Source organism: Fusicatenibacter saccharivorans (assembly GCF_027667425.1).
GTDB lineage: Bacteria > Bacillota > Clostridia > Lachnospirales > Lachnospiraceae > Fusicatenibacter > Fusicatenibacter saccharivorans.
This window is the reverse complement of the sequence record NZ_JAQEGR010000011.1, coordinates 57672-153932: the sequence shown is the minus strand read 5'-3', so window position 1 is coordinate 153932 and position 96261 is coordinate 57672. Positions and strand designations below refer to the sequence as shown.

Annotated in this window: 97 protein-coding genes, 2 tRNA genes, 4 pseudogenes and 2 riboswitches; of the genes and pseudogenes, 44 read left to right on the top strand and 59 right to left on the bottom strand. The window is 44.1% G+C overall.

The features are described from left to right. Positions 1-337: 337 nt before the first annotated feature. The 8 genes from PGS38_RS11900 to dnaA all read right to left on the bottom strand — a co-directional run bounded on the left by PGS38_RS11900 (position 338) and on the right by dnaA (position 10150). Positions 338-425, bottom strand: a tRNA-Ser gene (locus PGS38_RS11900). Between the two features lie 201 nt (positions 426-626). Continuing rightward, on the bottom strand, positions 627-1331 hold the full coding sequence (locus PGS38_RS11895) for a lysophospholipid acyltransferase family protein (protein WP_117762034.1): 705 nt from the start codon (positions 1329-1331) through the stop codon (positions 627-629). Between the two features lie 74 nt (positions 1332-1405). After that, the gene (gene gyrA, locus PGS38_RS11890; RefSeq protein ID WP_270476297.1) at positions 1406-3913 is read right to left on the bottom strand and encodes a DNA gyrase subunit A; all 2508 of its coding nucleotides are present in this window, start codon (positions 3911-3913) and stop codon (positions 1406-1408) included. Positions 3914-3943: 30 nt separating this feature from the next. Continuing rightward, positions 3944-5875, bottom strand: coding sequence for a DNA topoisomerase (ATP-hydrolyzing) subunit B (gene gyrB / locus PGS38_RS11885; RefSeq protein ID WP_055221593.1), 1932 nt, complete (start codon positions 5873-5875; stop codon positions 3944-3946). Beyond that, entirely contained in the window at positions 5876-6973 is a 1098-nt protein-coding gene (gene recF / locus PGS38_RS11880) for a DNA replication/repair protein RecF (RefSeq protein WP_118697738.1), read from the bottom strand. It lies immediately after the preceding gene. Between the two features lie 40 nt (positions 6974-7013). After that, a complete protein-coding gene (locus PGS38_RS11875) occupies positions 7014-7223 on the bottom strand; it encodes an RNA-binding S4 domain-containing protein (RefSeq protein ID WP_022462275.1) in 210 nt (69 codons plus the stop codon). 122 nt (positions 7224-7345) lie between these two features. Then, a complete protein-coding gene (gene dnaN, locus PGS38_RS11870) occupies positions 7346-8455 on the bottom strand; it encodes a DNA polymerase III subunit beta (protein ID WP_118659956.1) in 1110 nt (369 codons plus the stop codon). 354 nt (positions 8456-8809) lie between these two features. Beyond that, positions 8810-10150 carry a chromosomal replication initiator protein DnaA gene (gene dnaA, locus PGS38_RS11865; RefSeq protein ID WP_119188940.1) on the bottom strand — a complete coding sequence of 447 codons (1341 nt, stop codon included), beginning with the start codon at positions 10148-10150 and terminating at the stop codon, positions 8810-8812. A 707-nt stretch (positions 10151-10857) separates the two neighbouring features. Here dnaA and rpmH point away from each other — a divergent pair. The 9 genes from rpmH (at position 10858) to PGS38_RS11820 (ending at position 19389) form a co-directional block, all read left to right on the top strand. After that, on the top strand, positions 10858-10992 hold the full coding sequence (gene rpmH, locus PGS38_RS11860) for a 50S ribosomal protein L34 (RefSeq protein ID WP_005952426.1): 135 nt from the start codon (positions 10858-10860) through the stop codon (positions 10990-10992). Between the two features lie 98 nt (positions 10993-11090). After that, positions 11091-11438 (top strand): ribonuclease P protein component, encoded by a 348-nt coding sequence (gene rnpA, locus PGS38_RS11855; RefSeq protein WP_117814440.1) that lies wholly within the window; start codon positions 11091-11093, stop codon positions 11436-11438. Next, positions 11435-11644 (top strand): membrane protein insertion efficiency factor YidD, encoded by a 210-nt coding sequence (gene yidD, locus PGS38_RS11850; protein WP_022462271.1) that lies wholly within the window; start codon positions 11435-11437, stop codon positions 11642-11644. Before rnpA ends, yidD begins: the two co-directional genes overlap by 4 nt. Before the next feature lie 23 nt (positions 11645-11667). Continuing rightward, the gene (gene yidC / locus PGS38_RS11845) at positions 11668-12963 is read left to right on the top strand and encodes a YidC/Oxa1 family membrane protein insertase (RefSeq protein ID WP_117802685.1); all 1296 of its coding nucleotides are present in this window, start codon (positions 11668-11670) and stop codon (positions 12961-12963) included. A 13-nt stretch (positions 12964-12976) separates the two neighbouring features. Further along, a complete protein-coding gene (gene jag / locus PGS38_RS11840) occupies positions 12977-13801 on the top strand; it encodes an RNA-binding cell elongation regulator Jag/EloR (RefSeq protein ID WP_118697736.1) in 825 nt (274 codons plus the stop codon). Positions 13802-13972: 171 nt separating this feature from the next. Continuing rightward, the gene (gene mnmE, locus PGS38_RS11835; protein ID WP_118659950.1) at positions 13973-15361 is read left to right on the top strand and encodes a tRNA uridine-5-carboxymethylaminomethyl(34) synthesis GTPase MnmE; all 1389 of its coding nucleotides are present in this window, start codon (positions 13973-13975) and stop codon (positions 15359-15361) included. Positions 15362-15491: 130 nt separating this feature from the next. After that, the gene (gene mnmG / locus PGS38_RS11830; RefSeq protein WP_173815444.1) at positions 15492-17363 is read left to right on the top strand and encodes a tRNA uridine-5-carboxymethylaminomethyl(34) synthesis enzyme MnmG; all 1872 of its coding nucleotides are present in this window, start codon (positions 15492-15494) and stop codon (positions 17361-17363) included. 124 nt (positions 17364-17487) lie between these two features. Further along, positions 17488-18213, top strand: a complete 726-nt coding sequence (gene rsmG, locus PGS38_RS11825; protein ID WP_119188942.1) for a 16S rRNA (guanine(527)-N(7))-methyltransferase RsmG — start codon at positions 17488-17490, stop codon at positions 18211-18213. A gap of 297 nt (positions 18214-18510) precedes the next feature. Continuing rightward, positions 18511-19389, top strand: a complete 879-nt coding sequence (locus PGS38_RS11820; RefSeq protein WP_118659946.1) for a hypothetical protein — start codon at positions 18511-18513, stop codon at positions 19387-19389. 161 nt (positions 19390-19550) lie between these two features. Here PGS38_RS11820 and PGS38_RS11815 read toward each other — a convergent pair whose 3' ends face one another. Next, positions 19551-20891: an ArnT family glycosyltransferase gene (locus PGS38_RS11815; RefSeq protein ID WP_158576415.1), complete on the bottom strand. Its 1341-nt coding sequence runs from the start codon at positions 20889-20891 to the stop codon at positions 19551-19553. 310 nt (positions 20892-21201) lie between these two features. Between PGS38_RS11815 and PGS38_RS11810 the strand changes: the two genes are divergently transcribed. The 4 genes from PGS38_RS11810 to PGS38_RS11795 are packed head-to-tail and all read left to right on the top strand — an operon-like array spanning position 21202 to position 26275. Then, positions 21202-22311 (top strand): ABC transporter ATP-binding protein, encoded by a 1110-nt coding sequence (locus PGS38_RS11810; protein WP_022462026.1) that lies wholly within the window; start codon positions 21202-21204, stop codon positions 22309-22311. Next, on the top strand, positions 22308-23171 hold the full coding sequence (locus PGS38_RS11805) for an ABC transporter permease subunit (protein ID WP_022462025.1): 864 nt from the start codon (positions 22308-22310) through the stop codon (positions 23169-23171). Before PGS38_RS11810 ends, PGS38_RS11805 begins: the two co-directional genes overlap by 4 nt. Before the next feature lie 12 nt (positions 23172-23183). Continuing rightward, on the top strand, positions 23184-24701 hold the full coding sequence (locus PGS38_RS11800) for a GldG family protein (RefSeq protein WP_243110801.1): 1518 nt from the start codon (positions 23184-23186) through the stop codon (positions 24699-24701). Beyond that, on the top strand, positions 24701-26275 hold the full coding sequence (locus PGS38_RS11795) for a DUF4340 domain-containing protein (RefSeq protein ID WP_270476294.1): 1575 nt from the start codon (positions 24701-24703) through the stop codon (positions 26273-26275). The genes PGS38_RS11800 and PGS38_RS11795 overlap by 1 nt, the downstream gene beginning before the upstream one ends. A 118-nt stretch (positions 26276-26393) precedes the next feature. On the opposite strand, the gene PGS38_RS11790 is transcribed toward PGS38_RS11795, so the two are convergent. Then, positions 26394-27356 (bottom strand): alpha/beta fold hydrolase, encoded by a 963-nt coding sequence (locus PGS38_RS11790; RefSeq protein WP_119188945.1) that lies wholly within the window; start codon positions 27354-27356, stop codon positions 26394-26396. Between the two features lie 1167 nt (positions 27357-28523). Between PGS38_RS11790 and PGS38_RS11785 the strand changes: the two genes are divergently transcribed. From PGS38_RS11785 to PGS38_RS11755, 7 genes are all read left to right on the top strand, one after another. Beyond that, the gene (locus PGS38_RS11785) at positions 28524-28646 is read left to right on the top strand and encodes a hypothetical protein (RefSeq protein WP_256372501.1); all 123 of its coding nucleotides are present in this window, start codon (positions 28524-28526) and stop codon (positions 28644-28646) included. 718 nt (positions 28647-29364) lie between these two features. Further along, positions 29365-30135 carry a ParA family protein gene (locus PGS38_RS11780; RefSeq protein WP_022461756.1) on the top strand — a complete coding sequence of 257 codons (771 nt, stop codon included), beginning with the start codon at positions 29365-29367 and terminating at the stop codon, positions 30133-30135. After that, a complete protein-coding gene (locus PGS38_RS11775; RefSeq protein WP_022461755.1) occupies positions 30135-31067 on the top strand; it encodes a ParB/RepB/Spo0J family partition protein in 933 nt (310 codons plus the stop codon). The genes PGS38_RS11780 and PGS38_RS11775 overlap by 1 nt, the downstream gene beginning before the upstream one ends. Positions 31068-31078: 11 nt before the next feature. Next, complete coding sequence (locus PGS38_RS11770) at positions 31079-31594, top strand: DUF4446 family protein (RefSeq protein ID WP_022461754.1); 516 nt, start codon at positions 31079-31081, stop codon at positions 31592-31594. A gap of 89 nt (positions 31595-31683) precedes the next feature. Beyond that, positions 31684-31926, top strand: a complete 243-nt coding sequence (locus PGS38_RS11765) for a hypothetical protein (RefSeq protein WP_147398438.1) — start codon at positions 31684-31686, stop codon at positions 31924-31926. Beyond that, a complete protein-coding gene (gene serS, locus PGS38_RS11760) occupies positions 31920-33209 on the top strand; it encodes a serine--tRNA ligase (RefSeq protein WP_022461753.1) in 1290 nt (429 codons plus the stop codon). Before PGS38_RS11765 ends, serS begins: the two co-directional genes overlap by 7 nt. A gap of 39 nt (positions 33210-33248) precedes the next feature. Further along, the gene (locus PGS38_RS11755) at positions 33249-34127 is read left to right on the top strand and encodes a DUF3881 family protein (protein ID WP_022461752.1); all 879 of its coding nucleotides are present in this window, start codon (positions 33249-33251) and stop codon (positions 34125-34127) included. Between the two features lie 87 nt (positions 34128-34214). Here the strand turns inward: PGS38_RS11755 and udk are convergent, their stop codons facing one another. The 9 genes from udk to PGS38_RS11710 all read right to left on the bottom strand — a co-directional run bounded on the left by udk (position 34215) and on the right by PGS38_RS11710 (position 43831). Further along, positions 34215-34844, bottom strand: a complete 630-nt coding sequence (udk, locus tag PGS38_RS11750; protein WP_118666988.1) for a uridine kinase — start codon at positions 34842-34844, stop codon at positions 34215-34217. A 13-nt stretch (positions 34845-34857) separates the two neighbouring features. Continuing rightward, positions 34858-35499 (bottom strand): deoxyribose-phosphate aldolase, encoded by a 642-nt coding sequence (gene deoC / locus PGS38_RS11745; RefSeq protein WP_270476291.1) that lies wholly within the window; start codon positions 35497-35499, stop codon positions 34858-34860. Between the two features lie 248 nt (positions 35500-35747). Continuing rightward, positions 35748-36683 carry an ABC transporter permease gene (locus PGS38_RS11740; RefSeq protein WP_055225933.1) on the bottom strand — a complete coding sequence of 312 codons (936 nt, stop codon included), beginning with the start codon at positions 36681-36683 and terminating at the stop codon, positions 35748-35750. Then, complete coding sequence (locus PGS38_RS11735) at positions 36683-37804, bottom strand: ABC transporter permease (RefSeq protein ID WP_117762018.1); 1122 nt, start codon at positions 37802-37804, stop codon at positions 36683-36685. Before PGS38_RS11735 ends, PGS38_RS11740 begins: the two co-directional genes overlap by 1 nt. An 18-nt stretch (positions 37805-37822) precedes the next feature. Continuing rightward, a complete protein-coding gene (locus PGS38_RS11730) occupies positions 37823-39370 on the bottom strand; it encodes an ABC transporter ATP-binding protein (RefSeq protein ID WP_416388191.1) in 1548 nt (515 codons plus the stop codon). Positions 39371-39538: 168 nt separating this feature from the next. After that, positions 39539-40711, bottom strand: coding sequence for a BMP family lipoprotein (locus PGS38_RS11725; protein ID WP_055225931.1), 1173 nt, complete (start codon positions 40709-40711; stop codon positions 39539-39541). Between the two features lie 105 nt (positions 40712-40816). Next, complete coding sequence (locus PGS38_RS11720; protein WP_117510622.1) at positions 40817-42127, bottom strand: amidohydrolase family protein; 1311 nt, start codon at positions 42125-42127, stop codon at positions 40817-40819. Positions 42128-42157: 30 nt separating this feature from the next. Further along, the gene (locus tag PGS38_RS11715; protein ID WP_117510620.1) at positions 42158-43003 is read right to left on the bottom strand and encodes a purine-nucleoside phosphorylase; all 846 of its coding nucleotides are present in this window, start codon (positions 43001-43003) and stop codon (positions 42158-42160) included. A gap of 174 nt (positions 43004-43177) precedes the next feature. Further along, on the bottom strand, positions 43178-43831 hold the full coding sequence (locus PGS38_RS11710) for a YczE/YyaS/YitT family protein (protein ID WP_022461580.1): 654 nt from the start codon (positions 43829-43831) through the stop codon (positions 43178-43180). 579 nt (positions 43832-44410) lie between these two features. Here PGS38_RS11710 and PGS38_RS11705 point away from each other — a divergent pair. After that, positions 44411-44662 (top strand): hypothetical protein, encoded by a 252-nt coding sequence (locus tag PGS38_RS11705; RefSeq protein WP_199695882.1) that lies wholly within the window; start codon positions 44411-44413, stop codon positions 44660-44662. A gap of 95 nt (positions 44663-44757) precedes the next feature. Here PGS38_RS11705 and PGS38_RS11700 read toward each other — a convergent pair whose 3' ends face one another. From PGS38_RS11700 to PGS38_RS11610, 19 genes and pseudogenes are all read right to left on the bottom strand, one after another. Then, entirely contained in the window at positions 44758-45087 is a 330-nt protein-coding gene (locus PGS38_RS11700; protein ID WP_022462474.1) for a cupin domain-containing protein, read from the bottom strand. Positions 45088-45302: 215 nt separating this feature from the next. Beyond that, positions 45303-46937 carry a hydroxylamine reductase gene (gene hcp / locus PGS38_RS11695; RefSeq protein WP_270476288.1) on the bottom strand — a complete coding sequence of 545 codons (1635 nt, stop codon included), beginning with the start codon at positions 46935-46937 and terminating at the stop codon, positions 45303-45305. Between the two features lie 216 nt (positions 46938-47153). Next, positions 47154-47837: a Crp/Fnr family transcriptional regulator gene (locus PGS38_RS11690; RefSeq protein WP_117802675.1), complete on the bottom strand. Its 684-nt coding sequence runs from the start codon at positions 47835-47837 to the stop codon at positions 47154-47156. Next, the gene (locus PGS38_RS11685) at positions 47821-48000 is read right to left on the bottom strand and encodes a hypothetical protein (RefSeq protein WP_022462477.1); all 180 of its coding nucleotides are present in this window, start codon (positions 47998-48000) and stop codon (positions 47821-47823) included. Before PGS38_RS11685 ends, PGS38_RS11690 begins: the two co-directional genes overlap by 17 nt. A 353-nt stretch (positions 48001-48353) precedes the next feature. Beyond that, positions 48354-48524 (bottom strand): annotated as a pseudogene (locus PGS38_RS11680) (CDP-alcohol phosphatidyltransferase family protein); the annotation flags it as partial. Continuing rightward, a pseudogene (locus PGS38_RS11675) lies at positions 48514-49579 on the bottom strand (FUSC family protein). The pseudogenes PGS38_RS11675 and PGS38_RS11680, both read right to left, overlap by 11 nt. Before the next feature lie 31 nt (positions 49580-49610). Next, positions 49611-50654: a sensor histidine kinase gene (locus PGS38_RS11670; RefSeq protein WP_118640522.1), complete on the bottom strand. Its 1044-nt coding sequence runs from the start codon at positions 50652-50654 to the stop codon at positions 49611-49613. Beyond that, positions 50654-51364 (bottom strand): response regulator transcription factor, encoded by a 711-nt coding sequence (locus tag PGS38_RS11665; RefSeq protein ID WP_044024695.1) that lies wholly within the window; start codon positions 51362-51364, stop codon positions 50654-50656. The genes PGS38_RS11670 and PGS38_RS11665 overlap by 1 nt, the downstream gene beginning before the upstream one ends. Next, a complete protein-coding gene (locus tag PGS38_RS11660; RefSeq protein ID WP_117805236.1) occupies positions 51343-52776 on the bottom strand; it encodes a phospholipase D family protein in 1434 nt (477 codons plus the stop codon). The genes PGS38_RS11665 and PGS38_RS11660 overlap by 22 nt, the downstream gene beginning before the upstream one ends. Before the next feature lie 197 nt (positions 52777-52973). Further along, complete coding sequence (cls, locus tag PGS38_RS11655) at positions 52974-54533, bottom strand: cardiolipin synthase (protein ID WP_055225912.1); 1560 nt, start codon at positions 54531-54533, stop codon at positions 52974-52976. Between the two features lie 35 nt (positions 54534-54568). Then, positions 54569-54895 (bottom strand): annotated as a pseudogene (locus PGS38_RS11650) (GTP pyrophosphokinase); the annotation flags it as partial. A gap of 797 nt (positions 54896-55692) precedes the next feature. Further along, positions 55693-55908, bottom strand: a complete 216-nt coding sequence (locus tag PGS38_RS11645; RefSeq protein ID WP_226977413.1) for a hypothetical protein — start codon at positions 55906-55908, stop codon at positions 55693-55695. A 161-nt stretch (positions 55909-56069) separates the two neighbouring features. Then, positions 56070-57461, bottom strand: coding sequence for a tyrosine-type recombinase/integrase (locus PGS38_RS11640; RefSeq protein WP_171027973.1), 1392 nt, complete (start codon positions 57459-57461; stop codon positions 56070-56072). A gap of 1 nt (position 57462) precedes the next feature. Then, positions 57463-58452 carry a helix-turn-helix domain-containing protein gene (locus PGS38_RS11635; RefSeq protein ID WP_044954635.1) on the bottom strand — a complete coding sequence of 330 codons (990 nt, stop codon included), beginning with the start codon at positions 58450-58452 and terminating at the stop codon, positions 57463-57465. Positions 58453-58572: 120 nt separating this feature from the next. Continuing rightward, complete coding sequence (locus tag PGS38_RS11630; RefSeq protein ID WP_003864535.1) at positions 58573-58749, bottom strand: helix-turn-helix domain-containing protein; 177 nt, start codon at positions 58747-58749, stop codon at positions 58573-58575. Between the two features lie 258 nt (positions 58750-59007). Continuing rightward, positions 59008-59613 carry a TetR/AcrR family transcriptional regulator gene (locus tag PGS38_RS11625; protein WP_117805235.1) on the bottom strand — a complete coding sequence of 202 codons (606 nt, stop codon included), beginning with the start codon at positions 59611-59613 and terminating at the stop codon, positions 59008-59010. 28 nt (positions 59614-59641) lie between these two features. Continuing rightward, entirely contained in the window at positions 59642-59995 is a 354-nt protein-coding gene (locus PGS38_RS11620; protein WP_117805234.1) for a dihydropteridine reductase, read from the bottom strand. Between the two features lie 260 nt (positions 59996-60255). After that, a complete protein-coding gene (locus PGS38_RS11615; RefSeq protein WP_055158599.1) occupies positions 60256-61551 on the bottom strand; it encodes a tyrosine-type recombinase/integrase in 1296 nt (431 codons plus the stop codon). Between the two features lie 86 nt (positions 61552-61637). Then, positions 61638-62267, bottom strand: a complete 630-nt coding sequence (locus tag PGS38_RS11610; protein ID WP_055158601.1) for a helix-turn-helix domain-containing protein — start codon at positions 62265-62267, stop codon at positions 61638-61640. A gap of 171 nt (positions 62268-62438) precedes the next feature. Between PGS38_RS11610 and PGS38_RS11605 the strand changes: the two genes are divergently transcribed. From PGS38_RS11605 to PGS38_RS11565, 9 genes are all read left to right on the top strand, one after another. Beyond that, positions 62439-62669: a helix-turn-helix domain-containing protein gene (locus PGS38_RS11605; protein WP_004843519.1), complete on the top strand. Its 231-nt coding sequence runs from the start codon at positions 62439-62441 to the stop codon at positions 62667-62669. Between the two features lie 140 nt (positions 62670-62809). Next, positions 62810-63124 (top strand): relaxasome subunit MobC, encoded by a 315-nt coding sequence (locus PGS38_RS11600; RefSeq protein ID WP_119188947.1) that lies wholly within the window; start codon positions 62810-62812, stop codon positions 63122-63124. After that, entirely contained in the window at positions 63124-63483 is a 360-nt protein-coding gene (locus PGS38_RS11595) for a hypothetical protein (protein WP_119188948.1), read from the top strand. The genes PGS38_RS11600 and PGS38_RS11595 overlap by 1 nt, the downstream gene beginning before the upstream one ends. Continuing rightward, the gene (locus PGS38_RS11590; protein WP_117807244.1) at positions 63453-65174 is read left to right on the top strand and encodes a MobA/MobL family protein; all 1722 of its coding nucleotides are present in this window, start codon (positions 63453-63455) and stop codon (positions 65172-65174) included. The genes PGS38_RS11595 and PGS38_RS11590 overlap by 31 nt, the downstream gene beginning before the upstream one ends. Continuing rightward, complete coding sequence (locus tag PGS38_RS11585; RefSeq protein WP_055156250.1) at positions 65113-65859, top strand: DUF6040 family protein; 747 nt, start codon at positions 65113-65115, stop codon at positions 65857-65859. The genes PGS38_RS11590 and PGS38_RS11585 overlap by 62 nt, the downstream gene beginning before the upstream one ends. A gap of 108 nt (positions 65860-65967) precedes the next feature. After that, positions 65968-66636, top strand: coding sequence for a response regulator transcription factor (locus PGS38_RS11580; RefSeq protein ID WP_015520152.1), 669 nt, complete (start codon positions 65968-65970; stop codon positions 66634-66636). Then, on the top strand, positions 66633-67646 hold the full coding sequence (locus PGS38_RS11575; RefSeq protein ID WP_055156115.1) for a sensor histidine kinase: 1014 nt from the start codon (positions 66633-66635) through the stop codon (positions 67644-67646). The genes PGS38_RS11580 and PGS38_RS11575 overlap by 4 nt, the downstream gene beginning before the upstream one ends. A 111-nt stretch (positions 67647-67757) precedes the next feature. After that, a complete protein-coding gene (locus PGS38_RS11570; protein ID WP_055156116.1) occupies positions 67758-68525 on the top strand; it encodes an ABC transporter ATP-binding protein in 768 nt (255 codons plus the stop codon). Further along, entirely contained in the window at positions 68515-70722 is a 2208-nt protein-coding gene (locus tag PGS38_RS11565; protein ID WP_055156117.1) for an FtsX-like permease family protein, read from the top strand. The genes PGS38_RS11570 and PGS38_RS11565 overlap by 11 nt, the downstream gene beginning before the upstream one ends. A 76-nt stretch (positions 70723-70798) precedes the next feature. Here PGS38_RS11565 and PGS38_RS11560 read toward each other — a convergent pair whose 3' ends face one another. The 6 genes from PGS38_RS11560 to PGS38_RS11535 all read right to left on the bottom strand — a co-directional run bounded on the left by PGS38_RS11560 (position 70799) and on the right by PGS38_RS11535 (position 75356). Further along, positions 70799-71038 carry a DUF6061 family protein gene (locus PGS38_RS11560; protein WP_055156118.1) on the bottom strand — a complete coding sequence of 80 codons (240 nt, stop codon included), beginning with the start codon at positions 71036-71038 and terminating at the stop codon, positions 70799-70801. Positions 71039-71342: 304 nt separating this feature from the next. After that, a complete protein-coding gene (locus PGS38_RS11555; RefSeq protein WP_117805233.1) occupies positions 71343-71945 on the bottom strand; it encodes a Type 1 glutamine amidotransferase-like domain-containing protein in 603 nt (200 codons plus the stop codon). A gap of 83 nt (positions 71946-72028) precedes the next feature. Then, positions 72029-73195 carry an ABC transporter permease subunit gene (locus tag PGS38_RS11550; RefSeq protein ID WP_092073365.1) on the bottom strand — a complete coding sequence of 389 codons (1167 nt, stop codon included), beginning with the start codon at positions 73193-73195 and terminating at the stop codon, positions 72029-72031. A 4-nt stretch (positions 73196-73199) separates the two neighbouring features. Further along, entirely contained in the window at positions 73200-74066 is an 867-nt protein-coding gene (locus tag PGS38_RS11545; protein ID WP_005334760.1) for an ABC transporter ATP-binding protein, read from the bottom strand. After that, the gene (locus PGS38_RS11540; RefSeq protein WP_092073367.1) at positions 74057-74812 is read right to left on the bottom strand and encodes a hypothetical protein; all 756 of its coding nucleotides are present in this window, start codon (positions 74810-74812) and stop codon (positions 74057-74059) included. The genes PGS38_RS11545 and PGS38_RS11540 overlap by 10 nt, the downstream gene beginning before the upstream one ends. Next, positions 74802-75356, bottom strand: coding sequence for an RNA polymerase sigma factor (locus PGS38_RS11535; protein ID WP_005334762.1), 555 nt, complete (start codon positions 75354-75356; stop codon positions 74802-74804). Before PGS38_RS11535 ends, PGS38_RS11540 begins: the two co-directional genes overlap by 11 nt. 389 nt (positions 75357-75745) lie before the next feature. Between PGS38_RS11535 and PGS38_RS11530 the strand changes: the two genes are divergently transcribed. From PGS38_RS11530 to PGS38_RS11515, 4 genes and pseudogenes are all read left to right on the top strand, one after another. After that, positions 75746-76054 (top strand): type II toxin-antitoxin system RelB/DinJ family antitoxin, encoded by a 309-nt coding sequence (locus tag PGS38_RS11530; RefSeq protein ID WP_029471590.1) that lies wholly within the window; start codon positions 75746-75748, stop codon positions 76052-76054. Then, positions 76051-76380, top strand: coding sequence for a type II toxin-antitoxin system RelE/ParE family toxin (locus PGS38_RS11525; protein ID WP_005334765.1), 330 nt, complete (start codon positions 76051-76053; stop codon positions 76378-76380). The genes PGS38_RS11530 and PGS38_RS11525 overlap by 4 nt, the downstream gene beginning before the upstream one ends. An 82-nt stretch (positions 76381-76462) precedes the next feature. Further along, a complete protein-coding gene (locus PGS38_RS11520) occupies positions 76463-76954 on the top strand; it encodes an antirestriction protein ArdA (RefSeq protein ID WP_117805231.1) in 492 nt (163 codons plus the stop codon). A gap of 60 nt (positions 76955-77014) precedes the next feature. Beyond that, positions 77015-77143: pseudogene (locus tag PGS38_RS11515) on the top strand (antirestriction protein ArdA); the annotation flags it as partial. Positions 77144-77480: 337 nt separating this feature from the next. Here PGS38_RS11515 and PGS38_RS11510 read toward each other — a convergent pair. The 13 genes from PGS38_RS11510 to PGS38_RS11450 all read right to left on the bottom strand — a co-directional run bounded on the left by PGS38_RS11510 (position 77481) and on the right by PGS38_RS11450 (position 85215). Continuing rightward, on the bottom strand, positions 77481-77816 hold the full coding sequence (locus PGS38_RS11510) for a DUF3784 domain-containing protein (RefSeq protein WP_055267398.1): 336 nt from the start codon (positions 77814-77816) through the stop codon (positions 77481-77483). A gap of 120 nt (positions 77817-77936) precedes the next feature. Beyond that, on the bottom strand, positions 77937-78455 hold the full coding sequence (locus tag PGS38_RS11505; protein ID WP_118601726.1) for a ClbS/DfsB family four-helix bundle protein: 519 nt from the start codon (positions 78453-78455) through the stop codon (positions 77937-77939). Between the two features lie 47 nt (positions 78456-78502). Beyond that, on the bottom strand, positions 78503-79105 hold the full coding sequence (locus PGS38_RS11500) for an alpha/beta hydrolase (RefSeq protein ID WP_005337276.1): 603 nt from the start codon (positions 79103-79105) through the stop codon (positions 78503-78505). Between the two features lie 53 nt (positions 79106-79158). Continuing rightward, positions 79159-79479 carry a TfoX/Sxy family protein gene (locus tag PGS38_RS11495; protein WP_004612401.1) on the bottom strand — a complete coding sequence of 107 codons (321 nt, stop codon included), beginning with the start codon at positions 79477-79479 and terminating at the stop codon, positions 79159-79161. 44 nt (positions 79480-79523) lie between these two features. Then, a complete protein-coding gene (locus PGS38_RS11490) occupies positions 79524-79772 on the bottom strand; it encodes a DUF3781 domain-containing protein (RefSeq protein WP_005921256.1) in 249 nt (82 codons plus the stop codon). 66 nt (positions 79773-79838) lie between these two features. After that, the gene (locus tag PGS38_RS11485) at positions 79839-80237 is read right to left on the bottom strand and encodes a hypothetical protein (RefSeq protein ID WP_173905991.1); all 399 of its coding nucleotides are present in this window, start codon (positions 80235-80237) and stop codon (positions 79839-79841) included. Positions 80238-80250: 13 nt separating this feature from the next. Next, positions 80251-80547, bottom strand: a complete 297-nt coding sequence (locus tag PGS38_RS11480) for a hypothetical protein (protein WP_015514766.1) — start codon at positions 80545-80547, stop codon at positions 80251-80253. Positions 80548-80556: 9 nt separating this feature from the next. Next, a complete protein-coding gene (locus PGS38_RS11475; RefSeq protein WP_117805132.1) occupies positions 80557-81555 on the bottom strand; it encodes a DUF6017 domain-containing protein in 999 nt (332 codons plus the stop codon). 78 nt (positions 81556-81633) lie between these two features. Next, positions 81634-82542 carry a ParB/RepB/Spo0J family partition protein gene (locus PGS38_RS11470; RefSeq protein ID WP_117805131.1) on the bottom strand — a complete coding sequence of 303 codons (909 nt, stop codon included), beginning with the start codon at positions 82540-82542 and terminating at the stop codon, positions 81634-81636. Next, the gene (locus PGS38_RS11465) at positions 82532-83317 is read right to left on the bottom strand and encodes a ParA family protein (protein WP_117805133.1); all 786 of its coding nucleotides are present in this window, start codon (positions 83315-83317) and stop codon (positions 82532-82534) included. The genes PGS38_RS11470 and PGS38_RS11465 overlap by 11 nt, the downstream gene beginning before the upstream one ends. Positions 83318-83331: 14 nt before the next feature. Then, positions 83332-84297, bottom strand: a complete 966-nt coding sequence (locus PGS38_RS11460) for a ParB/RepB/Spo0J family partition protein (protein ID WP_071143508.1) — start codon at positions 84295-84297, stop codon at positions 83332-83334. 326 nt (positions 84298-84623) lie between these two features. Then, positions 84624-84697, bottom strand: a tRNA-Arg gene (locus PGS38_RS11455). A gap of 374 nt (positions 84698-85071) precedes the next feature. Continuing rightward, positions 85072-85215, bottom strand: a complete 144-nt coding sequence (locus PGS38_RS11450; RefSeq protein ID WP_158565922.1) for a hypothetical protein — start codon at positions 85213-85215, stop codon at positions 85072-85074. Between the two features lie 109 nt (positions 85216-85324). Continuing rightward, a riboswitch (cyclic di-GMP riboswitch) is annotated at positions 85325-85400 on the top strand. An 18-nt stretch (positions 85401-85418) separates the two neighbouring features. Here PGS38_RS11450 and PGS38_RS11445 point away from each other — a divergent pair. Continuing rightward, the gene (locus PGS38_RS11445; protein WP_117805130.1) at positions 85419-85559 is read left to right on the top strand and encodes a response regulator; all 141 of its coding nucleotides are present in this window, start codon (positions 85419-85421) and stop codon (positions 85557-85559) included. A 174-nt stretch (positions 85560-85733) separates the two neighbouring features. Beyond that, complete coding sequence (locus PGS38_RS11440; RefSeq protein WP_117805129.1) at positions 85734-86732, top strand: DUF3878 family protein; 999 nt, start codon at positions 85734-85736, stop codon at positions 86730-86732. Positions 86733-87032: 300 nt separating this feature from the next. On the opposite strand, the gene PGS38_RS11435 is transcribed toward PGS38_RS11440, so the two are convergent. After that, entirely contained in the window at positions 87033-88364 is a 1332-nt protein-coding gene (locus PGS38_RS11435) for an MATE family efflux transporter (RefSeq protein WP_242991195.1), read from the bottom strand. A 164-nt stretch (positions 88365-88528) separates the two neighbouring features. Continuing rightward, a complete protein-coding gene (locus PGS38_RS11430; protein WP_117805128.1) occupies positions 88529-89365 on the bottom strand; it encodes an AIM24 family protein in 837 nt (278 codons plus the stop codon). A 195-nt stretch (positions 89366-89560) separates the two neighbouring features. Here PGS38_RS11430 and PGS38_RS11425 point away from each other — a divergent pair, with 195 nt between their 5' ends. The 8 genes from PGS38_RS11425 (at position 89561) to PGS38_RS11390 (ending at position 96057) form a co-directional block, all read left to right on the top strand. Beyond that, on the top strand, positions 89561-90130 hold the full coding sequence (locus PGS38_RS11425) for a GNAT family N-acetyltransferase (protein ID WP_117510517.1): 570 nt from the start codon (positions 89561-89563) through the stop codon (positions 90128-90130). Further along, a complete protein-coding gene (locus PGS38_RS11420; protein ID WP_117805127.1) occupies positions 90127-90678 on the top strand; it encodes a hypothetical protein in 552 nt (183 codons plus the stop codon). The genes PGS38_RS11425 and PGS38_RS11420 overlap by 4 nt, the downstream gene beginning before the upstream one ends. Continuing rightward, entirely contained in the window at positions 90665-91270 is a 606-nt protein-coding gene (locus PGS38_RS11415; protein ID WP_117805126.1) for a class I SAM-dependent methyltransferase, read from the top strand. The genes PGS38_RS11420 and PGS38_RS11415 overlap by 14 nt, the downstream gene beginning before the upstream one ends. Before the next feature lie 72 nt (positions 91271-91342). Further along, positions 91343-91759 (top strand): hypothetical protein, encoded by a 417-nt coding sequence (locus PGS38_RS11410; RefSeq protein WP_173827430.1) that lies wholly within the window; start codon positions 91343-91345, stop codon positions 91757-91759. A 41-nt stretch (positions 91760-91800) separates the two neighbouring features. Beyond that, positions 91801-92211 (top strand): peptide deformylase, encoded by a 411-nt coding sequence (locus PGS38_RS11405; protein WP_117805125.1) that lies wholly within the window; start codon positions 91801-91803, stop codon positions 92209-92211. Between the two features lie 43 nt (positions 92212-92254). After that, positions 92255-92380: a maltose acetyltransferase domain-containing protein gene (locus tag PGS38_RS11400; protein ID WP_117510523.1), complete on the top strand. Its 126-nt coding sequence runs from the start codon at positions 92255-92257 to the stop codon at positions 92378-92380. Positions 92381-92484: 104 nt separating this feature from the next. Then, positions 92485-92659, top strand: a riboswitch (Lysine riboswitch). Between the two features lie 185 nt (positions 92660-92844). Then, entirely contained in the window at positions 92845-94323 is a 1479-nt protein-coding gene (locus PGS38_RS11395) for an alanine/glycine:cation symporter family protein (RefSeq protein ID WP_117510525.1), read from the top strand. A 117-nt stretch (positions 94324-94440) separates the two neighbouring features. Further along, positions 94441-96057, top strand: a complete 1617-nt coding sequence (locus PGS38_RS11390; protein ID WP_117805124.1) for an amidohydrolase — start codon at positions 94441-94443, stop codon at positions 96055-96057. Positions 96058-96261 lie beyond the last annotated feature (204 nt).

Sequence of the window (96261 nt, the reverse complement as noted above, 5' to 3'; positions counted from 1 at the left end):
CTTATTCAGAACTTTCGAGGATGTGTTTCATTGTTTAATTATCAAGGATCTTTGCCGTTCCAACTCGGATCAGCTCATTTATTTTATCACAGAGCTTTTCGTTTGTCAAGAACTTTTTTGATTTATTTTTTGAAGTTTTTTTAACTTCTTTGCCGTTCTTTCGATCAGCAACTCGTTTATTTTATCAAACTCATTCGCTTTTGTCAAGAACTTTTTTAATTTATTTTTTGGATTAGTTTTTTCAAACCTATCACCAACTCTGCTATCTTATCAGATGTGAAGCTGTTTGTCAAGAACTTTTTCCACAAAAAATATCATTTTGTTTTTGGCTTTTAAACGGAGAAGGAGGGATTTGAACCCTCGCGCCGGTTACCCGACCTACACCCTTAGCAGGGGCGCCTCTTCAGCCACTTGAGTACTTCTCCAAATGCCTAAATATAAAATGATATGTGCAGTCACTCATTCGTGACGCATGGTTTATTATACAAAAACCTTACGTTCTTGTCAACCCGTTTTTTCGAATTTTTTGTTTTTTTCTTACTATTATAGAAAATATGCCTTACAGAACCCAAATCAGCCCCCAGAATAGCAGAAAAGAGCGCATATCACGCTCTTTTCTGAAACCGCTACGCGGTTACGACGGCTTCAATTCTCTTCTTTACCATCTCGGCAATCTCTGTTGTCTTCATTCCCTGGTATTCCTCGTATGGGATCGGGTCGAGAAAATGGACTTCTACCGTTACAGGACGGACGGTATTGGAGTCAAACGGAACAAAACAGTTTTTTAACGCAACCGGCACGATCGGGCATTTTGCTTTTACTGCAATCTTGAAGCTGCCGCTTTTAAACTCCAGCAGCTGGTTTCCCTTTCTGCTCCTCGTTCCTTCCGGAAACAGAATGACGTTTTTGCCTTCTTTTACGGCATCGGCCGCCTCATTGATAACCTGCATTGACTGCCGCAGATTCTCCCGGTCCATAAACAGCGCGTGGATGCACGCAAAGACCTGTTTTAAAAACGGAATATGCTCTACCTCTTTTTTGGCAACAACTGTAAAGGTACGCGAGCACGCTCCTGCGATCGCCAGCACATCGTACAGTCCCTGGTGATTCGGATACATCACAAAACCGTCCTGCTCCGGAAGATTTTCTGCTCCATAGGATTCCACAATGACGTTTCCGCCTTTGTTCGCCCGCTGTACAATAAAGCGCAGCATTTTAAAGTGCTCTTCCAGACTGTACTTGTCCGGATGCGCTGCATGGTAACAGAGCCGGCACCACATCCACGGAACCAGAAGCAGATTCCGCAGCACCATCAGTAAAATTCGTTTCATATTTTTCTTCCCTTCCCCAAACGAGAAAAACGTGCCTGAGCTTTTTTCTCTCAGACACGTTTTTCGACGCTGTATTATTCCTGCGTTTTCTCAGAAGTCGTTTCGTTCTCTTTCTCCGAAACCGAAGTCTCCTCGGACGCCTCTTTGTCTCTTACTTTTGCAATGCTGGCAACCTTGATTTCGCCGTCCACATCCATCAGCTTAACGCCGGATGTGATCCGTCCCATCACAGAAATGCCGGAGCATGGCGTACGGATGATGATTCCCTCTGTGGTGATCATCATGATCTCATTATCCTCGTTGACCGCCTTGGAACCGATCAGGTTTCCGGTCTTTTCGGTAATCTTATAGCATTTGACACCCTTGCCGCCGCGGAGCTGTACGGTAAACTCTGCCATCGGCGTCCGTTTGCCCATGCCGTTTTCGGATACGACAAGGAGATAGTCTCCCTGCGTGCAGATCTGCATGCCGACTACTTCATCGCCATCCAGAAGGTTGATGCCGCGTACACCCATGGAAACACGGCCTGTCGTACGCACATCGTTTTCCTTGAAGCGGATACACTGGCCGAATTTCGTTACCAGAATAATCTCTTTCTCGTTATCAGTTGTCTTAACTTCAATCAGTTCATCATCATCGCGGAGCGCAATGGCAGCAAGACCCGTTTTTCTGACGTTCTCGTACTCTTCGAGCGGCGTCTTCTTCACCAGTCCCTTTTTCGTTGCCATAAATAGATAATGGCCCTTCTCATATTTACGCATTGGAATAACAGCGGTAATCTTCTCTCCCGGCTGCAGCTGGAGAAGGTTGACAATCGCCGTTCCTCTTGCGGTTCTGGACGCCTCCGGAATCTCGTATGCTTTCAGACGGTAGACTCTTCCCGTATTCGTAAAGAACATGAGGTAATGATGGGTCGTCGTCATCAGAAGCTCCTCGATGTAGTCGTCCTCGATGGTCTGCATGCCCTTGATTCCCTTGCCGCCGCGGTTCTGGCTGCGGAAGTTGTCAACGGTCATACGTTTGATATAGCCCAGTTTCGTCATGGTGATGACGGTATTCTCGCGCGGAATCAGATCCTCCATGGAGAGATCGTACTCATCAAAGCCAATGGAAGTTCTTCTGTCATCGCCGTATTTTTCGGATACGGTCAGAATCTCCCTGCGGATAACGCCAAGAAGCACCTTGCGGTCTGCGAGGATGGCTTTTAACTGCTCGATGCGCGCCATCAGCTCTTTGTACTCGTTCTCGAGCTTCTCCCGTTCCAGACCGGTCAGAGCGCGCAGACGCATGTCTACGATTGCCTGGGCCTGGGCATCACTCAGATCGAAGCGTTCCATCAGGTTCTTCTTTGCCTCTGCCGCATTCGCGGATGCACGGATGATATGGATCACTTCGTCAATATGGTCAAGCGCTTTTAAGAGTCCTTCCAGAATATGGCTTCTCTCCTGCGCTTTGTTCAGGTCGTATTTCGTTCTTCTCGTCACAACCTCTTCCTGGTGCTGCAGATAATACGTCAGCATCTCCAGAAGGTTCATGACTTTCGGCTGATTGTTTACCAGTGCAAGCATGATCACACCAAAGGTATCCTGCATCTGGGTATGTTTGTACAGCTGGTTTAAGATGACGTTTGCATTGGCGTCGCGGCGCAGTTCGATACAGATGCGCATACCCTCACGGTTGGAGTGGTCCGCAATGCCGGTGATGCCGTCGATCTTTTTATCTCTTACCAGCGCGGCGATGTTCTCGATCAGGCGCGCCTTGTTTACCATGTACGGGATCTCGGTTACGATGATCTCGCTCTTTCCGTTCGGCAGTGTCTCGATGTTTGATACCGCACGAACACGGATTTTACCGCGGCCGGTACGGTAGGCCTCGTCGATGCCGCGGGTGCCGAGGATTTCTGCTCCGGTCGGGAAGTCAGGGCCTTTTACAATGCCGAGAATCTCCTCGAGATCTGTCGTACGGTCCTCCTCGATGATATTATCAATAATTTTTACAATGGCACTTACCACCTCGCGCAGATTGTGCGGCGGGATGTTCGTTGCCATACCGACTGCGATACCGGAAGTACCGTTTACCAGAAGGTTCGGGTAGCGGGCCGGCATAACAACAGGCTCTTTTTCGGTTTCATCAAAGTTCGGGGCGAAGTCTACGGTGTCTTTGTTGATATCCGCCAGCATCTCCATCGAGATTTTGCTTAAACGTGCCTCGGTGTATCGCATAGCCGCAGCGCCGTCGCCGTCGACGGAACCGAAGTTTCCATGGCCGTCCACCATCGGATAACGGGTTGCCCAGTCCTGTGCCATGTTGACGAGTGCTCCGTAGATAGAGCTGTCGCCGTGCGGGTGATATTTACCCATCGTATCACCGACGATACGCGCGCACTTACGGTGCGGCTTATCCGGCGTATTGTTCAGTTCACTCATGGAGTACAGAATACGTCTCTGTACCGGCTTTAAGCCATCGCGGACGTCTGGAAGTGCACGGGATGCAATTACGCTCATCGCGTAGTTGATGTAGGATTCCTCCATCGTGTCTTTCAGATCGACCTCGTGAATTTTATCAAAAACATTATCTTCCATCTTTTCCTCCACTTCAGTTCACAGGACTTTTTAGATATCCAGGTTGTTTGCGTATTTTGCTCTCTCTTCGATAAAGTCACGGCGCGGTTCTACCTTGTCGCCCATGAGCGTATTGAAGGTAAGATCAATTTCAGAAGAATACTCTTCATCGAACACAACGCGGCGCAGAACACGGCGTTCCGGGTCCATGGTGGTCTCCCAGAGCTGCTCCGCATCCATCTCTCCCAGTCCTTTGTAACGCTGGATCTTATTATCTCCGCGTCCGATCTCATTGAGGATCTGATTCATCTGATCGTCGTCGTATGCGTACCATACTTTTTTGTTTTTCTCAATCTTGAACAGCGGCGGCTGTGCCAGGTAAACGTGGCCCTGTTTGATCAGCTCCGGCATGAAGCGGTACAGGAACGTCAGCATCAGCGTGTCGATGTGCGCGCCGTCGACATCGGCATCGGTCATGATGATGATCTTGTCGTAGCGCAGTTTGGTGATATCGAAATCGTCGTGGATTCCGGTTCCGAATGCCGTAATCATCGCTTTGATCTCGGCATTGGCATAAATTTTATCGAGACGTGCTTTCTCTACATTCAGGATTTTTCCACGCAGAGGCAGGATCGCCTGCGTTGCACGGCTTCTCGCGGATTTTGCGGAACCGCCCGCGGAATCTCCCTCGACCAGGAAGATCTCACAGTTTTTCGGATCCTTGTCGGTGCAGTCTGCCAGTTTTCCAGGCAGGGACATACCGTCCAGTGCGGATTTTCTTCTCGTCAGGTCACGCGCTTTTCTTGCAGCCTCTCTCGCACGCTGGGAAAGCAGGGACTTTTCAATGATCGTTTTTGCGACAGCCGGGTTCTGCTCCAGGAACAGCTCGAGCTGGGTGCTCACGATATTGTCGACTGCTCCTCTCGCCTCGCTGTTTCCAAGTTTCTGCTTTGTCTGGCCCTCGAACTGCGGCTCCTCAATTTTGATGCTGACAATCGCCGTCATACCCTCGCGGATATCCTCTCCGGTCAGGTTCGGTTCGCTGTCTTTTAACAGTTTATTTGCTCTTGCATATTCATTAAAGGTTTTCGTCAGCGCATTCCGGAAGCCCACGATATGGGTACCGCCCTCCGGCGTCGTAATGTTGTTGACGAAACCGTACGTATTTTCCTGATAGGAATCGTTGTGCTGCATCGCAACCTCAACGAGAACGCCGTCTCTTTCTCCCTCGCAGTAGATGATGTCCGGGTAGAGCGCCGTTTTGCTCTTGTTCAGGTAGCTGACAAACTCTTTGATACCGCCCTCGTAGTGGAATGCTTTTTCCACTACCGGATCCGTGCGCAGATCGCGCAGAACAATGCGCAGTCCCTTGGTCAGAAATGCGGTCTCGCGGAGTCTTGTTTTTAAAACGTCGTAATCATAAACCGTCTCCTCGAACATCGTGTCATCCGGCAGGAAACGGACCTCGGTACCTGTTTTTTCGATCGGACAGGTATCGATGACCTCCAGCTTATTCATGGTTTTTCCGCGCTCATACCGCTGGAAGTAAACCTTTCCATCGTGATAAACGCGCACCTCAAGCCAGTTAGACAGCGCATTTACAACGGATGCACCAACGCCGTGCAGACCGCCGGATACCTTGTACCCTCCGCCGCCGAACTTTCCGCCTGCGTGCAGCACCGTAAAGACAACCTCAACGGCCGGAAGGCCCGACTTATGATTGATGCCGACCGGAATACCACGGCCGTCGTCGATGACGGTGATGGAGTTGTCCGGGTTAATCGTAACGTCAATATTTTTGCAGTATCCTGCCAGTGCCTCGTCTACCGAGTTGTCGACAATCTCATAGACCAGATGGTGAAGTCCCCGTGCGGAGGTACTGCCGATATACATACCTGGGCGCTTCCGTACGGCTTCCAGACCCTCCAGAATCTGAATCTGGTCTGCACCATACTCTGTCTTTTCCATATTCTCTGTACTCATTTAGATTCCTCCTGTTTCTTTGTGAAACACAGATCCCTCGACCACCTGGAATACGCTGTTTGCCTCAAAATGATTTTCGACAAACTCGTCCAGTCCGGTACAGGTAATCAGTGTCTGTATGCTGTGAATGCTCTGCAGAAGATAATTCTGCCGGCTACCGTCCAGCTCCGACAAAACATCATCCAGCAGTAAAACCGGTGTATCGTGAATTTCCTCCTCGACCAGACGGATCTCCGCCAGTTTCAGCGAAAGCGCCGCCGTCCTCTGCTGCCCCTGGGAACCGTATTTACGGATATCAATGTCGTTGACCCGCACACAGAAATCGTCCCGGTGCGGCCCGGTGTAGGACTGTCCGAAACGCAGATCACGCTCTCTTCCGGCTTTTAACTCTTCGGAAAACCCTTCCTCGGACACATTCGGTTCATAGGTAATCAGAATCTGCTCCTTTCCTCCGGTCAGATTCTGATGGATCTCGGATAAAATATCATTCAGGCGGCTGATAAATTTTTTCCGCTCGGAAATAATGCTTGTTCCATAGCGGACCATCTGCTCATCCCAGATCTCGAGCGTATCCGCCATTCTGCCGGAAAACGAAATCTCTTTAAGCAGCTTGTTTCTCTGCGCCACCACTTTATTATAATTGGCAAGCTCGATCATGTATAGTCTTGACAATTGACAAATTTCGCTATCCAGGAAACGCCGGCGCTCCGCAGGACCGTTTTTGATTATATTCAGATCCTCCGGAGAGAAAAACACAATATTTACAATGCCAAAAAGTTCCGACGCTTTGCGGATCGGAACTCCATCGATGGCGATTCCCTTGGATTTATTTTTTTTTAGATGCATATCGATTTTATGCGTGCTGCCGTTCCGCTCCACCATCATCCGGATATGGGCTTCCTCCCGGTCAAACTGGATGATTTCGCGGTCCTTGCTGCCGCGGTGCGATTTTGTCGTACCCGCGAGATATAAAGCCTCGAGAATATTCGTCTTTCCCTGGGCATTGTCGCCGTAGAGAATATTCGTTCCGGGGCTGATATTTATGCATAAACTCTCATAATTCCGATAGTTCTTCAGTTCTAAAGATTTGATATACATGAGCACTCGTCCGTGAAAAATCAGCTTAAGTTTTTAAGCCTTATTTTTTAATTTGTATCTCATTTCCATTGTAGCAGACAACATCTCCGTCATAGAGCTTGCGGCCGCGGCGGGTATCTACTTCACCGTTTACGGTCACTTCGCCGTCCTTGATGACGAGCTTTGCTTCCACGCCGTCTTCTACCAGAGCCGCAGCTTTTAATGCCTGGCCCAGTTTGATGTAATCTTCACGCAGCGTAATAATTTCCATTTTTTCCTCCTGCACTGCCGTGCCTTTTCCTCACGTAAGTTCGCAGTTTTCAACCTGTGTGGCTGTAAAACCGCTGAAAGTTCTTTCAGAAAAGGTTCCGGCAGATTTCAAACTTATGTGACTTATCTCACGGAATTGAAGTTTACCGGCAGAATCAGATAGATATAGCTCTCTTCTTCGTTCCGGATAAAACATGGAGCCTTCGGGTTGACCAGATAAATCGAAATTTCCTCGTCGTCAATAACACGAAGTGCATCGATCAGGAATTTCGGGTTAAAACCGATCATAATATCCTTGCCTTCTTTGTTGATATCGATCTCTTCTTTCATGGAACCCATCGCGGAGTTGATCTGCAGTTCCATCGCTCCATCCTGGATGTCGATGATGATCGGTTTTTTGTCGCCTTCTTTGACAAGAAGCGTCGCACGGTCGATACAGCTTAAGAATTCTTTTTTGTTGATCGTCACTTTTGTCTCGTAATCACTCGAAAGCATCTGGTCGATGCGGAAATATTCACCGTCGATCAGTCTGGAAACGACCGTTGTATCATCGAACTTGAACATAATGTGGTTTTCCGAGAAGTAAATATCAATCTGATCATCCATCTCGCCGGACAGAATTTTGCTGATTTCGTTCAGGGTTTTTCCCGGAACAACGACTTTTCGGTCCAGATACGAATTTTTCAGCTCAATTTTGCGGATCGCAATACGGTGTCCGTCCAGAGATACGACGCGAAGTGTGTTATCTTTGATTTCAAACAGCTCACCGGTCATCAGTTTGTTGTTCTCATTGGCTGCAATGGAGAAAATGGTCTGACGGATCAGTTCTTTTAAGGTGAACTGGGAAATGGAAACACAATCGGAAGTTTCGAGAATCGGCAGATAGGAAAAATCTTCTCCTGACTGTCCCGGAATGTTGAATTTTGCTTTTTCACACGTAATCGTGGTTAGCAGATTTTCATCTGTTTCTATTGTAACCTGATTATCCGGAAGTTTTCTTACGATCTCAGAAAAAATCTTTGCATCCAGAGCAACAATACCGCGTTCCAGAATCATACCTGTGACAAGGGTCTCAATTCCGAGTTCCATATCGTTGGAGGTAAACTTGATCTGGCTGGAAGATGCATCAATCAGGATACACTGCAGAATTGGCATCGTAGTTTTACCGGAAACAGCTTTCATCGCAATGGCAACGCTTTTTACAAGGTCTGCTTTGTCAAACACTAATTTCATAATTGTGGATAACTCTCCTTTCCTCACGGCTGGGTGAGTATGCTTATAAAGAAAAAATATAGTAAAAATCCGTAGTCTTAGTCGTAGGGGCTGTGGATATGTGGATAACCCCTTCGAGAATGCGGAAATACTGGAAAAATGGATCTGTATAACTCTGTGAATAATCGAACGTGAACTTGTGTATGAAATGTTGATAACTTCAGGCTCCAAAGTTGTCCACAATTCATCCACAGGCTTTCCACATCGGTTTGTGCATAAATAAGGGCCTGTAAACCGATGCGTTTCTTCTTATATAAATGTAGATATAAATGTAGATCGGTTCGAACTGTTTTGACAGAGTTACAGCTATGCCGCTTATTTAGACGGGTTAATCTTCTTCTTTAAGATATCTACCGTGTTGCGGACACTGTCTTTGGCATTCATTTCCTTTTCGATCTTCTCAATGCCGTGCATGACAGTGGTATGATCGCGGTCGCCCATCATTTTTCCGATTCCGGTCAGCGGGGCATCGAGCATTTCGCGGCACAGATACATTGCGATCTGGCGCGGGAATACGATTTTGCTGCTCCGCTTGCTGCCGACAATGTCGGACGGCGTAATATCGAAGTGATCTGCAACGGTGTCGATGATAAATTCCGGCGTGATGACCTTCTTCTCGTTTGGGGAGATGATATCGCGCAGCACCTGTTCTGCAAGATCAATGTTGATTTCACGTTTTTCAAGGTTTGCGTATGCAATGATTTTGTTGAGAGCGCCTTCTAATTCACGGATGTTCGATTTAATATTGGAAGCGATGTATTCGATCACATCGTCGCTGACGGAATAGCCGTCGAGTTCCTGCTTTTTGCGGAGGATGGCGATTCGCGTTTCATAATCCGGGCTCTGGATGTCGGCAAGGAGTCCCCATTCGAAACGGGAACGGATGCGGTCTTCCAGGATATCCATGTCTTTCGGGGGACGATCCGAAGAAAGGATGATCTGTTTGTTGGCGCCGTGCAACGTATTGAAGGTATGGAAAAACTCTTCCTGTGTTGATTCCTTTCCTATAATAAACTGCACATCATCGATGAGAAGTACGTCGATATTGCGGTATTTCTCACGGAATTTGGTCATTGCGGTGTTGTTGCTGTTTCGGATGGCCTCGATGACTTCATTTGTAAATTCTTCACTCGTTACGTAGAGAATCCGCGAAGACGGGTTCTTCTGAAGAATAAAATGTGCGATCGAATGCATCAGATGGGTTTTGCCCAGTCCAACACCACCGTATAAAAACAGCGGATTGTAGATTTCTCCCGGGGATTCGGCCACGGCGAGAGAAGCTGCATGGGCAAATTTGTTATTGCTGCCGACCACGAAGGTATCAAAGGTATACTTTGGATTCAGGTTCGGCACATAGAGATTTTTCTGGACGGGAGCAGGCGCTTTTTCCTGTTTCACTTCTTCCGGAAGAATAAAGCGGATCTCATAGTTGACACCTGTGATTTCCGCGATGGCCACTTTAATAGGAAGAGTATATTTTTTGCTCACGTAATCGAGACCCATTTTTTCGGATGGAACCAGGATTGTGATCAGATTGTCCTCAACCGAATGGATCGTAAGTGGTTCAATCCATGTAGTAAAGGAGATCTCAGATAATTCGTGCTCGTCCCGCACTCTCTGCAGTATTTCTTTCCATTTATCTTGTACGATTTCCATGCTTTTTCTGTCGCTCCGCTTCTATAATCATTGCTTTTTGGGGATAACTTCTGTCTGAAAAACGAAATTTTCCCCGAATAGTCGCATTTTTACTTCTATATGATATAATAAAATGCCGTTTTATTCAACCCAAAAATGTGGATAATTATTTTTTTATCCACAGAATGTGTAAAAAATTTTCCTGTTGATGAAATGGAGGATAGTTTGTGGATAACAGGGAAGCTTATGTTGATAAAATTGTGGATAGAGGGCTGGAAAAACCGAAATGTGTAAAGTCTGGAAAACTTATATACACATTATACATGGCGTAAATACTGGAAAAATTGGAAATGCCCACAGGTTGTACACAGCAAAACCGAAAGTTATCCACAAGGTTATCCACAGATTGTGGATAATGTTGATTACGGTTACAAGATATCGTGTGGAAAGCGCAAAAATCGAACTGGTATTTGTACGTGTGCGGCGGACAGTGTGGATAAGTTGTGGATAAACCGAAAATCAGCACACGGAAGGCACGGGCAGCGGCAGACCGGAAAACCGCGTCAGAGCGGCATTTTTCCCGAAAAAACTGCGAAAATTATTGATTTTAGGGTTGACGAAATGGGGGTTTATGAATATAATTGAAATGATGTTTTCTGTCATACATGTAGTGAAATACTGCCTCGCAGGCAGTTATTGATTAGAATTTAAAGGAGGTGCCTTATCTTATGAAAATGACATTTCAGCCGAAAAAAAGATCCAGAGCTAAAGTTCACGGATTCAGAGCAAGAATGAGCACAAAAGGTGGAAGAAAAGTTTTAGCTGCAAGAAGATTAAAAGGAAGAAAAAAATTATCAGCATAAAACCAAAGGCCGCATAAAATTTATGTGGTCTTTTCTTCTATCTAAAGCTATTCAATGAAAAGAAAATTTAGACAAATCATGAAGGAAAGAATGGATTCATGAAATATTCGGAAAGCCTGAAAAAAAACAGAGATTTTCAGCTGGTTTATAAGCAGGGAACATCGTTTGCAAACCGATTTCTGGTCATGTATGTGAAGAAAAATCAGCTGGGACGGAACCGGATTGGAATTTCAGTAAGTAAAAAGGTGGGAAACAGCGTTGTGCGCCACCATCTGGCGAGACTGATCCGGGAGAGTTATCGTCTGCATGAAGAGGAATTTCAGTGTGGAATGGATGTAGTTGTGATCGCAAGAGTTAATGCAAAAAACTGTACGTATTTCGAGATAGAGGGAGCACTTTTGCATCTGGGAAGACTACATCATATATTAAAGGAAACAGAAAAATGAAGACGGTATTGATAAAAGGTATCCGGTTTTATCAGAAGTACCTGTCTCCTCTGAAGAGGGTGCACTGCCCTTATACGCCGACCTGCTCGCAGTACGGGCTGGAAGCGATTCAGAAATATGGTGCTTTCAAAGGAAGTCTGCTGGCATTATGGAGAATACTGAGATGTAACCCGTTTTCACACGGAGGTTACGACCCTGTGCCGTAGATAAATAAGGAGGAAAAGACGTTTTGGATATCGTACTGAGTAAATCAACGTGGCCGATTATCGGGTGGGTATGCCAGATCCTCGGCTGGCTGATCAATGGAATTTATTTTTGTCTGGAAAAAATTGGAATTCCGAATATCGGTATTGCGATTATTCTGTATACGATTATCATTTATCTCGTTCTGACGCCGCTTCAGATCAAGCAGCAGAAGATGTCGAAGATGATGAGCGTAATGCAGCCGGATCTGCAGAGAATTGAAAAGAAATATCAGAACAAAAAAGACCAGGCTTCTCAGATGAAAAAATCTGAAGAAACCATGGCAGTTTATCAGAAATACGGTGTCTCCCCGACAGGAAGCTGCAGTACACTGCTGATTCAGATGCCGATTCTGCTTGCACTGTACCAGGTTATCTATCATATTCCGGGATATATCGGAAGTGTCCGCAATGTATTCCAGGGACTGACAACACAGATGATGGGTGTATCAGGATATTCTGACATCCTGACACAGTTTATCACAGATAACCGTGTTACCATGTACAGTAAAGTAAGTGAAACATTAACCGAAAATAACCTTCTGGACATGTTTTATGTGCTGAAACCGTCCCAGTGGACGAAGCTGGCTGACATCAGCGAGTTCTCCGGTATTGCGGATACCATTACAAAAACCGCCGCGGAGTCCAAGCATATCAACATGTTCCTTGGATTTAATATCACACAGTCTCCGATGGATGTCATCCGCGAGGGTATGGCAAACGGATCTGCGCTTCTGATTGCAGGAGCAATTCTGGTGCCGATTCTGGCATGGTTTACCCAGTGGCTGAACTACAAGCTGATGCCGCAGGCACCATCTTCCAACAACGGAAATAAGACAGCAAACTCCATGGAAAATTCCATGAAGACCATGAACACGGTAATGCCTGTTTTCTCCGCATTTATGTGTTTATCATTCTCCATCGGTATTGGTATTTACTGGATCGCCGGTGCGCTCGTTCGAAGTGTACAGCAGGTTATCATCAACCGCCATATGTCCTCGATCGACATGGATGAGGTGATCCGCAAAAACCAGGAAAAAGCTGCAAAGAAGAGAGAAAAAGCCGGCCTTCCGCCGCAGAAAATCACACAGGCTGCAACGCAGAGTGTGCGTAATATTCAGGTACAGGAGAACGAAGAGCCGTCTGCTGAGGAAAAAGAGGCAGCAAGAAAGGCTTCGACTGAGTATTACAACAGCAATCAGGAATACCGCGCCGGAAGCATCGCTGCGAAAGCAAACATGGTAAAACAGTTTGATGAAAAGAACAGCAAAAAGAAAAAATAGGGGGTAAATCTTTATGGAGTTTATCGAAGTATCCGCAAAAACCGTGGACGACGCCATTACAAAAGCCTGCATCGAGCTTCAGGCTGCCAGCGATAAACTGGAGATCCAGGTCATCAGCGAAGGCAGTTCCGGATTCTTTGGAATCGGAAGTAAACCGGCTGTGATCCGTGCCGCTGTAAAAGCCGCACCGGAAAAAGAACCGGAAACACCCCAGAAACCAGAGAAAAAAGAGGCAGCTCCTGCACCGGTAAAAGAAGCGCCGAAAAAAGAAGCTGTAAAGAAAGAAACGGAAAGAAAATCTGCTCCGCGTCAGGCAGAAACTGCAAGACGCTCCGAGCCAAGAGAAGAGCGTGAAGTAGTTCAGAGAACAGACGAGGAAATCGCCCAGATCAAGGCAACGGCACTTGAGTTCTTAAGCGGTGTATTCAAAGCCATGGAGCTCCCGGTTGAGATCCAGATGGAGTATAATGCCGAGAACGGTTCTCTTGAAGTTGATTTTGCCGGTGAGGATATGGGCATCCTGATCGGCAAAAGAGGACAGACGCTGGATTCCCTTCAGTATCTGACCAGCCTTGTAGTCAATAAAGAGCAGAAGGATTACGTTCGTGTCAAACTTGATACGGAAAATTACCGCAAGCGCAGAAAAGAAACACTGGAAAACCTGGCAAGAAACATCGCTTACAAAGTGAAAAAGACCAGAAGACCGGTTTCTCTGGAGCCAATGAATCCTTACGAGAGAAGAATCATCCACTCTGCACTGCAGGGAAATAAATTTGTGGAGACCTACAGCGAGGGCAGCGAGCCATATCGCCACGTTGTTGTAGCGCCGAAACGATAAGAAAGCGTAAAAAATATGCAAAAAGACGGTACCTGTGTAAAATACGGGGTACCGTCTTTTCTGGTTTTCTGCTAAAATGGAACTATTCAGAGCCATGCGAGAGGAAAGAAAAAATGTGGATCTGAATACTGGGATCCCCAAAAAGAGAGGTTTTAGAAAGGACTGGAAACAATGGCAGGATTTCATTTGGATGATACAATTGCCGCAGTGTCCACAGCGATGGCGCCGGCGGGAATTGGTATTGTAAGAATCAGCGGAAACGATGCATTCGAAGTGGCGGATCGCGTATTCCGTGCAAAAAAAGAAGGAAAAAAGCTTTCTGCGGTCAAATCGCACACCATTCATTATGGCTGGATTACCGAAGGGGAGGAAGTGATTGATGAGGTCCTTGTCATGGTAATGAAAGGACCGAAAACATATACGGGCGAGAATACCGTCGAGATCGACTGTCACGGCGGGGTGCTGGCGGTGAAAAAAGTGCTCGAGGCAGTCTTAAATGCCGGTGCGCGGGCGGCAGATCCGGGCGAGTTTACGAAACGGGCGTTTCTGAACGGAAGAATGGATCTGACGCAGGCCGAAGCGGTCATGGATGTTATTTCGGCGAAAAGTGCCTATGCCTTAAAAAGCTCCGAGAGCCAGCTTCGCGGAACGGTGAAAAAGGCGATCCGGGCAATCCGCAAGAAGCTGATTTACGAGATCGCATTTATTGAGTCGGCGCTCGATGACCCGGAGCACATCAGCCTGGACGGGTATCCAAAGCGGCTGGCCCAGGTTGTTGCGGAGCAGAAAAAGCAGGTGGAAAAGCTGCTTGCATCTGCGGATGAGGGCAAGATGATCCAGGAGGGCATCAAGACGGTGATCCTTGGAAAACCGAATGCCGGAAAATCATCGCTTTTAAATCTGCTGGCAGGCGAGGAAAAAGCGATTGTGACGGATATCGCCGGAACGACACGCGACGTGCTCGAGGAAAATCTGGTCTTAAAGGGCATTTCCCTTCGGATTCTGGATACGGCGGGGATCCGAAAAACGGCGGATACGGTCGAGAAAATCGGTGTGGATCGTGCTTTGGAGCATGCAAAGGACGCAGATCTGATTCTCTATGTGGTGGATGCATCCGTGCCGCTTGATGAGAATGATGCAAAAATCATGGAAATCCTGAAAGGGCGCAAGGCGATTGTGCTGCTGAATAAGTCGGATCTGACTGCGGTGATCGAAAAAGAGGAGATGGAGCAAAAGACAGGCGCTCCGGTCATCAGCATTTCCGCGCGGGAAGAGACGGGTATGGAAGAGCTGGAGGAACAGATGAAAAAGATGTTTTTCCAGGGCGAAATTTCGTTCAACGATGAGGTTTACATCACGAATGCGCGCCACAAGCAGGCGCTTCTTGCAGCAAAAAAGAGTCTGGAACTGACGGCAGAAAGCATCGAAATGGGTATGCCGGAGGATTTCTTTTCCATTGATCTTATGAATGCGTATGAGGAGCTTGGTTCGATCATCGGTGAAGCGGTGGGAGAGGACCTTGTGAATGAGATTTTCAGCAAGTTCTGTACAGGTAAATAAAGGCAGCAAATACAGATTACGAAGATCTGCCGGAATAGAGTTACAAGGAACGACAGCCGGATTTTGACAGAGTAGAAAAAGCTTAAGGCAAAATTCAAAGCTGTAGATAGAGAAAGAGGATAAAAGAAAAATGGCAGTTTTAGAAGAAACAATTGATATTGCCGTCATCGGTGCGGGCCATGCGGGATGCGAGGCAGCACTTGCGGCAGCGCGGATGGGGCTGGAAACGGTTGTATTTACGGTAAGTGTCGATAGCATCGCGATGATGCCGTGCAATCCGAACATCGGAGGAACCTCGAAGGGACACCTCGTAAAAGAGATCGACGCGCTCGGCGGCGAGATGGGTAAAAATATTGATAAAACGTTTATTCAGTCGAAAATGCTGAATCAATCGAAGGGACCGGCAGTGCATTCTCTGCGTGCGCAGGCGGATAAGCGGGCATACAGCCAGTCGATGCGCGAGGTTCTCGAAAATACCGATCATCTGACGATCCGCCAGATGGAGATTGCGGAGCTGATCGTGGAAGACGGTGTTCTGACGGGCGTAAAGGCCGTTTCCGGCGCGATTTACCACTGTAAGGCTGCCGTTCTCTGTACCGGCGTTTATCTGAATGCACGGTGTATTTACGGTGATGTGAGCACATATACGGGACCGAACGGCCTGCAGGCGGCAACACATCTGACGGATTCGCTGAAGGCAAACGGCGTGGAGATGGTGCGCTTTAAAACAGGAACTCCGGCGCGTATTGACAAGCGGAGCATCGATTTTTCCAAGATGGAAGAGCAGTTCGGTGATGAGCGTGTTGTGCCGTTCTCCTTCTCGACCGATCCGGAGAGCGTACAGATTGATCAGGAATCCTGCTGGCTGACGTATACGAACGAGGAGACGCACAAAATCATCCGCGAAAATCTCAGCCGGTCGCCGCTCTATTCCGGCATGATCGAGGGAACTGGTCCGCGGTACTGTCCTTCGATTGAGGATAAGGTCGTAAAATTTGCGGATAAAAACCGCCATCAGGTGTTCCTGGAGCCGGAGGGAAGATATACAAACGAGATGTACGTCGGCGGCATGTCGAGTTCACTGCCGGAGGATGTGCAGATTGCGATGTATCACACCGTGCCGGGCCTGGAACACGCGAAAATCGTGCGGAATGCGTATGCGATCGAGTACGACTGCATCAACCCGAGACAGCTTCTGCCGTCCCTCGAGTTCAAGGCGATCAAAAATCTGTTTTCCGGCGGCCAGTTTAACGGCAGTTCAGGATACGAGGAAGCTGCGGCACAGGGCCTGATCGCGGGCATCAATGCGGCGCTCCGCGTGCAGGGAAAAGAGGAGCTTGTGCTCGACCGTTCCGAGTCGTACATCGGTGTTCTGATCGATGACCTCGTAACGAAAGAGAACCACGAGCCGTACCGAATGATGACGAGCCGCGCGGAATATCGTCTGCTGCTCCGTCAGGACAACGCGGATCTGCGTTTGCGCAAATACGGCTACCGCGTGGGTCTGATCAGCGAGGAGCAGTATGAGGCACTGAAAGTAAAAGAACAGCAGATTCAGGAAGAGATTGAGCGCGTGGAGAATACGTATGTGGGAACGAGCTCGAACATCAATGAGCTTCTGGAAGAGTATGGATCAACGCTGCTTTCCGGCGGAAGTTCGCTCGCAGAGCTGATCCGCCGGCCGGAGTTGAATTATAAGATGCTGGCGGAAGTAGATCCGAAAAGACCCAAGCTGCCGGAGGATGTGCAGGAGCAGGTCAACATCAACATCAAGTACGACGGCTATATCAGGCGCCAGATGAAGCAGGTGGAGCAGTTCAAGAAGATGGAAGAGAAGAAGATCCCGGAGAATATCAATTACGACGAGATCCAGAGCCTGCGCATCGAGGCGAAACAGAAGCTGAACCTGTACCGTCCGATCAACATCGGCCAGGCGTCCCGTATTTCGGGCGTTTCCCCGGCGGATATTTCGGTTCTGCTGGTGTATCTGGGACATAAATAAAGGACAGATATGCATGGCTGAATTACATTCTTATGCAGCGAAACAGCAAGTGTTTTGATACTGCGTGGACAGGAACAAAAAGTGCAGTGGGCACTTGGAAGAATAGAGTAGAACGGAGAACAACATGAAAGAATACAATCTTGAAGGATTTGAGCGCGGCCTTTTTGAGCTTGGAATCACACTTTCCGAGGAGCAGAAAACGCAGTTTCTGCAGTATTATGAGCTGCTTGTAGAGTGGAATTCGTTTATGAATCTGACGGCGATTACGGAGTTCGATCAGGTGATTACGAAGCATTTTCTCGACAGTCTGTCGCTGGTGAAGGTCTGTGATGTGGAACAGGCGGGACGCATTCTCGACGTGGGAACGGGAGCCGGTTTTCCGGGAATCCCGCTGAAAATCGCGTTTCCGGAGGTGGAAGTTGTACTGCTGGATTCACTGAATAAGAGAGTGAAATTCCTGAATGAGGTGATCGGACAGCTTGGCCTTTCGAAAATCACGGCGGTTCACGGAAGAGCCGAGGATTTCGCACGCCAGAAGGATCACCGGGAGCAGTTTGATCTCGTGGTATCACGCGCGGTGGCGAATTTAAGCTCGCTTTCGGAGTACTGTCTGCCGTATGTGAAAGTGGGCGGACGGTTTGTTTCGTATAAATCGGGCAAATTGAATGAGGAGCTTGCCGCAGCTCAAAAAGCGATTCATGTGCTCGGCGGCGAGGCGAAAGAGCCGGTTTATTTCCAGCTTACAGGAACGGAGGATGAGAGATCGTTTGTCTGTATCGAGAAGGGGAAGGCAACGCCGAAAAAGTACCCGAGAAAAGCGGGAACACCGGCGAAGGAGCCGATTCAGTAAAAAATAGATTTTTTGAGAAAGCTAAAAAAGAAACAAAAGTGTAAAAGGTGAAATCAGAAGAGATTGTTATGCCGAGTAAGTTGGCATAATAACCTCTTCTGATTTTTTATGTATATATACGATTAAATGTCTGGAAAATTACACTTTTGAGCAAAAAAAACAATTCTCCTATTTGCAGTATTTTGCGCTGAATATTTTGTGAAAATATGATAATTGTTAAAAAAATTATATCAGTGTATGATGAGATAAATAGATCGATTGTGAAACGTAAAAGAAAATATGATAGGGGGGAATGGCATGAGGAAAATATTAAAAATATTTGTTTGCTTCATTGGAATTATGATATCAGCATCTACTGTATCGGCATCTAAACTTGAAATACTATCGGAATCTGAAGATTATGAAAAAATAGTTGAGCTGGCTGATGAAATTGTGTCTGTTACAAATGGAGGACCTGTTGAGGATCCGTTTGAGGAGGGAATCCGTGTATCGGATATTGATTTTGATAATGCATTAAAAGAGTATATTGATACGCCACTTTTGACCTCAGAACTTCTTTCTGTGTCCGAAGTAGAAAGCGCGTTAGAACAAAGCGATTATATTTGGATTATCCCGATTAGAGCATATGGACATTTGTATGAAGCATGTGCGGTAAGGGCAAATGGGGAAGATGGACAACCGATTGATCAATGGCACATAAGTGGAGCCAGAGGATATGAATTAGACGATACGCCGACCTATATAGAACAATTAAATATTTCACTTGCTGCAAACCCAGATATTGTATGGGACAATTATAAGTTTCGACTTGTTGGAGGAGTAGATCCGATTCGTTTTCCGGTCTGGATTACATTCACGGAAACGCAAATGGAGTATCTGATACCGGGACGTGAAGATGCTGCAGCGTGTCTTACAGACAGTTCGGAAATAGCGGAAGATAGACTTGATGGTGAAGAAGAATTCCATGCATATAGTTATGCTGCGGTTGTTGCCGCAGTTGCTGATTCGTCTTATATCGAAACTGACGATGCACAAGGAGGAACCAATATTGTCCTTGATGTTGCAAATCAGCCGGTGAAACATCAAAATAAGATGTTGGTAATTATTTTAGGAATTGGGATTCTGGCAGTTGGTATTATAGCTGGTTTGGCAATTAAAAGGAAACAAAGAAAGTGAAAGGGAAGCCCGGATGAAACATTTCTAAAAACGAAAAGCTTGTAACGAAGAAACAGGTGCTATCTGAGAAAAAGAGACAGCACCTGTTTTTTATAGAAATTCCGGAAAATAATGCCAAAAATTCAGCACGGCAGAACGTGAATTACTGCGTTACAAATTTTTTATACACAGCAGCCCGGAATCAGAAATCCGATGTAGCTGATGAGGAACAGTACCAGCCAGATCGTTCCAGGCAGGAGTGTCAGATGGCAGGAGGCGCGCTTCCACTCGGCGGGAAGTTTCGCGGTGAGAGAAGAGTAGCCGTCGTCGATCCAGATCATCAGAGGGACGAGCGCCGGCATCAGGTAACGGCCCTGCGATTGGTAGTCGCTGAAATACGTGTTGTACATGTCCATGAACAGCGTGACCAGGCAGGCGAGGAACAGCATCACAAAGAGGAGAAGCTGCGGCTTTTTGCGGAACCAGTGCGGAACCATGCCGAGGAACAAAAACACTAGGAATCCGAATGCCATCAGGGCGCCGTACAGCAGATAAAGCACCATCGGGAGATGGACGGTCATGTAGGAGAACGAGCCGATGAAGCTGCTGACGGTCGAGAACAGCCAGTTGGAGGTGCGGCCCTCCGGGGTCTGTAAATACGTCTGCTGGAAGCTCCAGCCTTCGGATGCCGGGGTCTGACGATTCTCTGGTTTGTATTCATCGGCTGCGTACAGCGCTGCGGATTCATTCGAGGTGCGCATGCCGAGCAGATCGCCGTCGTGGATGACGGCATTGCGGATGAAGAACCAGCCGCCGATCAGGAAGGCGATAGCGAAAACAGCCAGCGCTTTGACAAAAATTTCTTTTGCCGGTTTCCGGAAATGAATCATCAGCGCGAAGAACAGCAGAATGCTGCACAGCAGGTACGCGTAGGCGTTATAGTACGACAGCGCGCAGAGTCCGCAGCCTGCTCCCAGGCCGATACAGTCTTTTTTGCAGAATGCGCTTTTCATGCCGCGAATCCAGAAATAGATGATCAGTGCGACCGTGAAAACGGCGAACGAGTCGTTGTTCACATAGCAGGAGAGGAACACAAACTGCGGCAGAAAACCGACGAAAATACCGCCGAGCAGTGCGGATTCGCGCCGTTCAAAGAGCTCTTCGCCGATCAGAAACACAACGATCAGTGTGCCGGTGCCGGAAAGGACGCTGGTGAGGCGAGCGGCAGTTAAAAGAGCCGCTGCACTTTTCGTAAACAGCGATGTAATGGCCATAAACACGGAGCTGATGATCGCGGTCAGATACGGATACAGCGCATAGGAGAATCCCCACAGCGGATGGCGCACCGATTCTTCCATGCCGTTCGGCAGTGTGTGGTGTGAGACGATGTATTCCGGAATCAGCATCCGCATCGCCTCATCGGGGGCGTGTTCGGTTTTCAGGAAAATCGAGGTGCCAAAAGAGATGCAGAAAAAGCCGAAAATCAGCATATACTTGGCCCAGTAGTAGTCTTTTTTATTCATAGAGTCTCCTAAAATCTCCAGTCCCGGACGGGAAAAAGTCCGGCGTAATATTTTGCGGCGGAACAAAAATGGAAAAGCGTCCGTCCGCGGATACGTTATAGTATACATGATTCTTATGGTAAAAGAAATTGATTTTTCGTCGAAAAACAAACAAACTGCTCCATGGCTTCACTGTTTTTTCACAAATTTTCCAGCAAATTATCACATTTTCAGAATAAGATAAAGTGTCTTTAGAAAATGAGAGCATCTCCGGCTCTTTCACCCCCAAGGGCGGGCCGGAACTGCTTTAAGAAACAAGGAGGAAGGAACATTGATAGAGGTTAAAAACCTGGTGAAACGCTATGGCGACCACGTAGCTGTCAATAACCTGAGTTTTACCGTAGAAGAAGGCCAGATCTATGGATTTCTTGGCCCGAATGGAGCCGGAAAATCAACGACCATGAACATCATCACCGGCTATCTGGCATCTACGGAGGGCGAAGTGCTGATCAACGGCCACAACATCCTGGAGGAGCCGGAGGAGGCAAAAAAATGCATCGGCTATCTGCCGGAGCTGCCGCCGGTCTACACGGACATGACCGTTCTGGAATATCTGAAATTCGTGGCGGAATTAAAGAAAATTCCAAAGGATCAGAGAAAGAAACAGATTCTTGAGGTCATGAATCTGGTGAAGATCACCGATATGCAGAACCGTCTGATCAAGAACCTGTCGAAAGGATACCGTCAGAGAGTCGGACTGGCACAGGCGGTGCTCGGTTATCCGCCGATCATCATTCTCGACGAGCCGACCGTAGGTCTGGACCCGAAGCAGATCATTGAGATCCGCGATCTGATTAAATCACTGGGCAAAAAACATACCGTTATCTTAAGTTCCCATATCCTTTCCGAGGTCAGCGCCGTCTGCGATTACGTCATGATTATCGCAAAGGGACAGCTCGTTGCGAGTGATACCCCGGAAAACTTAAGTAAACTGATGCTTGGATCAAACACGGTTACATGTACCGTTCACGGAACGAGAAAGCAGCTGGTTCCGGCGCTTAATGCGCTCGATGCAAAAGAGATCCAATATGAAAATACGCCGAATGAGGAGCAGATTAAGGTAAAAATTACCACTGAAAAGGATAAGGATATCCGCGAGGAGCTGTTCTATGCACTGGCAAAGGCCAACTGCCCGATCCTCGAGCTGACTTCCTCCTCGATGTCTCTGGAAGACGTCTTCCTGGAGCTGACCGATGATTCCGGAAAGGCTGCAAGAAAGCTGAAAAAAGCAGAGAAAGAACAGCTGAAACAAAAAGAATGTGAAAAAGAATGTGAACCAGAAGCAGACAAAACGGCTGTCGGGGAAACGTCTGAAGAAAAAAGCACAGATGCAGCGGAATCAGCCGCTGAAACAAAACAGGAGGAGGGAGACGCACAATGACGGCGATTTATAAAAAAGAGTTAAAAAGCTATCTGACAAGCATGATCGGATATCTGTTTATGGCGTTTACTCTGGCGCTGTTCGGTCTGTATTTTACGGCCATCAACCTGCAGCAGGGTTACCCGGAGATCGGATACGCGCTGCAGAATTCCGCATTTATTCTGCTGATCGCAGTACCGGTTCTGACAATGCGTGTCCTGTCGGAGGAGCAGAAAAATAAGACGGATCAGCTGCTCCTTACCGCACCGGTAAAAATTTCCGATATTATCCTTGGAAAATATCTGGCGCTTCTTACCATTTACGTAATTCCGGTGCTGATCATGTGCCTGTATCCGCTGCTTCTTGGAACCCACGGAACCGTTTCCTACGCCGTATCCTACACCTCGATTCTTGGCTATTTCCTGCTGGGAGCAGCCTATATTTCGGTCGGCGTGTTTGTTTCCTCCATCACCGAGAGTCAGGTCATCGCAGCCGTTGTCGGCTTTGTGATCCTGTTCCTGTGCTACGTGGAGAGCGGTATCGCAAACTTCTTCCCGGAGGGAGCCGGAAGTTCCTTTTTTGCGTTCTTTATCATCATCGCACTGGTATGCCTCTGGATCGGCAGTATGATTAAAAACCCGATCATTACCGGTGTGATTGCCGTGATCGGCGAAGGTGCGCTGACGGCAGTTTACTTCACAAAATCCACCCTTCTCGAGGGCAAAATCCAGGATCTGCTCGGTGTATTCAACATGGCAGGCCATATGGATAACTTTGTGAACGGTATTCTGGACATTGGCGGTGTTGTTTACTACCTGTCCGTCATTGCAATCTGCACTTTCCTTGCAATGCAGTCCCTGCAGAAAAAACGCTGGAATTAGGAGGTGGAGACGATGAGCAGCGAAAAGAAGGAAAAGAAACAGCATAAAATGAATTTCAACATCAAAGAAAAGCTGAAAAAGACGTTCTCCAAAGAACATCTGAAGGAAGTGTTTACCGGCGAGGAACAGAAAAAGCACCTGAAACAGGGCTCTTATTCTTCAATGATGACGGTGATTGTCCTGGCTGTGATTGTAGTTATTAACCTGATTGTGGCGCAGATTCCGACCAGCAAAACACAGATTGACCTGAGTACGCAGAAAATGTACTCCATTACAGATGAGACGAAAACGGCATTAAAGGATCTCGATCAAGACGTTACCCTGTATTATATTGTGCAGAAGGGCAGTGAGGATGACACCATCGAGAAGCTGCTGGAGCACTACGATGAGCTTTCTGACCATATCAAAGTAGAGACAAAAGACCCGGATCTGTATCCGAAATTTACGAGTCAGTATACCGATCAGACGGTAGCTGCAAACAGTGTAATTGTCGTATGCGGCGATAAGAGCAAGGTGGTCAGCAACAGTGATATGTGGGAGACTTCCACAAACTATCAGACCTATCAGACACAGACGACCGGCTTTGACGGCGAGGGTCAGATTACCAGCGCCATCACGTATGTGACGAGTGAAAACAACCCGAAGGTTTATTGGGTAACCGGCCACGGCGAGGCTTCCGAGAGCGATCTCTCTACGAACTTCAGTGATGCCATTAACAAAAACAATGTGGAAATCAGTGATCTTGCCCTGATGACAGACGATATCCCGGAGGATGCCGAGGAGCTTGTGATCATGTCCCCGACCACCGATTTCTCCGAGGATGAGGCAAATAAAGTCATTACCTACCTGGAAAACGGCGGAAAACTTCTGATGTTCACCAGCTATACCGGAACGGATATGCCAAATCTGGATTCCATACTGGAGAATTATGGCGTGAAACGCTCCAGCGGAATTGTTGTGGAGACCGATTCCCAGCATTATTATCCGCAGATGCCGTATTATCTGCTGCCGAACATTCAGAGTGATGACATTACAACCGAAGTAAAGAGTAATTACATTCTGATGCCGGTTGCACAGGCAATTCAGAAGCTTGATTCTTATCGTGATACCATTACGATCAAGAGCCTTCTGACGACCACCGAGGACGCTTATATTGAAAATGACCCGGAGAACAGCACCTGGTCGAAGAACGCGGACAGTGAGACGGGCGCATTTGACCTTGGCGTTTCCATCACAGAGACTGTAGATGATAAAGAGACACAGATTATTTATTTCTCGAGTGCATCAATGCTGAGCAGCCAGATTGACCAGGCAATCAGCGGTGCGAACTCGAAGCTGGCAGCGACTGCACTGACCTCCATGTGTGATGTGGAGCAGACCGTTGTTATTCCAAGCAAGAGCACAAGCTATACAAACCTGGTATTTACACAGGGAGCAGTTAACACCTGGTCTATTATTACCATTGCGGGAATTCCGCTGGTACTTGTTGTAATTGGCGTGATGATCTGGATGAAGAGGAGAAAACAGTGATGAAGAAAAAAGGAAAGATGGCGGCCTGCCTGATCCTTTTGGTACTGCTTCTTGCCGTACTGGTGGTGTTGACGAAGAAAAACAGCACCGCCGATGCGGACAGCGGCAGTTCGGATTCTGGTGCAGACGCCGAAAAAGTGGTTGATTTTTCAAAAGATGATGTAACAGCGCTTTCGTTCCAGATCAACGGAGAGACGGTGTCCTTTACGAAAACAGCAGGAGACGATGATACCGATATCTGGACATACGATCAGGAGGATGGATTCCCACTGGATGAGGGCAAGATAACGAGCGTTTTAAGCTCTCTTAGCAGCATGACAGCAGAAAGAGTCATTGAAGGCGATGAAATCGATTCTATGGCCGATTTTGGGCTTGAGACGCCGTCTCAGGAGGTTGTAGTGACTGCGGGAGACGAGAAAACGATGATTCATGTCGGAGATAAGAACAGCTCGAGCAGATACTATATTTATCTGAACGATGATACGAGTAAGGTTTATCTGGTAAGCACATCGCTTGGAACGATGTTCCCGTCCGATATGATGGAGTGGGCGACAACGGAATCCATGCCATCTGTGACGGCGGAAAACATTACAAAGCTGCAGGTGGAGGGTGAGAACGGATATACGCTGACAAAAGAAGTAAGCGCTGCTGATTCGGCACTCCAGACGGATGAATGGCAGGTTGTGGACGCAGATGGAGCGGCACATGGCGGTGATGCGGATTCGATCGGCACCATGACAAGTGCGGTGGCATCTCTTAGCTTTGGAGATCTTGTTACGTACAACGCATCGGATTTTTCCCAGTACGGACTGGATCAGCCAAAGACGACGATCCGCGTGCATTACACAGAAGAGCAGGAGGTTGAGGCTGACGATACAACAACGGCAGATACTTCTTCGGATTCCACAGCAGATTCTGCATCAAGCGACAGCACTGCAACGAGCTCTTCTTCCGAAACGACAACCGTTACGGTGGAGAAAGATCTGGTATTGTATGTAGGCAATGCAAATGAGGACGGCGGTTCTTATTACGTGAAGCTGGATGGCTCGAATGAAGTTCATCTGATGACGGCTTCGAATGTTGAAACCTTCACCGGAAAGAAGGCATCTGATTTCTGGAACATGTATATCGGCATGGAAAATGTATCGGATCTGACGAGCCTTGATATTACGTATAACGGCGAGACGAAGACGTATGTACGCCATGTGGAAGAGAAAAAGGATGACGACAGCGATTCCACAACACAGGAAATCAGTTACATCTGCGGCGATGAAACGATTGGTAAATCAACGTTTACCACATTCTATTCTTCACTCATTGGCCTGAAGGCGCAGACGAAGGATGAGAGCCTCGTACAGGCCAAGGATGCCGAGTTTACCGCAGTCTTCCATATGACAGACGGCGACCTGACATTTGCTTACAGCCCGTATGATTCAAGCTTCTATTACACGGTAGATGAGGACGGAGTGCCGTCTCTTGTGAATAAAAATAACGTGAAGACCATGGTGGAAAATTACGGGAAACTGCTTGCGGCAAAGACGGAGGATGACAGTTCTTCGGATTCGGCGGAATAAGGATTCAGTGAAAGCTGATTGTTCAAAAAACGGAGGATTTACTGACATGGAAATATCAGTAAATTCTCCGTTTTTTTGTCTCATTTTTTTCGCTCGAGGCCGGGAGCAGAAGGGGGTATTACTGTACCGGTGCGAAGAAGATCTGGATCTGGTCTAAGAGGGCCTGCGGGGCCTCCATCTGCGGCATGTGCTTTGTTTTCGGCAGGATCTGGGTTTCGATGGAGGTGTTGAGCGCTGTGTACAGCGCAAAGGTTTCTGCGATGCCCGGTTCCTCCTCACCGCCGATGAGGAACATGCTGTTGTCGATGTGTTTTAAGGCGTGGCCGATGTTGAGGTTCACGTAATTGCCCACGAGGCTTGCGAGAAGGTACTTTCCGGCGCTGTTCTGGAGGTGTGCGGACTCGTAGAAGGCGTCTACGTCCTCCGGTGAGCGGTGGAATGGGTTGTGATAATAGCTCTCAGTGAATAAAAGCTCGATGTTGGAGCGGCCGGTGAGCGTGTGGTACAGCAGCGTGCCGACGAGCGGGAGCTCGATCATGCGTTTCAGGAAGCGGCTGCGTTTATCCGGGATTTTGTTGAGCTTGGCAAGGTCGGTCGGGTTGATCATCATGATTCGGCCGAAGCATTTCGGGGCTGTATTGCAGGCGGTTACGACGAAAGAGCCGGATAAACCGGATGCAATTACGTCGGTTGGACATCCGATGACCTGTTTGATGAAGGTGACGATGAGCTGTACGTATAAAAAGTTCGTGTACGTGATCGCCGGCTTGTCGGAACGGCCGCAGCCGAGGAGATCGAGTGTGTAGACGGTGTGATCCTGGGCGAGAGCATCCTCAATATACTGCCATTCGCGGCCGCTGGAGGCACAATGTAAGTCATGAAGTAAGAGCATCGGGGTTCCGGTGCCTTTTTTTGTGTAAAAAATATCGCCGAACTGCCAGGAAAAGATCTCTTTTTCAGCCGAGGCGAGCAGGTTTTTCCGTACGGCGGCGGTATCGAGCGTTTTATTCAGAAAGTAAATCGCTGCGCCGGACATCGTGGTGAGGACACTCAAGGTGACCAGTTTTTTGCTGTGTTTCATATGATAAAACTCCTTTCAGGGGTCTCCCGGAGGGGAGGAATCGGTTCGAAACGTTGTGTTGAGCTTATTATAAGCGAAAAAAGGGAAAGATACAATGCAAAAATTAAGGGAAAAATGAGAAAAAGAGACGAAAATAAGACGCAATTTGACGAAAAGCGTAGACAATTCAAGGAGAACTACGTTATGTCAACTACTGGCGAATGGCATATTTAAATGGTTTACATAACTGCAAAAAACAGAGAAAAAATGATGCAATAATACACATAAAAGCATGAAAACGGCACTATGGGATAAAATCCTTCCAGATTGGTAAAAATCCATGAAAAAATGGTCCCAAAATGCGTTTAGTAAATGGTTTGGAAAATCCGAAAAAACGAATGTAAAAGTTCAATTCATACGAAAATATAAAAATATAATTAAATAATTTAATAAAAGAGAGAAAACAGAGACGAAAAACTACGTGAAACACGCGAAAATACAGGAAAAATGTAGAAAAGACGGAGAAAATCAAAGATAGAATAGAAAATACGATTATTTTAAAAATAAGAGAAGTGAAAAATGAGAGTGATTTTCGGAAAGCCGGGAAGCAAATCGCTTCTCACTGATCGCCGAAGACCGAAAATCGTAAAAAACGATGTTTCACGTGAAACATTTTGAGAGACGTGAAACGTGAAAAATGAGACGAGGAAAGTGACATAAGTAGAAACGAAAAAATGAAGGATGATCTAAAAAAATGGCAAAAAGAGGGTGTAAAACGATGGAAGAGGCGGAAAAAGCAAAAAAGATAAAAATGAGTTGAGAAAAGGCAAAAAACGACTGAAAAGGGGAAAATGTAGTATAGACATGGGCGAAAAGAATAAAAACGGGAGGGAGAGGCAGTGAAAGGCAAGAAAATGGTGTGAAATGGCGATGAGGGATAAAAAACGGAGAGAAGGAATAAAAAATGTTGATAAAAGAGAAAAAGTGAGATTGTTTACAAAAAAAGAGAAAGGTAAGCCAGAAAGATGGAAAAGAGGATAAAAGACGTGGCAGCGAGAGGAAAATATTAAAATCATAAAAACAGAAAAATTATAGTGAAATCAAATAAATCGATAAAAAACAGAAAATGTGCAGCCTGGCCTGTAAAATAAAAAAATCAAAGAAAAACCGCCCGAAAAGAGAAAAAAATTGAGAAAAAATGAAAAAGAGGATGTCTCACGGATTATGCCTCTTACTGATGAAGATAAAGAGAAAAATGCTGAAAATTTGAAAAAAGCGAGGAAGAACGATGAAAAAACAGAGCCCTGGTGAATAAAAATACATTTTATATACAAAAGAGACATTTACGATCACCGAACAACCATAAACAGTTTTGATTCCTGATCTATGTATCAATAATATCCTGATAAGTTGATTTTTTCTTTCTAATCACATGAGATTTCCTTGAAAAAGAGCATCACACGATTAAAATAACGTTTCCAGTATATTTATACCTCAAAAACGTCAAAAATTAAAATGTTTCACGTGAAACATTTTATAAAAACTGTGTGAAACAGAAAAAAATGTTCTGACATTGCAGAATTACTTGGAAACCATCAAAAAAATGCAAAATCATCGCTGAAAAAATTCCAAAAAGCCTTTAAACAGCGTAAAAACCGAGAAAAATTATTGTAAAACAGTGCTTTTCAAAATGTTTCACGTGAAACATCGCCAAAAATCTCCAATTTTCTTATGTTTCACACCGTCTAATCATGCAAAAATGCAGAAAATGTTTCACGTGAAACATTTCCAGTAGTAAAATCCGGCGTAGTATGATAAAATATCTTTGTCCCAAATTGGGGCAATTTTGAGATAGAATCTGAAGAATTCCTCAGATAGACTGGCATAGAAAAGGAGATTTTTCCTATCTATATGCCAAAACACCTGCCGCATGAATCATTTTTTTGAAAGAAGTGCCGGCAGGTCATTTCCTGTAAAAAGGAAAAACTGCAAATGGAAAACAAAAAGATGAAAGGAGGCAATACATATTTTGGGAAGAACAATTGCAATTGCAAACCAGAAAGGCGGCGTAGGTAAATCTACCACCGCAATTAACCTTTCTTCCTGTTTAGGAGAAATGGGACAAAAAGTTCTGACCATTGATATGGACCCGCAGGGAAATACCACCAGCGGAATGGGAGTAGAGAAAAATGAAGTGGAAAATACCATCTATGAGCTGCTTCTTGGAGAGTCAAAACTGGAGGACTGCATCATTCCTCTGAATTTTGACAATCTTTCCCTTATCCCTTCCAATGTCAATCTGGCCGGAGCGGAGATCGAGCTGATCGGGGTGGAAGACAAAGAATTCATCCTGAAAAACGCAATTGATCAGGTTCGCGATCAGTACGACTTCATTATTATTGACTGTCCGCCATCCTTAAATATGCTGACAATCAACGCGATGACCACCGCGGACACCGTTCTGGTGCCGATTCAGTGTGAATATTACGCACTGGAGGGCTTATCCCAGCTTATGCACACGATTGAGCTGGTGCAGGAGCGTCTGAATCCGGAACTGGAGATGGAAGGCGTTGTCTTTACCATGTACGATGCGAGAACGAATCTTTCTCTGCAGGTAGTAGAAAACGTAAAAGACAGCCTGGATCAGAATATCTACAAAACCATTATTCCGAGAAATGTCCGCCTTGCGGAGGCACCGAGCTACGGTATGCCGATCAACTATTACGACAAGCGGTCCACCGGTGCAGAGAGCTACCGTCTCCTGGCAGACGAAGTGATTCACAGGGGGGATGAAGAGTAATGGCAGCGAGAAGAGGAGGATTAGGCAAGGGCCTGGATTCCCTGATTTCACCGGGACATTCGGCCAAAGCAGAAGCAAAAGAGAAACCGGCAAAACCGGAGGTCAAAGTAGTCGAGAAGGTTGTTGAAAAAGTTGTCGAAAAACCAGTTGAGATGAAACTGAAAATCTCCGAAATTGAACCGAACCGCGAACAGCCGCGAAAATCCTTTGACGAGGACGGCCTGATCGAACTTTCGGAATCCATCAAACAGTTCGGAGTTCTACAGCCGATTCTGGTGCAGAAAAAAGATGATTATTATGAGATCATCGCAGGGGAACGGAGATGGAGGGCTGCAAAGCTTGCCGGAATCAAAGAAGTACCGGTCATCATCAAAGATTTTACCGAGCAGGAAGTTGTCGAGATTTCCCTGATTGAAAATATTCAGAGAGAATCCCTGAACCCGATTGAGGAGGCACACGCATACAAACGCCTGATGGAAGAGTTCCATCTCCGCCAGGATGAAATCGCAGAGCGCGTTTCCAAGAGCAGAACGGCGGTTACAAACTCGATGCGTCTCCTGAAACTGGACGACAGGGTACAGCAGATGGTTGTCGATGAAATGCTGACAACCGGTCATGTGCGTACGCTGCTGGCGCTGGAGAATAAAGAGCTCCAGTACAATACGGCAATGAAAATCTTCGATGAAAAGCTCAGTGTCCGTGAGACCGAGCGCCTGGTCAAAGAGATCCTGAATCCGAAGGTGAAGAAAGAAAAGAAAGTCAATCTGGAAGAGGAAGCCATCTACGAAGGTCTGGAAGAGAAAATTAAGAGCATCATTGGTACGAAGGTTTCCATTCACCGCGGGGCAAAGCACAAAGGAAAGATCGAGATCGAGTATTATTCCCAGGAAGAGCTCGAGAGAATCATGGATCTGTTTGAATCAATACAGTAAGAGGTAGAATAATGAGCGATTTATTTAGTAAGGTAGGAATTGACCTTGGCGTTGTTGTACTTCTTCTGATTGTACTGATTATCGTGATGATGATTATGACGGTCAGCATGTCGCTGCGTCTGAGCAGACTGAACCAGAAGTACAGAAGCTTTATGAAGGGAAAAGACGCCCAGTCACTCGAAAAGCTGTTTCATCAGCGGTTCAAGGAAATTGACAAACTGAACAAGCAGAATGAGCTGACGAAAAAGAATCTTGCGGATCTGAAAAAGATCCAGGGCATGACGCTGAACAAATACGGAATCGTAAAATATGATGCGTTTGACGATGTGGGCGGAAAGATGAGTTTTGCGCTGGCAATGCTCGACAAAGAAAACACAGGTTTTATCCTAAATGCAATCCACAGCCGTGACAACTGCTTTTTATATCTGAAAGAGATCGTAAAAGGCGAGTCCTATATCATGCTGAGCGCCGAGGAAATCGACGCGCTGCGCCAGGCAATTACGATGAATTCGATCGATCTGATGTAGGGCAAAAGTTCACTCGTGCATTCGTGGAGGCAGATTTCATGCTTGCATGAAAATCTGTCTCTATGAATGCACGAAGGGAGCGCCAGGGTATGAGCAAAAAGAGCTGCGAAGCAGCGGAGAGCGCTGAAAGCGCGGTTTTGCGAATGGCGCGGGTGAACTGTAAACAGCATGAAAGAACGCTTGAAAAAATGCATATACTGTTATATGATGGTACTGGAACGCGCCAAACCCGCATAAATGCTGGAAAAACGGCAGTGGTTCCGGGCTGGAAAGAACAAAAAGAATCCCGCCAAAATGAGGGGATAAGATCTACTAGGAGGAAATTATGTTAGACATTAAGTTTTTAAGAGAAAACCCGGAAGTTGTAAAACAGAATATCCGAAATAAATTCCAGGATCAGAAACTGGAGCTGGTTGATAAAGTCATCGAGCTGGATAAAGAAAACCGTGACATCAAACAGGAAGTGGAAGCACTTCGTGCAAAAAGAAACAAAATCTCCAAACAGATCGGCGCACTGATGGGCCAGGGCAAGAGAGAAGAGGCTGAGGAAGTAAAGAAACAGGTAGCTGTTGACGGTTCCCGCATCGAGGCTCTTTCTGCAAGAGAAAAAGAAGTAGAAGAAGAAATCAAGAAGATCATGATGGTGATCCCGAACATCATCGATCCTTCCGTACCGATCGGAAAAGATGACAGCGAGAACGTAGAAGCAGAGCGCTTCGGCGAGCCGGTTGTACCGGATTTTGAAATCCCGTATCACACCGACATTATGGAGTCCTTCGACGGAATCGATCTGGACGCAGCAAGAGAAGTTGCAGGAAACGGATTCTATTATCTGATGGGCGACATTGCACGCCTCCACTCTGCCATCCTTTCTTATGCAAGAGATTTCATGATCGACCGCGGATTTACCTACTGCGTACCGCCTTTCATGATCCACGGCAACGTCGTAAACGGTGTTATGAGCTTCGCTGAGATGGAGTCCATGATGTACAAAATCGAGGGCGAGGATCTGTACCTGATCGGAACCAGCGAGCACTCCATGATCGGTAAATTCATCGACAGCATCATCCCGGAGGAGAAACTGCCTCTGACCCTGACCAGCTACTCTCCGTGCTTCCGTAAAGAAAAAGGAGCACACGGCATCGAGGAGCGTGGTGTTTATCGTATCCATCAGTTCGAGAAACAGGAGATGGTTGTTGTCTGCAAACCGGAAGACAGCATGATGTGGTATGACAAACTGTGGAAGAACACCGTAGACCTGTTCCGTTCCATGGATATCCCGGTTCGTACTCTGGAGTGCTGCTCCGGTGACCTGGCTGACCTGAAAGTAAAATCTGTCGATGTTGAGGCATGGTCTCCGCGTCAGAAGAAATACTTCGAGGTAGGAAGCTGCTCCAACCTTGGTGATGCACAGGCAAGACGTCTGAAAATCCGTGTCAACGGCGAGGACGGAAAGAAATACCTGGCACATACCCTGAACAACACCGTAGTTGCTCCGCCGCGTATGCTGATCGCATTCCTGGAGAACAACCTGAATGCCGACGGAACCGTAAGCATTCCGGAAGTTCTTCGTATGTACATGGGCGGAAAAGAGAAACTGGTTCCGAAACACTAATCGCATAAGAAATACAAAGGAATGAGAGGAGGTGTTCTTATGCACGCTTACCTGAAAACCATTGGATTTTCAAAGATCAAGACGACGAAAGAACTCCAGGAGCTTCTTCGTGATGTAGTAGAAAACTACGACCGTAAAAAGATTGTGGAAACAGAAGAACACCACCTTTTTGCTGAATTTTCGAAAGAATATGCATATGACTGTGGTATCACGGTCTGTGGGGAAATTGATGAGAACAACCGTTTCCAGATGGAATATTATTATCCCTATTTCGAGGGCGGACAGATCAGTTCCTACGAGGAGGTATCGGTGGAGCGCCACGTCGATAAGGAATCGTTTGCAGGCGCCTGCGACGATATGCGGCTTGGCATCACGATGATCTTTTATCTGACGCATGCAGCGGAATATCTTGAGATGAAACAGAAAAATGCGCTGCAGCCGCTTCCGCTCCCGCTTTCTGTCTCCGGTCTTGCAGCGGAAGGAACAATTCTGCTTCCGATCCAGAAAGACCCGGAACAGGTCGAGAAGGAGCGTCGCAGCACGCAGCAGAAGAATTCACTGATCTCGGCTGCCAGAAACGGGGATGAGGATGCGATGGAAAGTCTCACCATGGATGATATTGACACATATGCCATGATTTCCCAGCGTCTGACGAAGGAAGATGTCTTTTCTATTGTAGATAGCTTTTTCATGCCGAGCGGTCTCGAATGTGACCAGTACAGCGTGATGGGTGAAATTACGGAGATGAATACAACGAAGAACGCGGTAACGGGCGAGCGGGTGTATGAGCTCGGCCTCGTCTGCAACGATGTGCCGATAGACATCTGTATCAACGAAAAGGATTTATTTGGAGTACCGGAAGTGGGAAGACGTTTCAAAGGCCAGATCTGGCTGCAGGGAATGCTGGAACATCTGTAAGGGAAAAATAAAAAGAGCGAGGGCGGAAAAAGAGAAAATTCAGTCCTCGTTCTTTTTTTGCAGATTTTTATAGCGATAAACGGATGTTTACTGGTTCTGCACCAGATTCAGATGCTTACGTACCCGCTCGATCAGCATTTCAAGAGCAACGGTGTTCTGTCCGCCCTCCGGGATGATCACGTCGGCACGGCGCTTGCTCGGCTCTACGAACTGCTCGTGCATCGGTTTTACGGTCGTCAGGTACTGCGTTACAACGCTGTCCAGGGAACGGCCGCGCTCTTTTACATCGCGCAGGATCCGGCGGAGAATCCGCACGTCCGCATCGGTATCGACAAAGACTTTGATGTCCATCAGATCGCAGAGATCCTTCTCAACGAAGAGGAGAATGCCCTCGAGCACGATAACCGGGGCAGGATGGACCAGAATCGTTTTATCCGAGCGGTTCTGCATGGCATAATCGTAAACCGGCATCTCGATGGATTTTCCGGCTTTCAGCTCGAGAATGTGCTGGCATAACAGGTCGGTATCAAAGGCATCGGGATGATCGTAATTTAATTTGGCACGCTCCTCAAAAGGAATATCGTCATGGCGTTTGTAATAGTTGTCATGGCGCAGAATGCTCACTTCATCGCGTCCAAAACTTTCTACCAGCTTATCTGCCAGTGTCGTTTTTCCACTGCCGGTTCCTCCGGCAATTCCTATCAGTATCGTATCCATAAGAAACTCCTTTTTATCCGATGATAGCCAGTGTTGCGCTTGTTCCGAGACGGCTTGCGCCGGCATCTACCATAGCCTGTGCCTCGTCTGCGTTGTGGATTCCGCCGGAAGCTTTTACGCCCATATCCGGGCCTACGGTCTTTCTCATCAGGGCAACATCAGCCGCTTTTGCACCGCCGGTAGAAAATCCGGTGGAGGTTTTTACGAAGTCAGCGCCGGCTTCTTTTGCGAGCTTGCACGCTTTTACTTTCTCTTCATCGGTTAAAAGGCAGGTCTCGATGATGACTTTCAGAACGATGTCCTTGCCGCATACTTCTTTTAAGGTCTGGATATCGGAGCGTACGAAGTCGTATTTGCCGTCTTTGAGGGCTCCGACGTTGATGACCATATCAACCTCCTGTGCACCGTCTTCGATGGCCGCACGGGTCTCAAACGCTTTTACACGGGTATCGGACATGCCCAGAGGGAAGCCGACAACGGTGCAGACTTTGACGTCAGATCCTTTGAGCTTTTCAGCAACGAATTTGGTGTAGTACTGGTTGACGCAGACAGAAGCAAAATCATGTGCAAGTGCCTCGTCGCAGATCTTTGCAACCTGTGCTTCGGTTGCGTCTGCTTTTAAGATAGTGTGGTCAAATAATTTGGTGTTCAGCATAATTTTTTCCTTTCTTTTATGAAAAATAAATCAGAATGATAGAGAAAAGGCAGAGCCGAAAAAACACAGTTCGGATTTAACGGCTCTGCCTTTAAAAATTGTAACTATTCAGAGCCACATCTCGATTCCGCTGCGCTGCATCTCGATGTGGCTGCTCGCCATATGAAATTCCAGAAAAAACCGCTCATTCATGCAAGCATGATTCGCAATTTTTTCTTCCATTTCACATGGCTCTGAATAGTTACATATTATCTTGCGCCCTTATCGTATGGAATACCTTCGGCTTTCGGAGCCTGGGAATTCTTGGATGTGAAGGCGAGAATAATCATGGATGCGATAAACGGCATCATGTTGTAAATGTTCTTGGACAGTCCCAGATGGGAGAGGACGGTGGAGTCCGCAATGTTTGCCAGGGAACGGAATACCGCAAAGAATACGGCTGCTCCGGCAATGTGGAACGGTTTCCACTGACCGAAGATCATAACAGCGAGGGCAAGGAATCCGGCACCGGCTACGCCGACTTCGAAGTTCCAGGTGGTAACGGACGGAACGATGTAGGCAAATCCGCCGATACCGCCGAGTGCACCGGAGATGATAACACCGGTGTATCTCCACTGGTATACGTTGATACCAACAGAGTCGGCTGCCTGTGGATGCTCACCGCAGGCACGCAGGCGCAGTCCCCATTTCGTTTTGAAGAGGAACACGTAGCTGCAGATCAGAAGGATGATGCCGATGAACAGGAAGATGTTCACGGTAAATGGTCCGATCTTGTAAATGAAAGCGGCGTTGGTGTAGTTCAGCTTTGCGGAAGCTGCACCGTTTCCGGCATCCGAGCCGTTGTTGAATGCTTTTACCAGGACGATGGCAATGGCAGTAGCCAGCATGTTCAGCGCGGTTCCGCCGATCGTCTGGTCTGCTTTCAGTGTGATGGCGGAGAAGCCAAGCAGCAGAGAGTAGATCATACCGGATACGGCGCTCGCCAGAATGGAAAGTGCCACAAGTGCAGGAGCCGGGAGGTCCGGGAACAGAACCAGGACGAAGACACCGGCAAGGCCGCCGATCGCCATGATTCCTTCCAGCGCGATGTTGATGACACCGCTTCGCTCGGAGAACATACCGCCCATCGCAACGAGCATCAGAACAACGGCGTACAGTAAGGTAAATTTAATTAAAAGGAACATTATTTCTTCTCCTCCTTTCCGTTGTCTGCATTGGCATTTGCTTTCTGCTCTTTTTTGCTCTTGAACAGGTTTGCAACGATGCCCTTGAACAGGGTGACGAATGCGCAAAGGTAAATGATAACGGCAACGATCAGGTCCGCGATCTCCGGCTGATAATATTTCGTAGGCAGGTAAGCACCGCCGACCGAAATATGAGCAACGAAGAGAGCAGCGAAGATAACGCCGATCGGGTTGCTAAGTGCAAGAAGCGCAACCGGGATACCATTAAATCCGATGGCCGGGAGTGCTGTCGATACCTGCGGGTTCCACTCGGATGCACCGGAGAGGAAGTAGAGGCCTGCACCGATTCCGGCAAGCGCACCTGCGATGGTCATGGAGAGAACAACGTTTCTCTTCTCGTTGATGCCGGCGTATTTGGCAGCATCCTTATTGAACCCGCAGGCTTTCAGCTCATAGCCGAAGGTTGTTTTGTTCAGAACGATGTAGATGATGACCGCAATGGCAATCGCAATGAAAATCGCAATCGTTGTGGAACTGGTACGGAAAATGGAGTTCATGCCGCAGTCCGGAATCAGGGATTTCGGAGAAGCGGAGCTTAATTTGTAAGTACGTGTGGTCTTCTGATCATACATGTCCGGGATGGTGTTGTACATCAGCTCATTGACAAGATAAAGACCAATCCAGTTGAACATGATGGAAGTAATAACTTCATTTACGTTGAAGTATGCTTTGAAGATACCAGGAACTGCTCCCCAGATGGCTCCGCAGACCATAGCAGCCAGAAGGCATACATACCATGGCATGTGGAGGATGATGGCAAAATACAGGGCGCCGAAGACACCGACGGTGTACTGTCCGGCAGCACCGATGTTGAACAGACCTGTTTTAAAAGCAAATGCAACCGAAAGTCCGGTCATAATCAGGGGAGCGGACTGAGCGATTTCACTTCCGATTCCTTTCGGCTTTAAGTAAAAGCCGCCTTTGATGATTCGTGTAAATCCATCCACTGCGTTCTCCGCGTTGATGCAGTATAAAATGATAAATCCCACAAGAAGACCGATCACAATACATACAAGAGAAGCGACAATGGACAGAAGAGCGTTTTTCGTTTTTTCGTTCATGCTTTTCTTACCTCTCTTTTATACTTCTTCGGGAACCGGATCCCGTTTTGCACCTGCCATGTAGAGACCGAGTTCTTCGACAGAAACGGTTTTCGGATCCAGCTGGCCGACCAGCTCTCCTTCGTACATAACAAGAATACGGTCGGAAACATCCATAACCTCATCCAGTTCCAGAGAAACCAGAAGAACGGCTTTTCCCTTGTCGCGCTGTGCAACGAGCTGGCTGTGAATGTATTCGATGGCTCCGACATCAAGACCACGGGTAGGCTGTACCGCAACGAGAAGATCAGGATCTTTGTCGATCTCACGCGCGATGATCGCTTTCTGCTGGTTTCCGCCGGACATGCTGCGGGTGATGGTCACAGGACCCTGGCCGCTGCGGACATCGTACTGCTCGATCAGGCGCTCGGCATATTCGCGCACGGCTTTTGATTTGATAAAGCCGAAGGATTCAAATTCCGGCTGCCAGTAACGCTGCAGCACCATGTTCTGCTCGATGGAGTAATCCAGCACGAGGCCGTGTTTATGGCGGTCCTCCGGGATGTGGCTCATGCCCATCTTGGAGCGGTCGCGGATGGAAGCTTTCGTGATGTCCTGTCCGTTGAACAGAATTTTACCGCCGGATACTTTTTCCAGTCCCGTGAGGCCCTGAACGAACTCGGACTGGCCGTTTCCATCGATACCTGCGATGCAGACAATCTCGCCTTTTCTTACATTAAAGGAAACATCTTTGACGGCGTTGTTTCCGTGCACCTTGCTCGGTACGGTTATGTGCTCTACTTTCAGAACGGTGTCGCCCGGTTTTGACGGCTTTTTGTTGACGGAAAAGCTGACGTTTCTTCCGACCATCATGCGGGAGAGCTCTTCTTTGGAAGTTTCGCTGATGTTGACGGTTCCGATGTATTTTCCTTTGCGGAGAATCGTACAGCGGTCGGCAACTTCCATGATCTCGTTGAGTTTATGGGTGATGAAGAGGATGGATTTTCCTTCTTTTGCGAGGTTCTTCATGATCTTCATCAGCTCGTCGATTTCCTGCGGCGTCAGAACCGCGGTCGGCTCGTCGAAGATCAGGACTTCGTTGTCACGGTAGAGCATTTTCAGAATTTCGGTACGCTGCTGCATGCCGACGGTGATATCCGAGATCAGAGCGTCCGGATCGACCATCAGACCGTATTTCTCGCTCAGTTCCATGACTTTTGCACGGGCATTCTTTTTCTCGAGGAAAAGGCCTTTGGTCGGCTCTACGCCGAGGATGATGTTGTCGAGAACCGAGAAACATTCGACCAGCTTAAAGTGCTGGTGCACCATACCGATGTTGAGATCATTGGCGTCGTTCGGCGTGTTGATATGGACTTCCTGCCCATTCTTCTTGATGATTCCGGAGGTAGGCTGATACAGACCAAAAAGAATACTCATCAGGGTTGATTTTCCTGCACCGTTTTCTCCAAGCAGAGCATGGATTTCTCCTTTTTTGAGCTGTAACGTAATGTTGTCGTTCGCCTTGATACCCGGGAATTCTTTGGTGATGTTCAACATCTCAATAATGTACTCATTTTCCATATACATATTCCCTTTCAAGCGTGGTTTGGCAGGACTGCCGAAGGCATGGAAAACAGGGCAGAACTGCGGGCTTTCATTATGTCTAGTATAGCATTTTGTGTGACAGAAAAAAAGGGGAAGAGAAATAATATTCTCTTCCCCAAAAGGCATATTGTTACAGAAACAGTATGCACATTAGCTGATGTAATCAACGGTTACGTGAGAACCTACTTCCGGCTGATTTTCTGTATCGCTGGAGATTTCGATGGAACCATCGCGGATACCAGCCAGTACAGTTTCATACTGATCCTGTGTGAAGGTTGTGAATCCCCAGGATTCGGAATCGGTAGGAAGGCCGATGTAATCTCCGTCTTTCAGTCCAAGCTGCTGAGCAGTTCCGCCAAGTTCAGAGAAGTTTCCGCTGAAGTAGGAATCCAGAGCGTTGTTGATGGCGCTTGGAAGACCTTTCATAGCGGAAGTCAGGCAGCGCTCGCCGATTTTGGAACGCTGGTCAACGTCTACACCAATAACTTTTCCGTCGTGTGTCTCAGCTGCATCCAGAGCAGATGTCCAGATACCGCCGCCGCAGGCGAATACAACCTGTGTTCCGTCTGCATACCAGCCCTCCATACGGGCGGTGATGGAGTCATCGCCGTAGAACTGGCCGCCATAGTAATATTTTACGTTTACATCTACGCCGTCTTCTTCAGCAGCAGCGTTGATACCCTGTACATAACCGTAACCGAAACGGATAACGGCCGGAACAGCGATACCGCCGAGGAAACCAAGGCTTGTGTAGCCGTCTTTTACTGCAGCGTATCCAGCCAGGTAGCCGGCCTGCTCTTCTTCGAAGGAGCAGATGTACACGTTCTTTCCGAGATCAACAGCTTTGCCGTTTTTTACAATATCACCTTCGGTAACATCGACTGCGATGAAGGTTACATCCGGATAGGTGTCCTGCTCTTCAGCGATGGCAGGTCCGAACAGGTAACCTGGCATTACAACAACGGTAGCACCCTCGGAAACAGCAAGATCGATGGAGTTGATACGCTCTTCATCGGTATCCTCTGCCGGTTTGTAGTACTCGTACTCTACGCCGTTTGCATCGCCGTAGGCGCATACAGTTTCCCAGGTGATCTGGTTGAAGGATTCGTCGGTGATATCTCCGGAGTCTGTGATCATGGCAATTTTCTCACCTGCGGCGTCTTTTTTTTCTCCATCTGTGGAAGCAGAAGCGGAAGTTGCGCTGGTGGAATCGGCGCCTGTGGATGCGTCGGAGGAAGAGGAGCCGTTGGAGGAACCGCATCCTGCGAGTGCAGCAGTTGTCATGGCGGCTGCAAGCAGTAAGCTAACTACTTTCTTTTTCATAATAGTATTCTCCTTTCAAGAGGTACAGCGTTTTTGCGTGTATGGCTACATTATAATATAAAAGAAAAAAGTATGTCAAGCAAAGGAAAAACTGCGTGAAATCCACTAATTATCTGCATGCGAGCCGGAAATTCTTCGGATAATGGCGTTGGATCTTGCATAAATTTCTTCCGGGTCAAAGCCGATATGGAATTCGCCGTTTTCGTAGAGGATTTGACCGTTTACCATGGTAAGCTTTACGTTCTGTTTGCTGCCGCTGTAAACGAGGTTTTTGATCAGATTATTCTCCGGCTGCATGTTCGGCTGATGGAGGTCAATCATGACGAGATCGGCCTTTTTGCCGGCAGCGAGACGGTCGCAGTCAGTAAGCTGCATGGCGTGCGCGCCGCCTGCGGTTGCCATGTAGAGAATGGCGTCGGCCGGGATTCCTGCGGCATCCATCTCGCGGACTTTGGAAAGGCCGGTGGTCAGGAACATTTCGCGGAACATATCGAGGCAGTTGTTACTGGCCGGCCCGTCAGTGCCGATGGCGAGGTTGATGCCGTTATCGTAAAAACGCTTCAGCGGGCAGATGCCGGAGGCGAGCTTCAGGTTTGAGGAGGGATTGGTAACGGCCGTCAGTTTCCGGTCACGGAAGATCTCAAAATCGCGGTCCTCCATCCAGATGCAGTGGTAGCCGCCGCCTCCGTACTGGAACATGCCTAAGCGTTCCATCAGCTGTGTCGGGGTGAGTCCCCAGCGCTCTTTACAGCCCTCGACTTCGCTTTTTGTTTCGGCGTTGTGTGTCCAGACAGGGGAATGGTATTTTTCGGCGAGTTTGGCAACGGATTCAAGAAGCGGGCCGCCGGTCGTATATTCGGCGTGGAAACCGAGCAGATACGAGGTGCGGTCGGAGAGTTTGTTGACATAGTTATACATCTCTTCGAGAATTTCCGGGCTGTCGACGAAGTTGTTGAGACCGCTGGTAAGAACGGTGCGGAATCCGGTGTCGACCGTGGCAGCGATGCTGTTTTTCTGCTGGATGTACATGTCGAAATTGGAGGTGATGCCGCTCGTCAGATATTCCATGATGCCGAGGATATTGAGCCAGTAAACGTCGTCCCCGGCGAGCTTTGCCTCGTTCGGGAAGACCTGGCGCTCGAGCCATTCGTGGAGCGGGAGATCGTCCGCGTAGGAGCGGAGGAAGGTCATCGGGGTGTGCGTGTGTGCGTTTTTAAAGCCCGGGATCAGAAGATTGCCGCGGGCGTCAATTTCGCGGTCGAAGACAGGGGTCTCTGCGGCATCTGGATCTGCTTTTCTACCAGGTCCGATATAGGTGATGGTGTCGCCGGTGACATGAAGTTCGTCTTCGGCGATGGAAAAATGGTTTTCAGCGTCGAGTACGAGAATTTTGGCGTTGTAAAAACGTGTATTCAAAAAAGATCTCTCCTTTATTTTACGTGCTGTTTACAGTGTCTTTGCGATGCCCTGAATCGTTGCGGCAACGAGTTTTTTGAACTGCGGTGCAACCATGTCAGCTGCCTCCTGAACTTCCGCATGGCACAGAGGCTGCGGGGAGATGCCGGCGGCAAGATTGGTAATGCAGGAAATACCGATGACGCGCATGCCCATATGGCGTGCAGCGATGGCTTCGCAGGCGGTGCTCATGCCGACCGCGTCTGCGCCGAGGGTGCGGCACATGGCGATTTCCTGCGGGGACTCGTACTGCGGGCCGGTGAGCTGCAGATAAACGCCTTCCATCAGGTCGATATCAAGGCAGGCTGCGGCTTTCCGTGCGATTTTCTGGAATTCAAGGTCGTAGATCTGGCTCATATCCGGGAAACGGGTGCCGAGCTCGTCGATGTTCGGCCCGATAAGCGGAGATGGAACGAAGCAGGCGATCTGGCCGTTTAACAGCATCAGAGAGCCTGGTTTTGTGCCCTGTTTGATGCCGCCGGCGGCGTTGGTTAAGAACAGTGCTTTTGCGCCCATCAGCTTCATGAGGCGGGTCGGGAGAACGACGTCGGTCATCGGATAGCCTTCATAATAATGAACGCGGCCCTGCATGCAGACAACCGGCACATCGCCGACGTAGCCGAAGATAAAACGGCCCGCGTGGCCCGGAACAGTGGAAACCGGGAAGCCTTCGATATCGTGGTAATCGAGGGTTGCGGTAACGCGGATATCATTCGCAAAATCACCGAGGCCGGAACCGAGAATCAGTGCGACTTCCGGCTGGAAATCGATCTGGGAGCGGAAGCTCTCGTAGCATTTCATCAGTTTTTCGTAAACAGGGTTTGGGGTGTTGCTCATAGGAAAAACCTCCTTAATATAAATGATTTTCTGCTTTTTGAGTCTTTTTTCGGCTATTTTTAGGGAAGAAAAGCCTGCCACAGAGATGTGAGTCCCGGAGGCAGGCTTTTCTTTTAGAAAAAAGATCATCTGGTAGTTCTATTGTAGTATAGAAAGCGCGGAAAAGCAATGATTTCAGTCATCAAAAATATTCAGATGCTGTTTCATGATATTTCCCAGCCATTCAATGACCGGACCGAGGGTAATAACCATCAGCACGGTGACAATGCCGAGTTTTCCGCCGAGCAGAACGGCGATCGCGGTGACAACGAAGTCGTAGACGATGCGGATCACACGGAACGAAACGTTCGGCAGGTGGGTGGAGATAATGAAGGATACTGCGTCGTACGGTGCAGTTCCCATATCAACATCCATATAGAAGGATGCGGCAAGGATAAACAGGATCAGCGCCGGGATCAGCACGGCGATTCGCACACCCATCGAGGTGAAGAGGTCTGCCGGAAGGACTTTCGCCCAGATCCAGGAGAAAAAGTCGATGGAATATCCCACGAGAAACATGTTTGCGAGGGTTCCGAAGCCTAAGTTTCTGCCGCCGAAAATGATAACGAAGATGAGCAGGACGGTATTGAAGAGCGCCTGCCAGTTTCCGATGCTGATGCCGAGGCGGGTGGAGATGGTCTGGTTTAACAAGGTACACGGATCGGTGCCGAGATCGACGAGAAGCAGCCATGAGAGCGCAAAGCCCATCAGGATGACGGCAGCGATGACCAGAATCAGGCGGGTCCAGAAATGTTTCTTCTGGTAGAAGCCCTGGATGATTTCTTTCATAGTATGAGTTCCTCCCTGTGATTTATGCTTGGCTTTTCACCTTTTCGGGCGGATTTTCTACGCATTTCCTTCGAAATTTTTCGATCGTCTTTCCAACACGTTTTTCGCCCTTCTTTCCAGAAAAATCTCCGCCGTTTTTTGGCGGAGATTTGACCGTTTCTGTTATTTTAGTATATTTTTTCCAAAATGTAAACTATTTTCTTTTAATGATGTCAACTTGGAGTTCACAAAATGATGAACGATAAATGAACATAAATTAACATAAAACATAAAATTGAAAAAACACGTTCATTAATAAATTAACAAAATGAACATATGAGCTGAATGAAATTTGTGCATTCTACAATGTGTCCACGCGAGACGGACAGAACCTTGAAAAGAACTACAATATACGGATATACGAATTAATGTCATAAACAGAAACCAAAGTTATAGAACCAGCTCCACGTTTTTACCGAAGACTTCGCGGTATAACTGTTCGCGTTCCGCGGTGATCAGCCGCCCGACGGAATCGGTTGCCGCACCGAGACAATCGGCGCAGGTGAGGATCTGGTAGAGAATGGCGTTGTCGTTGCCTTTATGGGTATACTCGCGCGGATAGCCGCCTTTTTCGTCGTACCAGAGATGGTGGTAGAGCGCCGCCTCGGCGTATGGTCTTGTGGAATCCCATTTGCTGAGGAGCTCATAGCCCATCTGTGGGTGGAGACGGATCAGATCAAAGAGAAAAAGTACATTGCATCATTGGAACCGTATATTGGAGATATTCTACTGGTTGGAATTAATTATGATAAAAAGACGAAAAAGCATGAATGCCTGATAGAAAAGGCGTAAATGAATAAAAAGGCAAGGCAGCATATCACAGGAAATCCTGAGGCATGCTGCCTTATTTTGCCAGGCATATCAATAATTGGTTCAAAAAGGATACGTTAGAATACCACTACCAGAAGCATCTTATACTGCTCTTTGCCATACACTGCATGCGGATGTTTTGCCGGCATGACGATGGATTCGCCTTCGTGGAGTTCGTATTTTACGCCGTCGATGGTGATTTCACCGGTTCCGTCGAGGCAGGTGACGAAGGCGTCGCCGCCGGACTCGTGGGTGCTGATTTCTTCGCCTTTGTCGAAGGCAAATAAGGTGATGCTGACGGATTCATTCTGTACCAGTGTTTTGCTGACGATCTGGCCTTCCTGGTAGGAAACCTGATCTTTTAAGACCATAACCTTGGCTTTATTGATATTTTTCATGATGCTCATAGTTTATAAATCTCCGTGATAGAATGAGAACGTGTCTGAAAAAATTCCCAGGCACGTTCTAAAAATGTGTGATTAAGATGAGATGACTCATCGGTGTCGGGCGTGTATAGAAATGGAATCTGAGGTCCGTTTTCTGATATGCCCAAATTCAAAGATATTTTTGTCTGAACATATACAGTATACGTGGAAAAATGAAAGAAAGCAAGGGGTTTTCTTTATTTCCCGAAAAACAATTCCATATCGTTTTCAACGGTATCGATTCCGGCGATGCCGAAGTTTTCAACGAGAAGAGCTGCAACATTCGGGCTTAAAAATGCCGGGAGTGTCGGGCCGAGGTGGATGTTCTTGACACCGAGAGACAGCAGTGCCAGAAGAACAATCACAGCTTTCTGCTCGTACCAGGAAATATTGTAGATGATCGGCAGATCGTTGATATCGTCGAGGTCGAAGACCTCCTTTAATTTCAGTGCAATCACGGCAAGAGAGTAGGAATCATTGCACTGGCCGGCATCGAGGACGCGCGGAATGCCGTTGATGTCGCCGAGGTTCAGCTTGTTGTATTTGTATTTTGCACAGCCGGCGGTCAGAATCACGGTGTCTTTCGGCAGTGCCTGTGCAAAATCAGAGTAATAGCTGCGGCTCTTTGCACGGCCGTCACATCCAGCCATGACAACGAATTTTTTGATCGCGCCGGATTTCACGGCATCGACGATCTGGTCTGCCAGGGCGAGTACCTGTGCATGGGCGAAGCCTCCGACAATGGTTCCCTGCTCGAGTTCCGTCGGCGGTGCGCAGTGCTTTGCCTGTTCGATGAGCAGAGAGAAATCTTTTGTCTCACCGATGACGCCGTCGATGTGCGGGCATCCCGGATAACGAACCGCTCCGGTTGTGTAAATACGGTTTTTGTAGCTGTCCTTCGGCGGCACGATACAGTTCGTCGTCATCAGAATCGGGCCGTTGAAGGCTTCAAATTCTTCTTTCTGTTTCCACCAGGCGTTACCATAATTTCCCTTAAAATGTTCATATTTTTTGAACGCCGGATAGTAGTGTGCAGGCAGCATTTCGGAGTGGGTGTAAACATCGATGCCGGTGTTCACGGTCTGCTCGAGCAGCATCTCGAGGTCGCGCAGATCATGGCCGGAGACGAGAATACCCGGGCGGGTGCCGACACTGAGATCGACGGTGGTGATCTCCGGATTGCCGTAAGCGGAAGTATTGGCCTCATCGAGCAGTGCCATTCCCTGCACGCCGTAGGAGCCGGTCTCGAGTGCGAGAGCCGTCAGTTCCTCTGCGGAGAGGGAATCGTCGAGCGTTGCGGCGAGAGCACGCTGCAGGAAGGCATCGATTTCCTCGTTTTCTTTTAAGAGAACATTGGCATGGCTGGTGTACGCGGCAAGTCCTTTCAGACCGTAGGTGATGAGCTCGCGTAAAGAGCGGATGTCCTCATTTTCCGTGGAAAGTACGCCGACGGTTACTGCTTTTGCGGCAAACTCATCGGTTGTGCCGTTCCAGAGGGCGGCTTCCGGCAGAGCGGAGCAGTCGGCAAGCTGAGCGAGAAGCGCTTTGGTCTCAAGCGTTGCCTCAATTCGTGCGCGGATCGTATCATCATCAAAGTTCACGTTTGTGATGGTCGTAAACAGGTTTTCGGTGATGAGATGATTGACGCTGGCATCGACGGTTTTTCCTTCGTGGCGGAGCTGTGTCGTCACGGCGGAAAGTCCTTTCGTCGTCCAGATCAGCAGATCCTGCAGCGCCGCTGTCTCCGGGCGCTTTCCACAGACACCGGATTTTGTACAGCCGGAGCAGCCGGCAGTTTCCTGACACTGGTAGCAAAACATATTCTGTTCCATAAAAATAGTTCCTCCTGTAGGGTATTTCCGAGGGGTTAAGCGCAGAGGGAAAAACAGATCTGCGCGGAGTTTCATAATTTACACGTACAGAATATCGGATATAACAGGAAAAGTATGTGGTTATAACCACGGAAAAATACTTTTTGTGTATATTCATTTATGAAAAATAAGCATTTGAAACGATGAAACGGTAAAAAATTTACGCTGCGGTACCGCCTAGAGAGACGGATGACGCAGCGTAAATTTGTTTTTATGAAATTCGAGGATTCCCTCTTTCTGCATTTTTCCGAGTTCTTTGGAGAGGGCGCTCCGGTCGAGGTTCAGGTAGTCGGCGAGGCCCTGGCGGTCGAAGGGGATCGTAAAGGTGTCGGCGCTGGTTTTGGCAGACTGCGCGGCGAGGTAGACCAGCACGCGCTCGCGGATCGTCTTTGGTGTAGTGCAGAAAATGCGGTTGGAGAGGGTAAGATTTTTCTGCATGGAGATGCGGAGCATATTACTGCGAAGCTGGGACAGCCATGCATCATCACCATCGGCGGTCTGGTCGAGGTTTCGAAGATTGAAAAAGAGAACCGTCGAGGCTTCGGCTGCCGTGACATTCACCATCATCGGCTCCCGACAGAAGGCATACGTTTCGGCAAATACCTGGCCGGGGGTGATCTTGCTTAAGATACTGCGGTTGCCCCAGAGATCCGTATTCTCCACGAAAACGCTGCCGGACAGCACAATCCCCAGTTCGGACACGCGGTCACCCATGTGATAAATGGTCTGGTTTTTCTCAAACGAACACGTCCGCAGCCACCCGCTCGAAACAAGAGCCGTCCGCCCGGTTTCCGAGATGCCATGAAAGAGCGGGAGAGAAAACACCTCGGCCGGAAAAACAGCATCAGCCAATGATTTCATACTGCAGCATCTCGTATTTCAAAATACTGCCCTCCATAATTTCCGGCGGCAGCAGCGCACGGGCAACCAGTTTCGTTTCATTGTCCTCCGGTTCGATGTCATTGCGGCGTAAATGCGCGTAATCACCATCGATGGCGACTACTTCGTAGGTGCAGGATAACATAAGAAAACAACCTCCTTTTTCTTTACATGATACCTATTATACCGTGTGCAGAAACGGATGTCGATGGAATTTTTAATGTCGGAAACAAAAGTCTATGCTATACTTACAGCAGGGTATGACAGAAAAGAAAGGATGGAAGGTAGGATCCTGGGGGAAGAACTTGGACTGGAAGTCTGCTCGGTGCTGAGAAAAATCCGGGAAGATATGTAGCTCATTATCATCAGCGGCTATGCGGAATTTTCTTATATAATAGGAAAGTTCGACATCTGCTCAGAGAAATCCCTAAACATGTGGAGGATAAAAAAACTGATTTTCTAACAGAGCTTCTGCCATGGTCCAAGTCTTTACCAGAACATATCGGGAAGCTCAGACAGCAATAAGATTTCACCAGCTAACAGAGGATTTTTCTTTACACAATAACTCCATATAATTACCGGAATCAGACAAAGCCGAAAAAAAGAAAGAAGATTAGGAACCGTAATAATTCTATTCAAATTTTCTTCCTGATTCACTTCACTCTGCATGTACGGTCACCTTACTTTCCCTTTTTTTTAGACATAAACCAATAAAATATAACACAAAATGCTAAAGCAAACACAACACCAAAAACATTTTGAATCACTCTAAGACTAACCGCTCCTTGTAGTCCATAAGTCTCTGTAGCAATGGCTAAAGCACCAAATGTGTTAAATACTGCCTGCCAGCCATATTGTGCTGAAAATCCTACACCGATTCCACCAAGAATTCCTATATATGCATAGATTGACGAAGGAAGCAGAAAATATAATACTGTAAAACATATAACACCTGCAATATTTCCGACAATCCTTTTACGGACTCTGTAGTGCATATCTTCCATAAACGGCAAAATCGTGGACATGGCCGCAATACCAGCCCACATTGCACGTGGCATATTACAAAGTTCTGCAATGCAAAGGACAATCGGTACGCATAAAATCTGACATATCTGCCATTTTGTTCTGGAAGAAGTGATATCAAATTCTTGTATCAGATCTTTCAGATTTCTTTTATAAGTTCTGTTTTTATGATTTCGATAAAATACGAGGCAGGTAAGTGCTGCACCTAAAGCCATTCCGACTAATCGCATCTGATAGCTTTTTCCCGTAACATCATAACCATATAGCAGCAGATACCCAAGAACCAATGTAGATTGATTAAACATGAATGGATTATGGCATCCGAACAGAATCAACACAGCCAGTGCCGCAATATTTAACAGCATTCCCAATACCGGTGAAAACTGATTTGCTAAATGCGGACATACAGTCATAATTACAAAGAACAAAGCCAAAAGCATCGTAGATTGTCCGGTGTGGATCCCCAGATCCGCATTTCTAAACACCATGAGACATAATAAGACTACTACACCTACAATGCTGTTCTCATTTCCAAATAGGATACTGAAAATACTAACAAAGCAAAAACAAAATGCCATTGTAGCAGCTATCTTCACCAGATATACCCACATATGATATGATTTTTCTTTTAGTGTTTCACTCTTTTTCAACAGGTTTTTAGAACCTGCCTGATTTAACTGCAACTCCTGATAAAATGTCATGTAATTCCTCCTCTATCTGTTTTTCTTAAACTTATATGGCCTCATCTTTCTGTATTGGAAGCTCTACAACAAATCTGCATCCACCATATTCACGGTTTTCTGCTTTGATTGTTCCTCCGGCACTATCTACAATCCGTTTTACAAGTGCAAGACCTAGGCCATTTCCTTCTGCTTTATGAGATCCATCTACCTGATAGAACTTGTCAAATATTCTGGATTTTACATCATCCTCTATTCCTGGTCCTTCATCTTCCAGAATGAACTTAACAGAATCCTGTTCTTGTTTCAGAAACATCGTAATTGTCCCCTTTGAAGGGCTGAACTTAATCGCATTATCCAAAAGATTTATCCAGATATGCATAAAAAGTCCTTCATTCCCAGTATATTTAACTTCCTCCAATTCTACCTGAAAACCAATTTCTTTTTCTGTCCATTTTGTTTCCAATGAAAGAAATGCCTGGCGGATCTGTTCATCCAGACGATATTCTGTTTTTTTCATTGGTATATTCTGATTCTCTAACTTGGATAACAGCAAAATATTACCAACCAATCCGGAAAGTCTTTGGGTGTTAAATAAGATTTTTTCTACATATTCCTCTTGATCCGGAGACAGTTCTTCTCCCTGAAGCAGCATTGTATATCCTTCAATGGCATTAATCGGGGTCTTAAACTCATGAGAAACATCAGATACAAAATCCATCTGCAGCACCTCTGTTGCACGAAGTTCTTTTGTCATAACGTTAAAACTTTGATAAGATTCTCCAACTTCTGCTATACGGCTGTTCGTTTCCAAATGCTGTTCAAAATCTCCCTGAGAAACTTCCTTCATTGCTTTACTAAGTCTGGTAATTGGTTCCAGTAACTTTGCATTAATAAAGGAAGTGATCAGCCCGGCAATCAATGTATTGAAAATCAAAAGCCAGCCAAGCACAGATATGCTGCCCGGCAGATAAAAAAAATGATTCAAAAAAGCAAATAATAAAGCAGATATGACTGTTGAAAATACAAGTGCCAGCCAGATTGCACCAGTCAGACAGGATCGGATCCGCAATCCTTTTTCTTTCTTTTGTTCCATTATTTTTTCACCACCTTGTATCCAATTCCACGCATTGTTACGATTTCAAAATCAGGGTTATCTTTAAAACGCTCTCTGATTCTTCCTATATGTACCTCTATCGTATGTGGGTCTGCCTCCGTCTCGTATCCCCATACTTCATCCATCAACTGTTGTTTTGTAAATGTTCTGCCTGGCGAAGCTGCAAGCTTATATAAAAGCAGGAATTCTTTTTTAGGCAAAACAAGACTTTCCTTATCAGTTGTAACCGTCATTGCATCATAATCAAACTCTGTTGAACCGATCACAATTTTGTGTTCATTCAGTATCTGTGCACGGCGAAGCAGTGCTCCAACTCTTAAAACCATTTCATTCACATTTACCGGTTTTACCATATAATCGTCACTTCCCGAAAGAAATCCCTGGCGCATATCATCAAAGGAACCTTTCGCAGTGATCATAAGTACCGGTATCTGATATCCTGCTGAACGGAGTTCCGACACCAGTTCATAACCATCCATAACCGGCATCATAATATCGGAAATGATCAGATCAATATACTCTTTATCCAATATTTCTAATGCCAGTGCTCCATCCGATGCACTTTTGACCTGATATCCATTCTTCTCAAGCACTTTTTGGAATAGCTGGCTTAATTCTTTATCATCTTCTACAATCAATATTTGAAACACGTTTTCCTTCCTCCTTATTAAAACAGATACCTTGCCCATCCAAGCAGATGCTGTACCAAAAATATTTTTCTCTGACGTTTCTTTGTTAATTCGATTGGCTCTACATGATATGGATCACGATAGGTTCCATCTTCCAATACCTGTCGGGACACTCTTTCATATTCCATCATGCCTTCTTCCAACTGTTTATTAATCTCTTTGCTACGTATTACAAGCATCAGTTCCGTATCCAGATACGTGCTTCTCATATCCATGTTAAAGGAACCGATTACGGATAGATCATCATCAATCAGGATGCTTTTTCCGTGGTAAGAATAGCCGCCTTCATACTCCCAGATATCAATTCCTGTATTTAAAATTCTGTTTCTGTTTCTCGCATAATCAGCAGAACCAAACGGATTTCCATTGTTGGCAACCGAATTGGTCATGATAGAAAAATCCGGAACTCTCTCCGCAATCTCTTTCCATGTATTATACATCATATCATTGCAAATAATATATGGTGTATGAATTTTCACGCGCTCTTTTGCATTTTTCATTAGTTCTCCCAGTTGATACCAGACTACTGGTTCCTTGGAACCTGTGTGGATAGGATTTGACACTAATGCAATCTTTTCTGTCTCAAAAGTTTCGTCCGTGTAATCGGTATCGCAGATTCTTTCCTTATTCTCTTCAAAATATTTCTGATAGCCGTTCTGCAGTTCTAAAACTGCGTTCTTTACAGATTTTCTATTTGCCAGTTTTTTATTGTCATGAAAATAACCACTGTCTTCTTGTTCCCATATCGTTTCAAAATACTCTAACAACTGGTTAACTGAATTTTCTTTCTCAGGTTCATCGCAAACCACTAACACGTCTCTGTCATAGTTCTTATGTCCCGGAAAATCACCCAGGAAATAATTGTATGTATTTCTTCCCCCAAGAATATATCTTTTTCCATCTGCAATCAAATATTTATCATGCATTCTACCCATCATTTTCCACGGTTTCAACGGATTGGCCTTATTATATAGTTTAATTTCAACATTCTCATGGGAAGATAATCCATAGAAATACGGATTTCCTTCCATATCAATCCAGCTCTCCATTCCATCTATTAACAGACGAATATGTACACCTTTGTCTGCCGCATCATGCAGTGCTCCTAAAATCAATTTTCCACTTTCATCGGATTGAAATGCAAAAGTAGAAAGAATAATTTCCTTTTTTGCATTCTTGATCAAACGCACTCTTTGTAAAAGCGCTTCTGGATTCTTTTCTATGATTACTGCCCGTTCTGTATTTTCACTGCATTCGTTCCATGACACATTTTTTGTTTCTTTTTTGGTTGTATTGGACACTTCCGGCTGCTTTTTATATGCAACGCGGATTCCGAGCAATTCATAAAAAGCCACACATAAAAAAATTGCCAGTATAACAAGAAGGATTTTACATATTTTATACTTTTTCATTGTACATCACCTGATTCCTTTTTATTTCATACTTATACAATACAAAGTCAATCTCAATTTAACCTCAACAAGGTTTGTTTTTTCATCAATGCAAAATCTTCTTTGTACAACAGACTGTTAGATATAGTAAAAACGGCCTTTCAAAAACAGTTAACTTCTAAATCAACTGTTTTTTGAAAGGTCGTTTCATCAGATTCTTATAGCAATCCAGCAAATAATCTCATAAATAATTGTCCCAGTCGCAAATATGCACTTCGTCCGGTTTGATATTGGTCTGTCACATCACGACATTCTCCCATCGTTCTTATCAGATCATTTTTTATTTCCACAACTGCCTGACAATCTGCCATAAAACAGCCGTTTTCAAAATGGTGATATAAACTTCGATAATCCAGATTAATTGTTCCACAAGTTGCCATACAGTCATCTGCCACACTCATTTTTGCATGACAGAAACCAGGAGTCCACTCATAAACACGAACACCATGTTTAACCAATCCATGATAAAAAGAACGAGTTATATTATAAATGAATTTTTTATCAGGGATACCAGGTGTGATAATTCTTACGTCTACCCCTCGCTTAGCAGCCAGACATAACGCATGCGTCATTTCATCTGTTATGATTAGATATGGAGTCATAAACCAACAATATTTTTCAGCTTTATTTATCATACTGATATAAACTTCTTCTCCTACTTGCTCATTATCCATAGGGCTGTCTGCATAAGGTTGAACAAACCCAGTTTGCTGTGCCGCATAATCATAGTGGAAAAGGTATTTACTAAAATCAGAATCATTAGCATCCTTATCACTTACTGCATTCCACATTTCCAAAAATGTCACCGTAAGCGACTGAACAGCATCTCCTTCTAAACGAATACCTGTATCTTTCCACTGTCCATACGGGTGTGTGTAATTAAAATATTCGTTTGCTAGATTATATCCACCTGTAAATCCGACTTTTCCATCAATAACTGTTATTTTTCTATGATCACGATTGTTCAAAAACAGATTTAAGCCTGGCATAAACGGATTGAATACACGGCAATGAATTCCTATTGCCTCCATCTTTTTCACAAAATCTGTGTTAATAAAGCCTATAGAACCCATATCATCGTAGAATACTCTAACTTTCACACCTGCTTTTACTCGCTCTTCCAGAACATCTTGAATCTTATGCCATGCTTCAGCGTCTTCTATCGCATGATATTCCATAAAGATAAACTTCTGTGCTTTCCCCAAATCCTTAAGCTGTGCCTCTAATCCTTTCACTGCTTCATCAAAATACACAATATCCGTATTCTGATAGATTGGATACTGCGAATTTCTTTGTATGTAACTTGCTATATTTCCTGCTTTCGGAATTGTTTCTTTTATTCTGCTCAAACACTCCTGACTGTCCGGGAGCATTGGTAACAATTTGCTATCAATTTCTGCATATCGCTCACGCATTTTATGTGTGCCGCCATTCAAACCAATCAACAAATACAGGCCTACACCCATAATTGGGAAAATTAGAATTAAGATGACCCAAGGCATTTTCATAGAGGATGTCTTATTTGATGCGTACAATCCCAAAACCAAGATCCCACTCAAAATCCTTGTAAATAAATTTATGATTTCTGCATATTCATTCAAGCGTGTTACGATAGTAATAATAAAAATCACTTCCAGAAGAATGCAGATTATGGAAAAGCACAGCCGTTTTACCCCATTTTTTGTTTTTGCTTTGCCCTCTAAAGTATCTTGTTTCATATATATTCCACCTTCCTACTTGCTCAGTTTTCTCCCTAAATTTCGTGTAACATACCAATTTTGTCTTTTATTCTCTGCATTTCATTATCTGCTTCAATGATAGCTCTTGCAGAATGAAGTAATTCTTCACTTATCTCATCATAGCCAGGCATTTCTTCAATTCCTTTTTTATAGCGAAGTTGATGTTCCAATGTTGCCCAGAAATCCATACCATTGGTTCGAATCTGTAATTCTACACGCATAGGTGTTTTACCCTTAGCAAAAAATACTGGTATTTCAACAATCATATGATAGCTTCGATAACCATTCGATTTTGGATTTTTTATATAATCTTTTATTTCAATAACTTTAATATCATGCTGTTATCCTCCTAAATAGATTGAAATATGTCAATGAGTTTTTTCTTGAACAATAGTATAGCACAATTCTTTTATTTTGTTCCAACTTCATACATGATCATAACATGTAAACTTTAAACTATTTTCCCAGATTATTTCTCCATCAGTTTTTCAAACCAGGTATCCATCCCCAAATAAGGGGTGACAACAGAGCGAAACCCAAATGTTAGCTGGACTTCCTGAAACCCATGTTTGCAAACAGGTGATTTTGATTAGCCGTCAGCTAACAAAAATCGGATTGCGTTAGCTGGTAATTGATCATTTTGAATGGAAAATCATGTCACGAACGTGATTAGAAAACAAAAAAAGCGTTCGTTGTCAGCTAATCCAGCTAACATTTTCGAACGCTTTGAAGCCCGTCGCCAAGAGGATTTGAACCTCCGACCCCTCGCTTAGGAGAGCTCCAACCTATTGTCACTCTCTGTCAATCTGAGGTAAGGTAAACCCATATGGGACACTATATAAAACTGTTTCCGATTCAATTCGAGTTATTCTGAATACCCCCTCTGTCAAGCTCTGTAAAGCTCTGAAAGTTAGCTGATTGTTTGCCCCAGCTAATAATCGGGGAATGCCTTGATATTACCATCGACATCTGTTATATGACCACCATGCTTCGTACGTTCGATCATGGTAAACAGTATTCAATTAAACTTTCCTATCATAAGTACAAGATATTTTCTTGTCTATAAATAATATAACGCATACGAGACGGTTTGTCCATGCGTTTTTGACTGGCAAATTTATAAGCTGCTTTCATATTTTTAAACACGGACATAACCAGTAGATATACCTTCGATTCGGTTGGATGCTCCCGTACTCTGAATCAATGCAACTTCTAAGAGTGTTTTCAATTCATCTACATTGGCTTCGAGAAATAATTCCTGTTTGCCTTTATGTTCATGGATGCTGCTAACCATCTGAACAATTTCAGGTGTTAACAACTTCGCAGGACTTACAATAAAATCAAAGTCTCTCATAGGAATCTCCTTCATTTCAGATTTATCTCCGTCATTCTATCATCAAATGATGGAGATAGAATATCCATATACACAATAAATATCCTCATTTCATCCATATATTATATCGTTTTATGAATCGTTTTTTCACTAAAATTACACTATTTTTTCACTATTTTTCATTACTTCATCGTCTTCGCCAGTGAATTGAGCAATGCCCGCATCTCTGGATTCGCCAATACTTTTGCCAGAAGTTCCGGATCGACTTCATCAGCAACAGTAGTATTATTATTTTCCTGCTGTACATGCATCTGTGGATCCAGATTCTTTTTCTCATAAAATGCTTCTTCAAAAAGCTCTGCATTTTTCCTTCTGTCATCATCCAGAATATGAGAGTACACATCTGTAACCATATTGACCTGAGCATGGCCAGAATCACCCTGTACCGCCTTGATGTCTCCACCATTCAGTTTCAGCTTATAAGTAACACTGCTATGACGAAAACTGTGAAATACAACCGGTGGGAGATTATAGTCCTCGATCAATTTCTTTAAAGGGCCACGGATTGCTCCATCACCAAGAGGAAGACCAAAGGTACTTGCCATAACCAGGTTATAGTCCATATATTCGTCACCCAGGATTTCTTTCATTTCATCCTGCTCAGCTTTCCAGTCTACAAGCATATTAGCAACGCTCTTCGGTAAGAATATCTTACGTACACTACTTTCTGTCTTCGGTGTTTTCAGAATACGGACCGTAGAATTCTTCTTATGATTTGTCGGAAATACCAACAACACATCTTTTCCATCCAATGCATTTAAAGATTCTTTTCTTATACGCTGTGATTCTTTGTTGATGAAGACATATGCACGGTTTTCTTCAATTGCCTCATGAGAAATATCTACACAATCCCAGGTAAGACCAAGCAGCTCACCAAGTCGCAGGGAACATGAGAAAGATAGATTAATTGCGAGCTTTAATCGTTCATCTTCACAGACACTGAGCGCATACATCAATGTATCCGCTGTCCAGATGTCTCTTTTTTGTGATTTATGTTTTGGTACAGTCGCATGGGTGCAAGGATTCTTCTCCATCAACTCCCATTTCACTGCCTGTTCAAAACAGTTTCTAAGCAGCTTATTAATATCCCTGACCGTACTGGAAGATACAAATTCATTTCGACTGGTTTTATTCAATGGATTGATAACTGCACGTCTCTTCAAAAGACTCTGATAATATCTTTCGATGAAACGGGTATTGATCTCTGAGAGTTTCGTATCACCAATGATCGGAAGAATATAGTTATTGATAAGAGAGACATTTCCTTCATATGTAGAAAGCGCCCAGTTTTCTTTGCCATAAAGTGCAACATATTCTGTAATAAGCTCGTCCAGTGTTTTGCATTTACGGACGACAAATGATCCCATCTCTTTTTTATATTCAATTTCTTTTTTTCTTCTCTTTGCTTCGGCTTTCGTTTCATAGGTTTCCCACTTCTGTTTCCTCTCACCTTTTTCATTCGTATAAGAATAGATTACATTAAATTTTCCGTTTCGTTCTCTTATAGATGCCATATTATTGCATACTCCTTTCCAAATCTCTTTGCTCCATCCAGTCCTCAAATTCATCCCGACGGATCCTAACTCGACTGCCAACTTTTATTACTGTGAACTTTCCTTTATCCGCCCACTTGTTGATCATGCTTCTGCTGACCTTTGCCAGATAGGAAGCTTCATCAAAAGTAAGATACTTTATATTTCCATTGCTTCCTCGTATTCCGGTCTGTGATAATTTCTTCCGCCGGAAATTAGCCAGGGCAATATTTTGTTCCTGTGCAAGTTCTTCATAATCATTCGATGGATCCAGCTTATACCGATCCTGACCTTCCAGGAATTTTCGAAAACTCTCTTTTGTGATCCTTTTCTTTTCTGCAATCACAATGAATTCAAAAAAATGACTATACTTTGGATTATCAAGAATTGTATATACTGCGCTTCTGGTTGTTCCAAGCAGCTGTGCCATCTCAGGCATCGTAATTGTTGCATCTTCCAGAAGAGCGTCTTTTTTTCTGTCTTCCTTTGTTCGATACCGGGACTGGCTTTTATACCAGTTCTGAAAAGATTCTTTTGGTATTCGTTTCCAGTAATCGACAATAACAGCTTCCATTTGATTTTTCTTGAGTAAATCATAAACAAGATACTCATCAACACCCAACAGATCCGCAACTTCCTTAACGGAATAGGACCAGGATTTCAATTCTTTCCCTGGTTCTTCTCCGGTAACTTTATGGTATTTAATCTGATTGGCGTACCATTTTTCAAAGCTGGCAATATTGATTCGTATCTTTCCAGCAATCTCTTTAGATTCAAAAACATTTTTATGCACCAGCCAGTATCGATCTGTCTTTTTTAATCCCAGCAGCTTTCCCATTTCCGGCACGGTCATCCAGGTTCTCTTTTGTGTCGGACGCCGTTTGTAAGGACTGTCTTCTGATATCTTTGAAATGATCTCTTCAACATCGTCCATTTCCGGAACTTCTTTTTGTTTCATAATTGCTGTTGCCATTTATTCTTCACTTCCTGTCTTTTTTAGTGTTAGTTTTTTTTCTTATATCATATCTCAAATCCAGATAAAAATTTAGGATGTCGATTGCAGACAAAATCTGCCTGATCAACACCCTGTTTTTTATTGTTCCAAGTTATCGAGCCAGTCATCGAAACTCTTCTTAGAGATGCGATACTTTCCGCCATCCAACTGGATCCACCGGAATTCCTTTTTCTTTAAAAGGTTATAAATAGTAGGTCTGCTGACTCCTAAGATTTCCTGTAACTCTTGAACTGTATAACATCTTTTTTCTGACATTTCTTTATCCTCTTTTCTTTGAAATATGAAAGAAAAATTATCCCTTCATATAACGAAACGCTCAGAGCATGTTTTACAGTGGTCAAAAGCAAATTTTTTTACTTTTTTCTTACGAGTTTTCTTTAATGCAACTCGTAACATTAGATTTTTACATTTTTCATGAAATTAAGTAAAGAAAAAGAGCATATGGAATTGAATCCATACACTCTATGATTACTGGAACTTTATTTCATTTTTAATTCAACAAACTGGAAGTTGTCAAACAGCGTTCGTTGTTTCGCTTTGTGGCATTTTTACACACTGCTGAATCACACCTGTAACATACGTAATGGAATCGGTGCAGTCGTTCTTGAGCCATTCTGAGATAATCGCCATCAATCCCCGAATATAAAAGGCCATGATATAAGGTCGATCCTGTGGTAGTACACCATAACGGTCAAGAATTGGCGTAAACACATAACGGAACATCTTATCATAGCTTTTATCCATCCCCAACACCGCCGCATTTTCTGTTGCTGTGCGGAACAGTCGCTTGTTGTTCTTAATGTAGCAGAGGTAAGGTGTTAAATAATCCGGCGTAATTAGATATAATTCATCTCTCGGGCAATTCCGCAGCTTTGCAGAAAAGGCATCTGAATCTTTCTCCATGCAAGCAAGAAATTGCTCGTTCATACGACTGACACTCTCCGAGAGCAAGTCTGACATCGTTTCATAGTGAAGATAGAAGGTGGAACGATTGACCTCTGCTACTTCACAGATTTCTTTGACTGTAATATACTCAAAATCTTTTTTTGCCAGAAGTGTCAGAAAGGCTTCGTCCATTCTGGCTGCAGTAGCAAAATATCTGCTTTCTGATCTATTCAATCATTCCCACCTTCTTTCGTGTTTTTGTTTACTTCTCACTGATTTCTTTTGCCAGTTCTATGATTTCAAAAGCGTATTTCTGCTTGCCCTGAGCCAGCAATTTTTTGTAGATGGGGTAATTAACGCCCATACCCAGCAGCCCGATAATGCCGACAATCACGCCGAGAACAAACATAGCAGTACTACCGTTGCCGATAACCTTCATGGAAAGGCACATCCCGACACCGGCTACCAACGCTGTGATAATACCGAAGGTGTAGGTAAAAACGTTTGCGGGAAGCTTGGCTTTTGCATCCAGCTTGCGAAGAGCGACCACCTTGGAAGTGTCCTTGGGTGCATATTCGTTTGCGAGTTGTTCTGCATAGATTTTATCTGTATTCATGGCTTGTTTCCTCCTTCATTTGATGGTTCTATGATACCAGCAAAGAACGAGTAACGGAACAACACTGACGGCAGTTTGTGTTGAGTTCAAGAATTGTGCAAGTTTCGATTTTCTTAATTCTACAAACTTGATTTTATATAATTATTCCTCTAACTTTCCCTATTTTACAGGCTTTCCCGCCTGTTCATTAGTGAAATGATATGTAGTTTCCCTTATTTTTGCCCTTATGAGATAATCACAAGGGAAATAAGGGAAATTTTTTAGTCATTGCCTACCACTTTATCAAGAAGCCGAACCGATTTTCGTTTCGCATCTCTTGTGGAGTGAGCATAGACGTTCATTGTGGTACTGACATCTGAGTGTCCTAACAATTCCTGCACATCTTTTGGGGCAGCTCCATTTGCTAAAAGGTTGCTTGTATAGGTGTGACGTAACTGGTGGAAATGAAAGCCTTCAAATCCCTCTAATGTTTTTGCTACCTTTCTGCATACCGTTCCCAAAGTAGTCGGAAGTTCCAGACAGCCATCAGGTCTTAAGCAGACGAAAGAAATTTCTTTATAATCTGCCGGGACTTCCTCTGTTCTGTCTAAGCAATAATACTCGTAGTACACTCTGTTTTTCTCTTTGACCTCTTTGTAGTAGTTCGTGTGATAAAGTTCTCCGTACTGCATTCGATTCTTTAACTGCTCTTTCCGGGCATTACGGAAAATCTCTACCAGCGTATCTCCAAAATCAACAATCCTCACTTTTTTCCGCTTGGTTGGTCCGATGATATATTTGCGCTTTGAGCCATCATATCGGATGCTGCGTCTTATGGTAAGGCATTGTTCTTCCAGATTTACGTCCTGCCACGCCAAACCGCAGGCTTCTCCAATACGAAGCCCGGCATAATAGGCTATCTGGATTGGAAGTATTGCGGCTGGGTTCTTTTTTTGAAGATACGCAAGCAGTCTTTCATAATCTTTTCGTGAAATTGGTTGGATATTTCCGTCCATGTCCTCATCCGAAAACAAATCAACTTCGTCCGTCTGATACCGCAGTTTAATATACTGCATAGGATTGAACGTAATATACTGTTTTGGAAATACTGCAAAGCGGAATGATTGCTGCATGACTGCGGAAAAAGAATGGATGTAGTCTTTGCTGTAACCCTTTTTCTCTTTTCCATCGGGATGAACTCCCCCGAAGGAAAGCAAATCAAAGAAGGATTGCAAATGCTCAGAGGTTACATTTTTTAATTTCCGTTCTGCCAGCGGATGTTTCTTAATATTTCGGATTGTTCCGAGGTAATTCTCCACCGTACCATTGCTGAGCGTACCTGTTTTTAATTCCTCCTCTGCCCACACATCCAGAAGTTGTCCGACTGTGAGATTTTCCGCTTTGGCAACAAATTTCTTTTTCTCATAATCATCCATTGCCTGACGGAGCAGTTTTTCAGTTTCACTTTTGCTTTCTGTTCCAACGCATTCTTTCTGAACAAGATTGCCGCTTGCGTCCTCTACATAGAAGCGGTAGTACCATTTCTTTCCTTTTTTTCTTACAGATCCTTTTGCCATAATCGTATGTCTCCTTTCGATATTAGACAATCGGAACTGATGAAATGCTTCGTGCGTGTAAGTATATCATAACTCCGGTTGTCTTACTATACCGATTCGGAATCTTCGTATAAGACTTCTGATAAAAGATTTGCAAGCCTTTGTTCTGCTGTTTTTGGTTTCTTGGAATAGAGCCTTACAACGTCTGCCATCTCATTAAGAGCATTGATGGTAGGAGTGATTTCCCTTAAGAACATAATCTCATTATATTCCTCATTCGATTCAAACCCTATTGTTTTGGCAATATCCGTCTGACCATCATTCCCCTTGAAGTTTTTGCAGGCGAACTGGAAGGAATCCAAAAACAGACCATATTGTTTTAACATCAGCAGTAATAAATCTTTTGAAAAAGCATCTTCTTCTTTGGTAAGGGCAAGCGGTAACTGTTCCAGAATATCTCCCATCGCATCACGAATCTGTAACTCTCTCTTATCCGTAATGTCGGTTTCATATTCGTCTGTTTCCCCTTTGAGCCATTCCACAGATACATGGAGTGCTTCCGAAAGACCTTCCAGCACCATTTTTTTCGTATTGTCAATCGAACCATTCTCATAACGCAGGATTGTAGAAGCGGTAACTCCCATCTTTTCTGCGACATAAGGCTGTGTCAGATTCAATTCCAGACGGCGCTGTTTTATTCTGCTGCCTATCAGCTTGCGTAGTTCTTTATCTTTCATGCTGACTGCCTCCTTTTTCGGTATGTATGAATTATAGCATTGTTTCTCTAAAATTGCAATATGCAATATAAAAATTGTTTTTAATATTTCGTAACGCTTGACAAAGAGATTTGGAAGGGATATACTTACATCACAAGAATTGCATAATGCAATTTACAGGGAGGTGATTATATGACGCAAAGAAAAATTGCATTATCCATCGAAGAAGCTGCCGACTATACGGGAATCGGCAGAAACACCTTAAGACAGCTTGTAGAATGGAAGAAACTTCCGGTATTAAAGGTTGGTCGTAAAGTCCTGATTAAAACCGATATTCTGGAAATGTTTATGGAAGCGAATGAAGGTCGTGATTTGAGGGATAGAGGAAATGTAAAAGCCGTAACAAGAACTGCGGCAAATTAAAAAGGCGGCTTCCAAAGAAACCGCCAAAGGTTCTATCAGACCGAAGCCATGATATACCTACACGCAAGAAGATTATACCATGTGCTTCTTCTGATACGCAACCGAGAACTTATGTTTGCAAAAGAAAGGGGAATGTAATAATGGCAAAATCAACAAAAAGTTATGAAGAACGAATGCTTGAAATGGAAAAGAAGGAACAGGAAAGCCTTGAAAAAGCAAAACGATATGCAGCACAGAAGAAAGAACTTCTAAAACGAAAGAAAGCCGAAGAAAGTAAAAAACGAACCCATAGGCTCTGTCAGGTTGGCGGTGCGGTGGAATCCGTTCTTGGTGCGCCTATTGAGGAGGAAGACATCCCAAAGCTGATTGGTTTTCTGAAAAAGCAGGAAGCCAATGGGAAATTTTTCTCAAAGGCAATGCAGAAAGAAACAAATACTGATATGGAGGTAGTGTAATGACGGAGGGGATGAGTTTTTCATTCCCTTCATTGCTTTTTCATGAAGGGCGCACTTATGGACAACCAGAGGTCGTCCCAATAAGTTTGCCACAAGTGGCAACCGGTCTGCGCTCACGCTTGCCGGGCTCGTTCCGTCGGCGGGGCTTTCAGCCAGACCTGCTCATGCCGCAGGAGGCACTCTTCGCCAGAGAGGCGCATTCCATGCAGGCTGCTATGCGCAGGGCACTCTTACGCAGAGGGCGTTCCGGCAATGCTGCTTTTTCTAAAACTGAAAGCAATGTTGCCGGAAATCTATGCCGGATACGTCAGAAAGGAGGAATCCAGACATGGCGATTTTTCATTACACAATCAAAATAGTCGGACGAAGTAAAGGGAAATCTGTTATCTCCGCTTCCGCATATCTCAATGGGGATGTGATGAAAAACGAGGAAACCGGGAGAATCAGTTATTACACTTCTAAAAAAGAAGTGGTCTACACCAGTCTTATGATGTGTGAAAACGTACCTCCTGAATGGCAGATAGTACTAGAAGAAAATATAAAACGCTTTCAAAAATCTGTCCGATACAAAAGATCAGAAGATAAAGAAGCTACTTTAGAAAAATTTAAAATCACATTTCAGAAACAAAGGTTATGGAATGAGGTATTGAAGATTGAAAAAAATGCAGATGCCCAACTTGGCAGGTCATTTGAATTTGCCCTTCCCAAAGAATGGAACAGACAGGAACAAATTCAATATACAACTGACTATATTCAAAAAACTTTTGTAGATAGAGGAATGTGTGCTGATTGGAGTATCCACGATAAAGGGGATGGCAACCCCCATGTTCATCTTCTTCTGACTATGCGTCCTTTTAACCCGGATCATTCTTGGGGAAAGAAAGAAGTCAAGGATTGGGATTTTGTCAGAGATAAAAACGGAAATATCGTGATTGATGAATCCCATCCGAACTGGTGGCAGGATAAGAAAAACCCTGACCGTCATGGAATCCGTATCCCTGTATTAGACGAAAACGGAATTCAGAAGATTGGTGCAAGAAACCGCCTGCAATGGAAACGGGTGCTGACCGATGCTACCGGATGGAACAATCCAAAAAATTGTGAACTGTGGCGGAGTGAGTGGGCAAAGGTGTGTAATGAACATCTTCCTTTGCATAATCAGGTCGATCACCGTTCTTATGAAAAACAGGGAAAACTCCAGATTCCTACCATCCATGAAGGCGCTGACGCAAGAAAGATTGAACAAAAGTTTCTTGCCGGGCAGGAAATAAAAGGTTCGTGGAAAGTAGCGGAAAATCAAATCATAAAACAACAAAACACGTTATTGCAAAAGATACTGGACACCTTTGGAAAAGTATCGGGTGCATTATCATTATGGAAGGAGCGATTAAATGACATTAGAAGAAAGCCGGGAAATTATACCCTTAATGGAATCCATGATTGGGCAAATCGAAGAACAGCAGACCTTAATGGCAGAAATGATTCTGGAAATGCAGAATCGGGACACCCAACTCTCTCTTATGCAGGAACAGAATCAGAAATTGCAAAAATTAAACAGCGAGTTATCCGAGCTGCTCAACATTTTGCCAAATACCGAGGAACTGCTTTCCAAGATGGAAGAACAGAAAACGAAGATAGAACTTTTGGAAAACGAAAATCAGCAATGGCAGAAATTGGTACAGAAGCTGAACAGCGAAAACAGTTTATTACTGAAACAGAACACCGAATTGCTGAACTGGAACAGCAGATAGAGAAAGGACGTGATATAGATGAACGAATCCAGAGAATCAAAGAACGCCGAACAGTTGGAAGAACTTCTCCTCTTGACCGAGGAGATACAAGAAGAACTGGAACAGAAAGACCAGCTTATCGTGGAACTAAAGACGCAGCTCAACGAATCTCTGACCTTGAACGAGAAATTAAACAAAGAGAACAGAGCCGGGAATATTCAAGCATTAAAGAACGACTTGAAGCTAGCAGACAGAGCATTGCGGAACGAGAAAGAGAAGCTGCGAAGCGCAAACGTCACGATAGGGGAATGTCAAGATAAAATACGATGCTTAACACAACAACGGGATTATGCCCGGACACATCAGAAAATCGTAGAGATACCGGTAGAAAAGCCGGTACCCTATGAAAAATGTGAAGCCTGTGACCGGACAGCCTATCAGAATGAAAAAGCGAAATACGAAACACAAAAAGAGCGACTTGCAGGACAGTATAAAGCAAAAACGGTAATGTTCCAAACAACCTTGTTCCTTCTTGCATGGTATTCGCTGACAACCACTCTTTTTCAGGCAGTACAGTCAGATGTGTTTCTTTCCGATTGCAAATCATTCTTCCATGATGCAGCGTCATTCATACAAACTTTTATCGGTTGGACGATTGAGGTCGGGCAATCTGTGGCACAGATTAGCACAAAAATTCCAAATCCTTTTATAGCCGGAATGGTATATTGGATATTGCTAATATTGATTGTAGGAATATGTGTGGCAGGAACAGGGATACTGGCGATACTGATAGAAATAAAGGTTATAGAATTATATAGGGAAAAGTGTTGGGATGTCATTACTCTACTGATGATACTGACAAGTGCTGCTGTCATCATTTATTTTGGAGAAGCAATCAAAAAAGCACTGTCAGTAAATCTTCTATTGCTTTTTGTACTTTTGCAGGGCGCATATGTTGGACTTAGGTGTTATTTAGAATCGTACCTTGAGAAAAGAAACTATTAAGCATTTTTTACAAAGCTATGTACAAAATCATTCTAAAATTCCCATTCAATAATACGATTGAGAAAACCTCTCTGATACAGTATAATAAAGTGTTAGGGAGGTATCTCTATGAAGGAAAAAATACTAATCATTGAAGATGATTTTACGATACAAACACAGCTTAAAACTCTTTTGTATGGGAATGGATATGAAGTATTTGCAGTTACGGATTTTTCCCAAACAATAGAGCAGTTAAAAGAAGCTGCACCACATCTGGTTATTCTGGATATAAAACTTCCGGGGAATAACGGTTTTGAAATATGTTCTCAAATTCGCACTTTTTCAGATATTCCGATTGTATTTGTAACAAGCAGCAATACAGATATGGACGAACTAAACAGCATTATGCTGGGTGGAGATGCGTTTATCACAAAGCCTTATAATCCTGCTATTCTTCTTGCTAAAATTGCTGCATTGTTAAAGAAAGCCTACCGTTCCTCTCAAACAGAAATTTATATGTGGAAAGAAGCTACCCTGCATTTGGAGAGTAGCATGATAGAGTACAAAGGACAGAAAGCAGAATTGACAAAGAATGAATTGAAAATCCTCTACTACCTTTTTAAGAACGCTGGAAAAATCTGTTCCAGAAATGATATTGTGGATTTTCTTTGGGATAATCAGCTTTATGTTGATGATAATGCCCTAAGTGTCAATATTACCCGTATTCGTGACAAACTGGCAACAATCGGACTTGTAGATTTCATTAAAACAAAACACAGGCAAGGATATACATTATGAATGGAAAACAATATTTGAAAAATCAACTCCCCGTTATTTTAATCAATCTGCTGGGTATGCTTGCCTTTGCCTTGTTCCTGATTGCAAGCGATAATCCTATCCAAACAGTCCTGTTTATTCTTGCGGTCTGGTCGATTGTCCTTGTTTTATCTTTGCTGACTTTTTATTTCTCACGAAAAAAGTATCTGAATAAATTGCTCAATATGACGGAGCAATTAGAAGAACGATATTTATTGCCGGAAATCATGCAAGTGCCGGAAAGGGCTGATGAACAGGTTTTTTACCAGATTATGAAAATGGCTGAAAAATCCATGTTGGAACGGATTGGCGAAGTACAGAGGGAACGCAGGGAATATAAAGAATACATTGAACAATGGATACACGAAGTAAAAACACCAATTACAGCTATGAAGCTGCTGTGTGAGAATAACCGTTCTCCCTTTTCCAGAGAGGTATTGGCAGAGTTAGAGAATATCAATCAATATACAGAACAGGCACTTTACTATGCCAGAAGTGAACACGCTGAAAAAGACTATTCTGTCCGTGAAGTCAATTTATGCGATGTTGTGAATAGTGCAATCGCAGATAATAAGTATCTTTTGCGTCAAAGTAATATGTCAATTCAGATAGACGATATAGAAACAATGGTTTACACTGATGAAAAATGGGTGCGGTTCATCTTAAATCAGATTATCGGTAATGCAATCAAATACCATGCAGAGCAGCCTATTTTGCACTTTGGGGCAACAAAAACGAATGACAAGATTGTGCTATCTATCAGCGATAATGGGATAGGTATTCCTAAAAGTGATTTACCCCGTATTTTTGAAAAAGGATTTACAGGTCAGAATGGGCGAACCGGGAAAAATTCTACTGGAATTGGCTTATATCTTTGCAAGCGTCTATGTGATAAACTGGGAATAGGACTTACTGCTTATTCCGAAAACAGAGGAACAACGATTTCACTTATCTTTCAAATGAATGATTTTATTATCGGAGTGCAGGGCTGACAGGTTCTGCACTTCTTACATTTTTGTAAGAACTGTGTAAGAAAACTTGATACAAAAAATGAGATACTCCATTTACAATATGGGTATGGAACAGTTAAGGAGGTTTATCCGATGAATACAATTTTGAAGCTGGAGCATATCCAGAAATATTATGGCAATGAGGGGAATATTACCAAAGCCATTAAAGATATTAGTTTTTCTGTGGAAGCCGGAGAATTTCTCGGAATTATGGGTGCGTCCGGTTCTGGAAAGACAACTCTGCTAAACTGTATTTCTACGATTGATACCGTAAGTGCAGGGCATATTTTTTTAGAGGGAACAGATATAACGGAAATCAAACCAAAATTCCTTGCCCGCTTTCGCAGAGAGAATTTAGGTTTTGTATTTCAAGACTTCAATTTGCTGGATACATTGACAATTTCAGAAAACATTGCACTGGCATTAGCAATCAATAAAGTCCCTGCAGGGATTGTAGAACCCCGCATTTTGGATATAGCCGGAAAGCTGAATATCAGCGATATTCTAAACAAATATCCTTATCAGGTATCGGGCGGTCAAAAACAGCGTTGTGCCTGTGCAAGAGCAATTATCAACAATCCGAAACTCTTATTGGCAGATGAACCGACAGGAGCATTAGACAGCCATTCCTCACAAATGCTGCTGTCTACCATTCAAAGTATCAATGAACAGCTTAGGGCGACAATTCTTATGGTAACTCATGACGCTTTTACCGCCAGCTATGCCAACCGTATTCTTTTTTTGAAAGACGGAGAAATCTTTATGGAACTGCGCAAGGGCAACGACAGCAGAAGTGCTTTTTTTGATAAAATTCTGAATGTCCTTACCATGATTGGAGGGGGACAGAGCCATGTATGCTAAACTTGTTTTCAGAAATGCAAAACGGTCTGTAAAAGACTATCTGGTCTACATTGTCACAATGACAATCTGTGTTACCTTGTTTTATGCGTTCTTGTCTATTTCCAGTAGTTATTATAGCCCGGATATAGGCAGCGAGTATGATTTTACTCTGTTAAGTGACGGAATGAAAATTGCAATCTGCATGATAACATTGCTGTTGTTATTTTTGATACGGTTCGTCAATCATTATATGCTAAGACGGAAGCAAAAAGAGTTTGCTGTCCAGTCCATTATGGGAATGGAACAAAAAACTATTGGCAGGATTTTCTTTGCAGAAACACTGATTATGGGTATGTTTTCCATTTTGATTGGTATTTTTTGCGGTGTATTTTGTTCTCAATTCATTACCGCAATGCTCCTTACTGCTTATGGAAAGCCTTATGAAATCTCATGGACATTATTCCCGGATACCGTTTTGTTGACAGTGGTATTTTTTGTGGCAAGTTTTTTTGTGGTAGGAATTTTCAATACCCGTACCATTCAGAAAACAAAAATTATTGATATGCTTTCCGCAGAGAAAGAGAACGAACCAGAGCTAAAAAAGAGCCGCTTCATTTCTGTTGTAGTAGTCCTCTTTGAAGTATTTACCGTATGGGGATTGATTGCAGGAATACAAAAGGTCTGGTTTTATTATGACACCCGCTTTGCGTTTCCGGTGCAGCTTATGTTTTGGGGAAATATTCTTTTTCCGCTGCTTACTTTGCTGTGGTCGATATTTTGCATAATCAGAAAGAAAAAAAGAGAATGTTTCATTGCTGGTTTGCTGATATGTTCTGTATTGAATGCTTTTACAGCAGCCAGCGTTGCAGCATTAACAAATAAATATTATCTGCCTTTAGGTGGTGGAACGCTCAATCAATATCTGCTTTTTGTTGTGATTGACTTACTTTTCTTCATTTGTGCCTTCATTTATCTTACCAGTGGTTTGATTGTAGCATGGAAAGAAAAATCGCCAGAACACCGATACCATGAGGAAGCACTTTTCTTTTTCGGACAGATTACCTCAAAGCTGAATACGACCAGCAAGACTATGGCAGTCATTTGTATCACTTTGGTATTAGCAATTTTCATGTTCGTTGCAGCCCCTATTTTGACGGGCTGGTCGTCTGGTTATTTGGATATACGCTCTATGTATGATGTGCAGGTATATTCGAGATACAATGATGTTTATGAAGAAGAAAATCTGCCACAGGACAGTTATGAAATCATTACTGATTTTCTGGCAGAACATAAAATAGATACAGACTATGATTGCACTTTCAATCTATATCTGCCAGAGAAAGACGATTTTCACAACAGACAGAAATATGATTTTCCGATTGTGGCAATTTCTTTAAGTGATTATAACACCATAAGGAAAATGTTGGGTTATGAACAGATTTCTCTGGGGGAAGATGAATTTACGACACAATGGGCGGCAATCGCCACCGAGGAAGAACGGGATAGCTTTTTGAAAGAGCATACCAGTATTTTGACAGACGCAGGAGAATTGACTCTTTCCGAGCAGTCCTATTATGAGGAAGCAATCGGAGAAACAGCGTACAATTCCTATACAGATATACTCTATGTACTTCCAGACAGTATTTGTGAAAAGCTGTTGCCGGTAATAAAAAACCGCTATATCACAACAGAAGAAAACATCTCCTATGAAAATGCAAGGGAACTGGAAAAATTTTTTACAGAGGAATACCCAGAGCAAGCAGAAAGCGGTGTTATGTATGGAATACGGTTCAGTACATTACAGAGGAACAGTACAATAGCAAATAATTTTGTTTTACAGGCTGCAATGCTTTATGGTGCTGTTGTATTGATGATTATATGTCTTACCGTACTTTCCTTGCAACAACTCTTAGACGCAGGACAATATAAATATCGCTTCTCTGTACTCCGAAAATTGGGGGTGGAAGAAAAGCATATCGGAAAACTTATCTTGCAACAATTAAGTGTTTGGTTTGGGCTTCCAATTATCACAGCAATCATTGTAGCTGCTGTTGTAATAGCTTACTTTATCCAAACCATATCAGCAGAAATTTCAGCCTATATCGGGTTTGGTGCATTGATGTTACAAATAGGGGCAACAATGGGCATTTTGGCAATTTTATTGATTTGTTATTTCATAAGTACATGGATTATTTTTAGGCATTCTGTTAATCCATAGAAAATATGTAATTATTGCATTTCGCACATTCTTTAAAGAGGGATAGCACTCTTAATGAACACTATCCCTCTTTCACTTAATAAAATTCTAATGAATCTTCTGCATCCACCCACATCTGTAAATTGCCCTCAAGATATAATCTTGCATATTCCAAAGGCTCATCCACAGCTAATGAAGTAAGTGCACATTCTGATCCATATGTGGTTTTTAAATCTTTTTCAGCTTCCCAGCAGTCAATGCGAAGCATATATCCAGCACTTGTGTAAACATCAATACTATCGTGATTTATGTTGTATTCTGCATAAATTGTTCTCATCGTATCTTATCTCCATTTTCTTTTGATAATCAGTAATAGAGTTAAATATCGAAAACATTTCAATCAGTTCACCATGTCGTTATTGTTATATGTTATACTGTGTTATGAAATTTTCTTTCCCTTAATTTTTCCCATATTAAGGTTCATGAAAGCTAATGGGAGAATGTAACACAAGGGAAAGAGTAAGGGAAAGTACACTTGCTACAAACTTAGTATTTTCAAGGGTTTGCGAAGAATTTGATAATCAAATATAACAGTTATTAAATTTCCTAAAATATGTGAAATATCAACTTGAATTTTCAAATTAGTCTTTGCAAATAACCTTTGAACCTTCACCATCAATTACAATTCCCTGACGGTTGTTAATTGGGCATAGATTCAAATCCGAAAACTCAGTCATTATTTTCTCGGTAACTTTCTTAAATGGTGCTGTAAGATAATGCGGAAGAACATAGAAATCAATCAAATCAAGCCCTGCATCATCTTCTTGTGAGTAGTCCTCTGGCTTTTTATCCATTTGCTCGATATATTGGATGCTTGGAGCGCATATAATTGCGCCTGCCGACTCGCCGATCATCAATTTTCCATTTGCCAATTCCTTTTTCAGTAGCCCATCAGCTCCCGTTTTACGGAGCTGGTCCATAAGAAAGAAAGAATTTCCGCCGGTAAAATATATCACATCTGCTTCTTCAAAAACAGACTGTATCGTTGAATAAGCCTCCGTTGAAATATCAATTTCAGTTACGATTGCTCCCAACTTTTTGAATAATTTTCGAGCCGAGCCGACATAACCGGTGTAGCCTTCACGCAGTGAAGCTGTTGGAATAAATGCGACTTTCTTATTTTCAATTTCTTCCTTTATCAGACTTCCCACACTTGAAAAGTGCGAACATAAAAATAGTTTCATCAATATTCTCCTTTATAAATTCCGATTTGTTACTCACATGATATCATATTTTTTCTTCAATTGCATTTTCATTGAAAAAATCATTAAAACTTCCAATGTTTAATATAAATAAAGCAATATAGTTGCATCCCTACTCGTATTAAGAGCTGAAAAATAAATATAAATCCTATATTAATGAAGAAGGAATGGAAGAAAAAAGCATCTTTTGAATATAGAATACCTAATATATTTTGTACATTCAAATTATTTATTGGAAACAAATACAAAATTTTGTTACCTACCCCTGTTTTTATCATTTGCACCAGCAATAATGGTAATATATATACCCCTAATGAAACAGCTAATACTGACATAGATGAATGCATAAGAGCTGATATTAACAATGTTACACTCTCAACAAATCCAATACCAACTAATTGCATGACAAGAATTAAAAAGTATATTTGAATATGGTTATATTGCAAAGGGAAGTCAAATAATCCCAACGACAAATTTGTTTGTATGTCTGAATTCCATCCGCTCATATCATACATTGTAGAGAAAACACCTATGTTGACCAATTGAAAAATAATAAATAAACTCACTGTAATAATACTTGTCGCAATCAATTTAGCAAATATCATTTTGTTTCTTCCATATTTTGTAACTAACAGAATCTGATTGATATTTTTAGAATTATCATCTGAAAACACTATGGAAGATACCAATATTGTAATTATGGACAAAAGAGCATATATATATCCAAGTACTCGATATAAGTCTGTCCATGGAACATAATTTCCTAATGTCAAAGGAGTATCAAATTTTTTAAATCCAACCTCGTCCAATGAATATAAATCCACGTCTTCTATTGTTAATCTTTGGCCTTTATTAACCTGTTCAATCATTTCTGAATAAACATTTTCGGCATCTTTTGAAAAAAAAGTATCTCCCATTTCCCAATAAAATGGATAAAAAGGCTTATTAACAACTTTTTGCTCTTCATTCTCTTGGAAATTATTCATAGAATCAGACAGAATCATTTTAACTTTTTCATCTGTAAACTCTCCAGAATATTTTTCATCTATTATTACATCGAGGCTCTTTTCAAACCCCTTTTTCTTATTACTCGCTTCACTCATTGATAGCTGTGAATAGTGATACCCAACAAAAAAAATCCCCAGAAGGACTAAGCATCCTACAACAATCCCACCAAATACAGTTCGGTTTCTCAATATTTTCCCAAGTTCAAACTTAATTAGCGATGTCATACTCTCATTCCCCCTCTCTAAAATAAAACAAATACAAATCTTCTAAAACCGGATCAACTTGTTTCGCATTTGCAAAAGGTTTTTCCCTTGAAATAAGTCGAAGAACAACTCCGTCTTCTCCATATTTACGATTACTTACTGTATATACTTGCTCAATTCGATTTACTTCTTTTTCTGGAACCAGGCATTCCCATACACACTTGTTAATATCTTTCAACAAATATCTTATTGTGCCTGTATTTTCAATTCTACCTTTTTTTAGAATAATGATTTCATCTGCTATATATTCTATATCTGATACAATATGTGTAGACAATAATACTATTTTTTCTGATGCAAACGAACTTATCAGTTTTCTAAATTTAACTCGCTCTTTGGGATCGAGCCCTACCGTAGGTTCATCTAATATTAAAATTTCCGGATTATTAATCATTGCTTGAGCGATACCTAGTCTCTGTTTCATTCCGCCAGAATACTTTCTGATTTTTTTATTTTTCACATCATCTAAGCCAACCTGAATCAATAAATCTAAACATCTCTTTTTTGCTATTTTCCCATTTAAGCCTTTCAATGAAGCGATATACATCATAAAATTTAATCCTGTAAAATCAGGATAGTATCGAAAATCTTGTGGTAAGAATCCAAGAATCGAGCGATAATATTCTGCTTGCAGAGCAATATCTTTATGGTCATATTGTATATTTCCACAATTTGCTCTCATCAGTCCACAAATAATACGAAATAAAGTTGTTTTACCCGCCCCATTAGCACCTAATATTCCGTAAATTCCAGGAGTAAATCGATACGACACATCATCAAGCACAGTTACATTCCCATATTGTTTTGTTATATTATTAATAGTTAATTCCATACTGAAGCTACCTCCCATTTGATTATTTTAGTTTGAGAATATAAGATAATCCCTAATATTGTCGTTGTAATGAAATATGCTATTCCCCAATAAAGCATTCGGATTTCATATATTTTAAAGATATTTGCAATTAAAATAACTGCGACACAAATACTTCCCGATATACACCATAGGAAATAATTATGTAATTGCTTTCTCCATATAGTTATAAGCGAAAATAAAATAATGCAAACAATATTGTATGGAACAAGTACATAGACTAATATCTGATACAAAGGCAAAGATACTATAGATTTAGTCATAAGAGAAAGCAAAATAACAATTACCATATCAATAATGCCAAAAATCAATAATTTCATCATAATATGTTGTCGCAAATCATATTTGAATGTCTGTTCCAATTCCCACATTCCTGTAGTAAAACTTTTGAATAATTCATCTAAAAAAAATAAAGCCGAAATGAATATTACACCTGTAATGCATAACATTATTTCACTTATCGGCTGTAAATTTTTAAAATTTAATGCCATAGTTATCCCTGATAGAAAGATGAATAATTGAATTATCCAAGTATGAACATGTATGAAGCGAAAAGTTGACAGGAATAGCTCAAAGTAAGAATGTCGACTCATTCCAAGTCTAATCATTATTTCATATCCTAATTCGATGGTTTTTTCACGTCCTTCTATATCACCTTCTAATTTATAACCAGCCAATTTCGATATAATATCTTTTTTATCCATCATAAAATTCCTCTCTTTCTAAAACTTTTTCTAATTTTCTAAGGCCTTGATAAATACGTGACTGTACAGTAGATACCCCCACGCCAGTAATTGTCGCAATATCTTTTACCTTTAAATCGTGATAATACCGTAGTATCACAACCTCTCGTTGTATTTCAGGAAGTAAATCAAGTGCTTTTTGAACCGTTTCTTTTCTCTCATCATGTAATATTTCATCAATCAATGAAGTGTCTAAATCAGTTGTAAAATTATCTGTGAGTTCTATTTGCTCAATATGTCTTTTTTTCAAATAATTATTGCAAGTATTGACAGCCATAGTGTATAGATAATTTTGAAATTTTCCTATGAATCGGTATCTAGGTAAACTTTCTACCAATTTTAAAAAAATATCCTGTGTTAAATCAGAAGCTATATCGCAGTCTCCATAACATCTGCGAACACAATAAAAATACACACTATCATAATATTTATGTACTAAAATATCCCATGCATCAGGATCTCCCATCTTAATTTTGTTTATTATCATCCAGTCTTGTATCATATCCATCACTTTTCTCTTAATTATTCTTCTCTATATATAAACAACTAACCTTAACAAATCATTTAAAAACACAAAAACTTTTTATATTTTTTTATATTTTTTTACAATATGATAAACTATTCTTCCCCTCATGAGCAAGGGATTAGGAGTTCCCTGTGGCGGTTAGTATGCAGTAGTTCGATTATCCTGTAAGCGTGAGTTTTCCAAACTTATCGGATTCTTGGTAGTTGCCTTAGTAGCCGTTGGTCTTGTATTCAATGCGTCCGGCGTAAAAGATGTATTGTTACAGTTATTCAATAAGATTATTGGAGCATAAAATTAGTATTGCTATTGTGCGGACATTTGCATATAATAAAGATAGATGGAAATACTACTCACGAAAGGAGATGTTTTATATGGCTACAAAATCAGCAAATTTATATGCAAGGATTGAACCAGATGTCAAAGAAAAAGCAGAAAGTATCCTGTCTACACTTGGTATCCCTGCTTCCAGTGCTATCAATATGTTTTATAAACAGATTATCTTACAGAGAGGACTTCCGTTTGAAGTAAAAATACCATCTGACAGACCTGTTGATATCAGCACATTATCAGAAGCAGAGTTCAATGAAGAATTGGAGAAAGGATATGCGGATATGCAGGCTGGACGGACAAAAAATGCGAAGAAAGCATTTGCTGACATTCGCAAGGATTATGGCTTATGATATATGAAGTAGAATTATCCGAACAGGCTGACAGTGATTTGAGAGGGATTTTTGAATATATTTCTTTTGAATTACAATCGCCGGAAAATGCAAGCGGACAGCTTGACCGTCTGGAAGAACAGATATTAAGTCTGGATACGATGCCGGAGCGTTATCGAAAATATGAAAAAGAACCGTGGAAAAGTCGTGGACTTCGTGTATTACCAGTAGACAATTATGTGGTACTTTATATTCCAGACAGCGATAAAAAAGTTGTAACAATACTTAGAGTAATGTATGCCGGACGGGACATAGACAATCAGTTAAATCTCCACACAAAGCAATAAAGGATATGATTTAAAGCAGCCTTTCATTTATGATCGACTGCTTTTTTCATATTCAAAATTAAAAAGAAAGGGCTGAATTACGATGGAAGAATGTAGCGTATTGATTGAAACGACCAAATCAGCAGAGGATAAAACCTCTCGCTGGTTCGATTTACCCATTGATTATGAGCTGTTCCGTGACCTGCTCGGCGTGGAAGCTGACAGTGGCGATTATCAAATCATTGATATGAAGCTCCCCTTTGCTGGCGACATTGTAAGGACAACATCTGTCAGACGGTTAAACAAGCTGTACTTTGCTTACACGGATTTATCGCCAGAAGTTCAGCTGGCTTATAAAGAGTTGATTTCCTATTGTGGCGGTGTAGAGGATTTATTGCAGAAATCAGAAGAATTTCTGTTTTATCCAGAGTGCCACAACATCATGGACGTTGCCCGTTACCGCTTGGAACATAACATTGATTTTTTTGCTCTCTCCGAAAAGGGAAAGAAATATTTTAATCTGGAAGCCTACGTCCATGAACCGGAAGAAAAAGGACGTTATGCGGTCTGCAACAATGGTATGTTCAAGCTCTGATGGTGGGTATTGCTTATGGCAGATTTTATGAATACGATGAGTGAAAGGAAGTGACCGCTTATGATTGATGATATGCAAGTCTATATAGCCAATCTTGGCAAGTACAATGAGGAAGAACTGGTCGGGGACTGGTTCTCTTTTCCATTGGACGAAGAAGTAATTGCAGAACATATCGGCTTAAATGCAGAGTAGGTAAACGTCTCTTTTAATCTCCATTGTTATACTCCCCATTTCCGTGCATCTGCACACTTTTTAGTAATGAGATTCCATCACAGAACGACCTGAATTTCAATATGTATTCCCATTTTATGTGCATCTACACACTTTTATGTAATGTTGATAAATATATTTTCAGATTTTTTTATTGCAGTGTTTATAATCGACTACTCCAATCGTTATTATAGGTAAACAACAAAAAGAAGATGGTTCCGATGTTTCATTAAATATGTTCGTTAGTCTTTTACGCAAAGGATTCTATCTCCTCTGCGCCCTAATGCTTTTCGGATTCAGTTCAACAAACTAGAATTTACTTTAATAAATATTTTTCAAACGCTTTATGATTATCAAAGTGGACTTCTCTAAAAAACAGAACTAACCAAATAATATAGGTTGGTATAGCTATATATGGGGTTAAAAAGCAGGATAATAATGCTCCTGCCAACATTATAATAGCCCACATAAAGCACTGATTTCTTATATCACGAGAGATATAAGCTTTATCATACAATGCCTGTTCTTCTTTAGAAAATGAATTAAATCCCGAAACAAATTTTGTTGCTTTTTCCTTAAAAATCGCAAATAACACACCTATAATCAGAAATGGTATTACCAAAATTATACACGACCAAAATCCTATATTCATAATACATACCTCCGCTTCAAATTCCGATTTTAATGTCTCTATTATACCATAATGATACTATTATAAAAAAGGAAAAAGAGCTCCTTCGAGCTCTTTTGATTCAGTTCTGTAAACTTGAAGTTATAGTGCAATCTTTTTCCATTTTCTAATCTTGGTTCTAAAGGTTCCGAACGGAGCAACTGTATTAACATGTATGAATTTGTATACTTCCCAGACAGCTGTTTTAGTTGCTTCGTCAGCCCATTTTCTCATATGTGGTTTAAATAATTCTTCCTCACTCAGAGAATCAATCATTGCATAAATAGAGTTGATATTCTCATTCAATCTGTCTTTCAATTCTTGCAGTGACAGCTGAGCATATGTATCTGTGAACCATTGATATAATTCGCCAAGCTGATTCCACTTAAAATTATCCGAAGGAGTTTTAACAGGAATACCCGTTCTTTCGTCTGATTCCCATTTAATAACAAGAGTTGTCCAGCCAACCTGATAAGCAAGATTTTCTGCCGGAGTTCGATCGATCTCATCAATTCTCTTATCTTTTAAATGCTCCGGAATATCATTAAATTCTGAAATATATTTTGCAAAGCTTTTATTTATCTCGTTTTTAAGCTCGTCTTTATTCTCATATGTTCTCAATAGTCTATCTCCTCAGCTTCCGATTTTCCAGTTTCAAAAACAGGAATTTATTTGGAAGATTTTATTATCCATTCATCAAGAAATTTCATTTGTTCATCCGTATGAAACCAATGCTCTCCATTTTTCATAATAGAAAGTGTTGAATTAGTCCTCTGTACAAATTCAAATATCGTTCCATAAGCGGTAAGATTATCTTTTTCACCATACAAAATGTGCGTTGGGATTTCCCATATAATAGGATTTTCTCTTGCATAGCAAAGATAATCCCATGAAAGAGTCTCTCCAAAGGTTGTCTGAATTTCTTTTTTCTCTTTGAGTTCATCCTCTGTAACATTTGCCCAAATCATCATATCAGCAATAAGCCTTTCCATATCTACAACGGGCGAAATAAAATATGCTTTCTCTATTTGCTGATTTGATAAGGCATTGATAGCAAAATACGCTCCAATGCTATTGGCAATTACTTCAACCGTCTTGTAGTTTCTATAAATTGAATTAAAAAGTAATGGAAATTCTTCTTTTGCTTCCCATGGAAACTGTGCAGTATAGTCGAGACCAATCACATCACAATTACTAAAGAGCGGTTTGTAATGAATAGCTTCTTCAGCATTACCACCTTTTCCATGTATATAAATAACTGCTTTATCCACAATAGTTATCCTCCACAAATTCAAATTTTCCTGTTATACAAACTGGGAGTTGTTTATTTCTTCTTTTTCGGTTTTGGGGCTGGCAGTTCATCATACATTGCATGAAACAAGCCTGTCAAAAATTCCCTATTATCAACTTCATCTACCAACAACATCTCTTTTGCTCCCTCATAGGGTAATTCATACGGAGCTGTCGGCATATAACTAATTGCTGATTTTACTGGTTTAACAAGTAATCTATCATCATAGATACCGCCTACAATCTTGCCACGATAATAAATAATAAATTCTCCCATCATAGCTCGATAAGTAATTTCTTCTAACTCAGATAGCTGCCCTAAAATAAACTCTAAGTATTCCTTGCTTGATGCCATATTTCCACCTCAAATTCATATTTCTCAGTTTCAAAAACTTGAAATTACTTAACAATATGTGCTGTAATGATTGTATAGCTATATGAATTGATAGTAATTTTGATATTTTCAACCTCGCAATACCAATTTTTACCCTGTTTGTATATATTGCAATTTTTATCTAATACCTTATTTTTGCAATACTCAACAACATCTGCTGTATCTATTTTTAGGTTTCTTTTAATTCTATCAATTCCCATTTCGGTTGTATGAATTTTATCAATATTATCAAGCAATATCTTTTTATCTTCCATTCTTTCTTTTCCTCAACTACCGATTTGCACATCAAATCGTTTTCTTCATTCTATCACAGTATCATATTATTCCGCCATCAATTTTTCGAACCAGGTATCCATGACAATAATAAACTGGCCTGCGCCTTGCCATTCTTGCAGCATTTCATCCAGAGTTTTGTGTTTCTCATATTTCTGCACATACACCCAGGTGGCTATACCACTGGCCTCAGAAATAATTCCTGTTATGATCTTACGCATGATGCCCTCAAATTCTGCGATTTCCTCTTTTGAAACGATGTCATAGAGATTAGGAATCTGAAAATCTTCTTTCCCACAGTTCTCATGTACATTAATCAACTCTGCTTTCACCCTTTTTCTGGATTCCTCGGGTAATTTCAAATATTGCCAAATCATTGAGACCACTTCGGAAGGTGTGTCTTTTTTGATCGGTGGTAACTGAATAAAATCATTGTTTTCGCTCATTTTCATATCCTCCTCACGATAAAATAAAATCAATAATACTTTCTCTTGTCATATCCAGTACAGTGTCTACAAACACTCCTGCAAACAGGATCAGATACAGAATTACACTCAGCGAAAACAGGAATGCAACCTGTACCCAATCATGGTAACAGTATGCAGTCGCTATAATCAACAAAGTGAATATAAATCCAAGGATTCCTCTGACAACCGCATAAGTCTGTACTGTCATCTTCACTGCCAGGCCGATCACAAAAAGTATCAGCCATACCGGCAGTAATAATATCTTCCCAGCAAGTTTTAAAATAAACATGTGCACCTCCTATCTTACCAGTCCTGGCATATCATGGTTCACTTCTGCCTGATAATACCCATTCATCGTAGACGGTGCATTAAACAGGGCTGCTAATAAATATTTCTTGATGTTCTTCACCTTTGTGGTGTTACCACGCATACAGTGTAAGACATACTCGATATGTGAATAGGTCAGCATCAGAAATTTTTTCTTCACCAGAGATGCCGGATACCAGTTGCTGGCAATCAAGATCTTGTCATTTTTACACATCACAGTTTCTACGATCAGGTTCACGACTTCATCTACCTGTCGCATATCGTCATGATGGGTTATTTCCAGTGATTCATAATCAATGGTCTCCTTGACAAGGTTTTCATAAGCCTGATAATCCTCAGAGCGATTATCGCTATCACATCTTTTCTCATCCACAGATATGATATGATTAGATTTATTATCATTCATTTCAGTATCACTAAGATTAGTATTATTAGGGTTTGAAATGTAAACTTCTTGAAGTTTGTTTTCGGGACTTCTAGAAGTTTGATTTTGGGACTTCATGAAGTTTAAATTGTAAACTTCTGCAGTCTCTTCATTTTCCACAGAAGTTTGTTTTTTAAACTTCTCTAATTCCTCTCCAAATTTTTTCTCATCTGTTTTCTCAGGCATAAAGGTTTTTACGTAGATAACATTCACCTTTCCAAATCCCTGTCTACGTTTCTCAATCAGACCAATTCCTGTTTCGTCATCCAGTTCTCTCATGGATTTGATGGCTTTATTTCTGCCACAGTTCAGTAATTCCATGATATCTTCGATGGAAAAGTAGATATATGCTCTGTTTTTGTCGTCAAACCACTGATTCTTGATGGAAAGAGACATTCGATCCAACATCAGTCCATATAAAATTTTGGCATCGCTTGATAAATCTTTAAAGTAGCTGTCTGTAAATAATGCTTTTGGTATGCGGTAGAAGCTGAACTGATCAGCTTCGGTACCGTAAAAATAATTAAATGTCATTTTTTTCTCCATAATTTCCTCCTTTCGTTTTCTGCTAAGAAGTCCTCTTTTTAAACTTCTTTGACTTTGTTTTCTTAGCTTTTTCTATCCTTAACAGGACTGTTCCTGCATCCATTTTTCTAATAATGATTCAATTATCTGTTCCATATCTTTGGCTGTATAATCATCCGGAAAATACTTTGTCAGTTTCTTTTCTGAGAAAGTAAGAGACCGGGATACTTTCTTTGCCATTACACAATTATTGAAAATCGATAACATCTGGATCTGATTGATTGGTCCATCATTCAGCTGATTTCTAAGTGCTGCAATCTGTTTTGGTTTGATAAATCCTGTGTCGCAGATATATTCGTAAATCCATCCCTGTACTTCCTTATCGATGTAAGAGATATCTACAGCAACCGTGAACTGAAGCTTTTTGTTATCTACCAGATCAAGAAGTTCCGGAATAAGCTCTGTCAGTCGGATATAACGAGTCACCTGCACACTGCTTATTCCAACTTGCTCACCCAATAATTCTCGTGACTTTTTACCTGACTTGTGTTCATTTTGTACACAAGTTAAATCTGTTCTGATTCCCTGTCTTTTCATTGCATCAAGTTTCATCTTGTAGGCAAAGGCTTTCTCACTCGGTAACAGTTCCTCTCGCTGAATGTTAGCGTCCACCATCGTCACAATGGCATCATCATCTGATAATTCTCTTACGATTGCCGGAATAGTTGTGAGTCCTGCAAGCTGTGCTGCATGCATTCTTCTGTGACCGGATACCATTTCGTAATCTTCGTTTTCATCCATACGGAGAAGTACCGGTGTCAACACTCCATTGATCTTTACGCTCTCTACCAGATCCTGCATCTTTTCATCATCCAACACCTTGAATGGATGATTCTTAAACGGATGGATCTTACTGATCTCTATCTCCATTGCAGATTCTTCATTTACCACACCGAGCAGTTCATCAATACTTGCCAGCTTAATCTTTTCACCACTTCTATTTTTCATTCTTCAAAACCTCCTGTGTTAAATTCATATATGCCTCAGCAACTTTTCCCTTCGGGCAGTGCATGTAGATACTTTTTCCTTCCGCACTGGTCTCAGCAGCTTTTACAGACATCGGGATCACATTTTCAAATACCTCAATCTGACTTCCGTAGGTTGTATGTACTCTTGATGCAATGTCCCTTGCGTAATTGGTTCTGAAATCTACCATAGTCAGGAGAATGCCCTCAATCGCCAGTTTCCGATTCAATCTTTTCTTTACTGTAAGAATGGTCTTAATCAGCTGTTGAAGTCCTTTAACAGGCAGATATGCGGCCTGTACAGGTATCAGCACGGAATCGGAAGAAACCAGTGCATTGATTGTCATCATACCAAGACTTGGCATACAGTCGATCAGGATATAATCGTATCGGGATCTTATCGCATCGATATATTCTTTCATGATCATTTCTCTGCTCATAACATTTCCCATCGTTACTTCCAGTGCGGAAAGCTCAATATTTGCTGGAAGCAGATCTACATTTTCCTGATGATGTAAGATACCATCTTCCAGATTAATATCTTCTTCATTGATAACATCCATCATCATTGTTGCCAGTGTAATTCGAAGATCATCCGGTTCTTCATATCCAAGACTTGCTGTTAAACTCCCCTGCGGATCTGCATCAATCAACAGTACTTTTTTACCTTCTCTTGCCAGTCCAATACCTACATTTACGGTTGTGGTGGTCTTGCCGACTCCACCTTTCTGGTTTACTACGGATATAACTTTACACATGATTTCTTCCTCCTTTAACTTTCCCATGATTCTTTTTTCCATAATTTCAGCAGTGCCAGTATTTCCCGTTTCATCATTGCCGGTGTATAGGAATTTGGAAAATACTTGTGTAACTGCTCGTTTGTGAATGCCACTCTTGTGATCTCACCCTTTTTAACTTCACACATGATTTCTTCCATCTTTTCCAGCGATAACTGTTTTTCTTTACTCAGCTGCTTTATCCGCTGAGCCTGTGAGAGTGACGGAATCGCCTGTGCATAATCCATTGCTTTAAGCAGTTCTCTTTGTTCATTTTCTTTCAGTGCTGCTATTTCCACAGCCGGGCAAAAAGAAATAATTTCATCATCCAGCTTCTGCAACATTTCTGGTATCAGCTTTGTCAGTGAAATATAACGCTGCACTTGTTTTGGGCTATCACCACAATCCTCACTGATAATATCTATCGAACGTTTTCTTGTTTTTTTGTGGTCAACTTGGCTCTTTTTTCGACCACTTTTTCTTTTCAATACGTCATTCTTTAATTTGTAAGCAAAAGCCTTTTCACTGTAGCTGATCCGTTCTCTATGAAGATTCGAATCCACCATGCTTAAGATGGAATCATCTTCACTTAATACCCGGATGATCACCGGTACTTTACGGTATCCAAGTTTCTCTGCAGCATGTTTTCTTCTGTGACCGGATATGATTTCATAGTAGCCATCCGGTACCGGTCTGACGATCAGCGGATTTAAGATTCCATATTTCTCAATGCTTTCCTGCAGAAGAAACATTTCCTTATCATCTTTCACCTGAAACGGATGCTCCTTAAAAGGGCGGAGACGTTCAATCTCAATTTCTATGATTCTTTCTTCTTTTTCTCCTGATTGTCTGTTTGCATCAGTCATCTTGACTCCTTTCCTCCAGGATTCAGGAAATAAAAAATGCCTGCCTGGAACTTTTGTTGTAAGAAAAGTTCCAAACAGACATTGCCGTTTGACTATTAGCTGTAGCTAATAGAATTGAATACTGTTTCAGCTAATTTATGTTTGCAGGTTTCGGAGAGATTGTTTCTTTTCCTGCCTTTTCTCTGATTTACATCCCCAAATAAGGGGTGACAACAGAGCGGAACCCAAATGTTAGCTGGACTCTTGAAAAACCATGTTTGCAAACCGGTGATTTTGATTAGCTGTCAGCTAACAAAAATCGGATTGTGTTAGCTGGAAATGGATCATTTTGAATGGAATTTCATGCCACGAACGTGATTAGAAAATAAGAAAAGCGTTCGCTGTCAGCTAATCCAGCTAACATTTTCGAACGCTTTGAAGCCCGTCGCCAAGAGGATTTGAACCTCCGACCCCTCGCTTAGGAGGCGAGTGCTCTATCCAGCTGAGCTATGACGACACATGCCGCAAACCCTTGATTTTACTGGGTTTCTGGGATTTTTCCCTTCGGCCATATATAAGATTATCAACTCTTTTTCGAGTTGTCAATCTACAGATTTTTTTACTTTGGTAACATTAGAACGTTCCCCAAATTGGGGAATGCTTTGTTGTCACCTTTGGCATTTTTCAGAATAGATTCGAACTGAAAGTTGTTTTTCATTTTTTCCCTTTGGGGAATGCCTCGGCTTTCTCTTAGGAGGGGGACGCTCTATCCTGCTGAGCTACAGAAACAAGAATTATAAATGTTTCAGCCAGGTCAGAAACAAAAATATTATACTATATTTTTGCTGCTTTTTCAAGACGAAACACATACTTGCGATTCCGCAGTTTACTTCAGGAATTTTCCATTGTGAGTACCTGATAAATTCTCTTATAGGCTTTTTCATAGGTCCAGCAGCCTTCGACATTGTTGTAGTATTCATTATTTTTTTCGACAACATATTCTAAATCGTTTTCTGTTATGAGTCTGTATTTCATCGTACACCTCCAATGTTAAAAACAGTAATCTGCCAAAATCCAGAGGTCATTATATCATATTCCGATGGGAAAGGAGAAGAGAGTCTTACAGCAATGAATTAAAATAAAAAAAGAATCTCGGCAAAGCAGTCGAAAGGCTGTGACGCAAAGCTACAGGGCCTGTAAAATGGCAGCCAGCTGCGTAAATATGGAACATTTCGGTGATGGATGGCATCGAGGCGACGAAAAAAATTCGAAACAGTGTGCGTGAGGACAATGATGTTCCGATTTTTGCGATGACAGCAAATACCTTTGCAACGGACCGCAAGCGGTGCGCGGACGCGGGCATATTCCGAAACCGGTGAATTTAAAAGAGATTCAGACGACGCTGGACGAGAAAGTGCGGACGGCATGCGCCGGATAACGGGACGGATTAATAACAGAAAAATTTGGAGAAGGGGCTCTACTGCTTTGGATTGCAGTGGAGCCTTTTTATGGTGTATCATAGGAAGTAAAAGAAAACAGGGGAGAATCACGGAATGGAAATTGCAGAAAATATCACATGGACCGAGGAACTGGAAAGGCTGGATGTGCTTCTTTCGCAGGGGCAGTTCGAGCTGCTGCTTCCGGGTGAGCGGTACGGTGGAGGAGAAAAGGAGATCTGGCTTGTCTATCTGATGAACGATGCGGCAGAGAGCTTTCTCGTTTTTCATGACGCGGAGCTGACGGGAACGTATCAGAAGGAATACGAGGGAGAAATAGATGCTGCACTGGAAAAAGACGGGGAGCAGTACGTTCTGATCGTGCGGCAGGGAGAGACGGTGTGCACGCTGTTTTTCAGCCGCCTTTCACTGGAAGTGCATCTGTTTGATTACGGAAAAACGGGTCATTTCTGGGTGGACGGATACGAGTATCTGCGGCAGATTGAGTTCCGTATTGCGATCCTGCGGGACAAGCTGGAATACCTCGGCGAGGCGTTCTGCACCGAGGAAGAAATGCGTCTGGCATCGCTGGCCAATTTCCCGCCGCTCAATTTCTGCTGCTACCCGGCCGTGCCGGATCAGTATCTCGTACCGTCATGCCCGTGGTGGGAAGCGACGGAAGAGGCAATTACGGAGATGAAAAAACTGGCATCGGAGGCAGGCGATAAAGTGCTGCTGTGGTATCTTGCACTTTATGAAAAATGGCAGGGAAAACTCCTCGCAAAACAGATCGCAAAACTGCTGCATACGAGCCGCCACGCGAAAGTCGTGGATTTACTGGAAAAAAAACTGGCCCGCGAAGCACAGAATTATCCGAAACGACGCTTCACCGGCGAAGAAGGAACCCAGATCCGAAAAATCCAGGAGCAGGCAATGAAACGGAAAAAGATACTGGAAGCCGAAGGAAAACGCGCATCATTGCTGCGCGAGGAGCCATTCTTTTATGCACGGGATTCGGTGGAATATAAGGTCCATCTGATGATCTGGGGAACGAGAGGGAAAGAGCGGGTTGTGGAGGTTGAGACGTTTAAAATTTCCAGAACGCAACGGCAATGATCAGCTCCTTTACGGATGAGCCGGAAGTGATTCAGTTTTAATACCAGTAGACAAGAAGTCCCCCGCTTCTAAAGTGGTGGGATGAATTGTTAAAAGAAACATAACGGCAGTGGCGGGCGGAGAGAAATCGGTATCCTCCACAGACATGAGGTAAGTCACAGTCGAACTATTTTCGACATGTCAGACTCCGTGAAAATACCGACTGTGAATTGAAACAAGGGATAAGGTAAAATAGAAAGCGCTTATTTGAGGCGGGAATGAAATCTCAAATAAGCGCTTTTTCTATACGCTGCCGCCAAGTCAGGCTGCGGGCAGTTTATAATATTTCGATGTATGCTGGCGGTAGAGCAGCAGCAATCCGCGGATGCAGAGCTCGATAGCCATGGCGATCCACATGCCGCGCAGGCCGAGCGGGGTGATGAGAAGCACCGCGAGACCGAGGCGGATGACCCAGATGCTGCCAAGGTTCAGAAGGCTTGGCACAAACGTATCGCCTGTTCCGCGGAGGGCTCCGGCGGCAACGATGGAAGCGCCGAAAAACGGCTCGGCGAGCAGTTCGATGCGGAGTACCTCGGCGGCAAACGAGCGCACCTGCGGGTCAGGAGTCAGAATGCTAAAGACGAACGGACAGAAGATCATCATCAGACCTCCAGTGATGGCCATCAGGACTGCGCCCATGGCAATGCAGATATTTCCGTAGCGTTTCGCCAGCTTGTAATTTCCGGCGCCGTAGCTTCTGCCGACGAGCGTTGTCGCGGCGGAACCGATGCCGTAGCCTGGCATGTAGCAGAGGCCTTCGGCGGTGACGGCGAACGAATTGGCCGCAATCGCAATGGAGCCGAGCGGGGCAATCAGCATGGTGGCAGCAACCATGGCGCTGTTCATCGCGATTTCCTGTACGGCAACCGGCACACCGATTTTGAATGCAGTTTTCAGAATTTTCGTATCAAAAACCGTTTTTTCCTTCCGGCGGAGACGCAGCCGCGGATTGCGGACACAACAGAACCAGGCACCCGTGAGGCTGATGACGGCGCAGGCCAGCATCGTTCCCATACCGGCACCCATGACACCGAAAACCGGAATCAAAAGAGCATTGAAAATGATATCGAGCACGCACATGACGGCATTTAAAATACTGGGCGTCACCATATCACCGCTGCACTGCAGGAAGGACGACATCAGCGAGTTGAGCTGGGAAAACGGAAGCATGATGGCAAACATCATAAAATAGAGCGTGGCATTCCGCCGGATCTCCTGCGCACCGCCGAGCCACCCCGGCAGCGGATGACTGATCAGAAGCCCGATCAGGCACAAAACAGCCGACACAACAAGCGCGGACGCGATGCCATGCCGCACAACATCCCTTGCCTTCTTGTCATGATTTCCCCCGATCTGATGCGCTACCTGAACAGAAAAACCGGCTGAAACCGCATAAATCGTACCGCTGAGGAGCCACGTCGTCGACGAAACCAGTCCGATCGCCGCCGAAGCATTCGCCCCAAGCGCGCCGACCATCGCGGAATCAATGTATTGCATCGCAATCGTAGTAATCTGTGTAAGAATCGCAGGCAGACTTAATCGCCCGACCTGCTGAATCTGCGGTTTCAGTTCAGTCCAGTTTATTCTATTCATCATTTTCTCCAGAACATGTATTTTATCGTATGGTTTTTCTTAAGAATGTAAAGATAAATGCGTATTTTACGCTAACATGTTTTGAAGAAAGTGTCAATCAAAAACGAGGTTTAATTTGACTTTTTTCTATGCGTATTAGGCATAGGGGCGGAGAGGATTCGAATTTAATTTTCCGGCGGAAGGTTGTTCTTCACAGCGGGGTTCGCCTGGGTCGTGTTGGTTGCAGTCGGCAGGGAATCTGTCGGGGCGACCGGGCTCATGAGGACGCGGCCGGTTCCGCGGTAGACGTTGACGAGGCCTTCACCGCTGACGGCGGATCCGACGAGGGTTCCGGTGGAGCGCTCTACGGTGAAATCAAGGTTGGAGGACCAGCAGACGGCGAGGTTTCCATCGATTTTCAGTTCGTCGTTTTCGAGTTCGACTTCGATCAGCTCGTCCTCAGGTACGTTGCTTTCGAGGGCAACGGCGCCTCTGCCGACGAGGCTCAGATTGAAGAAGCCTTCGCCGCCGAGGACAGCGGAGGAAATGCTCTTGCGGGCGGTCAGTTTGGTTTTGACTCTGCCGTCGCAGGCGAGGAACATGCCGTCCTCAATCGTCATTCCGGAGGAGCCCCATTTCTCGACATCCACAAGAATGATGTATTTGTAGGTCGGTTCCAGCACGAGATATCCGTCGCCGACGTACTCCGGTTTTACGGCAGATTCCTTTGTCATGGCGCCTTTGATGGCCTTTCCGAACAGGTCGCCGATCCCTTTGATTCCGGCGGTCGCCTGTACATGGCCGCCCATCCACTGCATCGCACCGGACTGGATAATCGCGGAGTGCTCCTTGTCCAGTTCAATGACAACCTGGCGGCGGCGCACATTCATTTTGCTCATGTAATACTCCTCCATGGCAGTCATCGGCGAGACGCTGGAATCCTGGAGATATTCCATGACGTGGAAATTTTCGATGGACTTGGTGAATTTCCGGTTTTCGTTTTCGAGATTTAAAATTTTCATAGGCACGTTCCTTTCTTTCATTAAGAAGAAAAATAGTGATCCGTCTTGTTTCTTTTATTATACAGGAAAGAAAGCAAAGAGCACAGAAAAATTTAGAAAAAAAGGAAATCTGGAAATCATGTTGTCCATTTTTCAGCGGAGTGATAAGATAAAGTTCAGAAAACGCAAGCAGTACGGTCAGAGGAGGAGTTTATTATGAGTACAATTACTGTCAGAGATGCAAAAATAGAGGATGCCGCACGCATTCTGGAGATTTATGCTTACTATGTAGAATACACCGTCATTTCTTTCGAGTGGGACGTGCCGTCTCTGGAAGAATTTGAGAACCGCATGCGTGATATCATGAAAAAATATCCATACCTCGTCATCGAGCAGGATGGAAAAATCGAAGGTTATGCATACGCACATGCCTTTGTCGGCCGCGCCGCATACGACTGGTCGAGCGAGCTGACCATTTATCTCGATCACAATGCAAGAAAAGGAGGCCTTGGCCGGAGACTGTATGAAGAGCTGGCGGACCGCCTGAAAAAAATGGGCATTCTGAACCTCTACGCCTGCATCGGCTATCCGCAGGTCGAGGATGAATATCTGACGAAAAACAGCGCCGAGTTCCATGCGCATCTCGGATTCGAACTCGTGGGAACCTTCCACAACTGCGGCTACAAATTCGACCGCTGGTACGATATGGTCTGGATGGAAAAAATCATCGGCGAGCCGCACGCGGGACAGCCGGCAGTAAAATCATATAGTGAGATAAAAGAATGAGCACAATAACAACGTATACAAGAAAACATTTTGACCCTGTGCATCCCGCTCCGGAACTGCTCTGTGTGGAGGATTTTGCGCATGCGCTGCCGATGATCTGCCGCGGAAACGGCCATGTGACGACGTTCTGGTCAGTGGGAGAGCACTGCATCTGCTGTGCGAAAGAGGCGGCCGCGCGCGGCTATTCCCGGCGGCTGGTGCTGGCGTGCCTTCTGCATGACGCGAGCGAGTGTTACATGTCGGACGTGCCGCGGCCATTAAAACAGGAAATGCCGCGGTACCGCGAGATCGAGGACCATCTGCTTTCGGTGATTTATGAGAAATATCTTGGCAGTGATCTGACGGCGGAGGAGCAGCGGATGATGAAACAGATCGACAATGATCTGCTGTGGTACGATTTGACGAATCTGCTGGAGGAGCCGCAGGAGGGGGATGCACCGAAGCTTCACATCACGCTGGACTACGCGGTGCGGCCGTTTGATGCGGTGGAACAGGAGTATCTGGAATTATTCGAACAGTATCGGGAGACGGGCGATGAGAGAGGATAAAAACGAAAACCGCTGGGACAAGCTGCTTCAGATCCACACAATGGGGCGGGACGACAGCCGGTCGGATCTGTACCGGTATCCGTATGAGCCGACCCCGTACTGCGTGCTGGAGCGGATGGCAAACACGGGGATGATCCGAAAGGGAAATACGCTGCTCGATTACGGATGCGGAAAGGGCCGCGTAGATTTCTTCTTATCGGCGCAGACCCGGTGCCAGTCCATCGGTGTGGAGTATGATGAGCGGATTTATGCGAAGGCAATGGAAAACAAAAAGGCGGCGGCCTCTGGTGCGCGGACGGAGTTTGTGCTGGAGAGCGCCGAAAATTTTCCCGTTCCTGCGGAAGTGGACCGGGTGTATTTTTTTAACCCGTTTTCGCTTGAAATCTTAAGAAAAGCGATGGCAAGACTGCTGGAATCGTACTACGAAAATCCGCGGGAGATCCAGCTGTTTTTCTATTACCCGTCGGATGCTTATATCTCGTATCTGATGACGGTGCCGGAACTGGAATTTCTCGATGAGATCGACTGTATGGATCTGTTTCCGGGCGGGGATAGCCGGGAGCGGGTTGTGATTTTTACGATTCAGGAATAAAAAGTTTTGTAACAGCAAAAACCGTGTGGAATACAAAAAAGCATGAATTATATTTGAAGAAAGGGCGTTTTTATGAAATATCAGGTAATGCGAATTGAGGAAGACCTTGATTTCGGCTGTGAGGAGCGCGGTGCCGACGAGCCTGTCATGGCAGTTGTTGTTTTGAAAGATGAAAACGGAACAGAATCGCGCATCCGCCAGGAGGATCAGATGCTGTATGACTGGAACATCGAGGAGGGCGACACCGTTATTCTGAATGAAAACGGCGAATTGCGAAAAGTACTCTCCGGTGATTGGACGCAGAATTGCAATTCGAAAAATGTAGATACGACAAAATTCGTCAACATGATGCAGGCCGTCAAAGCCGGAAAACAGATTGACTGGATCTGTCCGTTCTGCAGCGGAACAGTAGAACGATTGGAGCAGAAAGGCGGAAAAAACGTAATCGGATGCACATCGTGCGATATGTGGATTCAAATAGAAAATTAAACGATTTTGGCCTTTAAGGCCGAAAGAGAAAGGAAACACAAATGGTAAAACCAATTATGAGAGACGTTCTCTTCCTCGGACAGAAATCCGTCCCGGCGACAGAGGAAGATCTGCAGGTGGGAAGAGATCTGCAGGACACACTGGCAGCAAACCGCGAGGCATGCGTCGGCATGGCGGCAAATATGATCGGCGTGAAAAAACGCATCATCATCGTAAACGCCGGATTCCGCGACATCATCATGTTCAACCCGGTGATCGTCCGCAAAAGCGGCCCCTACGAAACAGAAGAAGGCTGCCTTTCCCTGCCAGGCGTGCGGAAAACAAAGCGGTACCAGAACATCGAAATCGAATACTACGACTGGAACTGGAAAAAACAACGCCAGAAATTCACCGGCTGGCCAGCCCAGATCTGCCAGCATGAGATGGATCATCTGGAAGGGATACTTATTTAGATCCTACAGCAGACAGGAGGACAGTATGACAGACAGAGAATGAATGGTAAAAGGAATCATTTACAACCCGAATGTGGAAGAGCTGGCCAAAGAGCAGTCCGGCTATATGGAGCGTCTGTGGAAGTTCAACCAGCTGAAGCCGTCAGAGGGAGACAAGAAAGTCAAATAAATCAGGACAAATTTCGAAAATATAAAATTTTTGTAAAATAATGTCGAAAAAACGATTGACAAGTAGCGAAAAGAAACATATGATAATACCTGTCAATATACATATTCGGCAATAGAGGCGCGAAGGCTAAGAGTAGCTGTCCTGAGACAACGGGGTCTGGGACGGGCAGGGAAAGGAGCATTCGCCGAAACGGGGCAGTTCCCGAAAAACTGTCTGCGTTGGGGTACAGTCGAACAGGCTGTGCACTCTCACCGTACTGGTGGAGGAGCTATTGCTTCATGAACGTAGATTTAATGGAGCAGTGGTGAAGACCGCTGCTCTTTTTATTGTACTGCAGTTGGAACCGTGACAAAAGGTTCCAGGGGTGGAAATCTGTTTGGTTGGAGAACGAAAGACGAAACGGGTGTTACAGGATACGTCTGAAGAAAACTGTTGCCGGAAAAGAAAAAAGGGAGGATTTTGACATGATAGCATTTCTTAACTGGCTGGACGGTGTCCTTTGGGGCGTGCCGCTGATCGCGCTGATGATTCTGACCGGTCTGTACTTTACCGTTCGTTCTGGATTTTTCCAGTTCCGTCACTTTGGCTGGATTATGAAGAGAACCGGCGGAAAACTGTTCCAGAAAGAAGACAAAGCAAGTGAAGGAAAGGGTATGCTTTCCTCGTTTGAGGCGATTTCGACCGCTATCGGCGGTACCGTAGGATTCGGTAATATCGCCGGTGTTGCAACTGCAGTTGCAGCAGGCGGCCCGGGAGCCATTATGTGGATGTGGCTTTCGTCTCTGCTTGGTATGATATTAAAACAGGTTGAGGTTACCCTCGGCTGCTACTACCGTCACACCAACGAAAAAGGTGAGTACTACGGCGGTCCGACTTACTACATGGAGTGCGGACTTGGCGAGGAGCGCCACTGGGGCAAGCTGTGGCTGATCCCGGCGCTCATCTTCGGCATCGGTATTTTCTCCACCTTCTTCGTAACCTCTTCCAACCTGACCGCATCTCAGGTCGTAGCCGGTGCGTTCGGTATTGAGAATATCAATCTTGGAAGCTTCAAAGTAGAAGGCGTTATCGTGATGGGCGTTCTGCTCTGCATTCTGACCTATGTCGTTACAAGCGGCGGTACGAAGAAAATCGCAAGTCTGTTCAGCAAGCTCGTTCCATTTATGAGCGTTCTTTATATCTTGATGGGAATTGGCATGATCATCATCAACATCAACCGCGTTCCTGGCGTATTTGCAGCCATCGTAACAAACGCATTTACCGGAACAGCAGCGATCGGCGGTTTTGCCGGCTGCGCAGTCAGCGAGATTATCCGTGTGGGTATGGCGCGTTCCGTATACTCCAATGAGGCTGGATGGGGTACTTCTCCAATGATCCATGCTTCCGCAAAAACACCGCATCCGGTAGAGCAGGGTCTGTGGGGATCTTTCGAGGTATTCTTTGATACCATGGTTATCTGTACGATCACCGCACTTTCCGTTATCTTAAGCGGAAACTGGACCGACGGAACGAACGGCGGAACACTTGCTTTAAGTGCATTTGCAAGCGGATTCGGCAAATTTGGAAGCATCCTTCTGGCAGTCATCATGGTCATTTTCACTGTAACGACTTCCGGCGGATGGTTCACCTACTATCTGGCAATTCTGGAGCATCTGTATAAAAAAGAAGGCAAGATGAAAGATATCGTCATGAAAATCTTCTACGCAGTCCGCGCTCTGCCGGGCGTACTGTGGACGATCTATCTGGTAAAGACAAACAACCAGGGCTTTATCTGGACTGTCGTTGATATCACATCTGCGATCCCGACCTTCGTCAACGTAGCAGTGATCCTGATTCTCTCGAACCAGTATTTCAAACTGCTGAAAGACTACAAAGCAAGAAACTTCGGCCAGGGCACGGTAGACAAGAACGCCTGCCTGTTCTACGAAGAGAAAACGAAATAAAAAATATTCAAAAGCGAATCCAGACACGCATGAGAATAGCGTGTCTGAATTTGTATATTGCGCAAATGGGCAGAAAAGAATAGAATCAAATTTAGATGACAGTAGGAGGATAATGATATGAAAACAATTTACAAAAACGGAGCTGTCTACACCGGAAAACTGCCGCTTGTCGAAGCGTTTGCAGTAGAAGACGGCAAATTTGTTTTCGCCGGAAGCAGCGCAGAGGCAGATGCCCTTGCAGCAGCCGGCGACAAAGTTGTAGACCTCGGCGGAAAATTCGTCTGCAGCGGTTTTAACGACAGCCATATGCACCTTTTAAATTACGGAAGCTCCCTGCTGAAAGCGCAGCTTGCCGCACATACCGAAAGCCTGGAAGATATGCTCGCCTGCCTCGACACCTTCCAGAAAGAGCATCCGCGAAAAGACGGCGCATGGCTGATGGGCCGCGGCTGGAATCAGGATTACTTCACGGACGTGGACCGCATGCCGAACCGCTACGATCTTGACCGCGTATCAACTGAAGTTCCGATCTGCGCGACGAGAGCGTGCGGCCACTGCCTCGTAGTCAACAGCAAAGCGCTGGAACTCCTCGGCGTCACCGCAGATACCCCGCAGCCGGAGGGCGGAGAGATCGGTATGGAAAACGGTGAGCCGGACGGAAGATTCTTCGACAATGCAATGGAACCGGTTTACGACAGCATTCCGGTGCCGAGCAAAGAGGAAATCAAAGATATGATCCGCAGCGCCTGCAAAGCCCTGAACAGCTACGGCGTCACCAGCAGCCAGAGTGATGATTACTGCGTTTACCGCGCCGTTCCGTGGCAGACCGTCAACGAAGCATACAAAGAACTCGAGGATTCCGGCGAGCTGACCGTCCGCGTTTACGAGCAGAGCAACTTTACCGATCTGGAATCCTTAAAAGGTTTCGTTGAGGCTGGAAATGTGACCGGCATCGGCACAGACCGCTTTAAAATCGGCCCGCTGAAAATGCTCGGCGACGGCGCACTCGGTGCGAGAACAGCATTCCTCAGTCGCCCATACGCAGACGACCCGTCCACCTGCGGAATCCCGGTATTCACCCAGGAAACCATGGATGAGATGATCGGCTACGCCAATGCACACGGCATGCAGGCTGCAGTTCACACGATCGGTGATGCGTGCCTCGACCGCGTGTTAAGTGCCTATGAAAAAGCCCTTGCTGAAAACCCGAGAGAAGATCACCGCCACGGCATCGTGCACTGCCAGATCACAAGAGCCGATCAGCTTGAAAAAATCGCGAAAATGCATCTTCACGTTTACGCACAGAGCATCTTCCTCGATTACGATAACCATATCGTAGAGGAGCGCGTCGGCAAAGAGCTTGCGAGCACAAGCTACAGCTGGAAGACGCTGATGAATAACGGCGTCTCCGTCAGCAACGGAACTGACTGCCCGGTAGAGCTGCCGGATGCCCTCGCCTGCATGCAGTGCGCTGTCACAAGAACAACGCTGCGCGACCATGTCGGCCCGTACCTGCCGGATCAGAAATTCACCGTACAGGAAGCACTCGACAGTTACACGATCCGCAGTGCCGAGGCAAGTTTCGAGGAGAACGTGAAAGGCCAGATCGCAGAAGGCATGATGGCAGACTTCGTCGTACTGGGTCAGAATCCGTTTGAGGTGGATGAGAGCACGATCAAAGACATTCCGGTGTGCCGGACGTATCTTGCTGGTGAACTGGTATATGAAGCATAAAGATATAACTCAAATGAGCGATAAATGTCAAATGAAAATTCATACAATGAAGGGAAAAACGTGAAATAAGATAACCTGGAAATAGTATGGAATAAAGGCAGAAACAGAGGAGAACCTCCTGCGGCGATAAACGGTCGCAGGAGGTTCTTTTTTGATCCTGATAGGACCATACGGTCGTAAAAGAATCGAACAAATGGTTGCATA

What these genes read in the sequence shown, in the direction of transcription:
- PGS38_RS11895 (WP_117762034.1), bottom strand. Translation starts at nt 1,331, where the DNA reads ATGAAACGAATTTTACTGATGGTGCTGCGGAATCTGCTTCTGGTTCCG.
- gyrA (WP_270476297.1), bottom strand. Translation starts at nt 3,913, where the DNA reads ATGGAAGATAATGTTTTTGATAAAATTCACGAGGTCGATCTGAAAGAC.
- gyrB (WP_055221593.1), bottom strand. Translation starts at nt 5,875, where the DNA reads ATGAGTACAGAGAATATGGAAAAGACAGAGTATGGTGCAGACCAGATT.
- recF (WP_118697738.1), bottom strand. Translation starts at nt 6,973, where the DNA reads ATGTATATCAAATCTTTAGAACTGAAGAACTATCGGAATTATGAGAGT.
- PGS38_RS11875 (WP_022462275.1), bottom strand. Translation starts at nt 7,223, where the DNA reads ATGGAAATTATTACGCTGCGTGAAGATTACATCAAACTGGGCCAGGCA.
- dnaN (WP_118659956.1), bottom strand. Translation starts at nt 8,455, where the DNA reads ATGAAATTAGTGTTTGACAAAGCAGACCTTGTAAAAAGCGTTGCCATT.
- dnaA (WP_119188940.1), bottom strand. Translation starts at nt 10,150, where the DNA reads ATGGAAATCGTACAAGATAAATGGAAAGAAATACTGCAGAGAGTGCGG.
- rpmH (WP_005952426.1), top strand. Translation starts at nt 10,858, where the DNA reads ATGAAAATGACATTTCAGCCGAAAAAAAGATCCAGAGCTAAAGTTCAC.
- rnpA (WP_117814440.1), top strand. Translation starts at nt 11,091, where the DNA reads ATGAAATATTCGGAAAGCCTGAAAAAAAACAGAGATTTTCAGCTGGTT.
- yidD (WP_022462271.1), top strand. Translation starts at nt 11,435, where the DNA reads ATGAAGACGGTATTGATAAAAGGTATCCGGTTTTATCAGAAGTACCTG.
- jag (WP_118697736.1), top strand. Translation starts at nt 12,977, where the DNA reads ATGGAGTTTATCGAAGTATCCGCAAAAACCGTGGACGACGCCATTACA.
- mnmE (WP_118659950.1), top strand. Translation starts at nt 13,973, where the DNA reads ATGGCAGGATTTCATTTGGATGATACAATTGCCGCAGTGTCCACAGCG.
- mnmG (WP_173815444.1), top strand. Translation starts at nt 15,492, where the DNA reads ATGGCAGTTTTAGAAGAAACAATTGATATTGCCGTCATCGGTGCGGGC.
- rsmG (WP_119188942.1), top strand. Translation starts at nt 17,488, where the DNA reads ATGAAAGAATACAATCTTGAAGGATTTGAGCGCGGCCTTTTTGAGCTT.
- PGS38_RS11820 (WP_118659946.1), top strand. Translation starts at nt 18,511, where the DNA reads ATGAGGAAAATATTAAAAATATTTGTTTGCTTCATTGGAATTATGATA.
- PGS38_RS11815 (WP_158576415.1), bottom strand. Translation starts at nt 20,891, where the DNA reads ATGAATAAAAAAGACTACTACTGGGCCAAGTATATGCTGATTTTCGGC.
- PGS38_RS11805 (WP_022462025.1), top strand. Translation starts at nt 22,308, where the DNA reads ATGACGGCGATTTATAAAAAAGAGTTAAAAAGCTATCTGACAAGCATG.
- PGS38_RS11800 (WP_243110801.1), top strand. Translation starts at nt 23,184, where the DNA reads ATGAGCAGCGAAAAGAAGGAAAAGAAACAGCATAAAATGAATTTCAAC.
- PGS38_RS11795 (WP_270476294.1), top strand. Translation starts at nt 24,701, where the DNA reads ATGAAGAAAAAAGGAAAGATGGCGGCCTGCCTGATCCTTTTGGTACTG.
- PGS38_RS11790 (WP_119188945.1), bottom strand. Translation starts at nt 27,356, where the DNA reads ATGAAACACAGCAAAAAACTGGTCACCTTGAGTGTCCTCACCACGATG.
- PGS38_RS11775 (WP_022461755.1), top strand. Translation starts at nt 30,135, where the DNA reads ATGGCAGCGAGAAGAGGAGGATTAGGCAAGGGCCTGGATTCCCTGATT.
- PGS38_RS11770 (WP_022461754.1), top strand. Translation starts at nt 31,079, where the DNA reads ATGAGCGATTTATTTAGTAAGGTAGGAATTGACCTTGGCGTTGTTGTA.
- PGS38_RS11765 (WP_147398438.1), top strand. Translation starts at nt 31,684, where the DNA reads ATGAGCAAAAAGAGCTGCGAAGCAGCGGAGAGCGCTGAAAGCGCGGTT.
- serS (WP_022461753.1), top strand. Translation starts at nt 31,920, where the DNA reads ATGTTAGACATTAAGTTTTTAAGAGAAAACCCGGAAGTTGTAAAACAG.
- PGS38_RS11755 (WP_022461752.1), top strand. Translation starts at nt 33,249, where the DNA reads ATGCACGCTTACCTGAAAACCATTGGATTTTCAAAGATCAAGACGACG.
- udk (WP_118666988.1), bottom strand. Translation starts at nt 34,844, where the DNA reads ATGGATACGATACTGATAGGAATTGCCGGAGGAACCGGCAGTGGAAAA.
- deoC (WP_270476291.1), bottom strand. Translation starts at nt 35,499, where the DNA reads ATGCTGAACACCAAATTATTTGACCACACTATCTTAAAAGCAGACGCA.
- PGS38_RS11740 (WP_055225933.1), bottom strand. Translation starts at nt 36,683, where the DNA reads ATGTTCCTTTTAATTAAATTTACCTTACTGTACGCCGTTGTTCTGATG.
- PGS38_RS11735 (WP_117762018.1), bottom strand. Translation starts at nt 37,804, where the DNA reads ATGAACGAAAAAACGAAAAACGCTCTTCTGTCCATTGTCGCTTCTCTT.
- PGS38_RS11730 (WP_416388191.1), bottom strand. Translation starts at nt 39,370, where the DNA reads ATGTATATGGAAAATGAGTACATTATTGAGATGTTGAACATCACCAAA.
- PGS38_RS11725 (WP_055225931.1), bottom strand. Translation starts at nt 40,711, where the DNA reads ATGAAAAAGAAAGTAGTTAGCTTACTGCTTGCAGCCGCCATGACAACT.
- PGS38_RS11715 (WP_117510620.1), bottom strand. Translation starts at nt 43,003, where the DNA reads ATGAGCAACACCCCAAACCCTGTTTACGAAAAACTGATGAAATGCTAC.
- PGS38_RS11710 (WP_022461580.1), bottom strand. Translation starts at nt 43,831, where the DNA reads ATGAAAGAAATCATCCAGGGCTTCTACCAGAAGAAACATTTCTGGACC.
- PGS38_RS11705 (WP_199695882.1), top strand. Translation starts at nt 44,411, where the DNA reads ATGGGTATACTCGCGCGGATAGCCGCCTTTTTCGTCGTACCAGAGATG.
- PGS38_RS11700 (WP_022462474.1), bottom strand. Translation starts at nt 45,087, where the DNA reads ATGAGCATCATGAAAAATATCAATAAAGCCAAGGTTATGGTCTTAAAA.
- hcp (WP_270476288.1), bottom strand. Translation starts at nt 46,937, where the DNA reads ATGGAACAGAATATGTTTTGCTACCAGTGTCAGGAAACTGCCGGCTGC.
- PGS38_RS11690 (WP_117802675.1), bottom strand. Translation starts at nt 47,837, where the DNA reads ATGAAATCATTGGCTGATGCTGTTTTTCCGGCCGAGGTGTTTTCTCTC.
- PGS38_RS11685 (WP_022462477.1), bottom strand. Translation starts at nt 48,000, where the DNA reads ATGTTATCCTGCACCTACGAAGTAGTCGCCATCGATGGTGATTACGCG.
- PGS38_RS11670 (WP_118640522.1), bottom strand. Translation starts at nt 50,654, where the DNA reads ATGGAACAAAAGAAAGAAAAAGGATTGCGGATCCGATCCTGTCTGACT.
- PGS38_RS11665 (WP_044024695.1), bottom strand. Translation starts at nt 51,364, where the DNA reads ATGGGCAAGGTATCTGTTTTAATAAGGAGGAAGGAAAACGTGTTTCAA.
- PGS38_RS11660 (WP_117805236.1), bottom strand. Translation starts at nt 52,776, where the DNA reads ATGAAAAAGTATAAAATATGTAAAATCCTTCTTGTTATACTGGCAATT.
- cls (WP_055225912.1), bottom strand. Translation starts at nt 54,533, where the DNA reads ATGAAACAAGATACTTTAGAGGGCAAAGCAAAAACAAAAAATGGGGTA.
- PGS38_RS11645 (WP_226977413.1), bottom strand. Translation starts at nt 55,908, where the DNA reads ATGAGAGACTTTGATTTTATTGTAAGTCCTGCGAAGTTGTTAACACCT.
- PGS38_RS11640 (WP_171027973.1), bottom strand. Translation starts at nt 57,461, where the DNA reads ATGGCATCTATAAGAGAACGAAACGGAAAATTTAATGTAATCTATTCT.
- PGS38_RS11635 (WP_044954635.1), bottom strand. Translation starts at nt 58,452, where the DNA reads ATGGCAACAGCAATTATGAAACAAAAAGAAGTTCCGGAAATGGACGAT.
- PGS38_RS11630 (WP_003864535.1), bottom strand. Translation starts at nt 58,749, where the DNA reads ATGTCAGAAAAAAGATGTTATACAGTTCAAGAGTTACAGGAAATCTTA.
- PGS38_RS11620 (WP_117805234.1), bottom strand. Translation starts at nt 59,995, where the DNA reads ATGAATACAGATAAAATCTATGCAGAACAACTCGCAAACGAATATGCA.
- PGS38_RS11615 (WP_055158599.1), bottom strand. Translation starts at nt 61,551, where the DNA reads ATGGCAAAAGGATCTGTAAGAAAAAAAGGAAAGAAATGGTACTACCGC.
- PGS38_RS11610 (WP_055158601.1), bottom strand. Translation starts at nt 62,267, where the DNA reads ATGAAAGATAAAGAACTACGCAAGCTGATAGGCAGCAGAATAAAACAG.
- PGS38_RS11605 (WP_004843519.1), top strand. Translation starts at nt 62,439, where the DNA reads ATGACGCAAAGAAAAATTGCATTATCCATCGAAGAAGCTGCCGACTAT.
- PGS38_RS11600 (WP_119188947.1), top strand. Translation starts at nt 62,810, where the DNA reads ATGGCAAAATCAACAAAAAGTTATGAAGAACGAATGCTTGAAATGGAA.
- PGS38_RS11595 (WP_119188948.1), top strand. Translation starts at nt 63,124, where the DNA reads ATGACGGAGGGGATGAGTTTTTCATTCCCTTCATTGCTTTTTCATGAA.
- PGS38_RS11590 (WP_117807244.1), top strand. Translation starts at nt 63,453, where the DNA reads ATGGCGATTTTTCATTACACAATCAAAATAGTCGGACGAAGTAAAGGG.
- PGS38_RS11580 (WP_015520152.1), top strand. Translation starts at nt 65,968, where the DNA reads ATGAAGGAAAAAATACTAATCATTGAAGATGATTTTACGATACAAACA.
- PGS38_RS11575 (WP_055156115.1), top strand. Translation starts at nt 66,633, where the DNA reads ATGAATGGAAAACAATATTTGAAAAATCAACTCCCCGTTATTTTAATC.
- PGS38_RS11570 (WP_055156116.1), top strand. Translation starts at nt 67,758, where the DNA reads ATGAATACAATTTTGAAGCTGGAGCATATCCAGAAATATTATGGCAAT.
- PGS38_RS11565 (WP_055156117.1), top strand. Translation starts at nt 68,515, where the DNA reads ATGTATGCTAAACTTGTTTTCAGAAATGCAAAACGGTCTGTAAAAGAC.
- PGS38_RS11560 (WP_055156118.1), bottom strand. Translation starts at nt 71,038, where the DNA reads ATGAGAACAATTTATGCAGAATACAACATAAATCACGATAGTATTGAT.
- PGS38_RS11555 (WP_117805233.1), bottom strand. Translation starts at nt 71,945, where the DNA reads ATGAAACTATTTTTATGTTCGCACTTTTCAAGTGTGGGAAGTCTGATA.
- PGS38_RS11550 (WP_092073365.1), bottom strand. Translation starts at nt 73,195, where the DNA reads ATGACATCGCTAATTAAGTTTGAACTTGGGAAAATATTGAGAAACCGA.
- PGS38_RS11545 (WP_005334760.1), bottom strand. Translation starts at nt 74,066, where the DNA reads ATGGAATTAACTATTAATAATATAACAAAACAATATGGGAATGTAACT.
- PGS38_RS11540 (WP_092073367.1), bottom strand. Translation starts at nt 74,812, where the DNA reads ATGATGGATAAAAAAGATATTATATCGAAATTGGCTGGTTATAAATTA.
- PGS38_RS11535 (WP_005334762.1), bottom strand. Translation starts at nt 75,356, where the DNA reads ATGGATATGATACAAGACTGGATGATAATAAACAAAATTAAGATGGGA.
- PGS38_RS11530 (WP_029471590.1), top strand. Translation starts at nt 75,746, where the DNA reads ATGGCTACAAAATCAGCAAATTTATATGCAAGGATTGAACCAGATGTC.
- PGS38_RS11525 (WP_005334765.1), top strand. Translation starts at nt 76,051, where the DNA reads ATGATATATGAAGTAGAATTATCCGAACAGGCTGACAGTGATTTGAGA.
- PGS38_RS11520 (WP_117805231.1), top strand. Translation starts at nt 76,463, where the DNA reads ATGGAAGAATGTAGCGTATTGATTGAAACGACCAAATCAGCAGAGGAT.
- PGS38_RS11510 (WP_055267398.1), bottom strand. Translation starts at nt 77,816, where the DNA reads ATGAATATAGGATTTTGGTCGTGTATAATTTTGGTAATACCATTTCTG.
- PGS38_RS11495 (WP_004612401.1), bottom strand. Translation starts at nt 79,479, where the DNA reads ATGGCATCAAGCAAGGAATACTTAGAGTTTATTTTAGGGCAGCTATCT.
- PGS38_RS11490 (WP_005921256.1), bottom strand. Translation starts at nt 79,772, where the DNA reads ATGGAAGATAAAAAGATATTGCTTGATAATATTGATAAAATTCATACA.
- PGS38_RS11485 (WP_173905991.1), bottom strand. Translation starts at nt 80,237, where the DNA reads ATGAGCGAAAACAATGATTTTATTCAGTTACCACCGATCAAAAAAGAC.
- PGS38_RS11480 (WP_015514766.1), bottom strand. Translation starts at nt 80,547, where the DNA reads ATGTTTATTTTAAAACTTGCTGGGAAGATATTATTACTGCCGGTATGG.
- PGS38_RS11475 (WP_117805132.1), bottom strand. Translation starts at nt 81,555, where the DNA reads ATGGAGAAAAAAATGACATTTAATTATTTTTACGGTACCGAAGCTGAT.
- PGS38_RS11470 (WP_117805131.1), bottom strand. Translation starts at nt 82,542, where the DNA reads ATGAAAAATAGAAGTGGTGAAAAGATTAAGCTGGCAAGTATTGATGAA.
- PGS38_RS11465 (WP_117805133.1), bottom strand. Translation starts at nt 83,317, where the DNA reads ATGTGTAAAGTTATATCCGTAGTAAACCAGAAAGGTGGAGTCGGCAAG.
- PGS38_RS11450 (WP_158565922.1), bottom strand. Translation starts at nt 85,215, where the DNA reads ATGAAATACAGACTCATAACAGAAAACGATTTAGAATATGTTGTCGAA.
- PGS38_RS11445 (WP_117805130.1), top strand. Translation starts at nt 85,419, where the DNA reads ATGGATGGCATCGAGGCGACGAAAAAAATTCGAAACAGTGTGCGTGAG.
- PGS38_RS11440 (WP_117805129.1), top strand. Translation starts at nt 85,734, where the DNA reads ATGGAAATTGCAGAAAATATCACATGGACCGAGGAACTGGAAAGGCTG.
- PGS38_RS11435 (WP_242991195.1), bottom strand. Translation starts at nt 88,364, where the DNA reads ATGAATAGAATAAACTGGACTGAACTGAAACCGCAGATTCAGCAGGTC.
- PGS38_RS11430 (WP_117805128.1), bottom strand. Translation starts at nt 89,365, where the DNA reads ATGAAAATTTTAAATCTCGAAAACGAAAACCGGAAATTCACCAAGTCC.
- PGS38_RS11425 (WP_117510517.1), top strand. Translation starts at nt 89,561, where the DNA reads ATGAGTACAATTACTGTCAGAGATGCAAAAATAGAGGATGCCGCACGC.
- PGS38_RS11420 (WP_117805127.1), top strand. Translation starts at nt 90,127, where the DNA reads ATGAGCACAATAACAACGTATACAAGAAAACATTTTGACCCTGTGCAT.
- PGS38_RS11415 (WP_117805126.1), top strand. Translation starts at nt 90,665, where the DNA reads ATGAGAGAGGATAAAAACGAAAACCGCTGGGACAAGCTGCTTCAGATC.
- PGS38_RS11410 (WP_173827430.1), top strand. Translation starts at nt 91,343, where the DNA reads ATGAAATATCAGGTAATGCGAATTGAGGAAGACCTTGATTTCGGCTGT.
- PGS38_RS11405 (WP_117805125.1), top strand. Translation starts at nt 91,801, where the DNA reads ATGGTAAAACCAATTATGAGAGACGTTCTCTTCCTCGGACAGAAATCC.
- PGS38_RS11400 (WP_117510523.1), top strand. Translation starts at nt 92,255, where the DNA reads ATGGTAAAAGGAATCATTTACAACCCGAATGTGGAAGAGCTGGCCAAA.
- PGS38_RS11395 (WP_117510525.1), top strand. Translation starts at nt 92,845, where the DNA reads ATGATAGCATTTCTTAACTGGCTGGACGGTGTCCTTTGGGGCGTGCCG.
- PGS38_RS11390 (WP_117805124.1), top strand. Translation starts at nt 94,441, where the DNA reads ATGAAAACAATTTACAAAAACGGAGCTGTCTACACCGGAAAACTGCCG.